The sequence below is a fragment of the Streptomyces sp. NPDC045022 genome (genome assembly GCF_056432605.1).
On record NZ_JBWKIR010000004.1, the window covers coordinates 259,897 to 373,531 of the forward strand.

106 protein-coding genes and 3 tRNA genes (2 of these 109 running past the window's edge) are annotated in these 113,635 nt (G+C 69.8%); 55 read left to right on the forward strand and 54 right to left on the reverse strand.

What is annotated here, in order from left to right; all coding sequences use genetic code 11:
- Positions 1–37 carry the 5' portion of a serine hydrolase domain-containing protein gene (locus AC07C1_RS10040; protein ID WP_478938147.1) on the reverse strand. It extends 1,349 nt beyond the left edge of the window, so the window shows 37 of its 1,386 coding nt (coding positions 1–37); its start codon is at positions 35–37; the stop codon falls past the left edge of the window.
- 106 nt (positions 38–143) lie between these two features.
- The gene (gene dnaB, locus AC07C1_RS10045; RefSeq protein WP_478938149.1) at positions 144–1,622 is read right to left on the reverse strand and encodes a replicative DNA helicase; all 1,479 of its coding nucleotides are present in this window, start codon (positions 1,620–1,622) and stop codon (positions 144–146) included.
- A 481-nt stretch (positions 1,623–2,103) separates the two neighbouring features.
- Here dnaB and AC07C1_RS10050 point away from each other — a divergent pair, with 481 nt between their 5' ends.
- A complete protein-coding gene (locus AC07C1_RS10050) occupies positions 2,104–3,441 on the forward strand; it encodes an MATE family efflux transporter (protein WP_478938150.1) in 1,338 nt (445 codons plus the stop codon).
- Positions 3,442–3,555: 114 nt separating this feature from the next.
- On the opposite strand, the gene rplI is transcribed toward AC07C1_RS10050, so the two are convergent.
- The 4 genes from rplI to rpsF form a co-directional block, all read right to left on the reverse strand.
- Entirely contained in the window at positions 3,556–4,002 is a 447-nt protein-coding gene (rplI, locus tag AC07C1_RS10055) for a 50S ribosomal protein L9 (RefSeq protein ID WP_478938152.1), read from the reverse strand.
- A gap of 17 nt (positions 4,003–4,019) precedes the next feature.
- On the reverse strand, positions 4,020–4,256 hold the full coding sequence (rpsR, locus tag AC07C1_RS10060) for a 30S ribosomal protein S18 (RefSeq protein WP_003949403.1): 237 nt from the start codon (positions 4,254–4,256) through the stop codon (positions 4,020–4,022).
- A 57-nt stretch (positions 4,257–4,313) separates the two neighbouring features.
- Entirely contained in the window at positions 4,314–4,907 is a 594-nt protein-coding gene (locus AC07C1_RS10065) for a single-stranded DNA-binding protein (RefSeq protein WP_478938153.1), read from the reverse strand.
- 76 nt (positions 4,908–4,983) lie between these two features.
- A complete protein-coding gene (gene rpsF / locus AC07C1_RS10070) occupies positions 4,984–5,274 on the reverse strand; it encodes a 30S ribosomal protein S6 (protein ID WP_453309007.1) in 291 nt (96 codons plus the stop codon).
- 282 nt (positions 5,275–5,556) lie between these two features.
- Between rpsF and AC07C1_RS10075 the strand changes: the two genes are divergently transcribed.
- From AC07C1_RS10075 to AC07C1_RS10085, 3 genes are all read left to right on the forward strand, one after another.
- Positions 5,557–5,874, forward strand: a complete 318-nt coding sequence (locus AC07C1_RS10075) for a hypothetical protein (RefSeq protein WP_478938154.1) — start codon at positions 5,557–5,559, stop codon at positions 5,872–5,874.
- Positions 5,875–5,978: 104 nt separating this feature from the next.
- Entirely contained in the window at positions 5,979–7,100 is a 1,122-nt protein-coding gene (femX, locus tag AC07C1_RS10080; RefSeq protein WP_478938155.1) for a peptidoglycan bridge formation glycyltransferase FemX, read from the forward strand.
- 83 nt (positions 7,101–7,183) lie between these two features.
- Positions 7,184–8,215, forward strand: coding sequence for an alanine racemase (locus AC07C1_RS10085; RefSeq protein WP_478938157.1), 1,032 nt, complete (start codon positions 7,184–7,186; stop codon positions 8,213–8,215).
- A gap of 93 nt (positions 8,216–8,308) precedes the next feature.
- Here the strand turns inward: AC07C1_RS10085 and AC07C1_RS10090 are convergent, their stop codons facing one another.
- Both AC07C1_RS10090 and AC07C1_RS10095 read right to left on the reverse strand, forming a co-directional pair.
- A complete protein-coding gene (locus tag AC07C1_RS10090; protein ID WP_478938158.1) occupies positions 8,309–9,862 on the reverse strand; it encodes a glycosyltransferase family 87 protein in 1,554 nt (517 codons plus the stop codon).
- A 129-nt stretch (positions 9,863–9,991) separates the two neighbouring features.
- Positions 9,992–12,676, reverse strand: a complete 2,685-nt coding sequence (locus tag AC07C1_RS10095) for a transglycosylase domain-containing protein (RefSeq protein ID WP_478938159.1) — start codon at positions 12,674–12,676, stop codon at positions 9,992–9,994.
- Between the two features lie 396 nt (positions 12,677–13,072).
- On the opposite strand from AC07C1_RS10095, the gene AC07C1_RS10100 reads away from it, so the two are divergent.
- The 3 genes from AC07C1_RS10100 to AC07C1_RS10110 all read left to right on the forward strand — a co-directional run bounded on the left by AC07C1_RS10100 (position 13,073) and on the right by AC07C1_RS10110 (position 16,248).
- Positions 13,073–13,756 carry a PadR family transcriptional regulator gene (locus tag AC07C1_RS10100; RefSeq protein WP_478938161.1) on the forward strand — a complete coding sequence of 228 codons (684 nt, stop codon included), beginning with the start codon at positions 13,073–13,075 and terminating at the stop codon, positions 13,754–13,756.
- Between the two features lie 43 nt (positions 13,757–13,799).
- Entirely contained in the window at positions 13,800–14,882 is a 1,083-nt protein-coding gene (locus AC07C1_RS10105) for an inositol-3-phosphate synthase (RefSeq protein WP_478938162.1), read from the forward strand.
- 103 nt (positions 14,883–14,985) lie between these two features.
- On the forward strand, positions 14,986–16,248 hold the full coding sequence (locus AC07C1_RS10110; protein ID WP_478938163.1) for an MFS transporter: 1,263 nt from the start codon (positions 14,986–14,988) through the stop codon (positions 16,246–16,248).
- Positions 16,249–16,352: 104 nt separating this feature from the next.
- Here AC07C1_RS10110 and AC07C1_RS10115 read toward each other — a convergent pair whose 3' ends face one another.
- Positions 16,353–17,795: a CCA tRNA nucleotidyltransferase gene (locus tag AC07C1_RS10115; RefSeq protein ID WP_478938165.1), complete on the reverse strand. Its 1,443-nt coding sequence runs from the start codon at positions 17,793–17,795 to the stop codon at positions 16,353–16,355.
- 256 nt (positions 17,796–18,051) lie between these two features.
- Between AC07C1_RS10115 and AC07C1_RS10120 the strand changes: the two genes are divergently transcribed.
- From AC07C1_RS10120 to trxA, 7 genes are all read left to right on the forward strand, one after another.
- Positions 18,052–20,424, forward strand: coding sequence for a DUF6049 family protein (locus tag AC07C1_RS10120; RefSeq protein WP_478938166.1), 2,373 nt, complete (start codon positions 18,052–18,054; stop codon positions 20,422–20,424).
- A 46-nt stretch (positions 20,425–20,470) separates the two neighbouring features.
- Positions 20,471–22,840 (forward strand): murein biosynthesis integral membrane protein MurJ, encoded by a 2,370-nt coding sequence (gene murJ / locus AC07C1_RS10125; RefSeq protein ID WP_478938168.1) that lies wholly within the window; start codon positions 20,471–20,473, stop codon positions 22,838–22,840.
- Positions 22,841–22,958: 118 nt separating this feature from the next.
- Positions 22,959–24,677 carry a protein kinase family protein gene (locus AC07C1_RS10130; protein WP_478938170.1) on the forward strand — a complete coding sequence of 573 codons (1,719 nt, stop codon included), beginning with the start codon at positions 22,959–22,961 and terminating at the stop codon, positions 24,675–24,677.
- Between the two features lie 26 nt (positions 24,678–24,703).
- The gene (gene sigM, locus AC07C1_RS10135; RefSeq protein WP_478938172.1) at positions 24,704–25,429 is read left to right on the forward strand and encodes an RNA polymerase sigma factor SigM; all 726 of its coding nucleotides are present in this window, start codon (positions 24,704–24,706) and stop codon (positions 25,427–25,429) included.
- Positions 25,426–26,343 (forward strand): hypothetical protein, encoded by a 918-nt coding sequence (locus AC07C1_RS10140; RefSeq protein WP_478938174.1) that lies wholly within the window; start codon positions 25,426–25,428, stop codon positions 26,341–26,343. Before sigM ends, AC07C1_RS10140 begins: the two co-directional genes overlap by 4 nt.
- A gap of 152 nt (positions 26,344–26,495) precedes the next feature.
- Positions 26,496–27,467 carry a thioredoxin-disulfide reductase gene (trxB, locus tag AC07C1_RS10145; RefSeq protein ID WP_478938176.1) on the forward strand — a complete coding sequence of 324 codons (972 nt, stop codon included), beginning with the start codon at positions 26,496–26,498 and terminating at the stop codon, positions 27,465–27,467.
- A 46-nt stretch (positions 27,468–27,513) separates the two neighbouring features.
- Positions 27,514–27,846, forward strand: coding sequence for a thioredoxin (gene trxA, locus AC07C1_RS10150; RefSeq protein ID WP_467053305.1), 333 nt, complete (start codon positions 27,514–27,516; stop codon positions 27,844–27,846).
- A gap of 119 nt (positions 27,847–27,965) precedes the next feature.
- On the opposite strand, the gene AC07C1_RS10155 is transcribed toward trxA, so the two are convergent.
- The 9 genes from AC07C1_RS10155 to rpmH all read right to left on the reverse strand — a co-directional run bounded on the left by AC07C1_RS10155 (position 27,966) and on the right by rpmH (position 34,818).
- Complete coding sequence (locus AC07C1_RS10155) at positions 27,966–28,583, reverse strand: N-acetyltransferase family protein (RefSeq protein ID WP_478938177.1); 618 nt, start codon at positions 28,581–28,583, stop codon at positions 27,966–27,968.
- A gap of 185 nt (positions 28,584–28,768) precedes the next feature.
- On the reverse strand, positions 28,769–29,869 hold the full coding sequence (locus tag AC07C1_RS10160; RefSeq protein WP_478938179.1) for a ParB/RepB/Spo0J family partition protein: 1,101 nt from the start codon (positions 29,867–29,869) through the stop codon (positions 28,769–28,771).
- Positions 29,866–30,939 (reverse strand): ParA family protein, encoded by a 1,074-nt coding sequence (locus AC07C1_RS10165; protein WP_478938414.1) that lies wholly within the window; start codon positions 30,937–30,939, stop codon positions 29,866–29,868. The genes AC07C1_RS10160 and AC07C1_RS10165 overlap by 4 nt, the downstream gene beginning before the upstream one ends.
- 346 nt (positions 30,940–31,285) lie before the next feature.
- Positions 31,286–32,002, reverse strand: a complete 717-nt coding sequence (gene rsmG / locus AC07C1_RS10170; protein ID WP_478938180.1) for a 16S rRNA (guanine(527)-N(7))-methyltransferase RsmG — start codon at positions 32,000–32,002, stop codon at positions 31,286–31,288.
- A 118-nt stretch (positions 32,003–32,120) separates the two neighbouring features.
- A complete protein-coding gene (locus AC07C1_RS10175) occupies positions 32,121–32,633 on the reverse strand; it encodes a Jag family protein (RefSeq protein WP_478938181.1) in 513 nt (170 codons plus the stop codon).
- A gap of 15 nt (positions 32,634–32,648) precedes the next feature.
- Positions 32,649–33,923, reverse strand: coding sequence for a membrane protein insertase YidC (gene yidC, locus AC07C1_RS10180; RefSeq protein WP_478938182.1), 1,275 nt, complete (start codon positions 33,921–33,923; stop codon positions 32,649–32,651).
- A 3-nt stretch (positions 33,924–33,926) separates the two neighbouring features.
- Positions 33,927–34,292, reverse strand: a complete 366-nt coding sequence (gene yidD, locus AC07C1_RS10185; RefSeq protein WP_356938340.1) for a membrane protein insertion efficiency factor YidD — start codon at positions 34,290–34,292, stop codon at positions 33,927–33,929.
- Positions 34,289–34,660, reverse strand: a complete 372-nt coding sequence (gene rnpA, locus AC07C1_RS10190) for a ribonuclease P protein component (protein ID WP_478938183.1) — start codon at positions 34,658–34,660, stop codon at positions 34,289–34,291. Before rnpA ends, yidD begins: the two co-directional genes overlap by 4 nt.
- Positions 34,661–34,680: 20 nt before the next feature.
- Positions 34,681–34,818 (reverse strand): 50S ribosomal protein L34, encoded by a 138-nt coding sequence (rpmH, locus tag AC07C1_RS10195; protein ID WP_005482975.1) that lies wholly within the window; start codon positions 34,816–34,818, stop codon positions 34,681–34,683.
- 405 nt (positions 34,819–35,223) lie between these two features.
- On the opposite strand from rpmH, the gene dnaA reads away from it, so the two are divergent.
- The 9 genes from dnaA to AC07C1_RS10240 all read left to right on the forward strand — a co-directional run bounded on the left by dnaA (position 35,224) and on the right by AC07C1_RS10240 (position 48,158).
- Positions 35,224–37,161, forward strand: a complete 1,938-nt coding sequence (gene dnaA / locus AC07C1_RS10200) for a chromosomal replication initiator protein DnaA (RefSeq protein WP_478938184.1) — start codon at positions 35,224–35,226, stop codon at positions 37,159–37,161.
- Positions 37,162–38,193: 1,032 nt separating this feature from the next.
- Positions 38,194–39,324, forward strand: a complete 1,131-nt coding sequence (gene dnaN / locus AC07C1_RS10205) for a DNA polymerase III subunit beta (RefSeq protein WP_478938185.1) — start codon at positions 38,194–38,196, stop codon at positions 39,322–39,324.
- 223 nt (positions 39,325–39,547) lie between these two features.
- The gene (gene gnd / locus AC07C1_RS10210) at positions 39,548–40,423 is read left to right on the forward strand and encodes a phosphogluconate dehydrogenase (NAD(+)-dependent, decarboxylating) (RefSeq protein WP_478938186.1); all 876 of its coding nucleotides are present in this window, start codon (positions 39,548–39,550) and stop codon (positions 40,421–40,423) included.
- Between the two features lie 72 nt (positions 40,424–40,495).
- The gene (gene recF, locus AC07C1_RS10215) at positions 40,496–41,617 is read left to right on the forward strand and encodes a DNA replication/repair protein RecF (protein ID WP_478938187.1); all 1,122 of its coding nucleotides are present in this window, start codon (positions 40,496–40,498) and stop codon (positions 41,615–41,617) included.
- On the forward strand, positions 41,614–42,150 hold the full coding sequence (locus AC07C1_RS10220; protein ID WP_478938188.1) for a DciA family protein: 537 nt from the start codon (positions 41,614–41,616) through the stop codon (positions 42,148–42,150). Before recF ends, AC07C1_RS10220 begins: the two co-directional genes overlap by 4 nt.
- Positions 42,151–42,524: 374 nt before the next feature.
- Entirely contained in the window at positions 42,525–44,588 is a 2,064-nt protein-coding gene (gene gyrB, locus AC07C1_RS10225; protein ID WP_478938190.1) for a DNA topoisomerase (ATP-hydrolyzing) subunit B, read from the forward strand.
- A 42-nt stretch (positions 44,589–44,630) separates the two neighbouring features.
- A complete protein-coding gene (gyrA, locus tag AC07C1_RS10230) occupies positions 44,631–47,225 on the forward strand; it encodes a DNA gyrase subunit A (protein WP_478938191.1) in 2,595 nt (864 codons plus the stop codon).
- A gap of 18 nt (positions 47,226–47,243) precedes the next feature.
- Positions 47,244–47,969 carry a DUF3566 domain-containing protein gene (locus AC07C1_RS10235; protein WP_478938193.1) on the forward strand — a complete coding sequence of 242 codons (726 nt, stop codon included), beginning with the start codon at positions 47,244–47,246 and terminating at the stop codon, positions 47,967–47,969.
- 112 nt (positions 47,970–48,081) lie between these two features.
- A tRNA-Ile gene (locus AC07C1_RS10240) sits at positions 48,082–48,158 on the forward strand.
- Between the two features lie 69 nt (positions 48,159–48,227).
- Here the strand turns inward: AC07C1_RS10240 and AC07C1_RS10245 are convergent.
- The 12 genes from AC07C1_RS10245 to AC07C1_RS10300 form a co-directional block, all read right to left on the reverse strand.
- Positions 48,228–49,385: a tyrosine-type recombinase/integrase gene (locus AC07C1_RS10245; RefSeq protein ID WP_478938194.1), complete on the reverse strand. Its 1,158-nt coding sequence runs from the start codon at positions 49,383–49,385 to the stop codon at positions 48,228–48,230.
- Positions 49,385–49,573 carry a helix-turn-helix domain-containing protein gene (locus AC07C1_RS10250; RefSeq protein WP_478938196.1) on the reverse strand — a complete coding sequence of 63 codons (189 nt, stop codon included), beginning with the start codon at positions 49,571–49,573 and terminating at the stop codon, positions 49,385–49,387. Before AC07C1_RS10250 ends, AC07C1_RS10245 begins: the two co-directional genes overlap by 1 nt.
- The gene (repSA, locus tag AC07C1_RS10255) at positions 49,570–50,961 is read right to left on the reverse strand and encodes a replication initiator protein RepSA (protein WP_478938197.1); all 1,392 of its coding nucleotides are present in this window, start codon (positions 50,959–50,961) and stop codon (positions 49,570–49,572) included. The genes AC07C1_RS10250 and repSA overlap by 4 nt, the downstream gene beginning before the upstream one ends.
- Positions 50,958–51,197 carry a hypothetical protein gene (locus AC07C1_RS10260; RefSeq protein ID WP_478938198.1) on the reverse strand — a complete coding sequence of 80 codons (240 nt, stop codon included), beginning with the start codon at positions 51,195–51,197 and terminating at the stop codon, positions 50,958–50,960. Before AC07C1_RS10260 ends, repSA begins: the two co-directional genes overlap by 4 nt.
- Positions 51,198–51,205: 8 nt before the next feature.
- Positions 51,206–51,385, reverse strand: coding sequence for a hypothetical protein (locus tag AC07C1_RS10265; RefSeq protein WP_478938199.1), 180 nt, complete (start codon positions 51,383–51,385; stop codon positions 51,206–51,208).
- A gap of 91 nt (positions 51,386–51,476) precedes the next feature.
- On the reverse strand, positions 51,477–51,710 hold the full coding sequence (locus tag AC07C1_RS10270; protein WP_466314452.1) for a hypothetical protein: 234 nt from the start codon (positions 51,708–51,710) through the stop codon (positions 51,477–51,479).
- A 19-nt stretch (positions 51,711–51,729) separates the two neighbouring features.
- On the reverse strand, positions 51,730–52,275 hold the full coding sequence (locus AC07C1_RS10275) for a GGDEF domain-containing protein (RefSeq protein ID WP_478938201.1): 546 nt from the start codon (positions 52,273–52,275) through the stop codon (positions 51,730–51,732).
- Between the two features lie 3 nt (positions 52,276–52,278).
- Positions 52,279–52,590: a SpdD protein gene (locus AC07C1_RS10280; protein ID WP_478938202.1), complete on the reverse strand. Its 312-nt coding sequence runs from the start codon at positions 52,588–52,590 to the stop codon at positions 52,279–52,281.
- 15 nt (positions 52,591–52,605) lie between these two features.
- Positions 52,606–52,791 carry a mobile element transfer protein gene (locus AC07C1_RS10285; RefSeq protein ID WP_401386575.1) on the reverse strand — a complete coding sequence of 62 codons (186 nt, stop codon included), beginning with the start codon at positions 52,789–52,791 and terminating at the stop codon, positions 52,606–52,608.
- Between the two features lie 20 nt (positions 52,792–52,811).
- Positions 52,812–53,462: a DUF2637 domain-containing protein gene (locus AC07C1_RS10290; RefSeq protein WP_478938204.1), complete on the reverse strand. Its 651-nt coding sequence runs from the start codon at positions 53,460–53,462 to the stop codon at positions 52,812–52,814.
- 10 nt (positions 53,463–53,472) lie between these two features.
- The gene (locus AC07C1_RS10295) at positions 53,473–54,813 is read right to left on the reverse strand and encodes an FtsK/SpoIIIE domain-containing protein (RefSeq protein WP_478938205.1); all 1,341 of its coding nucleotides are present in this window, start codon (positions 54,811–54,813) and stop codon (positions 53,473–53,475) included.
- 2 nt (positions 54,814–54,815) lie between these two features.
- Positions 54,816–55,145, reverse strand: a complete 330-nt coding sequence (locus tag AC07C1_RS10300) for an SCO3933 family regulatory protein (protein WP_478938207.1) — start codon at positions 55,143–55,145, stop codon at positions 54,816–54,818.
- A gap of 162 nt (positions 55,146–55,307) precedes the next feature.
- On the opposite strand from AC07C1_RS10300, the gene AC07C1_RS10305 reads away from it, so the two are divergent.
- Complete coding sequence (locus tag AC07C1_RS10305) at positions 55,308–56,099, forward strand: GntR family transcriptional regulator (RefSeq protein ID WP_061922288.1); 792 nt, start codon at positions 55,308–55,310, stop codon at positions 56,097–56,099.
- Entirely contained in the window at positions 56,099–56,764 is a 666-nt protein-coding gene (locus AC07C1_RS10310; protein WP_478938209.1) for a YdcF family protein, read from the forward strand. The genes AC07C1_RS10305 and AC07C1_RS10310 overlap by 1 nt, the downstream gene beginning before the upstream one ends.
- Positions 56,765–57,908: 1,144 nt before the next feature.
- Here AC07C1_RS10310 and AC07C1_RS10315 read toward each other — a convergent pair.
- Positions 57,909–58,172: a tyrosine-type recombinase/integrase gene (locus tag AC07C1_RS10315; protein WP_478938210.1), complete on the reverse strand. Its 264-nt coding sequence runs from the start codon at positions 58,170–58,172 to the stop codon at positions 57,909–57,911.
- A 261-nt stretch (positions 58,173–58,433) separates the two neighbouring features.
- Here AC07C1_RS10315 and AC07C1_RS10320 point away from each other — a divergent pair, with 261 nt between their 5' ends.
- A complete protein-coding gene (locus tag AC07C1_RS10320) occupies positions 58,434–59,231 on the forward strand; it encodes a maleylpyruvate isomerase family mycothiol-dependent enzyme (protein ID WP_478938211.1) in 798 nt (265 codons plus the stop codon).
- Between the two features lie 74 nt (positions 59,232–59,305).
- Here the strand turns inward: AC07C1_RS10320 and AC07C1_RS10325 are convergent, their stop codons facing one another.
- The gene (locus tag AC07C1_RS10325) at positions 59,306–60,382 is read right to left on the reverse strand and encodes a hypothetical protein (protein ID WP_478938415.1); all 1,077 of its coding nucleotides are present in this window, start codon (positions 60,380–60,382) and stop codon (positions 59,306–59,308) included.
- Between the two features lie 212 nt (positions 60,383–60,594).
- Positions 60,595–64,905 (reverse strand): nSTAND1 domain-containing NTPase, encoded by a 4,311-nt coding sequence (locus AC07C1_RS10330; RefSeq protein WP_478938212.1) that lies wholly within the window; start codon positions 64,903–64,905, stop codon positions 60,595–60,597.
- Positions 64,906–65,475: 570 nt separating this feature from the next.
- Between AC07C1_RS10330 and AC07C1_RS10335 the strand changes: the two genes are divergently transcribed.
- Together AC07C1_RS10335 and AC07C1_RS10340 are read left to right on the forward strand one after the other, a co-directional pair.
- A complete protein-coding gene (locus tag AC07C1_RS10335; RefSeq protein WP_478938214.1) occupies positions 65,476–65,910 on the forward strand; it encodes a hypothetical protein in 435 nt (144 codons plus the stop codon).
- Positions 65,911–66,040: 130 nt separating this feature from the next.
- On the forward strand, positions 66,041–66,229 hold the full coding sequence (locus AC07C1_RS10340) for a ferredoxin (RefSeq protein ID WP_478938215.1): 189 nt from the start codon (positions 66,041–66,043) through the stop codon (positions 66,227–66,229).
- 84 nt (positions 66,230–66,313) lie between these two features.
- On the opposite strand, the gene AC07C1_RS10345 is transcribed toward AC07C1_RS10340, so the two are convergent.
- Both AC07C1_RS10345 and AC07C1_RS10350 read right to left on the reverse strand, forming a co-directional pair.
- Positions 66,314–67,084: a glycosyltransferase family 2 protein gene (locus AC07C1_RS10345; RefSeq protein WP_478938217.1), complete on the reverse strand. Its 771-nt coding sequence runs from the start codon at positions 67,082–67,084 to the stop codon at positions 66,314–66,316.
- 225 nt (positions 67,085–67,309) lie between these two features.
- Positions 67,310–67,642 carry a DUF6344 domain-containing protein gene (locus AC07C1_RS10350; RefSeq protein WP_478938218.1) on the reverse strand — a complete coding sequence of 111 codons (333 nt, stop codon included), beginning with the start codon at positions 67,640–67,642 and terminating at the stop codon, positions 67,310–67,312.
- Between the two features lie 350 nt (positions 67,643–67,992).
- On the opposite strand from AC07C1_RS10350, the gene AC07C1_RS10355 reads away from it, so the two are divergent.
- On the forward strand, positions 67,993–68,121 hold the full coding sequence (locus tag AC07C1_RS10355) for a DLW-39 family protein (RefSeq protein WP_003999697.1): 129 nt from the start codon (positions 67,993–67,995) through the stop codon (positions 68,119–68,121).
- Between the two features lie 391 nt (positions 68,122–68,512).
- Positions 68,513–69,820, forward strand: coding sequence for a hypothetical protein (locus AC07C1_RS10360; RefSeq protein ID WP_478938219.1), 1,308 nt, complete (start codon positions 68,513–68,515; stop codon positions 69,818–69,820).
- On the opposite strand, the gene AC07C1_RS10365 is transcribed toward AC07C1_RS10360, so the two are convergent.
- A complete protein-coding gene (locus tag AC07C1_RS10365; RefSeq protein WP_478938220.1) occupies positions 69,784–71,283 on the reverse strand; it encodes a protein kinase domain-containing protein in 1,500 nt (499 codons plus the stop codon). The two genes, AC07C1_RS10360 and AC07C1_RS10365, sit on opposite strands and share 37 nt — an antisense overlap.
- 206 nt (positions 71,284–71,489) lie before the next feature.
- Positions 71,490–72,038: a DNA-binding protein gene (locus tag AC07C1_RS10370; RefSeq protein ID WP_478938221.1), complete on the reverse strand. Its 549-nt coding sequence runs from the start codon at positions 72,036–72,038 to the stop codon at positions 71,490–71,492.
- 182 nt (positions 72,039–72,220) lie between these two features.
- Between AC07C1_RS10370 and AC07C1_RS10375 the strand changes: the two genes are divergently transcribed.
- Positions 72,221–72,293 (forward strand) — tRNA-Ala (locus AC07C1_RS10375).
- Between the two features lie 157 nt (positions 72,294–72,450).
- Here AC07C1_RS10375 and AC07C1_RS10380 read toward each other — a convergent pair.
- Positions 72,451–73,152 (reverse strand): DUF5324 family protein, encoded by a 702-nt coding sequence (locus AC07C1_RS10380; protein WP_478938222.1) that lies wholly within the window; start codon positions 73,150–73,152, stop codon positions 72,451–72,453.
- 271 nt (positions 73,153–73,423) lie between these two features.
- Here AC07C1_RS10380 and AC07C1_RS10385 point away from each other — a divergent pair, with 271 nt between their 5' ends.
- Together AC07C1_RS10385 and AC07C1_RS10390 are read left to right on the forward strand one after the other, a co-directional pair.
- The gene (locus AC07C1_RS10385) at positions 73,424–73,954 is read left to right on the forward strand and encodes a peptidylprolyl isomerase (protein WP_478938224.1); all 531 of its coding nucleotides are present in this window, start codon (positions 73,424–73,426) and stop codon (positions 73,952–73,954) included.
- Positions 73,955–74,072: 118 nt separating this feature from the next.
- Complete coding sequence (locus AC07C1_RS10390) at positions 74,073–74,966, forward strand: rhomboid family intramembrane serine protease (RefSeq protein ID WP_478938226.1); 894 nt, start codon at positions 74,073–74,075, stop codon at positions 74,964–74,966.
- A 269-nt stretch (positions 74,967–75,235) separates the two neighbouring features.
- On the opposite strand, the gene crgA is transcribed toward AC07C1_RS10390, so the two are convergent.
- Positions 75,236–75,490, reverse strand: coding sequence for a cell division protein CrgA (gene crgA / locus AC07C1_RS10395; RefSeq protein ID WP_258778161.1), 255 nt, complete (start codon positions 75,488–75,490; stop codon positions 75,236–75,238).
- Positions 75,491–75,643: 153 nt separating this feature from the next.
- On the opposite strand from crgA, the gene AC07C1_RS10400 reads away from it, so the two are divergent.
- Genes AC07C1_RS10400 through AC07C1_RS10425 form a run of 6 tightly spaced genes read left to right on the forward strand, consistent with a single transcriptional unit; the run spans position 75,644 to position 79,935 of the window.
- On the forward strand, positions 75,644–76,432 hold the full coding sequence (locus tag AC07C1_RS10400; RefSeq protein WP_478938228.1) for a DUF881 domain-containing protein: 789 nt from the start codon (positions 75,644–75,646) through the stop codon (positions 76,430–76,432).
- A gap of 24 nt (positions 76,433–76,456) precedes the next feature.
- Complete coding sequence (locus AC07C1_RS10405) at positions 76,457–77,119, forward strand: class E sortase (RefSeq protein ID WP_478938229.1); 663 nt, start codon at positions 76,457–76,459, stop codon at positions 77,117–77,119.
- A gap of 52 nt (positions 77,120–77,171) precedes the next feature.
- Positions 77,172–77,333 carry a hypothetical protein gene (locus AC07C1_RS10410; RefSeq protein WP_478938231.1) on the forward strand — a complete coding sequence of 54 codons (162 nt, stop codon included), beginning with the start codon at positions 77,172–77,174 and terminating at the stop codon, positions 77,331–77,333.
- A complete protein-coding gene (locus tag AC07C1_RS10415; RefSeq protein WP_478938232.1) occupies positions 77,330–77,968 on the forward strand; it encodes an aminodeoxychorismate/anthranilate synthase component II in 639 nt (212 codons plus the stop codon). Before AC07C1_RS10410 ends, AC07C1_RS10415 begins: the two co-directional genes overlap by 4 nt.
- Positions 77,965–79,155, forward strand: coding sequence for a class E sortase (locus tag AC07C1_RS10420; protein WP_478938234.1), 1,191 nt, complete (start codon positions 77,965–77,967; stop codon positions 79,153–79,155). The genes AC07C1_RS10415 and AC07C1_RS10420 overlap by 4 nt, the downstream gene beginning before the upstream one ends.
- Positions 79,156–79,182: 27 nt before the next feature.
- Positions 79,183–79,935 (forward strand): class E sortase, encoded by a 753-nt coding sequence (locus tag AC07C1_RS10425; protein WP_478938235.1) that lies wholly within the window; start codon positions 79,183–79,185, stop codon positions 79,933–79,935.
- A gap of 464 nt (positions 79,936–80,399) precedes the next feature.
- On the opposite strand, the gene pknB is transcribed toward AC07C1_RS10425, so the two are convergent.
- From pknB to AC07C1_RS10455, 6 genes are all read right to left on the reverse strand, one after another.
- On the reverse strand, positions 80,400–82,418 hold the full coding sequence (gene pknB / locus AC07C1_RS10430; protein ID WP_478938237.1) for a Stk1 family PASTA domain-containing Ser/Thr kinase: 2,019 nt from the start codon (positions 82,416–82,418) through the stop codon (positions 80,400–80,402).
- Positions 82,419–82,632: 214 nt separating this feature from the next.
- Complete coding sequence (locus tag AC07C1_RS10435; RefSeq protein ID WP_478938239.1) at positions 82,633–84,108, reverse strand: peptidoglycan D,D-transpeptidase FtsI family protein; 1,476 nt, start codon at positions 84,106–84,108, stop codon at positions 82,633–82,635.
- A 200-nt stretch (positions 84,109–84,308) separates the two neighbouring features.
- Positions 84,309–85,787 carry an FtsW/RodA/SpoVE family cell cycle protein gene (locus AC07C1_RS10440; RefSeq protein WP_478938240.1) on the reverse strand — a complete coding sequence of 493 codons (1,479 nt, stop codon included), beginning with the start codon at positions 85,785–85,787 and terminating at the stop codon, positions 84,309–84,311.
- 27 nt (positions 85,788–85,814) lie between these two features.
- Positions 85,815–87,368, reverse strand: a complete 1,554-nt coding sequence (locus tag AC07C1_RS10445; protein WP_478938416.1) for a Stp1/IreP family PP2C-type Ser/Thr phosphatase — start codon at positions 87,366–87,368, stop codon at positions 85,815–85,817.
- 132 nt (positions 87,369–87,500) lie between these two features.
- The gene (locus AC07C1_RS10450) at positions 87,501–88,031 is read right to left on the reverse strand and encodes an FHA domain-containing protein FhaB/FipA (RefSeq protein ID WP_478938242.1); all 531 of its coding nucleotides are present in this window, start codon (positions 88,029–88,031) and stop codon (positions 87,501–87,503) included.
- A 10-nt stretch (positions 88,032–88,041) separates the two neighbouring features.
- Positions 88,042–88,908 carry an FhaA domain-containing protein gene (locus AC07C1_RS10455; RefSeq protein WP_478938244.1) on the reverse strand — a complete coding sequence of 289 codons (867 nt, stop codon included), beginning with the start codon at positions 88,906–88,908 and terminating at the stop codon, positions 88,042–88,044.
- 470 nt (positions 88,909–89,378) lie between these two features.
- Between AC07C1_RS10455 and AC07C1_RS10460 the strand changes: the two genes are divergently transcribed.
- The 4 genes from AC07C1_RS10460 (at position 89,379) to AC07C1_RS10475 (ending at position 92,570) form a co-directional block, all read left to right on the forward strand.
- Positions 89,379–89,462, forward strand: a tRNA-Leu gene (locus AC07C1_RS10460).
- A gap of 304 nt (positions 89,463–89,766) precedes the next feature.
- Entirely contained in the window at positions 89,767–91,197 is a 1,431-nt protein-coding gene (locus tag AC07C1_RS10465; protein ID WP_478938246.1) for a DUF2252 domain-containing protein, read from the forward strand.
- 181 nt (positions 91,198–91,378) lie between these two features.
- Positions 91,379–92,191, forward strand: coding sequence for a hypothetical protein (locus AC07C1_RS10470; RefSeq protein WP_478938248.1), 813 nt, complete (start codon positions 91,379–91,381; stop codon positions 92,189–92,191).
- Between the two features lie 49 nt (positions 92,192–92,240).
- Complete coding sequence (locus tag AC07C1_RS10475) at positions 92,241–92,570, forward strand: rhodanese-like domain-containing protein (RefSeq protein WP_478938417.1); 330 nt, start codon at positions 92,241–92,243, stop codon at positions 92,568–92,570.
- Positions 92,571–92,605: 35 nt separating this feature from the next.
- Here the strand turns inward: AC07C1_RS10475 and AC07C1_RS10480 are convergent, their stop codons facing one another.
- From AC07C1_RS10480 to paaA, 6 genes are all read right to left on the reverse strand, one after another.
- Entirely contained in the window at positions 92,606–93,748 is a 1,143-nt protein-coding gene (locus AC07C1_RS10480; RefSeq protein ID WP_478938249.1) for an acyl-CoA dehydrogenase family protein, read from the reverse strand.
- A gap of 100 nt (positions 93,749–93,848) precedes the next feature.
- The gene (locus AC07C1_RS10485) at positions 93,849–94,913 is read right to left on the reverse strand and encodes a 2Fe-2S iron-sulfur cluster-binding protein (protein ID WP_478938251.1); all 1,065 of its coding nucleotides are present in this window, start codon (positions 94,911–94,913) and stop codon (positions 93,849–93,851) included.
- A complete protein-coding gene (gene paaD / locus AC07C1_RS10490; protein ID WP_478938253.1) occupies positions 94,913–95,440 on the reverse strand; it encodes a 1,2-phenylacetyl-CoA epoxidase subunit PaaD in 528 nt (175 codons plus the stop codon). The genes AC07C1_RS10485 and paaD overlap by 1 nt, the downstream gene beginning before the upstream one ends.
- The gene (paaC, locus tag AC07C1_RS10495) at positions 95,434–96,153 is read right to left on the reverse strand and encodes a 1,2-phenylacetyl-CoA epoxidase subunit PaaC (RefSeq protein ID WP_478938255.1); all 720 of its coding nucleotides are present in this window, start codon (positions 96,151–96,153) and stop codon (positions 95,434–95,436) included. The genes paaD and paaC overlap by 7 nt, the downstream gene beginning before the upstream one ends.
- Positions 96,150–96,437 carry a 1,2-phenylacetyl-CoA epoxidase subunit PaaB gene (gene paaB, locus AC07C1_RS10500; RefSeq protein ID WP_085565664.1) on the reverse strand — a complete coding sequence of 96 codons (288 nt, stop codon included), beginning with the start codon at positions 96,435–96,437 and terminating at the stop codon, positions 96,150–96,152. Before paaB ends, paaC begins: the two co-directional genes overlap by 4 nt.
- Positions 96,434–97,450 carry a 1,2-phenylacetyl-CoA epoxidase subunit PaaA gene (gene paaA, locus AC07C1_RS10505; protein ID WP_478938257.1) on the reverse strand — a complete coding sequence of 339 codons (1,017 nt, stop codon included), beginning with the start codon at positions 97,448–97,450 and terminating at the stop codon, positions 96,434–96,436. Before paaA ends, paaB begins: the two co-directional genes overlap by 4 nt.
- A 392-nt stretch (positions 97,451–97,842) precedes the next feature.
- Here paaA and AC07C1_RS10510 point away from each other — a divergent pair, with 392 nt between their 5' ends.
- Genes AC07C1_RS10510 through AC07C1_RS10520 form a run of 3 tightly spaced genes read left to right on the forward strand, consistent with a single transcriptional unit; the run spans position 97,843 to position 100,698 of the window.
- Positions 97,843–98,712 carry a DUF5819 family protein gene (locus AC07C1_RS10510; RefSeq protein WP_478938418.1) on the forward strand — a complete coding sequence of 290 codons (870 nt, stop codon included), beginning with the start codon at positions 97,843–97,845 and terminating at the stop codon, positions 98,710–98,712.
- Positions 98,709–99,917, forward strand: coding sequence for an HTTM domain-containing protein (locus tag AC07C1_RS10515; protein ID WP_478938259.1), 1,209 nt, complete (start codon positions 98,709–98,711; stop codon positions 99,915–99,917). Before AC07C1_RS10510 ends, AC07C1_RS10515 begins: the two co-directional genes overlap by 4 nt.
- Before the next feature lie 19 nt (positions 99,918–99,936).
- Positions 99,937–100,698: a TrmH family RNA methyltransferase gene (locus AC07C1_RS10520; protein WP_478938261.1), complete on the forward strand. Its 762-nt coding sequence runs from the start codon at positions 99,937–99,939 to the stop codon at positions 100,696–100,698.
- Here the strand turns inward: AC07C1_RS10520 and paaN are convergent.
- Positions 100,695–102,386, reverse strand: coding sequence for a phenylacetic acid degradation protein PaaN (gene paaN / locus AC07C1_RS10525; RefSeq protein WP_478938263.1), 1,692 nt, complete (start codon positions 102,384–102,386; stop codon positions 100,695–100,697). The two genes, AC07C1_RS10520 and paaN, sit on opposite strands and share 4 nt — an antisense overlap.
- 159 nt (positions 102,387–102,545) lie before the next feature.
- On the opposite strand from paaN, the gene AC07C1_RS10530 reads away from it, so the two are divergent.
- Complete coding sequence (locus AC07C1_RS10530; RefSeq protein ID WP_478938265.1) at positions 102,546–104,060, forward strand: 3-hydroxyacyl-CoA dehydrogenase; 1,515 nt, start codon at positions 102,546–102,548, stop codon at positions 104,058–104,060.
- On the forward strand, positions 104,057–104,644 hold the full coding sequence (locus tag AC07C1_RS10535) for a TetR/AcrR family transcriptional regulator (RefSeq protein WP_478938267.1): 588 nt from the start codon (positions 104,057–104,059) through the stop codon (positions 104,642–104,644). Before AC07C1_RS10530 ends, AC07C1_RS10535 begins: the two co-directional genes overlap by 4 nt.
- Before the next feature lie 2 nt (positions 104,645–104,646).
- On the opposite strand, the gene AC07C1_RS10540 is transcribed toward AC07C1_RS10535, so the two are convergent.
- The gene (locus tag AC07C1_RS10540) at positions 104,647–105,129 is read right to left on the reverse strand and encodes an Lrp/AsnC family transcriptional regulator (RefSeq protein WP_478938269.1); all 483 of its coding nucleotides are present in this window, start codon (positions 105,127–105,129) and stop codon (positions 104,647–104,649) included.
- Positions 105,130–105,319: 190 nt separating this feature from the next.
- On the opposite strand from AC07C1_RS10540, the gene pdhA reads away from it, so the two are divergent.
- The 7 genes from pdhA (at position 105,320) to AC07C1_RS10575 (ending at position 113,287) form a co-directional block, all read left to right on the forward strand.
- Positions 105,320–106,474, forward strand: a complete 1,155-nt coding sequence (gene pdhA / locus AC07C1_RS10545; RefSeq protein WP_478938270.1) for a pyruvate dehydrogenase (acetyl-transferring) E1 component subunit alpha — start codon at positions 105,320–105,322, stop codon at positions 106,472–106,474.
- Positions 106,471–107,475, forward strand: coding sequence for an alpha-ketoacid dehydrogenase subunit beta (locus tag AC07C1_RS10550; RefSeq protein WP_478938272.1), 1,005 nt, complete (start codon positions 106,471–106,473; stop codon positions 107,473–107,475). Before pdhA ends, AC07C1_RS10550 begins: the two co-directional genes overlap by 4 nt.
- Positions 107,475–108,833, forward strand: a complete 1,359-nt coding sequence (locus tag AC07C1_RS10555) for a dihydrolipoamide acetyltransferase family protein (protein ID WP_478938274.1) — start codon at positions 107,475–107,477, stop codon at positions 108,831–108,833. The genes AC07C1_RS10550 and AC07C1_RS10555 overlap by 1 nt, the downstream gene beginning before the upstream one ends.
- 43 nt (positions 108,834–108,876) lie before the next feature.
- The gene (locus AC07C1_RS10560; RefSeq protein ID WP_478938276.1) at positions 108,877–109,785 is read left to right on the forward strand and encodes an NTP transferase domain-containing protein; all 909 of its coding nucleotides are present in this window, start codon (positions 108,877–108,879) and stop codon (positions 109,783–109,785) included.
- The gene (locus AC07C1_RS10565) at positions 109,782–111,143 is read left to right on the forward strand and encodes a molybdopterin molybdotransferase MoeA (protein WP_478938278.1); all 1,362 of its coding nucleotides are present in this window, start codon (positions 109,782–109,784) and stop codon (positions 111,141–111,143) included. The genes AC07C1_RS10560 and AC07C1_RS10565 overlap by 4 nt, the downstream gene beginning before the upstream one ends.
- The gene (locus AC07C1_RS10570) at positions 111,140–112,237 is read left to right on the forward strand and encodes a potassium channel family protein (RefSeq protein WP_478938280.1); all 1,098 of its coding nucleotides are present in this window, start codon (positions 111,140–111,142) and stop codon (positions 112,235–112,237) included. The genes AC07C1_RS10565 and AC07C1_RS10570 overlap by 4 nt, the downstream gene beginning before the upstream one ends.
- Positions 112,238–112,306: 69 nt before the next feature.
- Positions 112,307–113,287, forward strand: coding sequence for an NAD(P)H-quinone oxidoreductase (locus AC07C1_RS10575; RefSeq protein ID WP_478938282.1), 981 nt, complete (start codon positions 112,307–112,309; stop codon positions 113,285–113,287).
- 16 nt (positions 113,288–113,303) lie between these two features.
- Here the strand turns inward: AC07C1_RS10575 and AC07C1_RS10580 are convergent, their stop codons facing one another.
- Positions 113,304–113,635 carry the final stretch of a hypothetical protein gene (locus AC07C1_RS10580; RefSeq protein ID WP_478938284.1) on the reverse strand. The gene runs 385 nt beyond the window's last position, so 332 of the gene's 717 nt are visible here — the last part of the coding sequence; the start codon falls outside the window, past its right edge; the stop codon is at positions 113,304–113,306.

The following is a 113,635-nucleotide window of genomic DNA, read 5'->3' on the forward strand; positions in this document are numbered from 1 at the left end:
GGGTGCTGGGGAGCAGCGCTTCCTGAGATGTCGTCATGAGCCCAGTCCACCGGCCGGTGCCAGTGGACGTCGAATCCATTTCCCGGACACCGCTCCATGAGCCCGGCCGGGTCGGGTTCCTGCGAAGGCCCCGGACAGGGGGATCAGGTCTGGGCCATGTCCACGAAGCGGGAGTAGTGGCCCTGGAACGCGACCGTGATCGTGGCCGTCGGGCCGTTTCGGTGCTTGGCGACGATCAGGTCGGCCTCGCCCGCACGCGGGGACTCCTTCTCATAGGCGTCCTCACGGTGCAGCAGGATGACCATGTCGGCGTCCTGCTCGATGGAGCCGGACTCACGCAGGTCGGAGACCATCGGCTTCTTGTCGGTGCGCTGCTCGGGACCACGGTTGAGCTGGGAAAGCGCGATGACCGGGATCTCCAGCTCCTTCGCGAGCAACTTGAGGTTACGGGACATGTCCGAGACCTCCTGCTGACGGCTCTCCGCGCGCTTGGAGCCGCCGGACTGCATCAGCTGGAGGTAGTCGATGACGACCAGCTTGAGGTCGCTGCGCTGCTTCAGCCGCCGGCACTTGGCGCGGATCTCCATCATCGACAGGTTCGGGGAGTCGTCGATGTAGAGCGGTGCGGCCGAGACGTCCGGCATGCGACGGGCGAGCCGGGTCCAGTCCTCGTCGGTCATCGTGCCGGACCGCATGTGATGCAGGGCGACCCGGGCCTCCGCGGACAGCAGACGCATCGCGATCTCGTTGCGGCCCATTTCGAGCGAGAAGATGACGCTCGGCAGGTTGTGCTTGATCGAGGCGGCCCGCGCGAAGTCCAGGGCGAGGGTCGACTTACCCATGGCGGGTCGGGCCGCGATGACGATCATCTGGCCAGGGTGCAGACCGTTCGTCAGCGAGTCGAAGTCGGTGAAGCCCGTGGGCACGCCCGTCATCTCGCCGCTGCGTGAGCCGATCGCCTCGATCTCGTCGAGGGCGCCTTCCATGATGTCGCCGAGCGGCAGATAGTCCTCGCTGGTGCGCTGCTCGGTGACGGCGTAGATCTCGGCCTGTGCCCGGTTGACGATCTCGTCGACGTCGTCGTCGGCCGCGTATCCCATCTGGGTGATGCGCGTGCCGGCCTCGACCAGGCGGCGTAGTACGGCCCGCTCATGGACGATCTCGGCGTAGTACTCGGCGTTGGCCGCGGTCGGCACCGTCTGGACGAGCGTGTGCAGGTACGAAGCGCCGCCGACCTTGTTGATCTCGCCGCGCTTGGTGAGTTCGGCGGCGATGGTGATGGGGTCGGCCGGCTCGCCCTTCGCGTAGATGTCGAGGATCGCCTGGTAGATCGTCTCGTGCGCGGGCTTGTAGAAGTCGTGGCCCTTGAGGATCTCGACGACGTCGGCGATGGCGTCCTTGGACAGCAGCATGCCGCCCAGTACCGACTGCTCGGCGTCCAGATCCTGCGGCGGCACCCGCTCGAAGGACGACCCGCCACCGTCCCAACCACTGTTCTCCCGGCCCCGGTCGTGTTGTTCGTCACGACCCCGGCCACCGTCACTCCGCCGACGGGAGGCCGGCAGACGATCGCTGGGCCCACTGTCGGCCCACGGATCGTCCAAGGGCTCGGAAATGCTCACCGAGCCACCTCCTCCCGTCCGCACAGCGGACCTCGCCGTGTCCTCTGTTGTACGGCACGACACTGACAAATAAGAGGCCCAACTCCGGTTCTCACGCGTCGGCTTTGTGACGGTTCCAAGGCCGTGGGAAAGGCACTTCCCGGGCCGGGGAAGGGAGTGGGCGCCGGACCACGGTAGGCCCGCCGGCACCGTCAGCCAATCTGGTTATCCACAGGCCCTGTGGACGACCGCCCCGATGCTGTGGAGAACTCGCCGAAACCTGTGCACGACCCGGTGGACAGCCCTGTGAACAAGCCCTCGCTCCCCTGCCACGGAGGTCCCTGACCTGCATCTTTACCGTCCACTGGTTGTGCAGAAGAAAAACTTTCCCAGTCGGACCAAGATCCCTTCGAACGGTGCGCGAAAGGAGATGACCCGAGAGATGAGGTAAGGGTCACAGGGTAGTTGCATCGCTTACCTGTGGACGATTAGATTAGTGCTCATGACACAGGCTCCCGCGATACCGAAGGCCACCCGCCGACGGCACGACCGAGAGATCGTCGCGCTGGCCGTCCCAGCCTTCGGCGCCCTCATCGCCGAGCCTCTCTTCGTCATGGCGGACAGTGCGATCGTCGGCCATCTCGGCACCGCGCAACTCGCCGGCCTCGGCGTCGCCTCGGCCCTCCTCACCACCGCGGTGAGCGTCTTCGTCTTCCTCGCCTACGCCACCACAGCCGCTGTGGCCCGCCGCGTCGGCGCCGGTGATCTCCAGGCGGCCATCCGGCAGGGCATGGACGGCATCTGGCTGGCTCTGCTGCTCGGCATCGCCGTCATCGCCGTCGTCTTTCCACTGGCCCCCGGCATCGTGGACCTCTTCGGCGCCTCCCCCACCGCGGCTCCCTACGCCACGACGTATCTGCGTATCTCCTCGCTGGGTATCCCGGCCATGCTCATCGTCCTCGCCTCGACGGGAGTGCTGCGTGGCCTGCAGAACACCCGCACCCCGCTCTACGTCGCCATCGCCGGTTTCATCGCCAACGGCGCGCTCAACGGAGGACTCGTCTACGGTGCCGGGCTCGGCATCGCCGGTTCGGCATGGGGCACGGTCGTCGCACAGTGCGGCATGGCAGCCGTCTACCTGACCGTAGTCGTACGCGGGGCCCAGCGGCACGGTGCTTCCCTCCGCCCGGACGCCGCCGGCATCCGGGCCTCGGCCCAGGCGGGCGTGCCCCTGCTGGTCCGTACCCTGTCCCTGCGGGCGATCCTGATGATCGCCACGACGGTCGCCGCACATCTCGGTGACGCCGACATCGCCGCCCACCAGATCGTGCTGTCCCTGTGGAGCCTGCTGGCTTTCGCTCTCGACGCGATCGCGATCGCGGGACAGGCGATCATCGGCCGCTACCTCGGCGCGGACGATACCCAGGGCGCACGCGAGGCCTGCCGCCGCATGGTCCAATGGGGCCTCGCGACCGGTGCCGTACTCGGCCTGCTCGTAGTGGCCGCCCGACCGCTTTTCCTGCCGCTGTTCACCAGCGACTCGGTGGTCAAGGACACGGCACTGCCCGCACTGCTGATGGTGGCACTGTCGCAGCCCGTCTGTGGGGTCGTCTTCGTCCTGGACGGCGTTCTGATGGGTGCGGGCGACGGGCCCTACCTGGCCTGGGCGATGGTCTTCACCCTGGCGGTGTTCGCACCGGTGGCTCTGCTCGTCCCCACCTTTGGCGGCGGTCTCACGGCGCTCTGGGCGGCGATGACGCTGATGATGACCATCCGCATGCTGACCCTGTGGCTGCGCACCCGCTCCGGCCGCTGGATCGTGACGGGCGCGACCCGCTGACCGTTTCACGTGAAACATGCCGCGATGCCCGCACCCCACTATGGGAAAAGGGGCCGCACCCTTCGGATGCGGCCCCTTTCACCTGCTCAAGCGAGCGCAGCGATCATGCAGCCATCAGGCCGCGACGACCTCGATGTTGACCTTTGCGGCAACCTCGGGGTGCAGACGCACGGACGTCTCGTGGGCGCCCAGGGTCTTGATCGGGGCGGACAGCTCGATGCGGCGCTTGTCGACCTCGGGGCCACCGGAAGCCTTGATCGCGGAAGCGACGTCGGCCGGGGTGACGGAACCGAAGAGACGGCCGGCGTCGCCGGAGCGGACGGCCAGACGGACCTTCACGCCCTCGAGCTGGGCCTTCACCTGGTTGGCCTGCTCGATGGTCTGGATCTCGTGGATCTTGCGAGCGCGACGGATCTGCTCGACGTCCTTCTCGCCACCCTTGGTCCAGCGGATCGCGAAGTTCCGCGGGATCAGGTAGTTGCGAGCGTAACCGTCCTTGACGTCGACGACGTCGCCCGCGGCACCGAGGCCGGAGACCTCGTGGGTGAGGATGATCTTCATGATTTGGTCACCCTCCCTTAGCGCGCGGTGGACGTGTAGGGCAGCAGCGCCATCTCACGGCTGTTCTTGACGGCCGTGGCGACGTCACGCTGGTGCTGCGTGCAGTTGCCGGTCACGCGGCGGGCACGGATCTTGCCGCGGTCGGAAATGAACTTCCGCAGCATGTTCGTGTCCTTGTAGTCCACGTACGTGACCTTGTCCTTGCAGAAAGCGCAGACCTTCTTCTTAGGCTTGCGCACAGGCGGCTTCGCCATGGTGTTTCTCCTGTGTGATCAAGAAGTTGGGGTACGACCCACCCTCGGCCCGAAGGCCTAGAAGGGAGGCTCGTCCGAGTAGCCGCCACCGCCGCCGGAGCTTCCGCCCCAGCCGCCGCCGCCCTGGTTGCCACCGGCGGCGGGAGCGCCGGTCGCCCACGGGTCGTCGGCCGGAGCGCTGCCGCCCTGCTGGCCGCCACCGGAGCTTCCGCCCCAGCCGCCGCCACCCTGGCCGCCGCCACTCTGGCCGCCGCCGCCGTAACCACCCTGGCCACCGCGAGCGCCACCGGCGGTCTTGGTGACCTTGGCCGTGGCGTTGCGCAGGCTGGGGCCGACTTCCTCGACGTCCAGCTCGTAGACCGTGCGCTTGACGCCCTCACGGTCCTCGTAGGACCGCTGCTTCAGCCGGCCCTGCACGATGACGCGCATGCCTCGCTGAAGCGACTCGGCGACGTTCTCCGCCGCCTGACGCCAGACCGAGCAGGTCAGGAACAGGCTGTCGCCGTCCTTCCACTCGTTCGTCTGGCGGTCGAAGGTGCGGGGAGTGGACGCGACGCGGAACTTCGCGACCGCCGCACCGGACGGGGTGAAGCGCAGCTCGGGGTCGTCGACAAGATTGCCGATGACCGTGATGACGGTCTCGCCTGCCATGGGGAACCTCTCGGCGGGTTTGCTGCTGGCTGCTTGGTGCTGCTACTCGAATCCCGAGATCAGCTGAGCGGAAGGCTCAGTGCATCTCGGGACGGAGGACCTTGGTCCGGAGGACCGACTCGTTCAGGTTCATCTGGCGGTCGAGCTCCTTGACGACCGCAGGCTCGGCCTGCAGGTCGATGACCGAGTAGATGCCCTCGGGCTTCTTCTTGATCTCGTAGGCGAGACGACGACGGCCCCAGGTGTCGACCTTCTCAACCTTGCCGCCGCCGTCACGGACGACAGACAGGAAGTTCTCGATCAGCGGGGAGACAGCACGCTCCTCGAGATCGGGGTCGAGGATGACCATCAGCTCGTAGTGACGCATGTGGAACCCACCTCCTTTGGACTCAGCGGCCACGGTCGTTCCGTGGCAGGAGGGTTGCGATGCGTACGCAACGGTATCTGCCGCCACTGACAATCGGGGTTCCCTCAGGGATCCCGCAGCGAGGCTCCAGTAGGACTGGCAGGCCTGGGCAGACACCGGTGCAGAGGGTACAGACTACCCGCACACCCGCTTCCGGTTGAAATCCGGCCCTGGGGACCGTCAATCTGTACACGTCGGGTGTGTACGGCGCTACGATGCGCCGCCTTCCGCAGGAGGTGCCCTATGGCACAGGCAGTGCAGCGCAATACCGCCGGATCTCTCTTCGCCACGGACGGTAAATCCCATCCGCTCCAGGACGCCCTCGTGGTGGTGACGCTGGTCCTGGGCCTGCTGTCCTTCATCACGTCGTTCTTCCACGGCCTTCATCTGGTGACGTCCTGGGCCGGTCTGGTGGGCATGGTCGTCGGCGCGTACGGGCAGTGGATCTCGGTGACCACGCGGGAGCGCTTCGGCCTGATCCTGGGGCTCGGTGCCGCGGGAGTCGGTTTCCTGCTCGGCATGGCACACGGCGGACTGTTCGGCGGGCTCATCGGCAGCTGAGGCCCGTACGCCCAGTCGGGGCGCTCGTCAGGCGCAGTAGGCTTCGGCGCGAGAGCCGGAGCCCCTGTACCCATGGGGACACACCAGCCCGAGGAGCGCCCCGAATGAGCCTGACCCTGAGGACCATCAGTCGCGAGCAGCATCTGGCCTACATCCAGAGCCTGCCGTCGGCGAGCCACATGCAGGTCCCGGCCTGGGCAGACGTGAAGGCGGAGTGGCGCTCGGAGAATCTCGGCTGGTTCGACGACCGTACCGGCGAGCTGGTCGGCGCGGGCCTGGTCCTCTACCGTCAGCTGCCCAAGATCAAGCGCTACCTCGCCTATCTTCCCGAGGGCCCGGTCATCAACTGGTTCGCGCCGAACCTGGACGACTGGATCCAGCCGATGCTGGCGCATCTGAAGCAGCAGGGCGCCTTCTCCGTGAAGATGGGCCCGCCGGTGATCATCCGGCGCTGGAACGCCGAGACCATCAAGAGGGGCATCCAGGACCCGGACATCAAGCGGCTGCGCGACCTGGAGGCCGACTTCATCGAGCCGCGCGCCTTCGAGGTGGCCGACAAGCTGCGCCGCATGGGCTGGCAGCAGGGCGAGGACGGCGGCGCCGGCTTCGGTGATGTGCAGCCCCGCTATGTCTTCCAGGTGCCACTGGCCAACCGTTCCCTGGAAGAGGTCCACAAGAACTTCAACCAGCTGTGGCGACGCAACATCAAGAAGGCCGAGAAGGCGGGCGTCGAGGTCGTCCAGGGCGGCTACCAGGACCTGCCCGAGTGGCAGCGGCTGTACGAGATCACAGCCGTGCGCGACCACTTCCGGCCCCGCCCGCTGTCGTACTTCCAGCGCATGTGGACAGCCCTCAACACCGAGGACCCCAACCGCATGCGGCTGTACTTCGCCCGCCACAACGGCGTGAACCTGTCCGCCGCGACGATGCTGATCGTCGGCGGGCACGTCTGGTACTCCTACGGCGCCTCCGACAACATCGGCCGTGAGGTCCGGCCCTCGAACGCGATGCAGTGGCGGATGCTGCGCGACGCCTACGCGCTCGGTGGCACCGTCTACGACCTGCGCGGCATCTCCGACTCCCTGGACGAGACGGACCACCTGTTCGGCCTGATCCAGTTCAAGGTCGGCACGGGCGGACAGGCCGCCGAGTACCTCGGCGAGTGGGACTTCCCGCTGAACAAGCTGCTCCATAAGGCGCTCGACATCTACATGTCGCGCCGCTGAGCCGCGAGCGTTTGATTCCATAGCCTTCATAGCTCTCACACCTCTGATTCACCGCAGCCACGAGAAAGGTTCCGGGTCCGGCCATGGCGCTCACGCTTTACGTCGACACCGCGCGCTGGCGGGCGCACCACAAGCACGTGCAGGAGCAGTTCCCGGGTCTCGTCCCGGTCTGCAAGGGCAACGGCTACGGCTTCGGGCACGAACGGCTGGCGGAGGAGGCCACGCGGCTCGGTGCGGACCTGCTCGCCGTCGGCACGACGTACGAGGCCGCGCGCATCAAGGACTTCTTCGGCGGTGACCTGCTGGTGCTGACGCCGTACCGGCGCGGCGAGGAGCCCGTGCCCCTGCCCGACCGGGTCGTCCGCTCGGTGTCGTCGATCGACGGCGTGTACGGCCTCGTCGGCGCCCGTGTCGTCATCGAGGTGATGTCCTCGATGAAGCGGCACGGCATCAGCGAGCAGGACCTGCCGCAGCTGCACCAGGCCATAGAGAACGTCCGCCTGGAGGGTTTCGCCATCCATCTGCCCCTGGACCGCACCGACGGCTCGGACGCCGTCGAGGAGGTCATCGGCTGGATGGACCGGCTGCGCGCGGCCCGGCTGCCGCTGCACACGATGTTCGTCAGCCACCTCAAGGCCGATGAACTGGCCCGGCTCCAGCAGCAGTTCCCGCAGACCCGGTTCCGCGCCCGAATCGGCACGCGGTTGTGGCTGGGGGATCACGAGGCGACCGAGTACCGCGGCGCCGTCCTGGACGTCACGCGGGTGACCAAGGGCGACCGGTTCGGTTACCGCCAGCAGAAGGCGGCCTCGGACGGCTACCTGGTGGTCGTGGCGGGCGGTACATCGCACGGGGTGGGCCTGGAGGCCCCGAAGGCCCTGCACGGCGTCATGCCGCGTGCCAAGGGCGTCGCACGGGCCGGCCTCGCCACGGTCAACCGGAACCTTTCTCCGTTCGTCTGGGGTGGCAAGCAGCGCTGGTTCGCCGAGCCGCCGCACATGCAGGTGTCGATCCTGTTCGTCCCGTCGGACGCCCCGGAGCCAAAGGTCGGTGACGAGCTGGTGGCCCATCTGCGGCACACCACCACGCAGTTCGACCGGATCATGGACCGCTAGGCCGGCACAGAGGACGCGGTACCGGGAACGGGAAGGCCGTACACGTATCGCGCGTGTACGGCCTTGTTCATGGCCAGCCCGGGGGCCGTTCGCTCAGAGCGAACGGTCCTCGTGGGGCGACAGTTCGGGCCTGCCCCAGTCCACCTGAGGCCCGTCGAAGTGGGCGGCATGCCGCGGTGGATGAGCCGCCGCGCCGAGCACGAAGACGTCCTCCGCGCCGTCGAGGACCCCGCCCGAGGGATCGTCGTCGCCCGAGCGGCGCACCACGTCGCGTTCCGGCATGAGGATGTCCCGTACGACGACGGCGCACAGGTACAGCGTGCCCACCAGATGCAGCACGATCGCCCACTGGTAGCCGTGTGTCGGCAGGCCCTTGTGGGCGTCTCCGCTGGTCGTGTAGGCCAGGTACATCCAGATGCCGAGGAAGTACGCCACCTCGCACGCCTGCCAGATCAGGAAGTCCCGCCACTTGGGCCGGGCGAGGACCGCCAGCGGCACCAGCCACAGGACGTACTGCGGGGAGTACACCTTGTTGGTGAGGATGAAGGCCGCCACCACCAGAAAGGCCAGTTGGGCGAAGCGTGGTCGGCGCGGGGCGGTGAACGTCAGCGCGCCCATGCCGAGGAAGCACAGCACCACCAGCACGGAGGCCACGGTGTTCACGAAGTCGGTGGTCAGCGGGTGGCTGGAGTTCTGCGCCCAGATCAGCCAGAAGGAGCCGAAGTCGACGCCACGCTCCTTGCTGAAGGCGTAGAACTTCGCCCAGCCCTCGCGGATGTGGAAGCCCGTCGCATCGTGCGTGAGCATCACCGGCAGGTTCACCACGAGCCAGGCGACCACCGCGCCACCCACGGCCTGGAGGAACTCCCGCCACTTGCCGGCCCGCCAGCACAGCAGGAGCAGCGGGCCGAGCAGGAAAACGGGATAGAGCTTGGCGGCGGTGGCCAGCCCCAGCAGGATGCCGAAGGCGAGCGCCCGGCCCCGCGACCACATCAGCATCGCGGCGGCGGTGAGGGCGACCGCGAAGAGGTCCCAGTTGATGGTGGCGGTCAGCGCGAAGGCGGGCGCGAGGGCGACCAGCAGGCCGTCCCAGGGGCGCCTCCGGTGGGTACGGGCCACGCAGACGGAGATGACGGCCGCGCACACCATCAGCATTCCGGCGTTGACGAACCAGTACCACTGCTCCTGGTGCTGGATGCTGCCGCTGTGCGGGGTCAGCCAGGAGGCCACCTCCATGAACACTCCGGTCAGCACCGGGTACTCGAGGTAGTCCATGTCGCCGGGGAGCTTGTCGAAGTACGGCACGAGATGGTCGGCGAACCCACGCCCCTGGTACAGGTGCGGGATGTCCGAATAGCAGGCGTGTGTGTACTGGCTGCTCGCGCCGAAGAACCAGCCACTGTCGTAGCAGGGCGCCTTCTGGACCAGGCCGAGGGCGAACATGCCGATCGCCACGAGCGCGACGACCCGTACGGGGGTCCACCAGGAGGTCCCGGGCAGGGCACGCCGCCCGAGGGGACCGCCGATCAGTTCACTGCCGGCCGCGGCAACCTCGTCCTCCCTGGTCGGCTGCACCGGTTCTGCCGGGGCGGGCCGCACAGGCTCGGGCTCGTGCACGCTCGCGGGCGTCATCTCTGCACTGGGCATGGGCCACATCCTGCCGTACCTGTCTGGGAATACGCCGAGGGCCGCCGCACCTCGTCGGTGCGGCGGCCCGGGTTTCACGTGAAACACCAGCAGCGGACCCTATGACGGGCAACCGGTCAGAGCCGACGGTTAACCGGTCTGACCTCCGAAGATCCCCCCGTTGCCGTTGCCGTTGCCTCGGGTGTTGCCGGTGCCGGTCGTGTCCGTGACGGTCGGCGTCGGAGTGGTACCTCCGTCGGTGCCGCCCGTATCCGTGCCACCGTTGCCATTGCCGTTGCTGGTGGTGTTGCAGTTGTTGCCCCAGCCGAGCTGGCAGGTCTCGCTCGGCGTCGGGGACGGGGTGGTGGTCGTCACACTGGGCGTCGGGCTCGGCGAGTCGCTGGGTGTCGGGCTCGGCGTGATGGTGACGGACGGTGTCGGCGAGGGGGCGCCCGCCTCGTCCTGGACCTCGCCGATCTCGGTGGCCCTCGGGAAGCCGGGGTCGGACTTCCCCTTGAGCGCGGCCTCCATGTACTCGGTCCACATCAGAGTCGGGATGTCACCACCGTGAATGGAGTCCTTGCCCGCCGTGCCGTTCATCGAGAGCAGCTTGTGGTCCTTGGGATTCTCACGGAACATCGCCACGGACGTCGACAGCTGCTGGGTGTAGCCGACGAACCAGGCCGACTTGTTCTTGTCGGTGGTACCCGTCTTGCCCGCCGCAGTACGGCCGAGGGTCTTGGCGTTGTAACCCGTACCGTTCTGGATGACGTTCTGCAGGACATCCGTCACGTTGTTGGCGATGTTCGGTTCCATCGCCTCCTTGGAGGTGCGCTTGGGCTTGGTGAAGCTGGGCGCGTCACCGCCATTGACCTTGACGGCGGTCACTGAGTACGGCTCCGCCTGCTTGCCGGACGCGGCGAACGTGGCATAGGCGTCCGCCATCCGGATCGCGCTCGGAGTGGACGTACCGATGGCGAAGGACGGGTTGAGGTCCTGCGACATGCTCTGCTGGAGGATGCCGGCTGACCTCGCCACGTCCCGGACGTGCGTCATTCCCACATCGACACCGAGCTGCACGAACGGCGTGTTGATGGACTGCTCCATCGCCTTGCGCAGGGTGATGTAGCCCCAGGGATGCGGACTCTCGTTCATCTGGTAGAAGGGCGAGTTGTCCTTGTTGAGGTAGAACGACCCATCCGGCTTGTAGACCTTGAGGTGGTCGTTGCCGTTGTACTTGCTCAGCGGCGACACGCCCTGGCCGTCCGACTTGTACGTCCCGTACTCCATGGCCGCGGCCAGCACGAACGGCTTCCACGTCGAACCGACGGGGACACCGGAGGTGTCGGCGTTGTTGGTGAAGTGCCCCTTCTCATATCCGTCACCGCCATAGAGGGCGACGATGGCGCCGTCATTGGGCACCACCGAGGCCGCTCCGAACTGGACGTACTTGTCCAGCTCGCGATGAGGGTCGAGGCGTGACTTCTGGACGTTCTTCACGGCCTTGGCCAGAGCGTTGACCTTGTCCTTCTGGAACGTCGTGTAGATCTGGTAGCCGCCCCTGTCGAACTGCGCCTCTGTGATGTCGGAGTGGGCGAGGACGTACTTCTTCGCCGTGTCGGCCAGGTAGCTGATCTGGCCGGTCATGCCCTTGGTCGCCTTGCGCCCGTCGGGCGTCGGGTATTTCGCGATGGCTTCCTGGTACTCCGCGTCGGTGAGGTGCTTGTCCTTGTGCATCTCACCGAGGATCCAGGACCAGCGGTCCTGGGACCGCTTGGTGTTGGCCTCCGGGGTCGCCGACTTGTCGAGGTCCGTGTTGCCGGCGGGGTCGTAGTACGTCGGTCCCTTGAGCAGCGCCGCGAGGACGGCGCACTCGCTCGGCTTGAGGTCGACCGCGTTCTTGCCGTAGTACGTCTGGGCCGCCGCCTGGATGCCGTACGCGCCCCGGCCGAAGTACGAGGTGTTCAGGTAGCCCCGCAGGATGGTGTTCTTGTCGAGCTTGGTGCCCACCTTGATGGAGATGAACATCTCCTTGAACTTGCGGGTGAGGGTCTGGTCCTGGCTCAGGTACGTGTTCTTCACGTACTGCTGGGTGATCGTCGAGCCACCCTGCGTCTGGCCGCCTCGCGCCATGTTGACCACCGCACGCGCGATACCCATCGGGTCGACACCGGAGTCCTGGTAGAACGACTTGTTCTCGGCAGAGATCACCGCGAAGCGCATCGCCTCGGGAATCTGGTCGATGTTGACGTTCTGCCGGTTGACGCCCGTGCCCGTGGCCACCATCTGTGTGTGGTCGGCCCAGTAGTAGACGTTGTTCTGGGACTTGGCCGCGTCGTTCTCGTTCGGGATGCCGACCATCGCGTAGCCGATACCGACCATCGCCACCAGGCTGCCGAGGAAGCCCACGCACAGACCGGAGACGAGCTTCCAGGAGGGCACCCAACGCCGCCAGCCGTACTTGCCGGCCCGCGGGTAGTCGATGAACCGCTTCTTGCCGGGTGCTGCCGCCGCGCGGTCCCGGCCGCGCCCTGGACCGGTCGGACCGGTCGGGCCACCCCGGCGTCCGCCCGAGCCGGCGTTCTCGGCCCCTTTGCGTCGGCTGCCTCTCTGCGCCGCCCGGCGGGCGTCGGCGCGGCGACTGTAGGGGCGCTCTTCATCTCCCGAGCCGTAGGAGTCCGACCCATAGGAACTGGACCCATAGGAGTCGGCAGGAGACCCGGTGGCGCCCCGCGGTGCCGCACGGCGGCCGGAGGACGAGCCGGACTGGCCGCGTCGGGCCGCGGCACGTCCGCCTCCCTGCGGCTGCGGCGGTTTGCGACGGTGCTCGCTCATCGAACGATTTACTCCTCGGGCAGGCGCACCCGTGCGCGCCTGGAACGGCGGCTGGTTTCCGGTCCCCCCGAAGTACGGATGTGGTCGGTTCTGCATTCACCCGTACTGCACCGGGAACGGTGACGCTCCCCAGGCGCCACTTGGTTCCCGGTGGTGTGCATGCCGCACAGACTACGCACCACCAAAACGCACCGATCCTCGAAGTTCACCCCAAAACAGGCAAGTTGCCCCCTACGAATCGGTGATGTGATCCCGTTCACCGCTTTCCCTCTTGTCGCTTACGGAAGGTCGTTCTATCGTCGTGATGTATCGAGTCGATACATCAGCGCGAGATAAAGTCGCTGACAGGCACTGCGAGACCTGCGGGAGGGACCTGCGGGACGAGGGGAGGCGACGATGAGCCGGCGCTCCGGCATCCTCGAGTTCGCCGTGCTCGGCCTGCTCCGCGAGTCCCCGATGCACGGCTACGAGCTGCGCAAACGACTCAACACGTCCCTGGGTGTGTTCCGTGCGTTCAGTTACGGGACCCTGTATCCCTGCCTCAAGACACTGCTCGCCAACGGCTGGTTGATCGAGGAGCCGGGCAGCACCCATGAGGACGCCCTCGCCGCTCCCCTCGCCGGGCGCCGCGCCAAGATCGTCTATCGGTTGACGGCGGAAGGTAAGGAGCACTTCGAGGAGCTGCTCTCGCAGGCCGGCCCCGACGCGTACGAGGACGAGCACTTCGCCGCACGCTTCGCCTTCTTCGGGCAGACGTCGCGCGATGTGCGCATGCGCGTCCTGGAGGGCCGGCGCAGCCGCCTGGAGGAGCGCCTGGAGAAGATGCGCGCCTCCCTGGCGCGCACCCGGGAGCGCCTCGACGACTACACACTTGAGCTCCAGCGCCACGGGATGGAATCCGTGGAGCGCGAAGTGCGCTGGCTGAACGAGCTCATCGAGAGCGAGCGGGCCGGGCGGGACCTGAGAGGTTCCGTGTCCGGGGGGTCCGCTCAGCAGGACACCACATCTGGATCGACGGGCGGCCTGCCCCGTACCGGAGAGACCTCCGGTACGGATACGCCCGACGACACCGCCACGTGAGTCCCACTCAGGGCCTCACTCGTACACACAGGGAGCAACCGGAATGGGTTCGGTTCGCGTAGCCATCGTCGGCGTGGGCAACTGCGCGGCGTCGCTGGTGCAGGGAGTCGAGTACTACAAGGACGCCGACCCGGCGTCGAAGGTCCCCGGCCTGATGCACGTGCAGTTCGGTGACTACCACGTGCGTGATGTCGAGTTCGTCGCCGCCTTCGACGTGGACGCCAAGAAGGTCGGCCTCGACCTCGCGGACGCCATCGGCGCCTCCGAGAACAACACCATCAAGATCTGCGACGTGCCCTCCACCGGTGTCACCGTCCAGCGCGGCCACACCCTCGACGGCCTCGGCAAGTACTACCGCGAGACCATCGAGGAGTCCGACGCCGAGCCGGTCGACGTCGTCCAGATCCTGAAGGACAAGCAGGTCGACGTCCTGGTCTGCTACCTCCCCGTGGGCTCCGAGAACGCCGCGAAGTTCTACGCGCAGGCCGCCATCGACGCCAAGGTCGCCTTCGTCAACGCCCTCCCGGTCTTCATCGCCGGCACCAAGGAGTGGGCCGACAAGTTCACCGAGGCCGGTGTGCCGATCGTCGGTGACGACATCAAGTCCCAGGTCGGCGCCACCATCACGCACCGCGTGATGGCGAAGCTGTTCGAGGACCGCGGTGTCATCCTGGACCGCACGATGCAGCTGAACGTCGGCGGCAACATGGACTTCAAGAACATGCTCGAGCGCGAGCGCCTGGAGTCCAAGAAGATCTCCAAGACGCAGGCCGTCACCTCCCAGATCCCCGACCGGGACCTTGGCGAGAAGAACGTCCACATCGGCCCGTCCGACTACGTGGCCTGGCTGGACGACCGCAAGTGGGCCTACGTCCGCCTCGAGGGCCGCGCCTTCGGTGACGTCCCGCTGAACCTGGAGTACAAGCTCGAGGTCTGGGACTCCCCGAACTCCGCGGGTGTCATCATCGACGCGCTGCGCGCCGCGAAGATCGCCAAGGACCGCGGTATCGGCGGCCCGATCCTGTCGGCGTCCTCCTACTTCATGAAGTCCCCGCCGGTCCAGTACTTCGACGACCAGGCCCGCGACAACGTCGAGAAGTTCATCCGCGGCGACGTCGAGCGCTAAGCCGCGCAGAGCCGTCGCTCGCACGAGAACGCTCCTGCCAGGGCTGTGAAGGTCCCCGGGTTTCCTGACCCGGGGACCTTTCGCATGTGTGAGGGTGTGATCCATGCCCGTCGCCCGTGACCTGCGCGTCCTGCTGGGCCTGCGGAACTTCCGGCGCCTGCTGTACGTCCGCCTCCTGTCCCAGGGCGCCGACGGCGTCTACCAGGTCGCGCTCGCCGCGTACGTCGTCTTCTCCCCGGAGAAGCAGACTTCGGCCACCGCGATCGCCTCGGCAATGGCGATCCTGCTGCTCCCCTACTCACTGGTCGGCCCGTTCGCGGGCGTCCTGCTGGACCGCTGGCGTCGTCGGCAGGTCTTCGTGTACGGCAATCTGCTGCGCGCCCTGCTGGCCGCGGCAACCGCCGTACTGATGATCAGCAACGTCGCGGACTGGCTCTTCTACGTCTCCGCGCTGTGCGTCACGGCCGTCAACCGTTTCGTCCTCGCCGGTCTGTCCGCCGCCCTGCCCCATGTGACCGACACCGAACGCCTGGTCCTGGCCAACTCCCTGTGCCCGACGGCCGGAACTCTCGCCGCGACCGCCGGCGGTGGTCTCGCCTTCGTCGTACGGCTCATGGCATCTGGCTCCGACGTCGCGGTGGTGTCGCTGGGCGCGTTCCTGTATCTGTGTGCGGGCCTGGCAGCTCTGAGCATGGCCCCCGCGCTCCTCGGACCCGACCGGCAGCCGACATCCGCACACCTGAGTGCCGCGCTCGCCGACACCGCACGCGATCTGGTCGCGGCCGCCCGCCACCTGGCCGCGCCGCGCCGCAGGGAAGCGGCCTGGGCACTGGCCGCGATGACGGTGATGCGCTTCTGCTACGGCGCGCTCCTCGTCCTGCTGCTCATGCTGTGCCGTTACGCCCTCTCCAGCAGCGCAGAGGAAGGACTCCGGCTGCTGGGGCCGGCCCTGGCGCTGTCCGGTGCCGGATTCTTCGCAGCGGCCGTGGTGACCCCGTGGGCCGCGGGCCGTCTGGGGCCCGGCCGCTGGATCCTGGTGTGCGCCGGCGCGGCCGCGGTGCTGGAACCCGCCTTGGGTCTCCCGTTCGCCACCGGGCCACTCCTCGTCGCAGCCTTCCTTCTGGGCCTGATCACCCAGGGCGCCAAGATCGCCACGGACACGCTCGTACAGGCCGCTGTGGATGACGGCTTCCGCGGCCGGATCTTCTCCATGTACGACGTCTTGTTCAACATGGCATTCGTCGGCGCGGCAGGAGTGGCCGCGCTGATGCTTCCACCGGACGGCCGCTCGGCCGCACTGGTGGTGCTGGTCGCCCTCATCTATGCCGGAGTCGCCACGACCCTGGCGCGACTCGGGCGCCAGTGAGGAAGCAAGAAACGAGGGGCGATGTTTCACGTGAAACATCGCCCCTCGGTGCTGCCGGGGCGGCCAGGTGTTTCACGTGAAACATCACCCGCACCCGGCTCAGCTCAGTTCTGCCCGGCCCACCATTCCTTGAGAGCCGCGACAGCGGCATCGTTCTCCATAGGGCCGTACTCCAGACGCAGCTCGAGCATGTGCTTGTACGCCTTGCCGATGACCGGGCCCGGGCCGACGCCCAGGATCTCCATGATCTGGTTGCCGTCGAGGTCCGGGCGGATCGAGTCCAGCTCCTCCTGCTCCTGAAGCTGGGCGATGCGCTCCTCCAAGCCGTCGTACGCCCGGGACAGTGCGGCCGCCTTCCGCTTGTTGCGCGTGGTGCAGTCGGAGCGGGTCAGCTTGTGCAGGCGGTCCAGCAGCGGGCCGGCGTCACGGACGTAGCGCCGGACCGCCGAGTCCGTCCACTCCCCGGTGCCGTAGCCGTGGAAGCGCAGGTGAAGTTCGACGAGCTGTGCCACGTCCTTCACCAGCTCGTTGGAGTACTTCAAAGCGGTCATGCGCTTCTTGGTCATCTTGGCGCCGACCACCTCGTGGTGGTGGAACGAGACCCGGCCGTCCTTCTCGAAGCGGCGCGTGCGCGGTTTGCCGATGTCGTGCAGCAGGGCGGCCAGCCGAAGCGTGAGATCCGGCCCATTCTCCTCCAGCGCGATGGCCTGCTCCAGGACGATCAGCGTGTGCTCGTAGACATCCTTGTGCCGGTGGTGCTCATCACTCTCCAGACGCAGCGCCGGCAGCTCGGGCAGCACGTGATCGGCGAGCCCGGTTCCGACGAGCAAGGTCAGCCCCTTGCGCGGGTACGCGGAGACGATCAGCTTGTTCAGCTCGTCCCGGACCCGCTCAGCAGAGACGATCTCGATGCGCCCGGCCATCTCCGTCATGGCGGTGACGACCTCGGGCGCGACCTCGAAGTCCAACTGAGCGGCGAACCGGGCGGCCCGCATCATCCGCAGGGGGTCGTCCGAGAACGACTCCTCGGGAGTGCCCGGCGTGCGCAGCACACGCGCCGCGAGATCCTCCAGGCCACCGTGGGGGTCGATGAACTCCTTCTCCGGCAGCGCCACGGCCATCGCGTTGACCGTGAAGTCGCGCCGGACCAGGTCCTCCTCGATGGTGTCGCCGTACGACACCTCGGGCTTGCGGGAGGTGCGGTCGTAGGCCTCCGACCGGTAGGTGGTGATCTCGATCTGGTAGCCCCCCTGGTGCGCGCCGACGGTGCCGAAGGCGATCCCCACCTCCCAGACGGCGTCCGCCCATGGTCGGACGATTTTCAGTACGTCCTCGGGACGGGCGTCGGTGGTGAAGTCCAGGTCGTTGCCGAGCCGGCCGAGCAGCGCGTCGCGGACCGATCCGCCGACCAGGGCGAGGGAGAACCCGGCCTGCTTGAATCGGCGGGCGAGATCGTCGGCGACCGGGGCCACCCGCAGCAGCTCGGCGACCGCGCGCTGCTGCGCCTGGCTCAGGGCAGAGGGAGTGTCTTCGTTGGGGTTCGGCACAACAGAAAAGGGTACGTGCCCCGCGCGGCCGCAGGCGCCCGCATTAAGGGCCGCGGACAGCTCCCGGCATACCCGCGCAAGCACTGCTCTTGCGGCGTACAGCCGCTCTCCCCTCGATACTGGATATAGAGGACGGGTCACCGTTGTCTCTCGATCTTGTGGAGGAGACCGCGGCACTTCCCCTCAGCGCGCATCGTTACCATGCGTGGACGCACATTCCGACGACCACTGACGACGACGAGGGACGGGCGAGCGCGTGGCCGAGGCGGCTGACTTCCAGGGGACCAGTGCCTCACCTGCCCGCCGGTGGCTGCGGCGCACCGGCGCGCTGCTCGCCGGTATTCCCCTGCTGGCCGGTCTGCTCCAGCTGCCCGCCGCGGGCCCTGCTCAGGCCGTCGACTCGGACACGGTGTCCGTCTCCCTGGACTCGCTCAGCCCGAACGCGCCCAGCGATGGGGACACGCTGACCGTCTCCGGCACGGTGACCAACAACGGCAAGCAGACCGTCACCGGCGCCCACGTGGGCCTTCGGGTGGGCCCGCTGCTGAACACCCGCTCGGCCATCGACGCCGTTGCCAGGCACTCCGACGATCTGCATGGCGGAATCGGCTCCGAGCTCGGCGGCAAGTACGTGGAGGAGTTCGCCAAACTGCCCTCGGGCGTCGCCGAGCACTTCAGCATCTCGGTCCCCGTGGACAAGCTCGGCCTCGGTGACGACGGCGTCTACGAGTTCGGTGTCTCCTTGTCCGGCCAGACCTCCACCCAGGCCTGGGACCAGGTGCTCGGCATCCAGCGGACGTTCCTTCCGTGGCAGCCCTCCGAGGCCGACACCAAGACCAGGACGACATTCCTGTGGCCGCTCCTGTCCACGGTCCACATGACGGCCAGGACGGGTGCCGGCGAGCTGCAGACACCGGTGTTCCTCAACGACGACCTGGCCAAGGAGCTGGCGCCGGGTGGCCGGCTGGCGCAGATGGTGGACCTGGGCAAGGACCTCGACATCACCTGGGTGATCGATCCCGATCTGCTGGCCTCGGTGGACGCGATGGCAGCGGGCAACTACCGGCTCCAGAGTGACGGAGACACCAGCACGCCCGGCTCGCGGGAACATCAGGCGATCGCCAACCAGTGGCTGGCGAAGCTGCAGAAGGCTGTGACGGGCAAGGAGGTCGTCGCGCTGCCCTTCGCCGACCCGGACCTGGCCTCCCTCGCGCACAACGGCACCAGTGTCACCGGCTCGCTCAGCCACCTCAAGGACGCCACCGACGTCGCCGCCACCACCGTCAAGACCGTGCTCCACGTCACACCGAGCACCGACTTCGCCTGGCCCGTGGACGGAGCGGTGGACCCGTCGATCATGAAGGTCGCGACCTCCGCCGGAGCCGACCGGGTGATCGCCCGCAGCGACAGCCTGCAGGAGACCGCCGGGTTGTCGTACACACCCTCCGCCGCGCGCCCGGTGGGCGGAGGCACCACCGCGGTGGTTTCCGACGCCCGGCTGTCCACCGCCTTCGAGGGCGATCTGACGAAGGCGGGCTCGTCGACGCTCGCCGTGCAGCAGTTCCTGGCCCAGAGCCTCGAGGTGAACGCTCAGACCGACCAGCAGCGCAGCATCGTCGTCGCCCCCCAGCGCACGCCCTCGGCGAGCCAGGCGCAGGCGATGGCGGCGGCCCTGAAGGTGCTCCAGACCGGCACCTGGACCCAGTCCCAGGACCTCACCGCGACGGCCAAGGCCAAGCCCGATGCCAACGCCACCACGCGTGTCCCGTCGACGTCCGCCTACCCCTCCTCACTGCGCCGGCAGGAGCTGCCGAGGTCGGCCTTCGAGCAGATCGCGCGGACCCAGGACAAGCTCGACAACTTCCAGGTGATCCTCTCCGACCAGTCCCGCGTGGTCACTCCGTTCGGACGGGCCATAAACCGTGAGATGTCCACGTCGTGGCGCGGCCGCAGCGGGGAGGCGGACAGCTACCGGGGCGGCGTGGAGGCCTGGCTCGACGACCTGGCCGACCAGGTGAAGCTGATCGACAAGTCGGAGACCAAGCTCTCCGGCCGCAGCGCAACCATCCCGGTGACCGTCCAGAACAACCTGGTCCAGCCCGTCGGCCATCTGGTCCTGCGCCTCACCTCGACCATGCCGACCCGTCTGAAGATCGGCGGCAAGGAATACGCCGAGCAGCGCGTGGAGGTATCCGGCGGGCACAGCCAGTCCGTGAAATTCGCCACCTCGGCCAACGCCAACGGCCGGGTCACGGTCCTCGCCCAGCTGTACACCGAGGACGGCCAGGAGTACGGCTCACCCGTCAGCTTCGACGTGAAGGTCACCGAGGTCACGCCTACCGTGATGCTGGTCATCGGTGGCGGTGTACTCCTCCTCGTACTCGCCGGTTTCCGCATGTACACCCAGCGCAAGCGCGCGGCCGCCCGCCGGGCCGAGGAGGACGGCCCCGGCACGCAGGGAGAGGGCACCGACGAGCCCGGGAACCCCGGGGCGCCCGGGGACCGTCTCCCGGAGGAGTCCGACTCCGTCTCCGGGGCAGGTGACCCGGAGCAGCCGAGTGACCCTGCGCCGGACACCGCACCGGAAAGCGCCGACCCGTCCGGGACGGGTGAGAGAGTGGACCGTTGAGCGATGTCGTGGCCGGTGTGGCCCGGGACGATGAGGTGGGGTAAGCATGAACGCGCCGTACGACGGTGAACGCGGCCAGGGCGCGGCCGGCTCGGGCTACCCCGAGACGCCGCCCGAGCCCGGCCAGGTGCCGCCGCAGAACGCGGCGGACATGTATCTCCAGGACGCCTACGAGCAGGATCCCTACCGGGCGCATGACCTGACCGCCCAGGATCCGGTCGCCGAGGCGCTCTACGACCGCGCCGCGCACCCGCCCCCACCCCCGGGCACCTATGGCCAGCAGCAGCCGCTGTACGCCCCGCCCGCCCAGTCGCCCTATGCCCCGGACCCACAGGTGTGGGCACAGACCCCGGCGCCGGAGCCGGAGGTCACGACCCAGTACCTGCCCTACGGCGACGACCCGCGCACGACCCAGTTCGTGGGCGTCGACGACCTGGTGTCGCACTCCGGCGAGGAGTACCACGAGCCCGACGCCTTCGCGCACCTCTTCAGGGACCAGCAGCAGAGCGGCGGGCACGCGCCCATGGATCCCCCGGGCGTCCCGGGACCGGCCGCCGCGCCGGGTTACGGGCAGGCAGGCGAGGGGCAGTACCCGCCGTCGTACGGCCAGGGCGCGCAGCAAGGGCACCCGTACGCCGAGGCCTCGTACCCGGCTGCCCCCCAGGCTGGCGTCAACCCGATGCAGTCCTCGGTGCCCGCCCCGGCCGCCGCACCGGATCCGGCCGGTCCGCCCGCCTCCGCCACACCCGCCGCACCCGCGGCACCTGTGGCTCCGGCGAAGAGAGGCGGCAAGGCTGCCGGGCTGCTCAAGTCCAGTGCCGTCATGGCGGCAGGCACGATGGTCTCCCGCCTCACCGGTTTCATCCGCTCCGCGCTGATCGCCGCGGCGCTGGGCCTCGGCTTCCTCGCCGACTCCTTCCAGGTGGCCTACCAGCTGCCGACGATGATCTACATCCTGACCGTCGGCGGCGGCCTGAACTCTGTCTTCGTGCCGCAGCTGGTGCGGTCCATGAAGGAGGACGAGGACGGCGGCGAGGCGTTCGCCAACCGTCTGCTGACCCTGGTCATGGTGGCGCTGGCCGCGCTCACCGGGCTTGCGATGTTCGCCGCGCCCCTGCTGGTGCGGATGCTGTCTCCCACCATTGCCGGCACCCCGGCGGCCAACGACGTCGCAGTCACCTTCACCCGTTACTTCCTGCCCTCGATCTTCTTCATGGGCATTCATGTGGTGATGGGTCAGATCCTCAACGCGCGCGGGAAGTTCGGCGCGATGATGTGGACTCCGGTCCTGAACAACATCGTCATCATCATCTCGCTCGGCATGTTCATCTGGGTCTACGGCACCGCCGGCAATTCCCACATGGGCGTCACCACCATCCCGCCGGAGGGCCAGCGGCTGCTCGGCGTCGGAGTGCTGCTCGGCCTGGTCGTCCAGGCACTGGCGATGATCCCCTACCTGCGCGAGACCGGCTTCCGGATCCGGTTGCGGTTCGACTGGAAGGGCCACGGCCTGGGCAAGGCGGCGATGCTCGCCAAGTGGACGGTCCTGTTCGTCCTCGCCAACCAGGCGGGCGCCATGGTCGTGACCCAGCTGTCCACCGCCGCCGGAAACGACTCCGGCGTCAAGGGCACAGGCTTCGCGGCCTACGCGAACGCCCAGCTGATCTGGGGCCTTCCGCAGGCCATCATCACCGTGTCCCTCATGGCCGCCCTGCTGCCGCGCATCTCGCGCTCGGCCGCCGAGGACGACGCCGGTGCCATCCGCGACGACATCTCCCAGGGCCTGCGCACCACCGCGGTCGCCATCGTGCCCATCGCCTTCGGCTTCCTGTCCCTCGGCATCCCGATGTGCACGCTGATCTTCGGCTCCGCGGGCACCGGCGCGGCGACCAACATGGGCTTCATGCTGATGGCCTTCGCCCTCGGCCTGATCCCGTACTCGGTGCAGTACGTCGTCCTGCGCGCTTTCTACGCCTACGAGGACACCCGCACCCCCTTCTACAACACCGTCATCGTGGCCGCGGTCAATGCGGCCGCCTCCGCGCTCTGCTACTTCCTGCTCCCGCCCCGCTGGGCGGTCGCCGGTATGGCCGCCGGGTACGGCCTCGCCTACGCCATCGGTGTCGGTGTCGCCTGGCGACGGCTGCGCAAGCGACTCGGCGGCGACCTGGACGGGACGCGGGTGCTGCGCACCTATGCGCGGCTGGGCATCGCCTCGGTGCCGGCGGCCCTGCTCAGCGGCGCGGCCTGCTACGGCATCGGGCACACCCTCGGCCAGGGCATCGTCGGCTCCTTCGCCGCGCTGATCGCTGGTGGTGCCGTCCTCGTCGGCGTCTTCTTCGTCGCCGCCCGCCGTATGCGGATCGACGAACTCAACTCGCTCGTGGGAATGGTCCGCGGGCGTCTGGGGCGCTGAGGCGGGGGTAGGCGCACAACCATCGTCCGCTGCCGTGTGTCGTGCATAGCGGCGGACTGTGGGCACAATTGGTTTCGGCGTCGGACAGCGTGCAACGGATGGGGAGGCAGGGACGACGGTGGCGGAACGGAGCACGGCTGCCGTCGACGTGGCAGACAACAGCGGTGAACAACCGCTGACCGCCAAGGCGGACCAGTCCACGGCCGACGGGGTGGCCAAGAACCCGGAGCGGGACACGGACAGCGAAGAGGCGCAGGGGAGCGGCGGAATCGAAGGTCCCGGGCAGAAGGCCGCCCCGCCCGAGCTGCACAGCGGTCACAAGCTCGCCAGACGCTACCGGCTGGAGGAGTGCGTCACCCGTCTGGACGGATTCAGCAGTTGGCGTGCGGTCGACGAGAAACTCCGTCGTGCCGTCGGCGTCCACATCCTGCCCGCGGGCCACGCGCGGGCCCGTTCCGTCCTGGCTGCAGCCCGTTCCTCCGCGCTGCTCGGCGATCCCCGCTTCGTCCAGGTCCTCGACGCCGTCGAGGAGAACGACCTCGTCTATGTCGTGCACGAATGGCTGCCCGACGCCACCGAGCTGACCGCGCTCCTCGCGGCCGGCCCGCTGGAGCCGCACGACGCCTACCAGATGGTCACCCAGATCGCCTCCGCCATGGCCGCCGCGCATCGGGAAGGCCTCGCCCATCTGCGGTTGAACCCGAACGCAGTCCTGCGCACGTCCACGGGCCAGTGGCGCATCCGCGGCCTCGCCGTGAACGCCGCGCTCCGTGGCGTCAACTCCGAGACCCCCCAGCGCACCGACACCGAGGCGATCGGCGCCTTGCTGTACGCGACGCTGACCCAGCGCTGGCCGTACGAGAACGACGCGTACGGCCTGTCCGGGCTGCCCAAGGACATCGGGCTCATCGCACCGGACCAGGTACGGGCGGGCGTCCACCGCGGCCTGTCCGAACTGGCCATGCGTGCACTGGTCAACGACGGCGCCACCGCGTCGCGTCACGAAGCTGCGTGCACCACGCCGGAAGAGCTGGTGAAGGCGATCGGCGAGATGCCGCGCATCCGCCCCCCGGAGCCGGTGTTCACGGCTCCGCCCGAGTACCAGCGCACGACCTACCAGCAGGCCACGTACGGCCGTCCGGCGCCGCACCCCGGCGCCACCCAGCCGATCACGCCTCCGCCGCCTCCGCTCCAGAGCCGCACCGGCAAGGCCCTGAAGTGGGGGGTGTCGGCACTCCTCATCGCCGCTCTCGGCCTAGGGAGCTGGCAGTTGGCGGACGCGTTGATGGATCGGAGCACGTCCGACGACACCAACAACAGCCAGCCGACGGACGACGGCGACAAGAACACGGCGAAGCCGAAGACGACGCAGATAAAGATCCAGGACAGCAGGGAGTTCGTCGCTGAGGGAGACGCCCAGCACCCCAACGACGTGACCAATACGTACGACGGGAACACGTCCACGTACTGGCGGACGAAGAGCTTCAGAGAAGGTCCGTCGATCGCGCCTCTCAAGCCGGGTGTCGGCATCGTCTACGACCTGGGCTCGGCGAAGCAGATCAGTACGGCCACCATCGGACTGCGCTATCCCGGCGACCACACGACGGTCGAGCTGTACGCGGCCGACTCGCTGACGCCGGCGTCGCTGGACTCGATGAATCGGATCGGCAGCGTCACAACGACGGGGACCACCGCTACCGTGAAGCCCACCAAGTCGGTCAAGACGCAGTACGTCCTTGTCTGGCTGACTGCCGTACCGACGTCGGGGTACGACTCCACCCTGTACGCCGGCGCCGGCTACAAGCAGGCCATCAGCGAAGTGAAGTTCGCGGGCTGACGTCTCACCCGGACCGGAGGGGGCAGATGGCGGAGGGCGCCGGATACGACGGAGTGAGCGACCGGGATCTGCTCGTCCGCCATGTGGAAGGCGACCCCGATGCCTTCGGTGAGATCGTGCGGCGGCATCGGGATCGGCTCTGGGCGGTCGCGCTGCGGACGCTGGGGGACCGAGAGGAGGCCGCTGACGCGGTTCAGGACGCCCTGGTGTCGGCCTATCGGGCTGCGCATACCTTCCGGGGTCAGTCCGCTGTCACGACATGGCTGCACCGGATCACCGTGAACGCCTGCCTGGACCGGGCTCGGAAGGCGGCTTCGCGGAAAACCGCGCCGGTCGACGACACCGAGCGGCTGGAACAACTGCTGGAGCCACACGAGTCGGCCTCGGCACCGGCCGAGCGGAACGACGTCCACCGCCAGCTTCTCGAAGCGCTCGGCACCCTCCCGCACGATCAGCGGGCCGCTCTGGTGCTCGTGGACATGCAGGGCTACCCCGTGGCAGAGGCCGCTCGAATCCTCGATGTGCCGACGGGGACGGTGAAGAGCCGCTGCGCCCGGGGCAGAGCCAGATTGCTGCCCCTGCTCACCCATCTGCGACCCGAGGGTGCCGGACGCCGAAAAGAATCCGGCCCGGGACGGAACCGGGCGACGGGGACATCCGTCCCACCGGCAACGGGGTCCCCGAGCGAAGGTCGCGAGGACGCGGGACCGAGTGATTCAGCCGTAGTGAAGGGCGGAGGTGGGAGAGCGTGACATCCACGACAGACACGGCCGGGCACCCGGACGTCGCGGAGATCTCCGACCTCACCGAAGGCCTCCTTCCTCCCGACCGCGGCACACGCATACGGCACCACTTGGACACGTGCGAGTTGTGCGCGGACGTGCATGCCTCGCTGGAAGAGATCCGGGGGTTGCTGGGATCCGTGCCGCAGGCGGAGCGCATGCCGGCCGACGTGGCCGGACGTATCGATGCCGCCCTCGCTGCCGAGGCACTGTTCAGCACCTCCGCGTCGGACATGGTGGATGCGCCCATCTCCGGCTCGGTCGAGCCGGCCCACGAGAACGACGAGAGTCATGTTTCACGTGAAACATCGGCCCCGTCCGATCGGCCGACCGGACATCCGCAAGCAACGACCGGTCCAGGGCGTAAGGGCCGCGCGCGTGGTCGGCGCCGCAGGCAGGTGGTCCTGGGTGCCGTGCTCACTGCGGCCGTCCTGGGGGCCGGGTCCCTGTTCCTGCAGTCGTATGGTGACCACTCCGCCGACACCACGGCTCACGGCCAGCAGACCTCTTCCGTCGGGGCCTTCTCCGGCGGAAGCGTCAAGAGCCAGGTGAAGGATCTCCTCGCCGCCAAGGAGGCCACTCGGCGGCCCCGAGGAGGCGTCGGGGCCGAGCACAACACGCCGGGCTCGACCGAGAGCGCGAACACCCTGATCCAGACCGATACCGCGGTGCCCGACTGCGTCCGGGAGGCGCTCCGTCGGAGCGACGCCGTACTGGGTGCCAAGACGGGCACGTATGACGGGAAGGCCGCCTATCTGGTGGTGGTGCCGGACGCCGAGGACAGCACGCGTGTCACGGCGTATGTCATCGACGCGGCCTGTGCCCGGCAGCAGCCCGTCTCCGCCGGCAAGGTTCTCCTGAAGCAGTCCTTCGCCCGGTCCTGAGTCTGCTGAAGCGTTCCGGCCGTCGGATCGGAGCATGCGTGTGCCCGGACACTTCGGGAATGCAGGCCCCGTAGGATCCGTTGGGTGGGTGAGAGCCCCGAAAGGTGCTCCCACCGGTCGACTGACACAGACCAGAGACGAGGAATCAAGCCGTGAGCGACGTCCGTAACGTGATCATCATCGGCTCCGGGCCCGCCGGCTACACGGCGGCGCTGTACACCGCGCGCGCGTCGTTGAAGCCCCTGGTGTTCGAGGGCGCCGTCACCGCTGGTGGCGCGCTGATGAACACCACCGAGGTGGAGAACTTCCCGGGCTTCCGCGACGGCATCATGGGTCCTGAGCTCATGGACAACATGCGCGCCCAGGCCGAGCGGTTCGGCGCAGAGCTGATTCCGGACGACATCGTCTCCGTCGACCTGACCGGTGAGATCAAGACCGTCACCGACACCGCGGGCACGGTCCACCAGGCGAAGGCCGTCATCGTCACCACCGGCTCCCAGCACCGCAAGCTGGGCCTGCCGAACGAGGACGCGCTCTCCGGCCGCGGTGTCTCCTGGTGTGCCACCTGCGACGGCTTCTTCTTCAAGGACCAGGACATCGCCGTGATCGGCGGTGGTGACACCGCGATGGAGGAGGCCACCTTCCTCTCGCGGTTCGCCAAGTCCGTGACGATCGTCCATCGCCGGGACACGCTGCGGGCCTCCAAGGCGATGCAGGAGCGCGCCTTCGGTGACCCGAAGATCAAGTTCGTATGGGACAGCGAGATCGCCGAGGTCCAGGGCGAGCAGAAGCTCTCCGGTCTGAAGCTGCGCAACGTCAAGACCGGCGAGCTGTCCGACCTGCCCGTGACCGGCCTGTTCATCGCGATCGGCCATGACCCGCGCACCGAGCTGTTCAAGGGTCAGCTGGACCTCGACGAGGAGGGCTACCTGAAGGTCGACTCTCCGTCCACTCGCACCAACCTGACCGGTGTCTTCGCCGCCGGTGACGTGGTCGACCACACCTACCGCCAGGCGATCACCGCGGCCGGCACCGGCTGCTCCGCGGCCCTGGACGCCGAGCGCTTCCTCGCCGCCCTCGCGGACGAGGACAAGGCGGAGCCCGAGAAGACCGCCGCCGTCTGACCTTCCCTTCCCCGCCCCACCGCACGATCAAGTTAAGGAGCCCGCCGTGGCCGGCACCCTGAAGAATGTGACCGACGATTCCTTCGAGCAGGACGTCCTCAAGAGCGACAAGCCCGTCCTGGTGGACTTCTGGGCCGCCTGGTGCGGTCCGTGCCGCCAGATCGCCCCGTCCCTGGAGGCGATCGCCGCCGAGCACGGTGACAAGATCGAGATCGTCAAGCTCAACATCGACGAGAACCCGGGTACGGCCGCCAAGTACGGCGTCATGTCCATCCCGACCCTGAACGTCTACCAGGGCGGCGAGGTCGCCAAGACCATCGTCGGCGCCAAGCCCAAGGCCGCGATCGTCCGCGACCTGGAAGAGTTCATCGCCGAGTAAGGCGGAGAACCAAGCGGTACCGCCGCCAGTCGGCGGCGCATGTTTCACGTGAAACACGAATGGGCCGACCCTCTGGGGTTGGCCCATTCGGCTTTGTGGCTCCCGGCTGTCGCCGACCGCTACAGCGGTCTCAGCGCCGGCTCCTTATGAACTGCTCCCAGGAGCCGGTCGAGTGCCATCTCCACGTCTTCCTTCCAGGAGAGTGTCGACCGCAGTTCCAACCGCAGCCGAGGATGCGTCGGGTGCTGCCGGACCGTTTTGAAGCCCACGGCCAGAAGATGGTCGGCGGGCAGCAGGCAGGCGGGTTCCTTCCAGCGAGAGTCTCCGAAGGCCTCGATGGCCTTGAAGCCCCGGCGCAGCAGATCCTTGGCGACCGTCTGCACGAGCACCCGGCCCAGTCCCTGCCCCTGATAGCCGGGCATGATGAACGCCGTCATCAGCTGTACGGCGTCCGGTGAGACCGGGCTCGTGGGAAAGGCTGTCGAGCGCGGTACATAGGCCGGCGGAGCGTAGAGCACGAAACCCACCGGCACATCATCGACATACGCCACGCGGCCGCACGACCCCCAGTCCAGCAGAACGGCGGAGATCCAGGCTTCCTTCTCCAGCGCGGATGTGCCGGCCTTCACCGCCGCTTCGCCGCTGACGGGGTCCAGCTCCCAGAAGACACACGAGCGACAGCGGTTGGGAAGATCCTGCAGGTTGTCCAGTGTGAGCGGCACGAGCCGACGCCCCATGAAGGCTGTTCCTCGCTTCCTTCTACTCAGAGATGCAGATGCTCTCCGCTGGATGCGCCATAGCTGTTCGCATCGTATCCACGATGCGATTCACTCGATACCGCCGCAAAGCAAAGAGCGGGCCCTATCCGGTACACACCGGACACGGCCCGCTCCTCTGCCCAACTCGGCGATACGACTGAGGATCAGTCGTCCGTCTCCTCGGTCTCGTCCTCCCGCATGGTCTTCTGGAGGGCCAGCCTCTCGCCGGGAGCGAGTGTGCTGAGGATCCGCTCAAGGTCGTCCGGGGAGGCAAACTCGACGGTGATCTTGCCCTTCTTCTGACCCAGCTCGACCTTCACCCGCGTCTCGAAGCGGTCCGAGAGCCGAGTGGCCAGCTCGCTCAGCGCCGGTGAGGGCACGGAACCGGCACGCGGGCCCTTGGAGCGCGAGGACCTCTGAGGCCGCGACCCCATCAGCGTCACGATCTCTTCCACGGACCGCACCGACAGCCCCTCGGCCACGATGCGGTGCGCCAGCCGGTCCTGCTCCTCCGAGTCCTCGACGGACAGCAGCGCCCGGGCATGGCCGGCCGAAAGCACTCCGGCTGCCACTCGCTTCTGTACGGTCGGCGAGAGCTTCAGCAGGCGCAGGGTGTTGGAGACCTGGGGGCGGGAGCGCCCGATCCGGTCGGCCAACTGATCATGCGTGCAGTTGAAGTCCTTCAGCAGCTGATCGTAGGCGGCGGCCTCTTCGATCGGGTTCAGCTGCGCGCGGTGCAGGTTCTCCAGCAGCGCGTCCAGGAGGAGCTTCTCGTCCTCCGTGGCCCGGACGATGGCCGGGATGGCCTCCAGGCCGGCCTCGCGGCAGGCCCTCCAACGGCGCTCGCCCATGATCAGCTCATAGCGGGCGGACCCCAGCTGCCGCACGACGACGGGCTGCAGGAGGCCGACCTCCTTGATGGAGGTCACCAACTCCTGAAGCGCGTCCTCGTCGAAGACCTCACGCGGCTGACGGGGGTTGGGCGTGATGGCGTCGAGGGGGATCTCGGCGAAGTGGGCAGCCATCGGAGACGCGGGCGTCTCCACGAACGGGCTCGCCGGACGCTCCTCGGTTTCCTGTGAAACAGGCGGCAGGGTGGCCACCTTTGCCGCGGCCACACCACGGTCGGTCGTCAGCACCGGCACGGCCGCGGGGGAGGTGGACGCTCCGCCACCCATCGCTGCCGGGGCCGGCGTCTTCTCGGTCGGGGCAGGGGGGATCAGTGCGCCGAGTCCACGGCCCAGCCCCCTCCGTCGGTCGCTCACTGCATCCCCTCCACCATGCTCGGGTCGTTCTGGGCGCCGACATGGGCCTGGCTCGCGTCATAGCTGATGCCAACGCCCTTCAGCGCGATTTCTCGGGCGGCCTCAAGGTAGGAGAGGGCACCGCTCGATCCAGGATCGTAAGTCAGCACCGTCTGCCCGTAGCTCGGCGCCTCGGAGATACGGACCGAGCGGGGGATGCTTGTCCTCAGCACCTCGTCACCGAAATGGGTGCGCACCTCGTCAGCGACCTGCGAAGCGAGACGCGTCCGGCCGTCGTACATCGTGAGCAGGATCGTCGACACATGGAGCGTGGGGTTGAGATGCCCCCGCACCAGGTCCACGTTCCGCAGCAGCTGTCCCAGGCCCTCGAGTGCGTAGTACTCGCACTGGATCGGGATGAGGACCTCCTGGCCCGCGACCAACGCGTTGACCGTCAGCAGGCCGAGTGAGGGCGGACAGTCGATGAGGATGTAGTCCAACGGCTGCTCGTACGCCTGGATCGCGCGCTGCAGCCGGCTTTCCCGGGCCACGAGAGACACCAGCTCGATCTCCGCACCGGCGAGATCGATGGTGGCGGGGGCACAGAAGAGACCCTCGACATCAGGGACCGGCTGGACGACCTCGGCCAGAGGCTTGCTCTCGACCAACACGTCGTAAATGGAAGGAACGTCGGCGTGATGGTCAATCCCAAGGGCCGTGGATGCGTTGCCCTGCGGGTCGAGGTCGATCACCAGGACGCGGCCCCCGTGCAGAGCCAGCGAAGCGGCAAGGTTGACGGTCGTCGTCGTCTTGCCCACGCCGCCCTTCTGGTTGGCGACCACGATGAATCGGGTCTGCTCGGGTCGCGGCAGGCCTTCGCCGGCGCGGCCGAGAGCCTCCACCGCCAGTTGGGCAGCACGACCGATGGGAGTGTCGTCCATCGGGGGCGGTGTTTCACGTGAAACATCCGCTCCCATCGACTCGGTACGGGGACCGGGGACCGGATCGGTCATCGGTCCCGCAATGTTGGCGTCGGACCGCAAGGATTCACTCTCCTCGACTTCAGGCTCGCAATGAACAGAGCCTCCCATGTCTTCGGGGTCGTGAACCAGTGAGGCCTGGTCTTCTGTGGAGAAATGCACCTCTGTGGACATCTCCGTACCCCTGGAGGGGGCAGAAGCTCCCTCCGAAGAGGTACCCCCTCCGAGTGATCCAAGAGGCTTCCGGTCCCGAGGTTCGGCCGCAGCGCGGCCGCGACTGATGATCCCATGCAGCAGTGAGCGACGTTTCACGTGAAACACGATGCACAGCGCCCGTGACCGAACCCCTGCGACACTCCGTCCTGCGTAGGTTGGGCAGCTTGTGTGGAGTACGTCTCGTCGTCAGGACGGATCAGTACGGATGATTAGTACGTCCGGCCCGTCTCACCGGGCGCACTCAACGGCGCCTGCGTACCCGGCCCGTCCGGGCCGCCTTCGCCCGCTTCGCCGCGAAGCGCACACCACCCGGGCTTTCCCCGACCTCGACCCGGACGACGGTGGACAGCGGGTCCACCACACCTTCACCCACATGCAGGATGGAAGTCGACACTGCACCGAGCTTGCTGAGCGCGGTGGCCGCGGCCTTCAGCTCCTCCTCGGCGGTGTCGCCCTTGAGCGCGAGCATCTCTCCGTACGGGCGCAGCAGCGGGATGCCCCACGCGGCCAGGCGGTCCAGTGGGGCCACGGCGCGGGCGGTCACCACATGCACGGGCGGCAGCTTGCCCAGGACCTCCTCGGCGCGGCCGCGCACGACGGTGACATGGTCCAGGCCCAACAGCTCCACGACCTCGGTGAGGAAGTTGGTGCGTCGCAGCAGTGGCTCGAGCAGAGTGATGTTCAGGTCCTCCCGGACCAGGGCCAGCGGAATGCCCGGAAGTCCGGCCCCAGAACCCACGTCGCAGACCGTCACTCCCTCGGGGACCGCCTCCGAGAGTACCGCGCAGTTGAGCAGGTGCCGCTCCCACAGGCGGGGCACCTCCCGCGGGCCGATCAGGCCACGCTGCACGCCCGCCTCGGCGAGCAGCTCCGCGTAGCGGACCGCATCGGCGAAGCGCTCACCAAACACTTCCCGCGCCTGTTCGGGCGCGGGGGGAAGCTCCGCTGCCTCCGTCACGGGGACCGTCCTTCCGTACAGCGCCGGTGCTTCACGCACCGGCCACCAGAACTATCAGGCTGACAAAGTTCGGCCCCGTCTGCTCAACAGACGGGGCCGGTGGAACGCGAGATGCCGATCAGGCGGGAAGCACGACGACGAAGCGCTGCGGCTCCTCGCCCTCGGACTCGCTGCGCAGCCCCGCGGCCTTGACCGCGTCGTGCACGACCTTGCGCTCGAACGGGGTCATCGGCTGGAGCTTCACCGGCTCGCCGGTGCTCTTCACCTCGGCGGCGGCCTTGTCGCCCAGCTCGGACAGCTCGGCCCGCTTCTTGGCCCGGTAACCCGCGACGTCCAGCATGAGCCGGCTGCGATCGCCGGTCTCCCGATGCACGGCCAGGCGCGTCAGCTCCTGCAGCGCCTCCAGCACCTCGCCGTCTCGGCCGACAAGCTTCTGCAGGTCACGGCTGCCGGTGTCGCTGATGATCGACACGGAGGCGCGATCGGCCTCGACGTCCATGTCGATGTCGCCGTCGAGGTCGGCGATGTCCAGCAGACCCTCCAGGTAGTCCGCCGCGATCTCACCCTCCTGCTCCAGGCGGGTGAGGGTGTCTGCACCCTCGGCAGCGGCGGAGGTGGTGCCTTCCGTCACGGGATGGGCTCCTTCTTACTTCTTGGACGGGGACTTGGGCCGCTGCGGGCCACCCTTGCGCTGGCCGGACTGGGCCTTGCTGCGGGTGCCGGACCTGGGCTTCTGGGGCTGTTCGGCAGCGGCGGGCTTGGCGTCCTCCGGCTCGTCGGACTTCTCCAGCGAAGGAGAGTCGCCCGCCTGCTTCGGCCCACCGGACTGGCGCTGGGACTTGGACTGACGCTTGGGCTGCTGGCGCCGGGCGGCGGCTGCGGTGACGGTCGTGGTGTCCGTGCCGTCCTCGGTCTGTGCCACGGCCTGGGCCGTGCTCTTCACCACGGTGCCGTCGGTCTGGGCGGCGAGGCCGGCCTTGTTCAGGGCGTTGATGAACTTGCGCTCGAACTCGTTACGGTCGCGGCCCTTGGTGACGATCGCCTTGACGATGATCTTCTCGCTCCGGCGACGGACCTTTCCGTGGTGCGTGACGTGCTTGGTCAGACGCTCCAGGTAGGCGGCCTGGGCCTTGGAACCCGGGGTCGGGTTGTTGTGGATGACGTACATCTGCTGACCCATGGTCCACACGTTGGTGGTCAGCCAGTAGACGAGGACACCGACCGGGAAGTTGATGCCGAAGAAGGCGAACATCACCGGGAAGACGTACATCAGCATCTTCTGCTGCTGCATGAACGGCGTCTTCACCGTCGTGTCGACGTTCTTCGTCATCAGCTGGCGCTGCGTGTAGAACTGCGACGCCGACATCATGACGATCATGATCACGGTCACGACGCGCACGTCGGTGACCGAGGCGCCCAGAGCGTGGATCGTGTCGGCGCTGTCCCGGAACTTCGCGGCGAGCGGGGCCCCGAAGATGTGCGCCTGACGGGCGCTCTCCAGCAGCTGGTCGTTGATGACGCCGATCTTCTTGCCCGACGCGATGCCGTTGAGCACGTGGTACAGGGCGAAGAAGAACGGGGACTGCGCCAGGATGGGAAGGCACGAGGAGAGCGGGTTGGTACCCGACTCCTTGTACAGCTTCATCATCTCTTCGGACTGGCGCTGCTTGTCGTTCTTGTAGCGCTCCTGGATCTTCTTCATCTCGGGCTGGAGCGTCTGCATGGCCCGGGTCGCCTTGATCTGCTTCACGAAGAGCGGGATCAGGCAGATGCGGATCAGGATCACCAGGGACACGATGGCCAGGCCCCAGGCCCACCCGGTGTCAGGGCCGAAGATGGCGCCGTAGACCGCGTGGAACTGGACGATGACCCATGAAACGGGTGTCGTGATGAAGCTGAAAAGGCTGGCAATCGTGTCCACTAATCATGCTCCTTGGGCATGGGACGAAGTCTCTGCGGCCGGGCTCGGAGGAAGCTCGGAAGAGAGCTTCTCTTCGGTGGCCGGGTCGGCGGCGGAGGGACCGCCCCTGCGTGCACGCCAAGCGTTGCGCAGCATTTCGTGCCACCGCGGGCGCTTGCGCGGCGGAACATGGTCCACACCGCCGAGCGACCACGGATTGCACCGGAGGATGCGCCAGGCGGTGAGTGCCGTTCCCTTGATCGCACCGTGCCGGTCGATGGCCGTGTAGCCGTAGTGGGAGCACGACGGGTAGTACTTGCACACCGGCCCGAGCAGTGGACTGATCGTCCACTGGTACAGCTTGATCAGAGCCAGTAGTGGGTACTTCATCGCGCGCCCCCTCCCAGCAGCCGCTGAAGGGCGGCATCCAGGTCTCGGGCCAGCTGTGCGTGGTCTACGTCGCCCGCTCCGGGCAGCGCTCGTACGACTACCAGGCTACCGGGGGGAAACAGGGCGACTCGGTCACGCATCAGATGGCGCAGTCTGCGCTTCACTTTGTTGCGCACGACCGCACCACCCACGGCCTTGCTCACGACGAAACCCGCACGCGTCGGGGGAGCGCTCTCCCCAGGCGCGTGCGGGTTCGTGGCACCGCTACGAAGGTGGACGACGAGGGTCGGACGGCCTGCCCGACGACCCCGTCGTACCGCGGTCGCGAAGTCTTCGCGCCGCCTCAGCCGATGCTCGGTAGGCAGCACGACGTCATGACCTGATCAGATCAGGCGGACAGGCTGGCGCGACCCTTGCTGCGGCGGTTCGCCAGAATCGCGCGGCCGGCACGGGTACGCATCCGCAGGCGGAAGCCGTGGGTCTTCGCGCGGCGACGGTTGTTCGGCTGGAAGGTGCGCTTGCTCACTCGGGGGCTCCAGAAAATCGGTAGTGGCGGGGTGCCGTCCTGGCTGTCACCGTGCGCCCACGAGTAGCTCGCGTCACGCCCGAGTGCACCGCTTCCCGATCACCTGAAGTGACCTGTGCCCATCGGAGGCAGGCGGCAGCAGCCATCGACAACTCGACCTGGTTACGGTACGCGGGACTGCGCCATTCGGTCAAACCGGGGGTCACTGAGGGACACTGAGGGACACTGTCCACAGGCTGGGGACAACAACTTGAACCGTAGCGGCCGCGCTGACTACCGTGGCTGAACTCCGATTCGTTTCCCTTGTCCCCGGCCGAGCGGGATCGCCCCCGCCGCCCCACCCGGATTCCATCCCGACCCGTCCCGCAACCACACGTTCGTGGGACCTGCGAGAGAGCGTGCCCTGTGGCTGACGTACCTGCCGATCTTGCCGCAGTGTGGCCACGAGTACTCGAGCAGCTCCTCGGTGAGGGCCGCGGGCAGGGTGTCGAGGTGAAGGACGAGCACTGGATCCGCCGGTGCCAGCCGCTGGCACTGGTGGCGGACACCGCGCTGCTCGCCGTACCGAACGAGTTTGCGAAAAACGTGCTCGAGGGCCGGCTCGCTCCGATCGTCAGCGAGACCCTGAGCCGCGAGTGCGGTCGCCCCATCCGCATCGCGATCACCGTGGACGACTCCGCGGGCGAACCGCCGGCTCCGGCGGCGCCCCCTGCGCAGCAGGCCCCCAAGCCGCGCTACGAGGAGCCGGAGCTGCCTTCCGCGCCGTACGAGGGCTATGGCCGTCACCGCGCCGCAGACCAACTGCCGGGCACCGAGCCCCAGCCGCGCAACGACCAGCTCCCCACCGCCCGTCCCGCGTACCCCTCCGAGTACCAGCGCCCCGAGCCCGGTGCCTGGCCGCGCCCCGCGCACGACGAGTACGGCTGGCAGCAGCCGCGGCTCGGCTTCCCGGAGCGCGACCCGTACACGTCGCCGTCGTCCCAGGACCCCTACGGCTCCGGGCGGGACAACTACGGCTCCTCGTCCCAGGACTACCGTCCGCAGGGCAGGGACCGCGCGCCGTACGAGCAGCAGCGCGGCGAGTACGACAATCCGCGCGCGGATTACGAGCCCTCCCGCCCGGACTACGACTCGGGGCGCTCGAAGTACGAGCCGGCTCGGGCCGAGTACGACCAGCGCGACCCCGTCCGCCGTGAGCGGCCCGAGCAGCCGGCGCACCGCGGCGGCCCCGGCCGCCCGGAGGTGCCCGCGACCGGCGCCCCCGGCCCGCCGACCGCGCAGTCCGCTCCGGCGAGCGGCCCCGGTGAGCCGACGGCCCGCCTGAATCCGAAGTACCTCTTCGACACGTTCGTCATCGGCGCCTCCAACCGGTTCGCGCACGCGGCCGCGGTGGCCGTAGCCGAGGCGCCCGCGAAGGCGTACAACCCCCTCTTCATCTACGGGGAGTCGGGCCTCGGTAAGACGCACCTGCTGCACGCCATCGGGCACTACGCGCGCAGCCTCTACCCCGGCACGCGCGTGCGGTACGTCAGCTCGGAGGAGTTCACCAACGAGTTCATCAACTCCATCCGCGACGGCAAGGGCGACAGCTTCCGCAAGCGCTACCGCGAGATGGACATCCTGCTGGTCGACGACATCCAGTTCCTCGCGGACAAGGAGTCGACGCAGGAGGAGTTCTTCCACACGTTCAACACCCTCCACAACGCCAACAAGCAGATCGTGCTCTCCTCCGACCGGCCGCCCAAGCAGCTGGTCACGCTGGAGGACCGGTTGCGGAACCGTTTCGAGTGGGGTCTGATCACCGACGTCCAGCCGCCCGAGCTGGAGACGCGCATCGCGATCCTGCGGAAGAAGGCGGTGCAGGAGCAGCTCAACGCCCCGCCGGAGGTACTGGAGTTCATCGCCTCCCGGATCTCGCGGAACATCCGTGAGCTGGAGGGCGCGCTGATCCGGGTGACGGCGTTCGCCTCGCTCAACCGGCAGCCCGTCGACCTCGGCCTGACCGAGATCGTCCTGAAGGACCTGATCCCCGGCGGTGAGGACAGTGCCCCCGAGATCACCGCGCCGGCGATCATGGCGGCTACCGCCGACTACTTCGGGCTCACGGTGGAGGACCTGTGCGGCACCTCGCGCGGGCGCGCGCTGGTCACCGCTCGGCAGATCGCCATGTACCTGTGCCGCGAGCTGACCGATCTGTCCCTGCCGAAGATCGGCGCACAGTTCGGCGGCCGGGACCACACGACGGTCATGCACGCCGACCGTAAGATCCGCGCGCTGATGGCCGAGCGACGCTCGATCTACAACCAGGTGACCGAGCTGACGAACCGCATCAAGAACGGCTGACGCCGACCGTACGACAGCGCTGAGGGCGCCCCCGGGATCGGAACCCGGGGGCGCCTTTCGGCGTCCGGGACTGCTTCCGGCGTCCCGGAGGCCTCCTCCGGCCTCCCACGGGCTCTTCCGGCGTTCCAGCGGCGTCCCGACGGCCTCGGCGATGCCGCCCGGACGCTCTCAGCGGTGCCGTCCGGCTCACGGCAGGAAGCCGCGGGACGGCGCCCACAGCTCTGTGGAAGGGATCGCGCGGGCTGTGGAGTGTTCCCCGTTCGCCACCGAGTGTTCGATTACGTGCCTGGTTACGGCCACTCTCCACAGATTCGGTGACTTTCTGCCGTCCACATCCTGGGGACTGTGGAGTTGTCCCGAACTGCGTCCACAGGGAGTCTGTCCCTAGGGCGTCCCCCCAGCTCAGCTGCCTGTGGAATCGTGGACGAACGATCTCCACAGACTGTGGACAAAGCGGGGATCCACAGGCTGTGTACAGAGTTGTCCACCGGCGGCCCACAGGTTGAGGTCGGTTGTCCCCAGCGATCTCCGGCTTCTCCACATGGCTGTCCACTGTTCGGCAACCCGGATCGCCCGCTCACCGCCGCGAGTGAAAGGCGTCACATGAAGGTGCCGGCTTGGGGTGTGGGAAACGTGGGTAAACCTGGGGACACAGCTGGGGAGAACTGCCCTCGGGCTGTGGGCGGTGTGTGCAGAACTTTCTGTTCTCCACAGATACCCCTGGTTGTCCACCGCCTCCGCCCACAGGGCCAGTGGACAAAATTCCGGCTCTGAGCTGGGAAAACGAGGTTATCCACGGTATCCACAGGCCCTACTACTACTCCCAACTAGAGAGAGCTGGGAAACCGTTTCGAAGCGGGGCCTGTGCACAACTCGCGCTCTCGAGCCCGGCTGCCCCTCGGTGCGACTTGACCCCGACAGGCACCTACTGTCAGTGCGGTGCGTCAGACTGGTCCCCGGTGTCCTTCCCGTCGCAGTGGGCGGTGACACCGAGTCGGAGGACTCAGTAGCAACAGCAGGAGGCGGCTTACGGTGAAGATCCGGGTGGAACGCGACGTACTCGCGGAGGCAGTGGCCTGGGCGGCACGCAGCCTCCCGGCCCGTCCGCCGGCGCCTGTCCTCGCCGGCCTGCTGCTGAAGGCCGAGGACGGCCAGCTGAGCCTGTCGAGCTTCGACTACGAGGTCTCCGCGCGGGTGAGCGTCGAGGCGGAGGTCGAGGAGGACGGCACCGTCCTCGTCTCCGGCCGCCTGCTCGCCGACATCTCCCGCGCCCTCCCCAACCGGCCGGTGGAGATTTCCACAGACGGTGTACGGGCGACCGTGGTCTGCGGCTCCTCGCGCTTCACCCTCCACACCCTGCCCGTGGAGGAGTACCCGGCGCTGCCGCAGATGCCGAACGCGACCGGCACCGTTCCCGGCGAGGTCTTCGCAGCCGCTGTCTCCCAGGTGGCCATCGCCGCCGGCCGGGACGACACGCTGCCCGTCCTCACCGGTGTGCGCATCGAGATCGAGGGCGACACGGTCACCCTGGCCTCCACGGACCGCTACCGCTTCGCGGTCCGCGAGTTCCTGTGGAAGCCGGAGAACCCGGACGCCTCCGCGGTCGCCCTGGTCCCGGCGAAGACGCTCCTGGACACCGCCAAGGCGCTGGGTGCCGGTGACAGCGTCACGCTGGCGCTGTCCGGCTCGGGCGCGGGCGAGGGCCTGATCGGCTTCGAGGGCGCGGGGCGTCGTACGACCACGCGGTTGCTCGAGGGTGACCTGCCGAAGTACCGCACGCTGTTCCCGACCGAGTTCAACTCCGTCGCCGTGATCGAGACCGCGCCCTTCGTGGAAGCCGTCAAGCGCGTGGCCCTGGTGGCCGAGCGGAACACTCCGGTGCGGCTGAGCTTCGAGCAGGGCGTGCTGATCCTGGAGGCCGGCTCCAGCGACGACGCACAGGCTGTGGAAAGGGTCGACGCCCAGCTGGAGGGCGACGACATCTCGATCGCCTTCAACCCGACGTTCCTGCTGGACGGCCTGAGCGCGATCGACTCCCCGGTGGCGCAGCTGTCGTTCACGACGTCCACCAAGCCCGCGCTGCTCAGCGGGAAGCCGGCGCTGGACGCCGAGGCGGACGACGCCTACAAGTACCTGATCATGCCGGTGCGGCTGAGCGGCTGACGTCGTCCACAGCTGTGCACAGTTCCGGGCGCGTGCTGTGGGTGCCCGGAACTGGGGTCGGCCCGCAGCCGGGAAACTCCCCGGCTGCCCATGGGAAAGCCGCAGGTCCGCAGGGGTACGCATGAGCGCGTATGCCCACAGCTGTGCATGAGCGTCCGGGTTTAGGCTCGGCTCGGCACCAAGGTGCCTCTCACGCCACACAGCGACCTAAGGAACACAACTGATGGAGCTCGGTCTCGTCGGCCTCGGCAAGATGGGCGGCAACATGCGCGAGCGGATCCGCCGCGCGGGCCACACCGTCATCGGATACGACCGCAACGCGGACCTCGCGGATGTCCACAGCCTGGAAGAGCTTGTGGGCAAGCTCAGCGGTCCGCGCGTGGTCTGGGTGATGGTCCCGGCCGGTGCGCCCACCCAGTCGACCATCGACCAGCTCGCCGAGCTGCTGGAGCCCGGCGACGTGGTCGTGGACGGCGGCAACTCCCGCTGGACGGACGACGAGAAGCACGCCGAGGAGCTGGCCGCCAAGGGCATAGGCTTCGTCGACTGCGGTGTCTCCGGCGGCGTCTGGGGCCTGGAGAACGGGTACGCGCTGATGTACGGCGGCGACGCCGACAACGTCGCCAAGGTGCAGCCGGTCTTCGACGCGCTCAAGCCGGAGGGCGACTTCGGCTCGGTGCACGCCGGCAAGGTCGGTGCGGGCCACTTCGCGAAGATGGTCCACAACGGCATCGAGTACGCGATGATGCAGGCCTACGCCGAGGGCTGGGAGCTGCTGGAGAAGGTCGACTCCGTGGAGAACGTCCGCGAGGTCTTCCGCTCCTGGCAGGAGGGCACCGTCATCCGCTCCTGGCTGCTCGACCTCGCGGTCAACGCCCTCGAGGAGGACGAGCACCTCGACGGCCTGCGCGGTTACGCACAGGACTCCGGTGAGGGACGCTGGACTGTGGAAGCCGCCATCGACAACGCGGTGCCGCTGCCGGCGATCACCGCGTCGCTGTTCGCGCGGTTCGCCTCCCGCCAGGAGGACTCGCCGCAGATGAAGATGATCGCCGCGCTGCGCAACCAGTTCGGCGGCCACGCCGTAGAGAAGAAGTAATCCACGGATCCGCCGGGTCGCCCCCGCGATCCACAAGCCATCACCACTCTGGGGGAGGTCGGCGAAACGACCATGCACGTCACGCATCTTTCGCTGGCCGACTTCCGCTCGTACGCCCGGGCCGAGGTCCCGCTCGACCCGGGCGTCACCGCCTTCGTCGGCCCCAACGGCCAGGGCAAGACCAATCTGGTCGAGGCCGTCGGCTACCTGGCGACCCTGGGCAGCCACCGCGTCGCCTCCGACGCCCCGCTGGTCCGCATGGGCGCCGAGCGTGCGGTCATCCGGGCGCAGGTCCGGCAGGGCGAGCGGCAGCAGCTGGTCGAGCTGGAGCTGAACCCGGGCCGGGCCAACCGCGCCCGCGTCAACCGGTCCTCGCAGGTCAGGCCGAGGGACGTGCTGGGCATCGTCCGGACCGTGCTGTTCGCGCCCGAGGACCTCGCGCTGGTCAAGGGCGACCCCGGTGAGCGGCGGCGGTTCCTGGACGAGCTGATCACCGCGCGCTCTCCGCGCATGGCGGGCGTGCGCTCCGACTACGAGCGGGTGCTCAAGCAGCGCAACACGCTTCTGAAGTCGGCGGCGCTCGCGCGCCGGCACGGCGGCCGGTCCATGGACCTGTCCACCCTCGACGTGTGGGACCAGCACCTCGCGCGCGCGGGTGCCGAGCTGCTCGCGCAGCGCCTCGATCTGATCGCCGCGCTGCAGCCGCTCGCCGACAAGGCGTACGAGCAGCTGGCCCCCGGCGGCGGACCCGTCGCCCTGGAGTACAAGCCGTCCGCGCCCGGCGAGGCCCACACGCGTGAGGACCTCTACGTCCAGCTGACGGCGGCGCTGGCGGAGGCGCGCAAGCAGGAGATCGAGCGGGGCGTCACCCTCGTAGGGCCTCATCGGGACGATCTCCTGCTCAAGCTCGGGCAGTTGCCCACGAAGGGTTACGCCTCGCACGGCGAGTCCTGGTCCTACGCCCTGGCGTTGCGCCTGGCCTCGTACGACCTGCTGCGCGCCGAGGGCAACGAGCCGGTGCTGATCCTGGACGACGTCTTCGCCGAGCTGGACGCCCGCCGTCGTGAGCGGCTGGCCGAACTGGTCGCACCCGGCGAGCAGGTGCTGGTCACCGCCGCCGTGGACGACGACGTACCGCATGTGCTGGCGGGCGCCCGGTACGCGGTGGCCGACGGGACGGTGGAGCGCGTATGAGCACCGAAGAACCCACCCCGGACAAACGGACCGAGCCCTCCGGCGTCGACCTCGCGCGCGTGGCGTTGCGCGCCGCGAAGGAACAGGCACGCGCGCGGGGGGACGCGGTGCGGCAGAAGAAGCAGGCGCGGCGCGGCGGCGGCCTGCGCTCCGGCGCCCGTGCCGACGGCCGCGACCCGATGGCGCTGGGGGCCGCGATCAACCGGCTGATCAACGAACGCGGCTGGGAGACCCCGGCGGCGGTGGGCGGGGTGATGGGCCGCTGGCCGCAGATCGTCGGCGAGGACCTGGCCAAGCACTGTGTGCCGCAGCGGTACGACGAGGACGAGCGCGTGCTGACCGTGCAGTGCGACTCGACGGCCTGGGCGACCCAGCTGCGGGTGCTCGCCCCCACGCTGGTGGCCCGGCTCAACGAGGACCTCGGGCACGGCACCGTACGGATGATCAAGGTGCTCAATCCCGGTGGCCCGGCCCGCCGCTACGGCCCCCTGCGGGCCCCGGGGAGCACGGGACCCGGCGATACGTACGGGTGACGTACCTCACGTCCCCTGGGTCGCTCCGGCGTGCGGTCGCTGCTCGGTGCACAGGTGTGGATCACTGCCGGACGGCCGCCGGATCGCCATCTGACCCCCCAGTAGCCAAGGGTTGACGGCTCAAAGCGCTGAGTGCCGCTGTGAGCCCCTTGGAGCCCCCATCCGTATATCGGGACCCGGCGGAGACCGGTTGAGGGCGGCACATGGGGACTCAGGTACCGGCAAACCCCCATCGATGTCAGCGCTACCGGTAGACTGGAAGACAATCCCGCCCCAACGTGGGGACCGCCCGGGAAAAGCTGAGCAACGCTGATCAAGGCTTACCAACGCAACATGCCGCAGCCGCTCCGGCAACCTGCCGACGAGCCCGGCTCGTGCTGTGCCAGAAAGGGCGCTTCGTGGCCGATTCCGGCAACCCCAACGAGAACATCCCGTCCACCGACGCCGGCGTGAACGGCGAGGTCACCGCCTCCTACGACGCCAGCGCCATCACCGTGCTCGAAGGGCTGGACGCGGTCCGCAAGCGGCCCGGCATGTACATCGGCTCCACCGGCGAGCGCGGTCTGCACCACCTGGTGTACGAGGTCGTCGACAACTCGGTCGACGAGGCGCTGGCCGGTCACGCGGACACCATCGACGTGACGATCCTCGCCGACGGCGGTGTGCGCGTCGTCGACAACGGCCGCGGCATCCCGGTGGGCATCGTGCCCTCCGAGGGCAAGCCGGCCCTCGAGGTCGTGCTGACCGTGCTGCACGCGGGCGGCAAGTTCGGCGGCGGCGGGTACGCCGTCTCCGGCGGTCTGCACGGTGTCGGCGTCTCCGTCGTGAACGCCCTGTCGTCCAAGGTCTCCGTCGAGGTCAGGACCGAAGGCCACCGCTGGACGCAGGACTACAAGATGGGCGTCCCGACGGCCCCGCTGGCCAAGCACGAGGCGATCGAGGAGACCGGTACCTCGGTCACCTTCTGGGCCGACGCGGAGATCTTCGAGACCACCGAGTACTCCTTCGAGACGCTGTCGCGGCGCTTCCAGGAGATGGCGTTCCTCAACAAGGGTTTGACGATCAAACTCACTGACGAGCGCGAGTCGGCGAAGGCCACGGCCGGGGCGGACGAGGCGGGTGCGGACGAGAAGGACGAGGTCAAGACCGTCACGTACCACTACGAGGGCGGCATCGTCGACTTCGTGAAGTACCTCAACTCCCGCAAGGGAGACGCGGTGCACCCCACCGTCATCGACCTGGAGGCGGAGGACAAGGACAAGAGCCTGTCCCTCGAGGTCGCGATGCAGTGGAACAGCGGCTACAGCGAGGGCGTGTACTCCTTCGCGAACATCATCCACACCCACGAGGGCGGTACCCACGAAGAGGGTTTCCGTGCCGCGCTGACCTCGCTGATCAACAAGTACGCGCGCGACAAGAAGCTGCTGCGCGAGAAGGACGACAACCTCACCGGTGACGACATCCGTGAGGGTCTGACCGCGATCATCTCGGTGAAGCTGAGCGAGCCGCAGTTCGAGGGCCAGACGAAGACCAAGCTGGGCAACACGGAGGCCAAGACCTTCGTGCAGAAGGCGGTCTACGAGCACCTGAACGACTGGCTGGACCGCAACCCGGTCGAGGCGGCGGACATCATCCGCAAGGGCATCCAGGCGGCCACCGCGCGCGTGGCGGCCCGCAAGGCCCGTGACCTGACCCGCCGCAAGGGGCTGCTGGAGTCGGCGTCCCTGCCGGGCAAGCTGTCCGACTGCCAGTCGAACGACCCCACCAAGTGCGAGATCTTCATCGTCGAGGGTGACTCCGCCGGCGGCTCGGCCAAGTCCGGCCGCAACCCGCAGTACCAGGCGATCCTCCCGATCCGCGGCAAGATCCTCAACGTCGAGAAGGCCAGGATCGACAAGATCCTGCAGAACCAGGAGATCCAGGCGCTGATCTCCGCGTTCGGCACCGGCGTGCACGAGGACTTCGGCATCGAGAAGCTCCGCTACCACAAGATCATCCTGATGGCGGACGCCGACGTCGACGGCCAGCACATCAGCACCCTGCTGCTCACCTTCCTGTTCCGCTTCATGCGGCCGCTGGTCGAGGCCGGGCACGTGTACCTCTCCCGCCCCCCGCTGTACAAGATCAAGTGGGGCCGGGACGACATCGAGTACGCCTACTCGGACCGCGAGCGCGACGCGCTCATCGAGATGGGCCGGCAGCGCGGCAAGCGCATCCGCGAGGACTCGATCCAGCGCTTCAAGGGTCTCGGCGAGATGAACGCCGAGGAGCTGCGCGTGACCACCATGGACCAGGAGCACCGGGTCCTCGGCCAGGTCACCCTCGACGACGCCGCCCAGGCCGACGACCTGTTCTCGGTCCTGATGGGAGAGGACGTCGAGGCCCGCCGCGCGTTCATCCAGCGCAACGCCAAGGACGTCCGCTTCCTCGACATCTGAGTCGGTCTCAGCTGACCGCATCAGGAAGGATCTTCACCAGCAATGGCCGACGAGAACACCCCCGTCACCCCCGAAGAGGGCGGCGAAGTCGCGATGCGTGTCGAGCCCGTCGGGCTCGAGACGGAGATGCAGCGCTCGTACCTGGACTACGCGATGTCCGTCATCGTGTCCCGTGCGCTGCCCGACGTCCGCGACGGTCTCAAGCCCGTCCACCGCCGCGTCCTGTACGCCATGTACGACGGCGGCTACCGCCCCGAGCGCGGCTTCTACAAGTGCGCCCGCGTCGTCGGCGACGTCATGGGCAACTACCACCCCCACGGCGACTCCTCGATCTACGACGCCCTGGTGCGCCTCGCCCAGTCGTGGTCGATGCGCATGCCGCTGGTGGACTCCAACGGCAACTTCGGCTCCCCGGGCAACGACCCGGCGGCGGCGATGCGCTACACCGAGTGCAAGCTGGCGCCGCTGTCGATGGAGATGGTCCGTGACATCGACGAGGAGACCGTCGACTTCACGGACAACTACGACGGCCGCTCCCAGGAGCCGACCGTCCTGCCGGCCCGCTTCCCCAACCTGCTGATCAACGGCTCGGCCGGCATCGCGGTCGGCATGGCGACCAACATCCCGCCGCACAACCTGCGCGAGGTCGCGGCCGGCGCCCAGTGGTACCTGGAGAACCCCGAGGCCTCGCACGAGGAGTTGCTGGACGCGCTCCTGGAGCGCATCAAGGGCCCGGACTTCCCGACCGGCGCCCTGGTGGTGGGCCGCAAGGGCATCGAGGAGGCGTACCGCACCGGCCGCGGCTCCATCACGATGCGCGCGGTGGTCGAGGTCGAGGAGATCCAGGGCCGCCAGTGCCTGGTGGTCACCGAGCTGCCGTACCAGGTGAACCCCGACAACCTGGCGCAGAAGATCGCCGACCTGGTCAAGGACGGCAAGATCGGCGGCATCGCGGACGTCCGCGACGAGACGTCGTCCCGTACGGGCCAGCGCCTGGTGATCGTCCTCAAGCGGGACGCGGTCGCCAAGGTCGTCCTGAACAACCTGTACAAGCACACCGACCTGCAGACGAACTTCGGCGCCAACATGCTGGCGCTGGTCGACGGGGTGCCGCGCACGCTGTCGCTGGACGCGTTCATCCGGCACTGGGTGACGCACCAGATCGAGGTCATCGTCCGCCGGACGAAGTTCCGTCTGCGCAAGGCCGAGGAGCGCGCGCACATCCTGCGCGGCCTGCTGAAGGCCCTGGACGCCATCGACGAGGTCATCGCGCTGATCCGGCGCAGCGACACCGTGGAGATCGCGCGCGGGGGCCTGATGGGCCTCCTGGAGATCGACGAGATCCAGGCCAACGCGATCCTCGAGATGCAGCTGCGGCGCCTGGCCGCCCTGGAGCGGCAGAAGATCGTCCAGGAGCACGACGAACTCCAGGCGAAGATCAACGAGTACAACAAGATCCTCGCCTCCCCGGTCCGTCAGCGCGGGATCGTCAGCGAGGAGCTGGCCGCGATCGTCGAGAAGTACGGCGACGACCGCAAGACGAAGCTGATCCCGTACGAGGGCGACATGTCCATCGAGGACCTGATCGCCGAGGAGGACATCGTCGTCACCGTCTCGCGCGGCGGTTACGTCAAGCGGACGAAGACGGACGACTACCGGGCGCAGAAGCGCGGCGGCAAGGGCGTGCGCGGCACGAAGCTGAAGGAAGACGACATCGTCGACCACTTCTTCGTCTCGACCACGCACCACTGGCTGCTGTTCTTCACCAACAAGGGCCGGGTCTACCGGGCGAAGGCGTACGAGCTGCCGGAGGCGGGCCGGGAGGCGCGCGGCCAGCACGTGGCGAACCTGCTCGCCTTCCAGCCGGACGAGGCGATCGCCGAGATCCTCGCGATCCGTGACTACGAGGCGGCACCGTACCTGGTCCTGGCGACCAAGTCCGGTCTGGTCAAGAAAACGCCTCTGAAGGATTACGATTCGCCCCGCTCCGGCGGTGTCATCGCCATCAACCTGCGCGAGCGGGAGGACGGTTCGGACGACGAGCTGATCGGCGCCGAACTCGTCTCGGCCGACGACGACCTCCTCCTGGTCAGCAGGAAGGCGCAGTCGATCAGGTTCACCGCCTCGGACGACACCCTGCGCCCCATGGGCCGCGCCACCTCCGGCGTCAAGGGGATGAGTTTCCGCGAGAGCGACGAGCTTCTCTCGATGAATGTTGTTCGACCCGGTACGTTCGTGTTCACTGCGACGGACGGTGGGTACGCGAAGCGGACCGCCGTCGACGAGTACCGCGTCCAGGGTCGTGGCGGCCTCGGCATCAAGGCCGCCAAGATCGTGGAGGACCGCGGCTCGCTCGTCGGCGCGCTGATTGTCGAGGAGAACGACGAGATCCTCGCCATCACTCTGTCCGGCGGTGTGATTCGTACGCGAGTCAACGAGGTCAGGGAGACGGGCCGTGACACCATGGGCGTCCAGCTGATCAACCTGGGCAAGCGCGATGCCGTGGTCGGTATCGCACGTAACGCCGAGGCGGGACGCGAGGCGGAGGAAGTCGACGGCGACGTGGCCGTGGACGAGACCGCCGAGGGTGCCGCGAACATCGGCACGGACGAGGGTGAGGCGCCCTCGGCCGAGTAGCACGAGGAGTGAGTCATCGTGAGCGGAGCCACGGGCGCCGGATCGGCCGGTACCTCCAGGGGTACGGAAACGGACGGCGGCGGCCGTGGCTCCGCCGCGCGTGCGGGGACCGCGAACGACCCGCACACGACCAATCTGAAGCCGGTGAAGGCTTCCGTGACGGACTCTGCCGGCACGCAGAAATCCCAGGGGGGAACTGTGACGGACACCCGAGGCCCGGCCGCGGCCGGCGAAGCGCAGTCGGCGTCCCCGCTTCCCGGAGAGCGGCGCCCGGAGCCGCCTGCCGGGCCGTACCACCCGCCGCAGGCCTACCCGGCGCACGCCCCCGACGGTGCTGTACGGCGGCCGCGCACCGGAGCGCGCACCACGCCCCGCACCCGCAAGGCCCGGCTGCGGGTGGCCAAGGCGGACCCGTGGTCGGTGATGAAGGTCAGCTTCCTGCTCTCCATCGCGCTCGGCATCTGCACGATCGTCGCCTCGGCGGTGCTGTGGATGGTCATGGACGCGATGGGGGTCTTCTCCTCGGTCGGCGGCACGATCTCCGAGGCGACCGGCTCCAACGAGGCGAACGGCTTCGACCTCCAGGCCTTCCTGTCGCTCCCCCACGTCCTGATGTTCACGACGATCATCGCGGTCATCGACGTGGTCCTGGCCACGGCACTGGCGACCCTCGGCGCGTTCATCTACAACCTCTCCGCGGGCTTCGTGGGCGGCATCGAGCTGACCCTGGCGGAGGACGAGTGACCACCCGCGGCACCCCGGCCTGACGGCCGCCCGACAACCGATTTTGGGACTGCCGTGGTCGTGCGCTAATCTTCAGGAGTCAGCGCGCGGGACACATACCGCAAAGCGCGGCGGGGCTATAGCTCAGTTGGTTAGAGCGCATCCCTGATAAGGATGAGGCCACAGGTTCAAATCCTGTTAGCCCCACCAGCGAAAAGACCCCCGGACCACTCGGTCCGGGGGTCTTTTGACACCCACGATTGACACCAACGGCTGCGATCAGCCGATGAGCGGATCTTCCAGCAGCTCGGCGAGCATCGCGACGGCTTCCCGCTCACTGTCGCCGACCACGTGCGTGTAGACGTCCATGGTCATGCTGATCTGGCTGTGCCGGAGGATCGCCTGGGCCACCTTGGGATGGACCTTCAGGAAGGCGAGCAGGGTGCCGCAAGTGTGCCGGGCGAGCCGGACGGTGATACGGCGGACGCCGGCGCGCTTGACGAGCCGATCGAAGGTCCGGGAGAAGCCCACCGGGTCGATCATGCCGCCGTGCTCGGAGGAGAAGATCAGGTCATGGTCCGCCGCCTGCGACCAGTGCTCACCGGCGATCTTCCGCTCCAGCTCTTGCAGCTCCCGCCGCTCCTCCAGGGCGCGAGCGCAGAACTCCGGCAGGGGGAGCACTGCCTGTGAGGACTCGGTCTTGAGGTCTTTGAGGACCAGGCCGACGCCCTTGACCCGCTGCACCTGCTTGACCGGCGTGAACTGGCGCCCCTCGAAGTCGATGTCCTGCCAGCGCAGCCCCAGGACCTCACTGCGACGGAGGCCGAGCACGAGGACCAGGACGCAGGCCGCGTAGAGGCGGTGAGCACGGGTCGTCCGAAGGAACGTGATCGCTTCCCGAGCGCTCCACGCCTTGCCCTTGTCCTTGGCAACCTTGGGCATGTCGACCAGCAGCGCGACGTTGCGCGTCAGCAGCTCCTCGCGCATGGCCCGGTTGAGCGCGTTCCGGAGCACGCGGAGCACCTCGAAGCGGGTGGCCGCGCCGACCTTTTCACGTCTCAGCGTGGCCATGAACGTGCGGAGCTGGGCAGGCGTGAGCTTCACCAAGGGCTTCTTGCCGAGATGCGGCAGCAGATAGAGTCGGATCTTGGACTCGTACTTGACGTAGGTGTTGTGCTCCCGCTCCGGCTCCACGATGCGCTCCAGCCAGTAGGTCAGCCACTCCCCGACTGACCAGGTACGGGAAGGCACCGGGACGCCGTTGCGCTCCTGGTCCTGAAGCTTGCCGAGCTTCTCATTGGCTTCATCCCAGGTCGCGCCATAGACGGTCTTGCGGACCCGGTTGCCGTCCGTATCGGTCACGTACGCGCGTCCCATGTAGCGGCCGTCCGCCCGCTTCGAGATGGTGCCGCCGCCATTGGGGCGCCTCTTGGCCATCAGGCACCCCTCTCGATCTGCCGTCGGATGAAGTCCCCGACTGAATCCGCAGGGATACGGCGGCAGCCGTCGACCTTGATCGAGGTCAGGCGGTGCGTGCGGATCAGGTCGTAGACCTTGGTCCGGCCGACCTTGAGCCGCGTCATGACCTCCGGCACGGTCAGGAGTTCGGCGGGGGCGGTGGTCATGCGGCGGCTCCTTCCAGGGCAAGTTGCGCGGGCAGTTCTTCGCGGGCGATCTCGCGGTTGAGTCGGATGTCCCGACGGATGTTGGCGGCGAGCCAGGATTCACCGGGGGTGTGGCCGTGGCCGGCATAGGTCCAGTGGGCGAGGGTGAGCGTGGTCGCCTCCGGGGCGTCGAGGTCAGGCAGGCCGAGGGCTTGTCGTTGCTGGGCAGCGCGGTAGTCGGCGCGGACCTGGCGGAGGGCGCCGAGGGTGGTGGAGTAGCGGCGTGATTTGGTGGAGAAGTGGCCGCGGAAGCCGAGCATGTGGGCCCAGTCGCGAAGCTTGCGGTCCGGGTAGAACGGGTGCAGGTCGAGGCAGGCCTCGATGAGCCGCCGCGGATGGTCGGGCACGTCGAGCAGGACCAGGGCCTCTTTGTTGCCGATCCGGCGGTCCACCGTGCCGGTGGTCTCGGCGGCCTTGGTGGCGTACTTGGCCACGTAGGAGGCGACACCCTGTTCGGTGATCTCCTCGCCGTGCCCGAAGGCGCCGATGGGCTGGACGTCGAGCTGGGTGCCCCAGCGCAGCGTGCGGGCAGGCTGGTCCCCTGCGGGCGGGACGTCGACCGCGACGCGGGCGGCGGCGGCATGGATGGCGTCGGTGAGCAGATCGAGGGTGGCCCAGGCCGGGGGTGGGCTGTCGGGCCCGTCCGGTCCGTCGAAGCGGATCACGGCATGGAAGTGCACAGCCCCGCGCTTCTGGTACTCGGCGACCTTGCCGAAGGAGACCCGTGACTGTTCGTGGGCGGCTTTCTGGGTCAGTCCGGCCCGGCGGGCGATCTCACGGCGCAGGTAGATCGTGAGGTAGCGCCACAGGTCGGAGGCGTGGTTGTTCCACAGCACGGCCCCCGCGTAGTCGTAGGTGTCCGGGTCGAGCGGGGTGCCGAGTTCGGGCGCGTCCTCCTGGTGGTGGGTGCCGCAGCGGCAGGGCCGGTTGCCGGGCCGGTTGTGGACCGGGCCGAACGAGGGCGCGGTGAGGGTGGCGAAGACCCGCGGGTGGTCGCGGATGGTTTCGGGGGTGCCCTTGGCGGGGTCACCGACGAGGCCGGCGCGGATGAGGTGGTAGGTGTCGCCCGCGTAGGTCCAGGCGCAGGCCGGGCAGCGGGAGGCCCGCCGGTTGCCGCAGGCCACACGGAGGACGCCGCCGGGCTCGGTGTCGGTCGAGTAGGAGTGCAGGACATGCCCGGTGGCCGCGTCGCGGGTGACGGTGGTGCCCGTCAGGCGGATGGGGTCGGTGCAGCCGCCGGTACGGCGGATCTGGTCTTGGATGCGGTCGAAGCCGGTGGACCCGGCCAGCCTCAGCACGTCGGCGAGGGTGGCCGGGTCCAGGCCCGCCATGGTGGCGGCATCGGTCACGCGGCACCGTCCGCGGTTTCGGCGAACCGGTCGAGGACGGAGGCGGCTTCCTCGGCGACGCGAGCCAGGGCGCGCAGGGCGTCGGCAGTGCCCGGACGGGCGATCAGCGCAATGTCGACGAACTCGCCACCGACACGCAGGCTGACGAAGCCTTCGTCCTCGGGCGTGGACGCGAACACGCTCAGGCGGGCAGTGGTGTCCGGCTCCAGGTGGGCGGAGGTGGTGATCGTCCTCATGGCGGCGGTCACTTCCCGACGCGGATGAGGCGGGCGGCAGGCGCGGTGCCCGAACCCTTGCAGACCGGGCAGGTCACGCGGAGGGTGACGCGGGTGCCGTCGCGGTGCCGGGCACCGGTGGTGATGTGGGCAGAGGCGTGGCCGTCGCAGTCGCGGCAGACCCGCGTGTTCGGGGCGTGCTGGGGCATGATGAGGCTTCCCTTTCGGGTCCGTTGGATCTGGAAGTGGGTGCAGGCGCCGGGGCGGCGGTCTTTGGCGAGAGGGCCGCCCCGGGGCCGTTCAGCGGCGGCGGTTGCGTCCGCGCGGGATGGGCGGGATGGAGTCGTAGGACTCCTGGCCGGCGCGGAAGTCGCTGAGGTCGGTGACGTCCTTGTCGTTGCCGACCTGGCGCATGATCCGGTTCATGGCCTTGGTGTCGCGGTGGCGGCGGGCGATGGCGTACTCGCGGCCGAGTTCGACCATCTCGTCGTTGCGCGCGGGCTCCGGGTCGTTCTTGCGGCTGAAGATGCCCATGGTGGGGTTCCTTTCGTGATTAGTGGTGGGTGTTGCGCCTGCCGTGGCCTTTGACCGCGTACATCGCCGCGTCGGCGGCGGCCAGGGCGTCGGTGAGGGTCCGCACGGGCAGGTGGGAGCAGTAGCAGCGGCCGACCGATGCCGAGACGGGCAGGGGATGGCCGTCGTAGTCGAGCGGCCCGTTCAGGGCGAGTTGCAGGGCGTGGATGCTGGGGGTGCGGCCGGGGTCGGTGATGATCGCGGCGGACTCGTCTCCGCCGAGGCGGGCGGCGATGCCGTAGCGGCCACACCAGGTGTTCAGTCGGCGGGCGGTGGCGGTGAGGACTGCGTCTCCTGCGGCGTGGCCGTGGGTGTCGTTGGTGGCCTTGAAGTCGTCCAGGTCGATCAGCAGCACCAGGGCTGTGGGGTGCTTGGCGAGCAGGTGTTCGGCGCGGGTGGTCCATCCGGCGCGGGTGTGCAGGCCGGTCAGCGGATCCCGGCGGGCGGTGGCCAGGCGGCGGACGAGAAGGCCGCCGTGGACGGCCCAGCCCAGCGTGGGTAACGCGGCTGCGATCAGGGTGTCCATCGTTCAGCGCCCCTTCCGCAGGTCGGTGATGAGGAAGCGGAGCACGACGGCGGTCACGGCGACCGACACGGCGGTGATGGCGACCGCCAGGAGCATCGAGACGAGGACGGCGCCGACGACCAGGACCACGGCGGTGCCGGCGCCGACGAGGGCGAGCGCGGTGCCGGGGGTGAGCTGGATGGCCGGCCGCTGGGAGACCGGTGCGGAGACGACCGGGGCCGGGGCCTGAGCCGCGGGGACCTCAGCGGTGTTCGGTGCCGGGGTGAGGGTGGGCGCCGGGGCGGTGTCCGGGGGCGGGTATTTCGGTGTGAACACGGGATCTTCCTCCTGTCAGGCGTTGCAGCGGTGGGTGCGGGCGGCGAGTTCGGCGGCGGAGCGGTCGCGGTGTTCGGTGGAGAAGCCGCAGCCGGGGGCGGTGCAGGCGGCGGTGTGCTTGGTCTGGCCCCGGCCGTTGTTGTAGGTGCCGACCTCGACCGGGCCGACGCGGATCACGTTGTAGAAGCGGTTCGGGCGCACGGGCTGACCTCCTTCCGGTGTCAGGTGAGTTGGAGTTGGGCGGCGATGGCTTGGCAGGTCGGGGCGGGCAGACCGAGCCGGGCGGTGAGCGCGTCGGCGGTGATCTGCTCGCCCGTGCTGTTGCGGTGTGCGTCGGCGATCGAGCGGGCGTGGTTGAGCAGTGCCGGCGGAACGGCCGGAGCGGCCGGAGGCGCCGGGGCCAGTTCCGGAGCCGGGACCGGGGCCGGGGGCACCGGTTCGGGGGTGTCGACGCTGTGCACCTCGACTTCCGGGGCGGACGGTTCTTCGTCCGGCTCCGGCTCCACGGCGGCCGGGGCGGGGGCGTGGACGAGGAGGGTGCCGCCGAGGAAGGCGAGGGCGGGCCATCCGGCGACGAGGATGCGCAGCCAGGCGGGCACCTGGTGCAGGTCGAGCAGTCCGGCGGTGGCGACGTTGGCGCCGAGCGAGGCCGCCAAGGCGATGGCGAACCAGGTCCACGAGGACCGGTCCCGACCGGCGCGCAGCCGACGCCAGGCGGCGACCAGCAACAGGTCGACCGAGACCGGATAGGCCCACGCCTTCCAGCCGGACTGCCCGGCCGCCGAAGCAAGGTCGTGCAGGTGCGCGAAGGACAGGGCACCGGCGATCACGGCTTGGATGAGGACGGCATCAGGGCGCAGCGAACGGTTCACGGCGACCCCCTTACTCCGTGACCGGCCGCGGCTTGACCAGCGACGGACCCGTCTTCGGGGCCTCGGCGGGCACGTGCGGGCGGAACCGGTCCAGGGCGGGAAGATCCGGCACCAGGTGGGCGAAGTCCCGGCACGCCGCCTTCGCCTCATCCCGGGAGGTGTGGGGGGTGCGGATCTTTGCCCAGCCGCCGGAGGAGTCGGCCGCCACAGCGGTGCCGGGGCGTTCCGCGGGGATCAGGGAGGCGGCCGCGACGGCATCCGGGGCGACGTCGGCGAGGCCCATTTCGGCGGTCTGCTTGTCGTTGACCCGGTGCACCACGCGGCCGGTGAGCTGAGCGCGGAGCATGGTGGCGCCCTTGCCCAGTTCGGAGCCGAAGCGCTGCCCGCACACCTCCAGGTAGATCCCGACCGCGCGGGCCATCTGCGCCAGCCGGATCAACGCGGTCACGATCCGCTCCCGCCGCTCCTCATCCTTCTTCGAGGAGATCAGGAACAGCTCGGCCACCTCGTCGACCAGGACGACGACGGGCACCGGCCGTAAGCGCTCAGGCAGGTCCCACATGTCCGAGACGCCGTGCGCGCTCAGCAGGTCGAAGCGGGACTCCATCTCTCCCACCAGCACATCCAGCAGCGAGGCCGAGTCGTCCGGGGTGGTGACCAGGGCCGACAGCCGGGGCGCGTAGGCGGAGTGTTCGACACCGCGCTTGCAGTCGATCCCGACCAGCGCCACCGGCAGCCGCGCCAAGCCCTTGATCAGGTTCCGCTGATAGACGGACTTGCCCGAGCTGTTAGCGCCGAGCGTCAGCGCCATGGGCACCTGGCGATAGTCCCGGACGAACGCGGTGCCGTCCTCCCGCAGCGCCACCGGCACCGCCAGACCCTCAGGGCGAGCCCCGCGCGGCAGGCGGACCTGACGCAGCACGTCATAGCCGGTCATCCGCAGCTCGACGTACCCCGGCTTGGTCTCGGCGATCGTCACCGAGTGCACGCCCCAGGCATGCCGCAGCCGCTCCGAGGCGGCCATCAGGTCGGCAGGCTCCAGGCCGGCGGGAAGCCGCAGCGTCACCCGCAGTCCGGTCGACGTGCCCCGGACGCGGCGCACCTTCGGCGGAACCGGCAGCACCTCACGCCGGGCTACGTTCCGGGCGATGAAGGCCCGCATCCGCGACGGTTGCACCGTCAGCCCGCACACGTCCATCGTGGAGCGGTAGGTGAAGGTGAAGCGGCCCCAGGTGACCGGCAGTCCGACCAGCGACCAGTACACGCGCGGCGCGCGGACCTTCGCGTAGCCGAGACCGCCGGCACCCGCGAGGACTCCGGTGGTCTCCAGGACCATGGACAGGTCGGTCATGGTCAGGCCACCGGGGTGATCGCGACCGCGCGGAACGAGATGCCGTGGCGCTTCTGGCCGTTGAACTCGTTCTCCCAGTCCCGGGCCTTGAGGCCGACGACCTTCACCGGCATGCCCGGTGCCAGGCCCTCCGGGTAGCCGGTCTCGGGGACGGTGACCTGGTAGAGGTTCCCCTCCCCCTCGTCCGAGACCAGCAGGCCCACCGTTGACAGGGCGGCGCCGGTCTCCCGGTCCATCGCCCGCTCACCCGTCTTGGCGTTGGCCAGCTTCGGCGTTGGCGCGGTCGCCACGAACACCACAGCGTTCGACGTGTCGATCTTGAAAGACGGCATGAAGCACTCCCTTGAGTCGAGGTCTGAGGGCAGCACGAAAAGCCCCCCAGTCGCCGCTGTCCTAGGACTGCGAGCGACCTGAAGAGACTTTGGCACGCAGTCCTGGGACTGTCAACAGTCCTGGGACTGTGCTTGACTTGGTGTGTCGAGAGGAGTCGGACGATGACGCCCAAGTGGCGCGAGCTGGCGGACAAGCTGGCTGAGCAGATCAAGCGGGGTGACTACGCGCCGGGCCAGCAGCTTCCGCAGATCAGGGAGCTAGTTGCAGAGGGCGAGGGCTCAAAGTCCACCGTTCACCAGGCCTACAAGGCTCTTGAGGCCGAGGGCCTGGTGACGTCCTCTCGCGGACACGGCACCGTCGTACGCGAGCGGGTCCCGCTCAAGCGACTCGGTATTGCCAGGTATGACAAGGCCAAGTGGCGTGACGGCGACGAGGTGGCGTTCATCGCTGACCGTGTGGCCTCTGGACGTAGCTACCGCCGGAACGAGCAGACGCAGACGGTCAGCCTGGTGGAGGCTCCACCAGCGGTAGCAGCTGCGCACGGCCTGCCCGAAGGCGCCGAGGTATACGCGCGAGCGAGGCTGGTGAAGGAAGGCGACCAGCCGACCCACACCCTGACCAGCTACTACCGGCCTGAGCACGTCGAAGGCACACGGCTGGTGGACCCGACCCCGGGACCAGCCGGCCGAGGTGGTGGGTTCCGGGTGCTGTATGACGCAGGCTACGAGATCGACCACATGAAGGAAGAGCTGTTCGCCAGAGCTCCCACGCCCGATGAGGTGAAGCTTCTGCAGCTCCCGCCGGGCGAACCTGTCGTTGAGTTGCATCGGACGACGTACACGGCCTCTGGCACAGTGGTCGAGTTCGCAATCGGTGTGCATGCAGCTTCGCGCTTCGCCTGGGAGTACGACTTCAAGGTCCCCGACTCGGCGAAGGACAAGAAGGGCCAGTGATGATCTCTGCACAGGCATGGGCCGACACTCGACGCCTGTGGGACTACCACCAGATGGGCCACACCCTGCGGCCCTGCTCAGTTGCCATCGGCCTGGGCAGTCATGACCTGGGTGTGGCCGAGACGGCGGTAGACCTGTACAAGCGCGGCATGGCTCCACTGCTTGTGTTCACGGGAGCCACCAGCCCCACGACGCGGGACCGCATGCCCCGAGGCGAAGCCGTGCACTACCGAGAGCGCGCGCTTGAGCTTGGCGTCCCCGACTCGGTCATCCTTGTGGAGCCACGTGCTCGGAACACGGGGGAGAACATCCGATTCTCCCGAGAGTTGTTGGAAGAGGCCGGCGTCGATGTGTCCTCCGTCCTGCTGATCAGCAAGCCGTACGAGGAGAGGCGGGCCTACGCCACCGCACGCAAGCTGTGGCCCGCAGTCGAGATCGTCAGCGCCTCCAGCCCGATGACGCTGGACGAGTACGTCGACTCCATCGGGGACCCCCGGCTCGTCATCGACATGCTTGTAGGAGCGCTACAGCGACTGCTCATCTACCCGGCGCAGGGCTTCATGATCAGCCAGCCCGTACCGGACGACGTACTTGAGGCCTACGACCGGCTGTGCCACGCGGGCTTCACCAGCCGACTCCTGGTTACCGACCAGCCCTCTGCCTAAGCCGCACTGGTTCCCGACCTATCAGCCCCTGTGCTGTTACAGATTTCTCTACCTCATCAAGGCACCCGGCTGCGCTCCGCTCCGCCGGGCGCGCTTCCCGGCTCTGGCTGCGCCCGCGCTCCTGCCTCCGGCCCGCTCGGCGCTGCCGCCGCCGACGCGCGCCCGCATGTGGATAGGGCCGAAGGGCCATGAGTCGAGCACCGACCTAAGCGGCCCCGGTCAAGACGATGCCTCCGGCGGGGGATCGGCCGGCACCGGGATGGAGGGGGCGCCGTTCCCGACTGCGGGCCCGTAGTGGTGTGCGCGGGGAGCTCCCATCCCGTCCACCATCGACCCAGGCAGAGCCGAGCAGACGCGGCCCATGGCGTCCAGGTCGTTCGTACAGTGGCGCGCTCCACCTGGACGCCATGGACCACGCCCGCTCCACGGTGTGTGGGTCGACGGCGGACGGGATGGGAGCTGGGGGTGGACGGTGGGTCGAGGAGGGAAGCGGGTGCGGCTTGGCACGCCCTGTACTGGTGTTTTACCGCACGGCAAGGCTGCAGGGCCTGCCCGTGCAATAGCCTTCCCGCGGAGGGGTGCCATGTCTGCATGGATCATGTTGGGGGCCGGCTGCTTTGTCGTAGTCCTGGGTGTGTTGACCTTGACCGGCAGCCGGGGAATCGCAGAGTATGCGCGGTCGCCTAGGGCTGGTTGGGGTCGGATAGCGATGGGTGGCGGCTTCGTCCTGGACGGCGGAGCTAGACTTCTCGACTTCTCTTCCGGAGCGGGGATGGTTGTTTCCACCATTGCCCTGGGGATCATCGTGCTCGGTGCTGTGCTTCAACTCGCTGGAGTGTTCGCCAAGGCTCGTCATGCTGGCGACGCCAATTGAGCGGCGCCTGTACTCCCCGGCCAGGACAACCGTCAAGTGGGCCACCGATGTCTGACACCAGCGGCTGACACCAACAGCCGCGAACACGGCCGGATTCCGACGCACTTCAGCGGCCAGCGTCGAGTCCCTCTATCGGCGAAACGCAGGCTTCGGAAGGCACTGTGATCGACCTGATAAGGATGAGGCCACAGGTTCAAATCCTGTTAGCCCCACCAGCGAAAAGAACCCCCAGTCTCAACGGCTGGGGGTTCTTGACATCTACGGCTGACATCAGCCGATGAGTGGGTCTTCCAGCAGCTCCGCGAGCATCGCGACGGCTTCCCGCTCACTGTCGCCGACCACGTGCGTATAGACGTCCATGGTCATGCTGGTCTGGCTGTGCCGGAGGATCGCCTGAGCGACCTTGGGGTGCACCTTCAGGAAGGCGAGCAGGGTGCCGCAGGTCTGCCGGGCGAGTCGGACCGTGATGCGACGGACGCCGGCACGCTTCACGAGCCGATCGAAGGACCGGGAGAACCCTGTCGGGTCGATCATGCCACCGTGCTCGGAAGAGAAGAATCGGTCTTGAGGTCCTTGAGGACCAGGCCGACACCCTTCTCCCGCTGCACCTGCTTGACCGGGGTGAACTGGCCCGCCTCGAAGTCGATGTCCCGCCAGCGCAGACCGAGGACTTCACTCCGCCGGAGGCCGAGCGCGAGTGCGTCATCTGGGGGCGCCCGGCCCGTGCCGCGCGCTCGCCGCCTCGGCTGTGAAAATCACTGTCCGCTTGTCGGAACACGGTGATAGGGAGTCCATGTGACAACGACACTTACGTTCCCCGTTCTGTTGCGACTGATCGACGAACGGTCGACTGCCTTCCGCGCCGCGGTCGCCTCCGCGCCCAGCCTCGACGTACAGGTGCCGACCTGCCCCGAGTGGACGCTGTTCGATCTGGCGCAGCACATCGGCGAGGGGCGCCGCGCCTGGGCCGCCACCGTCGCCGCAGGGCCTGCTCCGGCCAAGTCCGCAGCGGAGGGCGCCCCGGCTGCGCCTCGGGAGCGCGAGGCCCTGCTGGCCTGGTTGGCGGAGTCCACGGAGCAACTGCTGGACGCATTGCGGAAGGCCGGCCCGGATCGCGGTTGCTGGACGTGGTGGGGTGCGTCCCAGTCGCCGCAGACCTGTGGCGCCGTCGCCCGGCACCAGCTCCAGCAGATCGCGGTGCACACCTACGACGCCCAGGTCACTGTGGGTGCCCCGGAGCCGCTGCCGGATGAGGTGGCACTCGACGGTGTCGAGGAGTTTCTGTCCACCTGCGTCGCAACGACGAGTGCCTGGCCGCACAAGCCCACTGCCTTCGACTTCCACGCCACCGAGGGCCACTCCTGGTGCCTCACGGTCGACGGCGACGGCGCACGCTCCACCCGTATCTCCGCGCCCGGCACGACGCCTGTCGCCGCTGCCGACGAGGGCCCGAACGCGGCTGGCGTCTCCGTTCGCGGCACGGCCAGTGAGCTGGTTCTCTTCGTGTACGACCGTATCCCGGCGGACTCCCTGCAGATCGAGGGAGACGCAGGTTTGTTCGACCTGCTCCGCGCGTGGGACCCGGAGGAGTAGGACGGGTGCTGTAGGACTGCTTCCCGCTCAGGGGTGTACCTGGTTGGCACCAGCGAGGTGACAGGCCCGACAGTTCACTGGATCAGGTCGGTGTGTGGATGTTCGGGGAAGGTCGGGCAGACGTAGATCTGCATGTTGTCCGTGCTGCCTACTTCTACCCTCGTCGGCTGCGAGGGAGCCTGGCCCGCGTAGTAGGAGCCGGTGAGGGCGGCGGCCTGGTCTTCCTGCGGCGCCCAGCTGTGACCTTCACCGCCGTCCCACTCCCAGGAAGCGATCGTCAGTAGCGGGACCATCTGCACCTCGCACACAGCGCAGTACCGGGGGTTCGGGTCGGTGCGGCCCCAAGGGGGCCAGCCGCCGACCTTCCAGCCGGGTGCGTTGCCCAGATGAAGGGAATAGAAGTCGCACGGATACTCCGCGTAGGAGCTGTCCACGCCGGCGCCGGCTGCCTGCCACCTGTTCCAGTCCTCCAGCATCCGCTGCAGCTCCGGGCTCAGATCCAGGCTGTTGGGGTACTCGGTGATCGCTTCGGGCGCCAGCACGCACGGCTCTGGCACGTAACCCGGATAGTCCGCCTCGTACGGTTCCGGTGGTGTGGCGAGGATGTCGCCGACCTCCGCGGCCGACCGCCAGAACAGTGCGGTCGCCGGCTTGTAATCCGGTTCGTGCTCGTACGGGCACCAGAGAATCTGCAGCAGATCGGCCTGCCCGGGCGGCCGCAACAGGGGTATGTCACGCAGGAACAGCTGAGCCACGGGCAACATCGGGACCGGGCATTCGGCGGGCAATGGAGGGCCGGCGGCGAGCCGTTCAGCGAGCCACGCGGCATTGCGCTCCTTGAGCGCTTCCTCCTCGGGCGTGAACGCGGGAGGTCGGTCATCAGGACGCCACCGGGACTGCAAGCGTCTCTGGAGCCGCACTTCGGTCGGTGACTGGCGGAATCCAGTGTCCACGTGCAGGTGCGCGTCTTCGCACTGCGGCCACGGCTCCCCTGCCGGCCACAGCAACGGCCCGCCGACCGAGCTGTCCCTGATCGAAGGCGACCCCGGACGCGGATGCAGCCGGATGGCAGGTCGCGCCAACGGAGCCAGCTCGGGAAAGACCGCGGTCACCTCGACAGGCCGCGCCGGAGTAGTGCGTACGAAACCCATGCCGGTGATCCTGTCACCAGCCACCGACACTCCCTTGCCGCCTCAACGGGCCCCGGTGAGCGTCTCCGGGCTCGGAGAGGGTTCCTCAGGGCATGAGAAAAGACCCGACCGCTGGCGACGGGGGATGCACCAGCGATCGGGCCATGGCCAAGGGTAACAAGGTTGGACGGGCCGTGGGGCCAAGTCCCCCGGGAATCAGTCAGGTTGGCCGATCATCGGCCACACGGGGGGTCGTAGGAGAGACGTGGCAGGTACTCGTGCCACTTCTGCGGGGTCAGTACGCCCCGGGTGACCGAGCAGATGTGCCGGATCGCCGCGTCGGCGTCCAGCCGCCACAGGCGGACCGTGTCGGCGCCGCTGGAGACGCCGAGGACATGGCTGTTGGGGCTGAACGTCAGGAAGTTGCCCGTCTTGGCGTTGGGACTCATCGACTGGCCGATCGGGGTCGCCCCGGCGGGGTCGGCGACGTTCCAGAGGCGGACCGTGTTGTCGTTGCCACCGCTGGCCAGGAGGTGGCCGCCCGCGCCGAACGTCAGTGACGTCACCGCCTCGGTGTGACCGGTGAGCGGTTCGCCCAGCGCGCCGGCCGTGGTGGGGTCGGTGACGTTCCAGAGGCGGACCGTGTCGTCGTCGCTGCCGCTGGCCAGGGTGTGCCCGTCCGGCCCGTAGGCGAGCGCGTTGACGGGACCGGAGTGATCGTCGAGCGGCGGGCCGAGCGCGGCCGGGCGGCCGGGACCGGTCACGTTCCACAGCCGGATCGTGCTGTCCGCGCTGCCGCTGGCCAGGGTGCGGCCGTCCGGGCTGAAGACGAGGGCGTTGATGTAGCCCCGGTGGCCGGTGAGCGGCTTGCCGAGCGGGGCGGGGTGCGCGGGGGCGGAGACGTCCCAGAGCTGGATGGTGCGGTCGTCGTAGGCCGTGGCCAGGGTGCGTCCGTCCGGGCTGTAGGCCAGCGCGCGGGGGCCCATGAAGCGGGTCCGCAGGGTGAGGGGAGGCCCGGCGGAGACCGGGTGGGCGGGATCGGAGACGTTCCACAGGTACACGGCCTTGGTACCCGTGAGCACGGCGAGGGTGCGGCCGTCGGGGGCGAACACCAGCGCACGCTGGTCGCCGTCCGCGCGCATGAACGGTTTCCCCAGCGGCACGGGCCGGTCGGGACGCCTCACGTTCCACAGCCGCAGCCTGCCGTCCCGCGCGGCCGTGGCCAGCACCCGCCCGTCCGGCCGGAACGCTCCGCTCCGGCCGATCATGTCCGAGGTCGGTATCGACCACAGGCGCACCTTGCTGTCCCCGCTGCCGGTGGCGAGGGTCCGCCCGTCGGGGCTGAACCCCAGGGCGTACATCTCCCCGCTGCTGCCCGCGAGCGGCTCCCCGACCTGCGACGGGGAGGCCGGATCGCTCACGTTCCACAGGCTGGCCGTGCTGTCCGCGCTCGCGGCGGCCAGCCTGCCGCCGTCGGGGCTGAACGCCACGGACCAGACGGGGCCGGTGTGGCCGGTCAGCGGCGAGCCGAGCGCGGCCGGGCGGCCGGGGTCGGTCAGGTCCCACAGCCGGATGGTGTCGTCCGCGCTGCCGCTGGCCAGGGTCCTGCCGTCGGGGCTGAACGCCACCGAGTGCACGATGTCCGTGTGGCCCTTGAGCGCGGTGTGGATCGGCTCAGGCCGGTGCGGGTCGGCCGTGCGCCACAGCAGGACGGTGGCGTCGTCGCCGCCCGCCGCGAGCGTCCGCCCGTCCGGGCTGAACGCCACGGAACGCACCGCGGCGGTGTGGCCGCGCAGCGCGCCCAGTGCCTTCGGCCGGTGCGGGTCGGCCACGTCCCACAGGCGCACGGTGTGGTCCTCGCCGGCCGAGGCCAGGGTGCGGCCGTCGGGACTGAAGGCGACCAGGTAGATCGTGCCCGTGTGGCCGGTCAGGGGCCGGCCGAGCAGGGACGGGTGGGCGGGGTCGGTCACGTCCCACAGGCGGACCGTGCCGTCGTCGCCCGCGCTGGCCAGGGTGTGCCCGTCCGGGCTGAAGACCGCGCTGCTCACCCAGCTGGTGTGGCCGGTGAGGGGCTCGCCGAGCGGTTTCGGGCGGCTCGGGTCGGCCACGTTCCACAGCCTGACCGTGCGGTCGTAGCTGGCCGTGGCCAGGATCTTGCCGTCAGGGCTGAAGGAGGTGAGGTACACGGCTCCGGTGTGGCCGGACAGGGGGGTGGCCAGCGGCGCGTTCACGACCGACATCAGACGGCTGTAGGTGCCCTCGTCGTCCGGGCGCAGATCATGGGCGACCAGGTCGAGCTGCGCGGCCAGGGACGGATCCGTGCGCTGGACCCGGTCGGCCTCGGCGAGGACCTGCGCGAACACGGCGTCGTCCCGCTGCTGCCAGGCCATCAACGCCGTACCGCCGGCGAGCAGGGCCAGGACGACCAGCGCCGTCACCGCGGCCCGGCTGACCCACACCGAGCGCTTGCGCAGCCGGACGGAGGCGGCCAGGAACTCCACCGCGCTCCGGGTGAGGTAGGTGTCGCCCGCGGACCTCGCCCAGCCGCGGGCCTGCTCCAGCCGGGAGCCGCGGTACAGCAACGAGTTGTCCCGGCCGGAGTCCTCCCAGGCCCGGCCGTCCTCCTCCAGCCGCTGCCGCAGCAGGTGGTCGTTGCGGTTGTCGTCGATCCAGTGGCGCAGCCGGGGCCAGGCGTGCAGCAGCGCCTCATGGGTGATCTCCACGGTGTCCGCGTCCAGCGTCACCAGCCGGGCCCGCACCAGCGCCTCGAGGGACTCCTCGGTCTTGCCGGGGTCCGACGACTCGTCCGCCAGCTGCCGGCGGGTGCCCCGCCGCCGCGTGGCCTGGGTGTCCTCGCCCAGCCGGACCAGCCGCAGCAGGAGCAGCCGGGCGGCCGTACGGGCCGCGGGGTCGAGGCCGGACCAGGCACGCTCGGCGGTCGCCGCCACGGCCCCCTGGATGCCGCCCGCCGCACGGTAGCCGGCCAGCGTCAGCCGCCCGGCCTTACGGCGCTGCCAGGTGGCCAGCAGGGCGTGGGACAGCAGCGGCAGCACGCCCGCGTCGTGCGCCCCGCGCGGGCCGTCGGCGCTCACCTCGCGCACGATCAGCTCGGCGAGCCCCGGTTCCAGCTCGAGGCCCACCGCCTTGGCCGGACCGGTCACGGCGTCGCGCAGCTCGCCGCTGGTCAGCGGGCCGAGCACCATGTGCCGGTGCTGCAGCGCGTCGGCCAGTTCGCGGTAGCCGAGGCACTGCTCGTAGAAGTCGGCGCGGATGCCGAGGACGACCAGCGCGGGGGCGGTCGCGCCCGAGCGGGCGGGCGGGGTGCAGGCGGCGGCCAGGAGCTGGATGAAGGTACGCCGGTCCGCCTCGTCGGTGCAGAGGGTGAACGCCTCCTCGAACTGGTCCACGATGACGACCGGCCGGGCATCCGGGGGTGTCTTCCGGCGCGCCCAGGCCGAGACGGCCTCGCGCACCGCCCGGGCGAGCCGCGGGGCGTCGGAGCCGGGCGCCGCCGGGTTCTCCGTCGCCTCCTGTTCGGCCTTCCGCGCGTCGGCGGCGACGGGGGCGAGATCCGGGATACGGCGGACCAGCTCTCCCAGGGGGTCGGGGCCGGGGACGAGCTGCAGTACGGGGCCGGAGGGCGCGGTGCCGTTGTCGGAGCCGTCGGCCTCGGGGGAGACGCCGGTGACGTTTCCCGCGGGGAGGCCGGCTGATGTACGGGTCCCTTCGGACGGGGTACGCGCCGAGGGGGCGGAGGGGGTACCTGTCGCGGGGGTGGCCGCCGAGGTGGCACCTGCCGTGGCAGTCCACGGGGAGGTCCCGGGGGCGGCCGTCCCCGCGGAGGCGTTCCCCGCAGCCGCGGTACTCGGGGACGCGGTACCCGCCGATGCGGTACCCGCGGGGGACGCTGCCCCGTCGGCCGCCGCGGCGTCGAGGGCGCCGTCGCGGAGCGCGGGGACCAGGCCGGCGTTCAGCAGGGACGACTTCCCCGCACCCGAGGCGCCCACCAGCATCACCAGGCCGCCCGTCCGCTCCGCGGCACGCAGCTGGGCCACGAGGGCGTTCGTGCTCCGCTTCCGGCCGAAGAACCAGCGCGCGTCCTCCTGCCGGTACGGGGCCAGCCCGCGGTACGGGCACACACCACCGGCGACGGGCGGGGCCTGGGCGGCAGGCCGCCGGTTCTCCTGCGCGGGCGGCGTGGCCCGGTCGCCCACCGGGTCGGCCAGCGCGCGCTCCCACAGGCGCTGCCAGTGGGCCAGGTCGTACAGGCCGGTGGAGACCGGCGCGGGCCGCAGGCGGCGCGCCTCCGGGATCAGGATGTGCAGGACCGCCGCGAGGGCGGTGAACTGCGCCGGCACGTTCCGGGCCCGGCGCCAGTCGCTGATCCGCTGGGCGGACACCCGTACGGGCCGGCCGCGCTCGTCGACCCGCTGCAGCCGTACGACCGACTCGGCGACGCTCTTGAGGGGAGGGTTTCCGGCTTCCTTGTACAGCAGCGCGAGGCGCTCGGCGAAAGCTGTACGTGCCCCTGAGTCGGAACTCAAGGTCCCACCCCTTACTTCCCCCCGCGCCAGGACGTCCGGACCGGAAAACTCACCTTATACGGCTGACCTGGGAGTAAGACCTGGACCGGAGAGGTGAACCTCCTTTGCGGAGGCGGCAGATGGCAGGATCCGGACCGGGTAGCGGACTGATCACGCACCGTCTGGACAGGCCACCGGCTCAGTGCTGGGAGAGACAGCGCATGGCAGCGAACGTTCTCGGTCAACTTCCGCCGCGAGCACGCGAGCGGATTCCGCCAGAGGCAGGGAGCAGCGACCACACCCACGGCTGAACCCGTGACGCCTGCGGGAACAGTCCCCTTCTTCGGCCCGCGCCGATGCGCCGACATGGCGCGGGTCGACACCCCTGCACCGTTCGGTACCGGTCCCCACGAGGGGAGGGACCGGTGCCGAACGGGCAGGGGCTCTGCGTCGGGTGCGTGCCGTCTACCCACCTGGATATCTGACGGATCGTCAGTTATGGTCGCCCCGACGGCTGTTCCCGAAGGGGTGAGTGCCATGGAGAAGCGTTCCCGCTGCCCGCGACCGCCCGGTGCTCCACGGTGGGTCGCGATGTTCCGTCAGCCCTCCCGGAGTTCCTGGGCCGTGGCCGCCGAGTCCCCGCACCGAGCTCCCGTGCTGTACGCCGTCGGAGACATGACCCGGACCGTGCGGGCGCGTGGAGACGAGGTGACGGTCGCACTGTGGGGCCCGAAGGACGGCGCCTGGCACCGTTACGACGCCCCGGCCGTCGAGACACCCGCACCCGTACCGGCACTCGCCGCCTCGACCGGGCGGTCGGCGGACGGTCCCGGCGAACCGGCCGGGCTCACCGAACGTCTGTCGGACCGGCGGCACCAGGTGCTGATGGCCGGCCTGAGCAAGGCGGGCCTGTACGACCTGAGTCCCGAGGACGGCGAGGCGGTCCGGACGCTGGCCGACCGGCTCGACGAGCCCACGGTCCGGCGGGTGGCCCACTGGCTGTCGGCCGCGGGCGGCGAACGGTAGCGCCGCGGACCCGGCGCCGCGGACCCGGCCGGGTTCAGCGGCCGCATCGCCGGGCAGTGACGTCCTGGAAGTCACCGAGTCGACCCCGGCCGGACGTCGTCGGCAGGGGTCGCTGACGGCTGGAGGACGCATGAAGGTCTCCGTCGACCGCCGCCTGTGCTACGGCTCCGCCGAGTGTGCGCACCGGGCGCCGGCCGTGTTCGTGTTCGAGGACGGCTACGGCGTCGTACGGCCCGGTCGCGAGGAGTCCGCCGGCGACCCGCAGGTCGAGGAAGCGGCCGAGAAGTGCCCCTCGCAGGCGATCAGGCTCACGGCATGACGCAATGACGCAATGACGCGATGACGCGATGACGGCAAGGGCAGGCGGGTTCTCTCGAGCGCCGGGGCCGGCCGTACGGGCTGCTCAGCGGTCGGCCGGGTACGTCCACCCGAACTCCGCCAGCGCGCGGGCCCTGGCCTCCGCGACCGCCATGCGTGCCTCACGTTCGGCTGGGTCCACATGGGACGCCTGGCCCGTGACCTGACCCTCCCACTTGCGGTACAGCAGGCCGACCTCGGCCGAGAACCAGCCGCGGCTCACCGCGTTCAGCGCCAGCAGCAGGCCGGTGTCCTCGGAGGCCGGCAGGGCCATCCAGCCGCCCAGTGCGGTCAGCAGGTCCCGTCGGACGCACAGGGTCGCCGGGTGGACCGGGGCGCGGAAGCCGTTCCGCCTCCAGTGGTCGAGCACGGCACCGCGTCGGACCGGGCCGGCGTCCGGATCGCCGGGGAACCCGGCCGTGGAGCCGTCGGGGAGCAGGTCGAGCACCCGGGATGTCGTCCACCCCAGGGTGTGGTCCGCCTCCAGCACGGCCAGGTCGCGGGCCAGCACGCCCGGGGTGAGCTGGTCGTCGGCGTCGAGGACCTTGACGTACGCGCCCTCCGCGCGCGCCAGCGCGATCGTCCGGGCGACACCAGGACCGCCCGGCCGGCCCTGGCGGAAGCTCACCCGCTCGTCGTCCGGGACGTAGGCACGGACCTCGTCCGTCCCGCCGTCCTCCTGGATCAGCCACTGCCAGTCCCAGCCGTCGGGAAGCCGCTGTGCGCACAGGGACGTGTAGGCGTCCGGCAGGAACCGGGCGGACGGGCCGTGGACAGCGGTGACTACGGTGACGCGCCGGCTCACGGCAGCACTCACCACCTTTTCGTCTTCCGTCGGGCGTGGGTCGTCGTCGTCGGCGAGGACCGCGGGGTGTCGTACGAGGATGACGCATGCGGAAAAGCGCGAGACCCCCGGCCGAGCCCGGCCGGGGGTCTTTCCGTGTCGACTGATGCGTACGCAAGTCGCCTGGTGTCGAGACGTCTGCGGTGCTGCGCGCCGTTCCTGCCGCGGGTGGCCGGCGGAGCGGCGGATCGAGCGGGATCAGCAGTCGAGCGCTGCCGGATCCTGGTCGGGGCCCGCGCTCTCCGCTTGCGTTTCGGTGAGGGGCCGGTGCCGGCAGCTCGGGGCCTTTCCGTGGGCCTCGGCCCGGATGCGCTGCTTCATCGTGGGGGGCAGGGCCGTGGCATGGGACCAGACCCAGCGGTGTGCCGCCGGGATCGTCGGTGCCGAGCGGTGCGTGGCGTCGGTGCGGGGGCTCTCGGTCTGGGCAACGGCCGTCGCGGTGGCCGCGGTGACGAGTCCGAGCGCCGTGCACAGCGCGAGGAAGGCGGTGACGATGGCGGTCCACAGCTTCATGACCTTGTTCTGGGCCATGGCCCCTCACTTTCGGGTTGGGCGATTTGCGTACTTTCCTCATGATGTGTATGGGGAGCGCGAAGTGGTGGACCGACGCCCGTGGCGCGTTGATGTTCTGATGAACACCACCCGGATGGGCGCAAGAGGGCTGGAACGCTCGTAAATCACGACGGGAGGGGAGGAAGGGGGAGCAAAGTAACGGTACGTGCGGGTGTGATCACCCTCCGATCGGAACGGCTCCGGGTCCGGCTATCGCGCTGCCGGAGACGGGAGTTGGGCGCCGACGCAGGTCACCGATCGATATCGGCCGGTGTGTATAGTCGGGCGCCAGAGAGGTCCCCTACGTCAAGGAAAGACGAGGTCGCGCGGTGAAGAAGCTGCTCCTGGTCGCACTGGCCGCCATCGGCGGGCTCCTCGTGTACCGCCAGATCCAGGCGGATCGCGCCGAGCAGGATCTGTGGACGGAGGCGACTGACTCCGTGCCCACGGGTTCGTGAGTCCCGACACCCCAATCTGAACAGACCCCGGCCGCCTCGCGGTCGGGGTTTTGCGTTGCCCGTGTTGCGGGGCCCGGGCGGGTGAGGTACGCGTTCCGGGGCGCCGTAGGGGCATCCGCCGAGCGCGGCCGGGCGTTGCCGGGCGTTTCGGACGGCCGTACGCGTTGCCCGGATGGCGCAGGGACGCTCGGGGCAGGATGGGCCACGATCCGGTCCGGTCCGCTCCGGTGCGTTGCGGCGGTTGCGGTGCGGTTGCGGGGAGTGGTCGAGGGCGCGGTTGCGGAGCGACAGGGGGTGGCACGTGCGGCGGCGGCGAAAGCGTACGGCGTGGTGGCGGGGCGGCTGGTCGGTGCGGCCGCGCGCGGTGGTCATGCGACCGGTGCTGCCGGCGATGGCCGTGCGACCGGTGCTGCGTGCCGTCGCCGTCCTGCTGGGACTGTGTGCCCTGGCCGCCGGGCTCGGCGGACCGGCGGTCGCGGCCGACGCGGGGCCCGAACAGTACGGCTTCGCGCCCGACGCGCGTACGGTCGCGGGCGCGGCGGGCACCGGGGAGGCCGAACGGCTGGATCCCGGCCGCACCTACCGAAGCTCCCTGCCGAAGAACGGCAGGCTCTACTACCGCCTCCACCTCACCGCCGCGGACACGGCGTACGTCCCCGTCACCGCCGTACCGCCCGCCAACGCCACCGTCTCCGCCACCGACGGCATCCGCGTGTCCGTCCGGGACGCCGACGGCACGCCCTGCTCCTACTCCGCCGCCCGCTTCGGCGCCGGGCTCAGCCCGCGCCCGGTCACGGCCCTGGGGCAGCGCGAGACCGGCAGGGCACTGTGCCAGGGCGCGGGGACGTACTACCTGCTCGTCGAACGCCTCGACGCCGAGGGCTCCGGCGCGGCCGCCTCGGCACAGCGCTGGGACCTGGAGATCGCGCCCGCCACGGAACCGGGCCCGGCCCAGGCCGCTCCCACCACCGCGCCGCAGACCTGGGACTCCGCCACGCCCGAGCCGCTCACCGGCGAGCCCCACGACCGGTCCGGCGGCGCCGGCTTCGCCTCGGCCGAGCCGGTGGGCCAGGGAGTCTGGCGGACCGCCCTCGTGCCCGGTGAGACCCGGTTCTACAAGGTGCCGCTGAACTGGGGCCGCCAACTGCACGCCGCTGCCGAACTGGGCCCGTCTCCCGGCCACGGCTATGTCGGCGGGGCCCTGCACCTCTCCCTCCACAACCCGGTCCGGGGGCCCGTCGACGACGCGTCCCTCGGCTACACCGGCACCCGGAAATCCGTCGCTCTCGACCCGGTCCCGCCGGTCGAGTACGCCAACCGCCACGCCGTGCCCGCCGGTGTCACCTCCGTCCGCTTCGCCGGCGAGTACTACCTGGTCCTGCACCTCAGCGAGCAGATGGCCGGCGCCTTCGGACGCGGGCCGTTCGGCGTGACGCTGCGGATCCGGGTGGACGGGCGGGCGCACGCCGGGCCGGGCTACGCCGGAAGGCCCGAGCCGGCGGACGTGTTCACCGTCACGGAACAGGACCGGGAGCCGGCGCCGACCGGGGGCACCGAAGGCGCGGACCGCACGGTGATGAAGCTGGTCGCGGCCGGCGGTATCGGTTTGGGCAGCGCGCTGCTGCTGGTGCTCGGCGGATGGACGGTGGCGGCCCGGCGGGCTCAGACGCGGGTCAGCGCCCAGAAGCCCACCGCGTAGCAGGCCAGCGCCAGCAGCAGGACCGGGACCGCGACCTTGGCCGGAGGCCCGGGACGGCGGCGGTGCGCGCGGCGCGCCCGACGGCCCTGCCCGGGGGGCCCCGCCGAAATCGGCCGGGCGTGAGGCGGAACCTGCGGGTCCTGAGCGGTGTACGAAGCGGTAGCGGCATCACCGCGATGCCCTGGCACCGCGCTCGGGAGCGGGACGGCGCTCCATGGTGCGTGCGGCGGGGAGGAGGGGGAGGGGGCGTGCGTCGGGTCGTGGGCGGGCCGCTCCGGGACCTGGGGTGTGTACGGCGAGCGGTACTCGCTCTGCTCCTCGGCATGTCGGGGTGCCGGCCGGGGATATGGGCCGGGGTCGAAAAGCCCCTGGGGCGGCGGGAGTCGGAAGCTTCCGGTGTCCGACAGGGAACCGGTGTCCACGTGGGCCCGGGCGTCCGGATGGGCGGGGGCGGGCGGGTCCGCCAAGGAGGGCGTGTCCGTGCGGGGGGTGGTGTGCGGGGCGGAGGGGAGGTGGGGGGTGCCGGAGGGGGGCGTCACCGCGTCCGAGGCCTTCGTCGCCTCCTTGGCCTTCGTCGCCTTCCTGAGGGGTCCCTCGGGGCTGAATCCTGGTGGCAGCGGGCCGATTTGGTCGAAGACCTCGATCAGCTCGTCGTCGGGTCCCGGCTCCGGCAGGAGTTCCGCGGCGGCGGCGAGCGCCTTGCGCGCACCCGTGGCGGTGCGGAAACGGGCCGCCGGGTCGGGTTGGAGCAACGTGGCGACGACCTGCCACAGCGGCTCGGGGATGCCCTTGGGCGCACTCGGGGTGCCGTGCTCCAGGAAGTACTGCACAAGCCCCTTCGCGTCGGGCTTCGCGCCTTCCAGGAGATACAGGGCGACCAGGCCGGCGGCGAACAGGTCGGCCGGGAAGTCGGGTTCGGCGCCGAGTATCTGCTCGGGGGCTAGGTAACCGGGCGTACCGACGACGAGGTTGGTCTCGGTCAGTCGTGGTTCGCCGAGTCGCATGGCGATGCCGAAGTCGGACAGCCGCAGCCGGGGCCGGCCCGTACCGGTCGCTTCGAGGAGCACGTTGGCGGGCTTGACGTCCCGGTGGACGACGCCTTCAGCGTGGACGGCGGCGAGTCCGGACAGGAGCTGGTCGAGGAGCGTGCACACGAAGGCCGGAGGGAGGGGGCCGTAGTCGCCGACGAGGTGGACCAGGGAGCCGCCGGCGACCAGATCCATGGTGAACAGGACCTTGTCGTCGTCGGCGGCCCAGCTGGCCGGAGCGAGGACGTGCGGGTGGTCGATCCGCAGTGCCTGCTCCCTTACGAAGCGCAGCAGGGAGTGGGCGTCCCGCTGCTGGAGCACCTTGGCGGCCACGTAGCGTCGTCGGCGGTGGTCCCAGGCACGCCATACGGCGCCCACGCCACCGCGTCCGATCGGGTCGGCCAGCTCGTACCGGCCGGCGAAGACCTCACCCATGACAGTCGCCGCTCCTCCCCCTAGGGCCTGTCTTCCGGATCTTGCCGGGGCCGCATCGTGCTCCGTCCCCGCTTTGTCCGCGCCGCTTCCCCGCGGCTTCCCCGCGGCTTCCCTGTGGCCGACAGCTCGCCCGGCAGCGCGGCCGGCCCCCTCGAACCTTGCCCTTGACCCGCCCCGGACCCCCTCCGGGGAACCGGGCCCCGGGGTCAGTTCTGGTGGGACTGGTAGTGCGCGACCGCGTCCGCGGTACGGCCGGCGCCGTAGACCCGGAGGAACTCGGCCAGCTCGGGGTGGGTCGGGGCGAGGCTGTCCGCGGCGTCGATGATGTCGCCCGCGGCGGCCACCGAGCGCAGCAGCGACTGGATCTCGCGGACCACCCGCTTGACCGTGGGCGCCCCGGAACCGCTCGTGGTGTGAGTGGTGTTGTTGAGCATGGAGCCCCCCTGCGACTTCTTGATCTCGTCCATGCGCGCGGTCGCCTCGGCGGCGCTGACGCTGCCGTCCGCCACCTGGGCCGCCAGCTCCTGAAGCAACTGCACCCGCTGGACCACCGCGGGATTGCCGATCTTCGCGCGCTGGCCGCTCATCAGCTGCGAGAGCATCGGAGCGGACAGGCCCAGGGCCCCCGCGAGTCGGGCCTGGTTGAGCCCGAGATCGTCGATGAGCTTACGGAAGAGCGCCCCCAGTGGCTCCCCGTACCAGTTCCGCTGCAGCTCCCGCGCTCTCGCGGTGGCTTCCTGCTGTGCGGCGTCCATTGCGTCTCCCCATCGCTTCCCCTGAAAACCGCGGTTCGCTGTAGCGAACCACGTCGAGCATCTTACGGAGAGTGGTCATCCACGGGGACCCCCAATCTTTTTGCGGGATACGGGGGGTGACCCGGTACTCTGGTCTGCGGCGCCCGCCGGAACGCGATTCCTCCGGTCGGTCGCTCCTTCCCGGGGCCTTAGCTCAGTTGGTAGAGCGCCGTCTTTGCATGGCGGATGTCAGGGGTTCGACTCCCCTAGGCTCCACCCCGGAAATGCCCTCTGACCTGCGCAAAGCAGGGTAGAGGGCATTTTTTCGTCCGGCGTCGCAGGTCCGGTTTCACGTGAAACGGGCCGTGGGACCGGCGAGTTGTGCTCACCGGTCCCACGGCCCGTTTTCGACGTCAGCGCGAACCCGACCGTCTCATCCCTGGTCGTCGCCGTCCGCGGATTCGTCCTCCGCCTGCTTCGCCTGCACCTCGGGGTCCAGGACCGAGGTGCCGCTGCCGTCCACGGTGCTGAGCCGGCCCGTCTCGGGCACCTCCGTCGCCGCGGGCGGCTCGACCAGCCAGTCCGGGTTGGCCTGCTTGTCCCACCACTTCCAGGCGGCGAAGGCACCACCGGCCAGGACGGTCAGCAGCGCCAGGCCCTTCACGGTCCGGCCGGCCCGGGACCGCCGCTGGTTTCTGCGGGCCAGCTTCTGGATCTGCTGCGCCGAGACCTGACCGCGCAGTGCGACCAGGGCGGCGGCGCCCCGTGCGGCGGCCTCGTCGCGGACCGGAGCGGCCGCGGCCACGGCGTGCTCGATCTTCGGACGCGAGTACTCGGCGGCCTGCCGGGCGGCCTTGCGGGTACGAAGGGCGGCTTCCTGTGCGGCCAGGTCCATCTTCGGCGGCACATGCGCACGGGCCTGTTCCAGACGCGGGGCGAGCCGGGCGTCGTACTGCTCGCGGGCCTGTTCGGCGGCCTGCGACACCACGGGCGCCAGCCGTACGCGTGCCTCCTGCGCGTAATGCGAGGCACGCTCCTTGGCCGTGTCGGCGTAGGGCGCCACCACTTCCGCGGCGTGCAGCACGCTGTCCTTCGCCGAGCCGGTCGCGGCACGCACGCTGTCGATGCGGGTCACGGGTTCCTCCTCCTCGGTGGCGTACGGTAATTCGACTTTCCACCCTTTTACGGATCATGCCTGTCAACGGTCCGTGCGGCATGCGAGGGCGGGCATATGGGTGCCGATCGCTCTCTTCGGCTCGATTGCGGGCAACAGGAGCTCAGTGTCGACCCTGCCACGAATCGCCGTCGGGCGCTGGTTTCCCGGCACAACTCGTGGCCGCCGGACGACGTACCGGCCCGGCCGTGCGAGGATCGTGGAGTCACAGGAAGACAACGGAAGGCAGATCGTGGCTGAGCAGCTTTACGCCACCCTGAAGACCAACCACGGCGACATCGAGGTCCGGCTGTTCCCGAACCACGCGCCCAACACGGTCAAGAACTTTGTCGAGCTGGCCCAGGGCGAGCGCGAGTGGACGCACCCGGGCACGGGTGAGAAGAGCACGAACCGGCTCTACGACGGCACGATCTTCCACCGTGTCATCAGCGGCTTCATGATCCAGGGCGGCGACCCGCTGGGCAGCGGCATCGGCGGCCCGGGCTACAAGTTCGAGGACGAGTTCCACCCGGACCTGTCCTTCAACAAGCCGTACCTCCTGGCCATGGCCAACGCCGGCCCCGGCACCAACGGCTCGCAGTTCTTCATCACGGTCTCCCCGACCACGTGGCTGAACCGCAAGCACACCATCTTCGGTGAGATCACCGACCCGGCCAGCCAGAAGGTCGTCGACGCCATCGCCGCCGTGCCCACCGGCCGCAACGACCGTCCGGCCGAGGACGTCGTCATCGAGTCGGTCGTCATCGAGAAGCGTGAGGGCTGAGCCCACCGCTTCCCGGGACCTCCCGCAGGGAACCAAACGCCCCGCTCGTCCGTAAGGATGAGCGGGGCGGGGTATTTGCCGGGTAGCCGGTCAGTGCCACGACGAGCAAGGGGATCCGATGGACCAGGCCGCAGACAGCGGCAACGCGCAGGACGCCCGGAGCGTGCCCGTGTGCTACCGGCACCCGGACCGCGAGACCGGCGTGCGCTGCACCCGCTGTGAACGCCCCATCTGCCCCGAGTGCATGGTCAGCGCCTCGGTCGGCTTCCAGTGCCCCGACTGCGTCCGCGGCGGCTCCGGCACGGGGCACGCTCCGGCCGCCTCCCGTCCGCGCACGGTCGCCGGCGGCGCGGTGGCGGCCGATCCGCGGTTGCTCACCAAGATCCTCATCGGGATCAACATCGCGGTGTTCATCGCCGTCCAGGCAGACAGTTCCCTGCTGGAGCACCTGGTCCTGTACGGCGCCTGGCCGCTGAAGCCGTTCGCGCCCACCTCGGGTGTCGCCGGGGGTGAGTGGTACCGCTTCGTGACGTCGATGTTCACGCACCAGGAGTACTGGCACATCGGCTTCAACATGCTCAGCCTGTGGTGGATCGGCGGTCCGCTCGAGGCGGCCCTCGGCCGGGCCCGCTACCTGGCGGTCTACTTCGTCTCCGGGCTGGCCGGCGGTGTCCTGACCTATCTGCTCGTCTCCCCGGCGGACGGCTCGCTCGGCGCGTCCGGGGCGATCTTCGGCCTCTTCGGCGCCACCGCGGTGCTGATGCGCCGCCTGAACTACGACATGCGGCCGGTCATCGCGCTGCTGGTGATCAACCTCATCATCACCTTCAGCCCCGGCATGAACATCTCCTGGCAGGCCCACATCGGCGGCCTCGTCGCCGGTGTCGTCACCGGGTACGCGATGGTCCACGCCCCGCGCCGGAACCGGGCGTTGATCCAGTACGGCACCTGTGCGCTGGTCCTGCTCGTCACGGTGGTGCTCGCGCTCGTCAGGACCGCTCAGCTCACCTGATACCGAACCGTTGTCCACAGTCTGTGGCGGATCTTGTGCATACGGTGGAGGAACAGCTGTACGCCTGTCCGCTCGAATGAGTTTCCGCAGCTCAGGCGGGGAGCGAAAGCGTGTACGAAGTCCGGAGCGCAGTCACACCGGCGTCAACCCCCGATGAGTTATCCACAGATCGTAGTCTTTTCCCCAGGGGGATGTGGATACGTCTGTGGACCTGTGGATAACTCAGTGGATAGCCCTGGGCAGAGCTGGCCCGTACGTGCTGGTGAGGGCTACTTCCACTGGGTGGAGACACCGAAGCCGGCGGCGATGAAGCCGAAGCCGACCACGATGTTCCAGTTGTCCAGCGCGTCGATGGGCAGCGAGCCGTCCGTCACGTAGAAGACGACGATCCAGGCCAGTCCGATGAGGAACATGGCCAGCATGACGGGAGCGACCCACGCGCGGCTGTTCAGCTTGATCGCCTGCGCCTGCTTCGCCGGCGGCGGCGTGAAATCTGCCTTCTTGCGGATACGTGACTTCGGCACGAGGGTCTCTCCTGTCGATGCGCTGCGTGGCCGCGCAGGTAACTGGGGTCGGGCTCGGGGCAGCGTACAAGGCGTCAGCATCACGACTCTGTGTGCTCCCCCGGGCGTCCGTTAGCGTAGTGCTTCCGTGGCGCCGAAGGAGATAAGGGTACGTTGAGCAATTCTGCCGACTCCCCCGGGACGGGATCAACGGGTCCCGGCCCCGGCCGCAGGCTGCGCGTCCGGCCGGTACGGATGCTCACGGCAGCCGTCTTCGCCCTGGCCGGGCTCATCTTCTTCACCAGCTTCGACACGGCCAAGGGCACCGATATCCGGCAGGACGCCTCACTGCTCAAGCTGTCGGACCTGATCCAGGAGCGCAGCCGCAAGAACAAGGAGCTGGACGAGTCCAACGCCACCTTGCGCGACAACGTGGAGTCGCTCGCCGAGAGCGACGACGGCAGCACCAAGGCCCAGGACGAGAAGCTCAGCGGACTGGAGAAGAACGCGGGCACCGAGAAACTGACCGGCGAGGCGCTCACGGTCACCCTGAACGACGCCCCGCCCAACGCCACCGCCAAGCTCCCCGGCTATCCCGAGCCGCAGCCCGATTACCTGGTCATCCACCAGCAGGACCTGCAGGCCGTGGTGAACGCCCTGTGGCAGGGCGGCGCCAAGGGCATCAAGGTCATGGACCAGCGGCTGATCTCCACGAGTGCGGTGCGCTGCGTCGGCAACACGCTGATCCTCCAGGGCCGCGTCTACTCGCCGCCGTACAAGATCACCGCGGTCGGAGACCCCGGCAGGCTGCAGCAGGCGCTCGCGGCCAGCAAGGCGATCCAGACCTACATGGTGTACGTCAACGTCTACGGTCTCGGCTGGAAAGTGACCGAGGACGGGACGGTGACTCTGCCCGGCTACTCGGGCACAGTGGATCTGCACTACGCGAAGCCAGTGGAGTAGGCAGGTCCTCCGTAGGAGCCGCCGGTGCGCGTGATCGTCAGGACCGTCAGCGAACTGTGCATCACCGTCGGCACCCTGATCGTGCTCTTCGTTGCCTATGTCCTGTTCTGGACTGGTGTACGGGCCGACAGTGCCATGAGTGACCAGATCGAGAGCCTGCACCGGCAGTGGTCGACCGGGACCACACGGCCGACGCCCGGGCCGCCGGAGCCGTACCACCACGGAAAAGCCTTCGCGATCATGTACATCCCGCGGCTCGGTTCCACGTGGAACAAGCCGGTGCTGGAGGGAACCGGCCGGGATGTGCTGGCGAAGGGCCTCGCCCACTACGCGGGAACCGCCCGGCTCGGCCAGGAGGGCAATTTCGCGGTGGCCGGGCACCGGCGCACCTATGGCGACCCGTTCAAGGACTTCCCGCGGCTGCGGCCGGGCGACGCGGTGCTGCTCACGGACGGCACGACCTGGTTCACGTATCGGATCGACAAAGGGCCCTACAAAACCGTTCCCGCGGACGTTGAGGTGATCGATCCTGTGCCACGTAAGTCGGGGTACACGCGTCCGGGCCGGTATCTGACGCTGACCACGTGCGATCCGGAATGGGGGCACAGTCACCGGCTGATCGTCTGGGCGCACCTGGATTCCGTACAGCCTGTGGCGGCAGGCGAACCGAAGGCGCTGCGCCGTTAGTCTGGTGACGTACGGCGTGAGTCTGGTGCCGTGGGGATAAGAAAGGGACGGCATGTACGGCTGGATCTGGCGGCATCTGCCGGGGAACGCGTGGGTGAAGGCGCTCGTCTCACTCGTACTGGCCCTGGCCGTGGTCTACGTCCTCTTCCAGTACGTCTTCCCGTGGGCCGAACCGCTGCTGCCCTTCAACGATGTGACGGTGGACAACCAGTGAGTGCGCGGATTCTCGTCGTCGACAACTACGACAGCTTCGTCTTCAACCTCGTCCAGTACCTGTACCAGCTGGGCGCCGAGTGCGAGGTGCTGCGCAACGACGAGGTGTCGACGGCGCACGCCCAGGACGGCTTCGACGGAGTCCTGCTCTCGCCCGGGCCCGGGACGCCGGAGGAGGCGGGCGTGTGCGTGGACATGGTCCGCCACTGCGCCTCGACCGGGGTACCGGTCTTCGGCGTGTGCCTCGGCATGCAGTCGATGCAGGTGGCGTACGGCGGCGTGGTCGACCGCGCGCCGGAGCTGCTGCACGGCAAGACCTCGCCGGTCGAGCACGGGGGCAAGGGCGTCTTCGCGGGCCTGCCCTCCCCCTTCACGGCGACCCGCTACCACTCCCTGGCCGCCGAGCCGGCCACGGTCCCGGCCGAGCTGGAAGTGACCGCCCGCACGCACGACGGCATCGTCATGGGCCTGCGCCACCGTGAACTCCCGGTCGAGGGCGTGCAGTTCCACCCCGAGTCGGTGCTGACCGAGCACGGTCACCGGATGCTGGCCAACTGGCTGGCGGAGTGCGGTGACCAGGGCGCCGTGGCGAGGTCGGCGGGGCTCGCCCCGGTGGTGGGCAGGGCCACGGCGTGACCGCGCTGCGCCCCGAGCGTGAGGACTTGTACGGCGAGAGCCCGTACGAGTCCCACGGCGGTGCGCCGAACGCCGGTCGCGGAGCGGGCCGCCATGCCGGGCGCCATGCCGGCCGCCGGGACGATCCGCCGACGGCCCGGATGCCGGCGGTCACCGAGACGCCGGGAGCCCCGACGCCTCGCACCGCCTCGGCGCCGGGTTCCCGCGCGGAGGAACTGACGGCGCCGATGCCCGCCGTCCCACCCGTGCCCGCCGCCGACGACGAGACGATGGCGCTGCGGATCCCCGGTCCGCTGCCTTCCGGCCCGGAGAGCGAGCCCCTGCGCGCCTCTGCGGCCCCTTCGGCCGCTCCTGCCGGTGGAATCACACCGGGTGGCCGAGCGGCGCGCAGGAGGGCCGCCAAGCGGCGCGGTGGGCGCCATGGCGGCCACCGGGAGGCGGCGCCCCCGTCGAACCGGTCCTCCGGCCGGCCGCTGTCCCGGGTGGAGGCCCGGCGGCAGGCGCGGCTGCGCAGGCCGGGCCCGGCCGTCATCGCGAGCCGGGTGATCGGCGAGGCGTTCATCACCACCGGCGTGCTGATGCTGCTGTTCGTCACCTACCAGCTGTGGTGGACCAACGTCCGCGCGCACGCGCAGGCGGGCAGCGAGACGCACCAGCTCCAGGACGACTGGGCCAGCGGCAAGCGCAACCCGGGCGTCTTCGCGCCGGGGCAGGGCTTCGCCATCCTGCACATCCCCAAGCTGGACGTGGTCGCGCCGATCGCGGAGGGCGTCAGCAACAAGAGGGTGCTCGACAAGGGCATGGTCGGGCACTACGGCGAGGGCGCCCTCAAGACCGCGATGCCCGACGCCAAGACGGGCAACTTCGGTCTCGCGGCGCACCGCAACACGCACGGTGAGCCGTTCCGGTACATCAACAGGCTCACGCGCGGCGACGCGGTCGTGGTCGAGACGCAGGACAAATACTTCGTCTACAAGGTGACCTCGTCGCTCCCGGTGACGCCGCCGTCCAACACGAGCGTGCTGGGCCCCGTCCCCCCGGGCTCGGGTTTCACCGAGCCGGGCCGGTACATCACACTCACCACCTGTACGCCGGAGTTCACCAGCAAGTACCGGCTGATCGTCTGGGGCAAGATGGTCGAGGAACGCCCGCGCGGCAAGGGAAAGCCGGACGTGCTCATCGACTAGGGCTCATCGAGTAAGGGCAGAGGAACTGTGGCAGCGACCGCCGACGAGACCGAAGAACACACGGATGCGTCCGCCCCGGAGTCCGGCCCGCGCCGGCGTCCCGGCCGGATCGCCCTGGCGGTCAGCGTCTTCGGCGAACTCCTCATCACCGTGGGCGTGTTGCTCGCCCTGTTCGTCGTCTACTCCCTGTGGTGGACGAACGTCATAGCGGACCGCAAGGCCGACCGGCAGGCCGACAAGGTCCGCGACCACTGGGCCCGCGCCACGGACTCCGGTCCCGGCGCGCTGGACACCAAGGACGGCATCGGTTTCCTGCATGTGCCGGCGATGAAGAACGGCGAGGTCCTGGTCGAGAAGGGCACGGACGAGGACGTCCTGAACAACGGCGTGGCCGGCTACTACACGGACCCGATCAAGGCCACGCTCCCCACCACCGGCAAGGACGGCAACTTCACCCTCGCCGCGCACCGCGACGGCCACGGCGCGAAGTTCCACAACATCGACAAGCTGAAGCAGGGCGACCCGATCGTCTTCGAGACGAAGGACGACTGGTACGTCTACAAGGTCTACTCGATCCTGCCCGAGACCTCGAAGTACGACGTCAAGGTCCTGTCGTCGGTCCCCAGGCAGTCCGGCAAGAAGCGGGCCGGCCACTACATCACGCTGACGACGTGCACGCCGGTCTATACGAGCCGCTACCGGTACGTGGTGTGGGGCGAGCTGGTCCGGGTGGAGAAGGTGAACGGCAAACGGACGCCGCCCAAGGAACTGAACGGCTGATTGAATTCCGGCAATTCCCTGCGCCTGAACCCCTCTTTCGAATCCATGTTCTGTACATGATCTTGGTGATAGCCTTGCGGCGGCTCATTTCATCACGAATGGGCTATTCATAACAGAAAAGGATCCGATGGTGCGTAACAAGCGCATAGTCTCCGTTCTTTCCGTCCTGTCTCCCTGCTCGGATTCGCGCTGATCACCGCGCCTTCCGCGAGTGCGGCGGGCTACGGGTGCAGCGGTTCTCTGATCGACAACCACCCGATCAGAACCACTCAGAACGTGGTGTACGGAAACCTGTACCTGTGTGCACGACGGACGCCAGAGACGACGACAGCGGCAACTACCTGCTGGGCGATGACGCCGAGCGCTGCGGAGCGATGAAAAGGCGGTGCGGTCGGGCAACATCCGTTGCCTGACCGCACCGCTCGCGTTTCCGCGACGCTCACCGCACCGGGCGGGGCTCCCGGCTAGTTGGTGCCGCCGAAGATCCCGCCGTTACCGTTTCCGTTTCCGTTGCCGCCGTTTCCGTTGCCGAAGCCCACGGTCGTCAGGGTGATCGTGGTGCTGCCGGGGTCGTCGACCGGCTGGTTCTGCTGCGGGTCCTGGGAGGCGACGAGCGCGGTGTCGCTGCTGTCGCTGCCGTCGGCGAACTGGATGTTGGTGAAGCCCGCGGCCGTCAGCATCTGCTTGGCCACGGCGACCGTCCGGCCGCGGACGTCCGGAACCGGTGTCTTCTGCTGGTTCTGCACCTTGCCGACGTTGACCGCGATCGGCGTGTTCTTGGAGACCTGCTGGCCCGGCGCCGGGTTGGTCGAGAGGACCTTGCCGTTGTCGTCGGGGTTGGCGGTGGGGGTGTCGTTGCAGGTGGGGGCCAGGCCCAGCCCCTGCAGTTCGGCCTTCGCCTCCTCACAGGACTTGCCGACGAGATCGTTGGGCACGGTGACCTTCTGCTCGGCCTTGGCGACGGTGAGGGTGATCGTGGAGCCCTTCTCGACCTCCGCGCCGAGCCTCGGGTTCTGCTTCAGGACGGTGCCGGCCTGTTCCGTGGTCGAGATCTCGTCCTTGCGCACGACCCTGAACTGGTAGTCGTCGCCCTCCAGCGTCGCCTTGGCGTCGTCGAAGGTCTGGCCGAGGACGCTGGGCACCGCGACCTTCGGCGCGCCGGTCGACACCACCAGGGTGATCGTGTCGCCCTTGTTCACCTCCGTGCCCGCCGTGGGGTCCTGGGAGCAGACGGAGCCCCTCGGCTGGTTCTCGCACGTCTTGCGCGTGGGCGGGGCCAGCTTCAGGTCGGAGTTCACCGCCATCTTCTGGGCTTCGGCATAGGTGTGATCGACGAAGTTCGGCGCCTTGAAGGACTGGTCCGCGTTGCCGCCGCTGAAGGCCCACTTGCCGATCAGGATCGCGCCGATCAGGACCAGCACACCCGCGACCACCAACAGGACCGTGGAGGTGCTGGACTTCTTCTTCTGCTGGCGGCGGCGGTCGCCGCGGTCGTCGTAGCCGTAGCCGCCGCCGTCCGGGTTCATCGGCGGGAGCATGGTGGTCGCTCCCCCGCCGGCGTCCGAGCGCAGGGCCGTGGTCGGCTGGTCGTCGGGGTAGCCGCCGTAACCCACCGCGCCCAGCGCGGCCGTGGCCGCGACCGGCTGGCCGTCGAGGCAGGCCTCGATGTCGGCGCGCATCTCGTCGGCCGACTGGTAGCGGTAGTCCGGGTCCTTGACCAGCGCCTTCAGGACGATGGCGTCCATCTCGGGCGTGATCTCGGGGTCGAAGACCGAAGGGGCCTGCGGTTCCTCGCGGACGTGCTGGTACGCCACGGCCACCGGGGAGTCGCCCACGAAGGGCGGCCGGACCGTCAACAGCTCGTACAGGAGGCAGCCGGTCGAGTACAGGTCCGAGCGGGCGTCGACCTGCTCGCCCTTCGCCTGCTCCGGGGACAGATACTGCGCGGTGCCGATGACCGCAGCCGTCTGCGTCATCGTCATGCCGGAGTCGCCCATCGCGCGGGCGATGCCGAAGTCCATGACCTTGACCTGGCCGTTGCGGGTCAGCATGACGTTGGCCGGCTTGATGTCGCGGTGGACGATGCCGGCCCGGTGCGAGTACTCCAGGGCCTGGAGGATGCCGATGGTCATCTCCAGCGTCCGCTCCGGCAGCAGCTTGCGGCCGCTGTGGAGGAGTTCGCGGAGCGTGGAGCCGTCGACGTACTCCATGACGATGTACGGGATGGAGACCCCGTCGATGTAGTCCTCGCCCGTGTCGTAGACCGCGACGATCGCGGGATGGTTGAGCGAGGCGGCCGACTGGGCCTCCCGGCGGAACCGGGCCTGGAAGGACGGATCGCGCGCGAGGTCCGCGCGCAGCGTCTTCACCGCCACGGTGCGGCCGAGGCGGGTGTCATGCGCGAGGTAGACCTCCGCCATGCCACCACGGCCGAGCACCTGGCCCAGCTCGTACCGGCCGCCGAGGCGACGCGGCTCTTCCATAGCTACCTACCAGCCCTCTCCGTCGGTCTCGGCCGGCACGTCCGTGTGCGTCCGAGGCTGCCGTCCGGGCCTACGGTACCCGGCTCGCTTTGTATGACCTGGCCAAGCCCGGAACCCGATACAGGACCGGTATCGCAACGTGCATCGATGTGAAGGGGATGTGAGCGGGTTCACTGCGGTGAGCCGGTTGTCTCACGTCCAGGAGCCGGCGGGATCACTTCTTGGCGTTGATGACCGCCTCCATCACCTTCTTCGCGATCGGCGCGGCCAGGCCGCCGCCGGTGATGTCGTCACGGTTGGCGTTCTCGTCCTCGACCACCACGGCCACGGCGACCGGCGAGCTGCCGTCGCCGACCTTGGCGTAGGAGAGGAACCACGCGTACGGGTTCGCGCTGTTCGCGACGCCGTGCTGGGCGGTACCGGTCTTGCCGCCGACGGTGGCGCCGCTGATGCGCGCGTTCTGACCGGTGCCCTTCTCGACCACCGTCTCCATCATCGACTGCAGGATCTGCGCGTTCTCCGGCGACAGCGGCCGGCTCAGCTCCTCCGGCTCGGTCTTGGCGACCGGGTCCACGTTGGAGGACTGCAGCTCGTCGACCATGTACGGCTTCATCAGCTTGCCGTCGTTGGCGACCGCGGAGGCGACCATGGCCATCTGCAGCGGGGTGGCCGCGGTGTTGAACTGGCCGATGGAGGACAGCGCGGTCTGTGACGGGTTCATGTCGTCGGAGAACACCGAGGCGTTCGAGCGGACCGGGGTGAACTGCTCGGAGTCGAAGCCGAACTTCTTGGCCTCGGCCAGCATCTTGTCGTTGCCGAGGTCGGCGCCGATCTTGCCGAAGACGGTGTTGCAGGAGTACTGCAGCGCGACCCGCATGGTCGCGTTCTCGCAGGGGATGTTGCCCTCGTTCTTCAGCTGCGTCGTGGTGCCCGGCATGGTCCACGGCAGCGGCGACTTCGTCTTGGCGTCGGCCGACGTGTACAGCCCGTTCTCCAGCGCGGCCGCCGCCGTGACCACCTTGAACGTGGAGCCCGGCGGGTAGGTCTCGCGCAGCGCCCGGTTGAGCATCGGGTCGGCCGGGTTGTTCTTCTTCTGCAGCTTGTTCCAGGCCTTGCCGTCCGCGTCGGTGTTCCCCGCGAAGGACGAGGGGTCGTAGGACGGGTACGAGGCCAGCGCCAGGATCTTTCCGGTGGACGGCTCCAGGGCGACGACGGCGCCCTTGCCGCCCCGCTGCTTCAGACCGTCGTACGCCGCCTTCTGCGCGGCGGCGCTGAGGGTCGTGACGACGTTGCCGCCCTGCTGCTCCTTGCCGGTGATCATGTCCAGGGTCTTGCGGAAGAACAGCCGGTCGTCGTTGCCGGTGAGGATGCCGTCCTCCACCTTCTCGAGGAAGCTGCCGTCGAAGGCCTGGGAGGAGTAACCGGTGACCGGTGCCCACATGGGACCGTTCTTGTAGGCGCGCTTGTACTTGAAGTCGCCGTGCTTGGCCTTCGTCGAGTCGGTTATGGGGTCGCCGTCGACGATGATGTCGCCCCGCGGGTTCTCGTACCGCTCGATGGTCACGCGACGGTTGTCCGGGTCGGTGCGCAGTTCGTCGGCCTTGAGGTACTGAAGCCAGTTGTCACGGATCAACAGCGCCAGGACGAGGAGTCCGCAGAAGATCGCGATGCGGCGCAGTGGCTTGTTCACGTCCGGCCTTTCCACAAGCTAACAGGTGCGCCTGTCGCTTCAGTCTCTCGGTGCCGATGGTGCTGGCGCTCATCCTTGGCCGCCCACAGTCTAGAGGCAGCGGTTCGGGGTCCAGTTGCCCCCGTACAACCCGGCGCCGAGGACGGCGGCCGCCCCACGGGCGGCGCGCCGGGAAACGATCTCGGCGGGGATGAGCAGGATCACGGGGTGACGGGACCGGCGCCGCCGGGGCGGACCACCTGGGTCATCTCGGCGTCGGGGTTGCCGGCGGGAGTGGGCGCCGGCCGGCGGGCGGTGTCACTGATGCGGATGAGGATGCCGATCAGCGCCCAGTTGGCCAGCACGGAGGAACCGCCGTACGCGAGGAACGGCATCGTCATGCCGGTCAGCGGGATGAGGCCCATCACACCGCCGGCCACGACGAAGACCTGCAGCGCGAAGGCGCCGGACAGGCCGATGGCGAGCAGCTTGCCGAACGGGTCGCGGGCGGCGAGGGCGGTGCGCACGCCGCGCTCCACGATCAGGCCGTAGATCAGCAGCATCGCCATGATGCCCGCCAGGCCCAGTTCCTCGCCGAAGGTGGCGAAGACGAAGTCGGAGTTGGCGGCGAACTTGATCAGGTCCGAGTGGCCCTGGCCCCAGCCGGTGCCGAGGGTGCCGCCGGAGCCGAAAGCCCACAGGGACTGCTGCAGCTGGTCGGAGTGGGGGAAGCCGTCGTGTGTCACGATGCGGCTGAGCTTGTACTCCCGCATCGGGTCGAGCCAGGCCTGCACACGCGTCTTGATGTGGGGTTCGAAGCTCGCCACGCCGACGGCACCGACCGCGGACATCAGCAGACCGAAGACGATCCAGCTGGTCCGCTCGGTGGCGACGTACAGCATGATGACGAACATTCCGAAGAACAGCAGCGAGGTGCCGAGGTCGGTCTCGAAGACCAGGATGAGGATCGAGATCGCCCAGACGACCAGAATGGGCCCGAGGTCGCGCCCACGCGGCAGGTACAGGCCCATGAAGCGGCGGCTGGCGAGGGCCAGGGCGTCGCGCTTGACCATCAGGTAGCCGGCGAAGAAGACCGCGAGGACGATCTTCGCGAACTCGCCGGGCTGGAGGGAGCCCAAGCCGGGGACCTTGATCCAGATCTTGGCGCCGTAGATGTCGGCTCCGAGGCCGGGCACCAGCGGCAGGATGAGCAGGACCAGGGCGCTGAACATGGAGATGTAGGTGTAGCGCTGCAGGACCCGGTGGTCCTTCAGGAAGAACAGCACGACGGCGAACATGGCTATGCCGAGCGCGGTGTACAGCAGCTGGCGAGGCGCGGCCGGGGCGAAGTGGGGCAGCGACTGGAGCAGCTTCGACTGGTCCAGCCGCCAGATGACGACGAGCCCGAGCCCGTTGAGCAGGGTGGCCAGTGGCAGCAGCAGCGGATCGGCGTACGGCGCGAACTTACGTACGACGAGATGGGCGACGCCGGCCAGCAGACCGAGACCGAGGCCGTAGGACAGCAGCCCGGCGGGGACCTGGTTGCTGATCGCCAGGCCCACGTTGGCGTAGGCGAACACCGGGATGACCACGGCGAAGACCAGCAGGGCCAGCTCGGTGTTACGGCGGCTCGGCGCGCCGATCGCGCCGATCGTGGAAGTGTGGTGCGTCGCTGAGTGCGCGCTGTTCGTACTGCTCATCGTGTGACGGGGCCTCTCACGGCTTGCCTACTGCTTGCCGCACTGATCGACGACCTTCAGCTCATCCTCGGAGAGGCTCGGGCCGGGATTGGGAGTGGCGGTCGCGGACGGTTTCGGAGACTTCGAGGGCGAGGTCGGGGACGTCGCCGACGACGACGGCTTCGACGGGTTGGGCGTCGGTGATGCCTTGGACGTGAAGGAGGTACGGGTGGTTCCCGTGGTGCCTCCGGCCTCGCCCTGGCCCGTCCTGGCGTTCTTCTCGCTCTCGGCCGCCGCGCGTTCCGCCTGCTTCCTGCACGCGGAGGCCTGCGTGGTCAGTGCGTCGATCTTCGTCTGGGCCTGCTGCAGACCGCCCGCCGCGATCGTGCCCTTGACCTGCTTCTGCTGGTAGGGCGGCAGGTACTTGAGTTCGATCTCGGGGTGGTCCTTCTCCACCTTCGACAGCGAGACCCACGCCAGGTCCTGGCTGATCCCGCGGTACAGCGCGACGTGCTCGCCCTTCGCGCCGACGTAGTACTGCGTCTGCGTCCAGCGGTAGCCGCCGTACAGGCCGCCGCCGATGACGGCGAGGGCGAGACCGCCGTAAAGGGATCTCTTCAGCCACTTGTGCTGTTTGCGCGGCTTGGTGAAGTCGCCGTCGGCGTAGTCGTCGAAGTTCCCGGCCGGGACGTAACCGGCGGTGTCGCCGGAACCGGGCGGCCCGAACTCGCCGCCCCCGTGGCCCTGGCGGCCCAGGTGGGAGGCGCGGCCGGCCGGGGTCTGCATGATGCCGTTGTCGTGCAGGTGGTGCTGGTTCTCGGCGACGGCGCCGACCACGACCGGCTGGTCGGACAGCTGCCCGGCGAGGGTGTCCCCGGTGTCCAGGTCGAGGACGTCGGCGACGATGACGGTGATGTTGTCGGGGCCGCCGCCGCGCAGCGCGAGCTGGATCAGCTCCTGCACGGTCTCCTGCGGGCCCTGGTAGCTGGCGAGCGTCTCCTCCATCGTCTGGTGGGAGACGACACCGGAGAGGCCGTCGGAGCAGATCAGATAGCGGTCGCCGGCCCGGACCTCGCGGATGGACAGGTCGGGCTCGACGTGCTCGCTGCTGCCGAGGGCGCGCATCAGCAGGGAGCGCTGCGGGTGGGTGGTGGCCTCTTCCTCGGTGATCCGGCCCTCGTCCACCAGCCGCTGCACCCAGGTGTGGTCCTGGGTGATCTGGGTCAGCACGCCGTCCCGCAGCAGATACGCGCGCGAGTCGCCGACGTGCACGAGGCCGAGCCGCTGCCCGGTCCACAGCAGGGCGGTGAGGGTCGTCCCCATGCCCTCCAGCTGGGCGTCCTCCTCGACCAGGGCGCGCAGCTGGTCGTTGGCGCGCTGCACGGCCGTGCCGAGCGAGGTGAGGATGTCGGAGCCGGGTACGTCGTCGTCGAGCGTGACCAGGGTGGAGATGACCTCGGAGGAGGCGACCTCGCCGGCCGCCTGGCCGCCCATGCCGTCCGCGATCGCGAGCAGGCGGGGACCGGCGTAACCGGAGTCCTCGTTGCCCTCCCGGATCATCCCTTTGTGCGATCCGGCGGCAAAGCGCAGTGACAGACTCATGCGCACCTCGCCCGTCGGCTCCGGGTACAGCCGGTCGTGTCGAGCCACACTGCCCACCCTCCGGTCGGGAGCGCGCCGGAGACCGGGTGGCGGCCTGCCGCTGCGTGCTCGCTCCGCTCGCTCATTGTCGTACTACTTCCGCAGCTCGAGGACGGTCTTGCCGATGCGGATCGGCGCGCCCAGCGGGATCGGCGTGGGGGTCGTCAGCCGGGACCGGTCCAGGTAGGTGCCGTTGGTGGAGCCGAGATCCTCGACGATCCACTGGCCGTCGCGGTCCGGGTAGATCCTGGCATGGCGGCTGGAGGCGTAGTCGTCGTCCAGCACGATCGTGGAGTCGTGCGCCCGGCCCAGCGTGACCGTCTGGCCCTGCAGCGCGACCGTGGTGCCGGTCAGGGTGCCCTCGGTCACGACCAGCTTGGTGGGGGCGTTGCGGCCACGCCGGCCGCCGCCGCCCTGCTGGGCACGTTGCTGCGGGGGCGCCGGCTGCTGCCGGGGCGCCTGTTGCCTGGCCTGCTGCTGGCGCCCGGCCTCCCTACGAGATCCGCGCTGGGTGACGCGCGTTCCGAACAGGTCGCTCCGGATGACCTGCACGGCCACGATCACGAACAGCCACAGTACGGCCAGGAAACCCAGCCGCATGACCGTGAGGGTCAGCTCTGACATTGCCCCCGCTTCACCCTTCGGCTTGCCTATAGATAACGGTGGTACTGCCCACGACGATCCGCGAGCCGTCGCGGAGCGTAGCGCGGGTGGTGTGCTGCCCGTCCACCACGATGCCGTTGGTGGAGCCGAGATCCTGGATCGTCGAGGGCGTTCCGGTCCGGATCTCGCAGTGCCGACGGGAGACGCCGGGGTCGTCGATCCGCACGTCGGCTTCGGTGCTGCGGCCCAGCACCAGCGTCGGGCGGGAGATCTGATGGCGGGTGCCGTTGATCTCGATCCAGTAGCGGGTGCGCCCGCCGCTCATCGGGGCGGCCGCGGGCCGCTGGGTGGCGGGCTGCGGGTAGCCGTAGCCGCCGGGCCGGGCGCCGGGCGGCGGGGCGGACGGCATCGGGGGCGCGCCCGCGGGGGCGGCCGGCGGGTAGCCGTAGCCACCGGGGGCGCTCGGTCCGGGGCGGCCGGCCGCCGGTCCGGCGGGGGCCTGCGGTGCCGCCTGCTGGCTGCTGGAGGAGGCGAGGGTGCGCGAGCGCACCCGGTACAGGCCGGTGTCGAGGTCGTCGGCCTTCTCCAGGTTGACCTTGATCGGGCCCATGAAGGTGTAGCGCTGCTGCTTCGCGTAGTCGCGCACCATCGCGGCCAGCTCGTCGCCGAGCTGCCCGGAGTAGGGGCTGAGGCGCTCGTGGTCCGGCGCGCTCAGCTCCACGATGAAGTCGTTGGGTACGACGGTGCGGTCACGGTTCCAGATGGTGGCGTTGTTGTCGCACTCCCGCTGGAGCGCGCCGGCGATCTCCACGGGCTGGACCTCGGACTTGAAGACCTTGGCGAAGGTGCCGTTCACCAGACCTTCGAGACGCTGCTCGAACTTCTTCAGGACTCCCATGGGGCACCTCCTCCGTCGTTGCCGTTGCCTTGCCCTGCTGTGTGCCGCTGCTGTGCCGGGTACTGCTGGTACTGCTCACTGATCGTATCTACGCGCCCGGCAATCAGCCGGTTCCCCCAGCGGCTCCCCTTCGAACTCCTCCCCGGAACTCGTTCCGGGACTCCTCCGGGGACCCGTCCAGGGTCCACCTCCCGGCATGGATCGTAGAGGCGGGCGCAGTCCAGTGTCCCGCACCCGGCTGTGCGCCCGGTCCGCCTCCTGGGGAGATGGCCGGGACCGGTACGAGGTTGATACGTGAACAGGCACTCCTCGATACGTGATCCGGCACGCCCTGGGATGTGCGCGGGCGGCGGCGGGCGGGCGAGCCGGGCGGCGGGAAGGGATGTGAATCCACCCCGTACGACGTGCTAATGTTCTGCGTGTCGGAAGGGGCCAGCCCGAAAGGGACGGGACCGGAAGACACACCCAATGCGCGGGTGGCGGAATAGGCAGACGCGCTGGATTCAGGTTCCAGTGCCCGAAAGGGCGTGGGGGTTCAACTCCCCCCTCGCGCACAGAGAAACCGACGAAACGGGTCTCTGCCGGTGACGGAAGTCACGGCGGGGGCCCGTTTCTCGTTGTGCATGCGGTTGTGAGGCAATGCACAGCTCGGAGAAGAACGGCGCTGCCCTACTCCGTGAAATAGCTCACCGGCGGGGCCGGCTGTCGGGGGCGGGGCGGGGCGGGGTTTTTCCACAGGTGGGGAGTTGTCCACAGGGTCTGACGCGCTTCGGTCACCGGCTGTACGGTCTCCACGAGTTGTCGGTGGTCCGGGCGCCTGTTCGGGGGCGTGCGGGTAGTTCGGGGGAGGCGGTCGCGGTGACCGGAACCGGTGTGGGCGTGGTGGACGTGGCGGGCCAGGGGGAGGGGCGGCTGCCCCGGGTGCGCGGGTTCGCCCGGTGGCCGGCGCAGGGTTCCCCCAAGGAGGAGGGCAAGGCGCTCCGCGCGAACGTGCCGCGCAGCGCGCACCGCACCCTCGAGCTGGACGCCGCCCGTCCCGACGCGGTGAGCGCGGTCGAGGAGTCCAACGCCGGCCGCATCCCCGAGCTGACACCGATCAGGGTGGGCCGGATGGCGGCGACCCCCTTCGCCTTCCTGCGCGGTTCCGCCGGGCTGATGGCGTACGACCTCGCCCGTACCCCCATGACGGGGGTCGGCGCCCAGATATGCGGTGACGCGCATGCGGCCAACTTCGGCCTGTACGGCGACGCCCGCGGTGACCTGGTCATCGACCTCAACGACTTCGACGAGACCGTGCACGGCCCCTGGGAGTGGGACCTCAAGCGGCTCGCCACCTCGCTCGTGCTCGCCGGGCGAGAGGCCGGCGCCGACGAGGACACCTGCCGCACGGCGGCCCAGGACGCGGTCGGCGCCTACCGGCGCACCATGCGGCTGCTGGCCAAGCTGCCCGTGCTGGACGCCTGGAACGCCATCGCCGACGAGGAACTGGTCTCCCACACCGACGCCCACGACCTGCTCGGCACGCTGCAGCGGGTCTCGGAGAAGGCGCGGGCCAACACCAGCGGCCGGTTCGCGGCGAAGTCGACCGAGGCGGTGGAGGACGGCGGACGCCGGTTCGTGGACGCCCCGCCGGTGCTCCGCCGGATCCCGGACGCCGAGGCCGCCGCCGTCGCCGCGTCCCTGGAGGCGTATGTGCACAGCCTCAGCGAGGACCGGCACCCCCTCCTCGCCCGCCACGCGGTACATGACGTGGCCTTCCGGGTGGTCGGCACCGGCAGCGTCGGTACCCGCTCCTACGTCGTGCTGCTCCTCGACCACCGCGAGCAGCCGCTGGTGCTCCAGGTGAAGGAGGCCCGCCCCTCGGCGCTGGTCCCGCACCTGGGCAGGGCCGGTTTCGAGGCGCCGGCCGGGGAGCACGAGGGCCGCCGGGTGGTCCTCGGGCAGAAGCGGATGCAGGTGGTCAGCGACATCCTGCTGGGCTGGACCACGGTCGACGGCCGGCCCTTCCAGGTGCGGCAGTTCCGCAACCGCAAGGGCAGCGTCGACCCGGCCGCCCTCGCCGCCGACCAGGTCGACGACTACGGCCGCATGACCGGTGCCCTGCTGGCCCGCGCCCACTCGCACAGCGCCGACCCGCGGCTGATCGCCGGCTACTGCGGCAAGAACGAGGAACTGGACGAGGCGATAGCCGGCTTCGCCGTCGCCTACGCCGACCGCACCGAGGCGGACCACGCGGAGCTGGTCGCGGGTGTACGGGCGGGGCGGACAGCGGCCGAGCTGGGGGTTTGAGCGGGAGGCGGCGCGCGCGGGGACCGGCGGGCTTGCGTTCTCGGCGGGGGTCGGCAGGGGTGTCCTCGCAGCGCGGTGGTTCCCGGGCGACTGCCCGGGCGACCGCCCGGGGGTGCCCGGTCCGGCCGGTGAATCCGGCCACCGCGGGTGGTGGGTCCCGGCGGTGGCCTACGCTGGTCGGGTGACGACCCCGGAAGCCGATCAGACCCAGGCGCCGCGGCCCGAGGAGCGGCTCGAACGGGCCGTCCGGGCCGCCGAGCAGGCGTTGATCGAGTACGAGATCGCGGTGGAGACCTTCCGCGTCGAAGTCGAGAACTTCTCGCGGCTGCACGAGCAGCGACTCGGCCCGCTCTACGTCCGCATCGAGGAACTGGACGCCGAGATCGCCGAGGCGAAGGCCGCCCGCACCGGTGACCCGGAGGACGTCCGGCGCGCCGAGGAGGCCCGCGCCCGGGTGCTGCCGATGCCCGGTGTCGAGGAACTGCTGCACGGCTGGATGGACGGCGACGGACTCTTTCCGGAGGCCGCCGCCATGCTCACCGACCAGGCCGTACGGCCCCCGCAGCGGGTGCGGCCCAGCGAGGAGGCCCGCAAGCTCTACCGCGATCTCGCCCGCAAGGCCCACCCCGACCTGGCCCAGGAGGAAGAGGAGCGGGAGCGGCGCGAGGAGTTCATCACCCGCGTCAACGCCGCCTACGCTCGCGGCGACGCGACGCTGCTCCGGGAGCTGGCCGAGGAGTGGGCGGCCGGGCCGGTGCCGCCCGAGCGCCGCCCGAGCCCGGCCGAGGAACTGTACGCCCGCCTCGAATGGCTCTCCCAGCGCAAGGAGATGCTCACCCTCGTCGCCCGCGAACTGGAGGAGAGCGCCATCGCCGGCATGCTCCGCCTCGCCCCCGACGACCCCGACGGGCTGCTCGACGAGATCGCCGGCCGGCTGCGCGGCGACATCGCCCAGCGCGAGGCCGAGCTGGCGGACCAGCTGGGACAGGGCTGAGCCACACCCTGCTTCGGGTAGCGTCGGAGACATGAATTTCGGAGCTGGTGTGCCCACGGTCGAGGTCACGGATCTCAAGGACGGCGACTTCCTGCTGGACGTCCGCGAGGACGACGAGTGGCAGGCGGGCCACGCCGAAGGGGCGCTGCACATTCCCATCAGCGAGTTCGTGAGCCGCTATGGCGAGCTGACCGAGGCCGCCCCGCAGGACGGCCGTGTCCACGTCATCTGCCGCTCGGGCGGCCGCTCGGCCCAGGTCACCATGTACCTGGCTCAGCAGGGCATCGACGCGGTGAACGTCGACGGCGGCATGCAGGTGTGGCAGGCCGCAGGCCGCCCGGTGATCACGGACGACGGCAAGCCGGGCTTCGTCCTGTAGACCGCTGACAGCGGTTACGGCGTGGCTGCGGAAGGTCAGCCGAGCGGGTGTGCCGCCAGCAGGTCCCCGAGCCGCTCCTCGTACGCCGCCGCCGGGCCGAGCGCCAGCTCCAAGTGCTTGGCCCAGGCGTGATACCGGTGCAGCGAGTAGTCGGTGTCGGCACCGAACCCGCCGTGCAGATGCTGCGCCGTCTGCACCACCCGGCGTACGCCCTCCGCCGCCCAGATCTTCGCCACCGCGACGTCACCGGCGGCGGGCAGCGCTCCCGGTGCCCCCGAGGCGATCCGCCACGCGGCCTGCCACAGGGTGGCCTCCATGGCGCGCAGGTCGATGTACCGGTCCGCCGTCTGCACGGCCACCGCCTGGAAGGTCGCGATCGGATAGCCGAACTGCTCTCGCCTGCCGGTGTACTCACTGGTCATCCGCAGCACCCGCTCGCCCAGCCCGAGCGCCAGCGCACAGGTGCCGGTCGCGAGCAGCGCGTGCAGCCACTCCCACGCACCGTCGGCCTCGATGACATCCGCCGCGTCGATCCGCGCGGACGCCAGGCGCAGCTCGGCCAGCCGCTCCCCGCTGGTGGACACCTGCCCGGCCAGGACCACCCCGTCCCCCTCCCGCGGCACCAGCGCGAGCACCGTCCGGTCCGCGCCGGTGCCCTGGACGTGTGCCGGTACGACGACGAGGTCCGCGTCGTACGCCCACGGAACCGCCGTCTGTACCCCGTCCAGCACCCACGCCGGGCCCTCCCGCCGTGCGATGACGGCCAGTTCGGCCGGGTCGTGGCCGGTACGTCCGTTCGCCGCGACGGTCAGCGCCAGCTCCCCGCGGCCGGCCCGTCCCAGCAACCGCTCCGCCGTCTCCGCCCGGCCGTAGGCCTGTACGGCCGCCGCGGCGGCGCTGTGTTCCAGCAGTGGCACCCGCGCGAGCACCCGGGCGGACTCGCGGAGCACCAGGCACAGCGCGATCGCGTCGAGGCCCGCCCCGCCGTGCGCCTCGTCCAGGAGCAGACTCAGCAGGTCCGCGTCGGCGAGCCGGGCCCACAGCTTCCGGTCGAAGCCCTCGGCCACGGCACCGGTGGTGAGCGCCGGGCTGGGCACCGCGTCCGGCACGACACCGGCGAACACCCCCCGCGCCGCCTCGGCCGCCGCCAGCTGCTCCTCGGTGAAGGTGAAGTCCACGGCCTGTCCTCCCGGCGGATCCGGTCATTGACGGTTCGCCCGCCAGTTCACCTGACGGGCCGTCAAGATAGAACAGGTTCTAGGAGAAGGGAACGGTGCGTCAGCGGTCGAAGTCCAGCTCCACCTTCTCCGTCACCGGATGCGACTGGCAGGCCAGCACATACCCGGCCGCCGTCTCCTCCGACTCCAGCGCGAAATTGCGGTCCATGCGCACCTCGCCCGAGATCAGGAAAGCCCGGCAGGTCCCGCAGACTCCGCCCTTGCAGGCGTAGGGCGCGTCGGGGCGGTTGCGCAGGACGGTCTCCAGCAGCGACTCCCCCTCGCGCACCGGCCAGGTGCCGCCGCGTCCGTCGAGCCGGGCGGTGACGGTGCTGTGCGCAGGCGCCGGGACGACGGCTGCCGGAGACGACCCCGCGTCCACATGGAAGATCTCCTGGTGGATCCGGGCCCGGTCGACGGCCAGCTCGCGCAGCGCCTTCTCCGCGCCCTGCACCAGCCCGTACGGCCCGCACAGGAACCACCCCGCCACCCGCTCCACCGGCAGCAGCGCGGGCAGCAGCGCCGCGAGCCGCTCCCGGTCGAGCCGGCCGGAGGGCAGGCCCGCCTGCTGCTCCTCCCGGGAGAGCACGGTCACCAGCTGAAGCCGCTCCGGGTAGCGGTCCTTCAGGTCGGCGACCTCCTCGAGGAACATCGTGGAGGCAGCCGTACGGTCGCTGCGTATCAGGCAGAACCGGGCCACGGGTTCGCGTGCCAGCAGGGTCGACATGATCGACAGCACCGGGGTGATGCCGCTGCCGCCGACGACCGCCGCGTACAGGCCCGGCGCCGGCTGGAGGGTGAAGCGACCGGCCGGGGTCATGACCTCCAGCTCGTCGCCGATGTTGATCTCCTTCAGCGCGTAGGCGGAGAAGGCCCCGCCCTCGACCAGCCGCACACCCACCCGCAGGGTGCTCGGTCCCTCGCCGGCCGGGTCGGGCGCGGGGGAGCAGATCGAGTACGTGCGCCGGATCTCCGTGCCGTCGACCCGGCGGCGCAGCGCGAGGTGCTGGCCGGGTGCGTGCCGGTACTCCTCGCGCAGTTCGGGTGGGACGCTGAGGGTGAGGGCGACGGAGTCGTCGGTGAGCCGGTCGACCGCGGCCACCGGGAGCGGGTGGAAGCGCGCCATCACAACTCCTTGAAGTGGTCGAACGGTTCACGGCAGGCCAGGCAGCGGCGCAGCGCCTTGCACGCGGTGGAGGAGAACCGGCTCAGCAGCTCGGTGTCGTCGGAGCCGCAGTGCGGGCAGCGGACGGGCTCGGTCTCCGTGTCCTGCGTCCGGGTCGGGCCGAGGGCCAGCGGGACCGGGCCCGCGGCGTGGCCCACGCGCGGGGGAGCGATGCCGAACTCCTGGAGTTTCCGGCGCCCCTCGGGCGTGATGTCGTCGGTCGACCAGGCGGGCGTGAGCACCGTGCGAACGGTGACCTCGCGCATCCCGTGGGCGCGCAGTACCTGTTCGATGTCGAGGCTCATCACCTCGATCGCCGGGCAGCCGGTGTAGGTGGGCGTCAGCTCGACCTCGACCGCGTCCGGGCCGTCCACGCGCACCGCGCGCACCACGCCCAACTCCTGGAGGGTGAGCACGGGCAGTTCGGGGTCGGGCACCGAGCCGGCCAGCTCCAGCAGCTCCGCCTCCAGGGCGGTGGCCGTCACCATGACGCCCCCGGGTGGCTGCGGTGCAGGTGCTGCATCTCGGCGAGCATCCGCCCGAACGGCTCGGTGTGCAGGCCCTGCCGGCCGGCGCCCGCGGACCAGGCCCCGGTGCGCGGTCCCTCGGGGACGGTGAGGGTGGCACGGCCGAGGACGTCCCGGACGGACTCCAGCCAACGCTCCGCGATGAGCGCCCAGTCGGCGTCCAGACCCTCCACCGGCTGGAACATCTCCCCGGTGAACCGCCACAGCGCGTCGCAGGCGCGCTGCATCCGCTCGTGACTGGTGTCGGTGCCGTCGCCGAGCCGCAGTGTCCACTGGTCGGCGTGGTCGCGGTGGTAGGCGACCTCCTTGACCGCCTTGGCGGCGAGCGGTGTGAACGGTCCCTCCGCTGCCGCCAGGTCGGTGTAGAGGAGCTGCTGGTAGGTGGAGAAGTAGAGCTGGCGGACGATCGTGTGGGCGAAGTCGCCGTTCGGCTGCTCGACCAGCTGGAGGTTGCGGAAGGCGCGCTCCTCGCGCAGGTAGGCCAGTTCGTCCTCGTCACCGGCCATGGACAGCAGCACGCGGGCCTGGCCGAGCAGATCGAGGGCGATGTTGGCGAGAGCGACCTCTTCCTCCAGGACGGGGGCGTGTCCGGCCCACTCCCCGAGGCGGTGGGAGAGCACCAGGGCGTCGTCGCCGAGGGCGAGCGCGGCGGTCGCGGGGACGGTGGCGGTCACAGGTGCTTCACCCCTTCCGGGATCTCGTAGAAGGTCGGATGCCGGTAGGGCTTGTCGGCGGCCGGTTCGAAGAACGGGTCCTTCTCGTCCGGTGAGGAGGCGGTGATCGAGGCGGCCGGGACGACCCAGATCGAGACGCCCTCGCCGCGCCGGGTGTAGAGGTCGCGGGCGTTGCGCAGGGCCAGCTCCGCGTCGGGCGCGTGCAGGCTGCCGGCATGGGTGTGGGAGAGGCCCCGCCGGGAGCGTACGAAGACCTCCCACAGGGGCCAGTCGGTGGTGCTCATGCTCGCTCCGCTCCCGTCTCACCGGTGCCACCGGTGTGCTTGGCCGCGTAGGCCGTTGCCGCTTCCCGTACCCACGCGCCCTCGTCGTGGGCGCGCCTGCGCTGGGTGATGCGCTGTTCGTTGCACGGGCCGTTGCCCTTGAGGACGTCCCAGAACTCGGTCCAGTCGATCGGGCCGAAGTCGTAGTGCCCCCGCTCCTCGTTCCACCGCAGCTCCGGGTCGGGCAGGGTGAGGCCCAGGGACTCGGCCTGGGGGACGCAGATGTCGACGAAGCGCTCGCGCAGCTCGTCGTTGGAGTGGCGCTTGATCTTCCACTCCATGGACTGCGCCGAGTGCTGGGACTCGTCGTCGGGCGGCCCGAACATCATCAGCGAGGGCCACCACCAGCGGTTCACGGCGTCCTGGGCCATCGCGTGCTGTTCCGGGGCGCCCTTGCTGAGGGCCAGCAGCAGCTCGTAGCCCTGGCGCTGGTGGAAGGACTCCTCCTTGCAGACCCGCACCATGGCGCGCGCGTACGGGCCGTAGGAGCAGCGGCACAGCGGGACCTGGTTGGTGATCGCGGCGCCGTCCACCAGCCAGCCGATCGCGCCGACGTCGGCCCAGGTCAGCGTCGGGTAGTTGAAGATCGAGGAGTACTTCTGGCGGCCGCTGTGCAGCTTGTCCAGCAACTCGTCGCGGCTGGTGCCGAGGGTCTCGGCGGCGCTGTACAGGTACAGGCCGTGGCCGGCCTCGTCCTGGACCTTGGCCATCAGGATGGCCTTGCGGCGCAAGGAGGGCGCGCGGGTGATCCAGTTGGCCTCCGGCTGCATGCCGATGATCTCGGAGTGCGCGTGCTGGGCGATCTGCCGGACCAGGGTCGCGCGGTAGGCGTCGGGCATCCAGTCGCGCGGTTCGATGCGTTCGTCGGCGGCCACGGCCGCGTCGAAGGCGCGCTGGTAGGCCGTCGTGTCGACGGTGTCCGGCGCGCCGTCCGGCTGTGAACGGGTCGTGCGCTGCGCGGCTGCTGTGGCCATGCGGTCCCCCTGACCTCGGGCTCTGCGGTGAACACTGTCCCGACCGATCGTTCGGTCCGTGCGATATCAATGGTGTGCCGGGCCGCAGGGGGTGTCAACCACTGTGGAAAACTCCGCGGGGCTCCTGTGGACAACGTGCCGGAAGCACCGGCCCGGGATGGGTCAAGGGGCGGATGAGGCCGGGGCCGGGGTGTCTCGCGTGGCGAGGAGCACGGTCATCGGTTCGCACCCGGGGCTGCGCCCGGTGGCCCCGGCTGAGTACCGTTCCGTGCGAGTGCCGCTGTGGCGCTCGTGGATCGTGCGGCGCCGGTGGCAGGGGCCGCCCACGGAGCTGAACCACTCAGCCGAAGTGATCAGCTGAACGAATGAGCCGAAACGGGGGGCGGGGCGCAATGGACGCGTACGACAAGGACTCGGGGGCCCGGCAGGGCCCCGGTGCCTTGGAGCCCTTGGAGCCGCCCAGGCCGCCCAAGCCGCGCAGGCCGGCCGACCCGGCTCAGTCGCGGGAGTCCGGTCGGCCGGGTGTAACCCGCGAGTCGGATGTGCCTAGCGAGTCGGATGTGTCCGGCGAGTTGGATGTGTCCGGCGAGTCGAGCCGGGCCTCGGCTCCCCCTCGTACGGGTGTCGCCGCCCTCTCCTTCCGCTACCAGGTCGGCGCCGCGCTGGCCCTCGCGGTCGTGGCCGTCGCCGCCTGCGTGCATCTGGCCATGGTCTTCCTCAGCCTCGCACCCGCGAACACGGTGACGAAGCAGCACGGCAAGGCGATAGAGGAGTGGATCTACCCGGAGTTCGAACAGAACTGGAAGCTGTTCGCCCCGAACCCGCTGCAGCAGAACATCGCCGTCCAGGTGCGCGCCGAGGTGCGGATGAAGGACGGCGGACTGCGCACCACGGGCTGGACCGACCTCTCCGCCCAGGACGGCGCCGCGATCGAGGGCAATCTCGCGCCCAGCCACAGCCAGCAGAACGAGCTGCGCCGGGCCTGGGACTTCTTCGTCGCCACACACAGCGCCGACAACCGTCCCGTGGCCCTGCGCGGCGCACTCTCCGAGCAGTATCTGCGCCGGATCGTCGTGATGCGGTTGTACCGGGACGATCCGACCAGCAAGGAGGGTGTCATCCAGCGCGTGCAGGTCCGCTCCAGCACCACCAATGTGCAGCCGCCGAAGTGGAGCCGTGAGCGGGTGTCCGACAAACCCGTCTACCGCCTGCTGCCCTGGTGGTCCGTGACGGCCGACGAGGCCGCGGGAGGCGTGCGGTGAACCGTCTCTCGCTGACCCTCTCGCGCGCCATCGCCCGCGTCACCGAGGCCGCCCTCGGCCCCTACCAGAGCGCCGTGATCCGGATCGGGTTCGCCGCGACCTGGCTGCTGTTCCTGCTGCGCGAGATACCGCACCGCGAGGAGCTGTACGGTCCCTCCGGCCCCTGGGGCTGGCAGCTCGCCAAGGACCTGACCGCCGACAACCACGCCTTCAGCGCGCTGCTGTGGTCGGACGGGCGGGCCTGGTTCGAGTGCTTCTACCTGCTGGCGATCCTGGCCGGCGCGGCGCTGCTGCTCGGCTGGCGCACCCGGACCGCGTCGGTGCTGTTCATGGTGGGTGTGCTGTCGCTGCAGAACCGCAGCGTCTTCATGGGCGACGGCGGCGACAACGTCCTGCACCTGATGTCCTTCTATCTGCTGTTCACACGCTGTGGCCGGGTGTGGTCCCTGGACGCGCGGCGGGCGGCGCGCAACGAGGCGGCACGCGCGCGTGGCGAGCGGGTTCCCACCGACCGGGTGGGGCCGGCGCTGTGGGCGGTGCTCGGCCTGGCGCTCGTCACCGTGACGCTGACCGGCCGGTTCGACAACGGCTGGCTGATCCCCGCACTGCTGTGGACGGTATGGGCGGTGCTCGGCGGGTGGGGGCTCGTCGAGCGCCGGGCGAAGTCGGCCGAGCCGCGGGTCCTGCTGGACGTGATCGCCAACGTCCTGCACAACGGCGCCCTGTTCGTGATCATGGCGGAGGCGTGCCTGATCTACGCCACGGCGGGCTGGTACAAGATCCAGGGCTCGCGCTGGCAGGACGGCACGGCCGTCTACTACCCGCTCCACCTGCACTACTTCTCGCCCTGGCCCGGACTCGCCGACCTGATGTCCACCAGCGGCACGATCATGATGCTCGCGGCCTACGGAACGGTCATGGTGCAGGTCGCCTTCCCGTTCACCCTGTTCAACCGGCGGGTCAAGAACGTCCTGCTGGTGCTGATGATGACCGAGCACGCGGTGATCGCGGTCGTTCTCGGCCTGCCGTTCTTCTCGCTGGCGATGATCGCCACGGATGCCGTGTTCCTGCCGACGTCGTTCCTGCGGCGGCTGGGCGATCTGGCGGCACGCGCCCTGGGGCGGATCGTCCGGCGCGGCGACCGTGTCGTGCCCCCGCCGCGCTCCCCGGAGGAGAGCACTCCGGGCCGCGTGGAGGCCGCGTAGGGGCCGTAGGGTTCACCGCATGACCGATCCGCTGACCCGTTGGCGCGAGCACGCCGAGGCGGCCGTGTTGCTCGACGGCTTCCACGCCCTCAAGCACGCGCTGCGTTTCGGCGCGGAGGTGCCGGTGGCGGTCACCACCGACCGGCGGACCGCGCTCGCCCTCGCCGAGGAGCTGGCCGGGGACGTACGGAACGCGCTGGACGCGCTGCTGACGGAGGTGGCCGAGGAGACGTACGCCGCCCTCGTCCCGCGGCCTCATCCGACGGGGGTGGCCGCGCTCGCCGTGCGGCCGTCCCGTGAGGTGAACCTGCGGACGCTGGCCCGCACACCCCGCACCGCCCCCGTCGTCGTGCTGGACAACCCGCGCAACCTCGGAAACGCCGGGGCCGTGATCCGGCTGGCCGCCGGCTTCGGAGCGACGGGGGTGGTGACCACGGGGACGCTCGACCCCTGGCATCCCACGGTGGTGCGCGGCGGTGCGGGCCTGCACTTCGCGACCGCCGTGGAGCGGCTCGGCGTCGACGAGCTGCCCCCCGGGCCGCTGTTCGCCCTCGATCCGGAGGGCGCGGACATCCGGGGAACCAAGCTGCCCGACGACGCCGTGCTGGCGTTCGGCTCGGAACGCAGCGGACTGTCGGCGGAACTCCGCGCGCGTGCCGACCATTTGCTGCGGCTGCCGATGCGCCCCCAGGTCTCCAGCTACAACCTCGCCACGAGTGTCGCGATGACGCTGTACCACTGGAGTGCCACCGGAGGCGCGCCCTCGGCGTCCTGGGGCTAGGCCTCCCGGCGGACCTCGATCACCCGGAAGCGGTTCGCCACGAACGCTCCGTCGGTGAGGGCCGCGTTCGCCGCCGGGTTGCCGCCCGAGCCGTGGAAGTCGGAGAAGGCGGCGGTCTGGTTCACGTACACCCCGCCGGTCAGGTTGAGCGACAGCTGGGCGGCCTCCTCCAGGCACACCTCCGCGACGGCCTGCTCGACCTCGGTGTCGGTGGTGTAGGCGCCGACCGTCATCGCACCCTTCTCGCGGACCGTGCGGCGCAGCAGCTCCAGAGCGTCGGCCACCGAGTCGACGGCGACGGTGAAGGAGACGGGGCCGAAGCACTCGCTCATGTAGGCGGCCTCGTCGTCCGGCTTGGCACCGTCGAGCTTGACGATGACGGGGGTGCGGACGACCGCGCCGGGGAAATCGGGGTTGCTGATCTCGCGGGAGGCGAGGGCGACTTCGCCGAGTCCGGCCGCGGCCTCGAGGCGGGCCTTGACGTCCGGGTTGACGATCGCGCCGAGCAGGGCGTTCGCGCGTGCGTCGTCACCGAGGAGGCCGTCGACCGCGCGAGCGAGGTCGGCGGTGACCTCGTCGAAGGTCTTGGGGCCCTCGTCGGTGCGGATGCCGTCCCGGGGGATCAGCAGGTTCTGCGGGGTGGTGCACATCTGGCCGCTGTACAGGGACAGCGAGAACGCCAGGTTGGACAGCATGCCCTTGTAGTCGTCCGTGGAGTGCACGACCACCGTGTTGACGCCGGCCTTCTCCGTGTAGACCTGCGCCTGGCGGGCGTTGGCCTCCAGCCAGTCACCGAAGGACGTCGACCCGGTGTAGTCGATGATTCTGATCTCGGGACGGGTGGCGAGGGACTTGGCGATGCCCTCGCCGGGGCGCTCGGCGGCCAGCGCCACCAGGTTCGGGTCGAAGCCCGCTCCGGTGAGTACGTCCCGGGCGACCCGCACGGTCAGCGCGAGCGGCAGCACCGCGCGGGGGTGCGGCTTGACCAGCACCGCGTTGCCGGTGGCCAGGGAGGCGAACAGGCCGGGGTAGCCGTTCCACGTCGGGAAGGTGTTGCAGCCGATGACCAGGCCGATGCCGCGCCCGACCGGCGTGAACCGCTTGGTGAGGGCCAGCGGGTCACGCTTGCCCTGGGGCTTGGTCCACTCCGCCGTGTCGGGGGTGCGGATCTGCTCCACGTACGCGTACGCCACCGCCTCCAGGCCGCGGTCCTGGGCGTGCGGGCCGCCCGCCTGGAACGCCATCATGAAGGCCTGGCCGCTGGTGTGCATGACCGCGTGCGCGAACTCGTGGGTGCGGTCGCTGATCCGCTTCAGGATCTCCAGGCAGACCACAGCACGGGTCTCGGCGCCCGCGTCGCGCCAGGCGCGCCGGCCGGCCTGCATCGCGGGCAGCAGTACGTCGATGTCCGCGTGCGGGTAGCTCACGCCCAGCTCGACGCCGTACGGCGAGACCTCGCCGCCCACCCAGTCGTCCGTGCCGGGCTGGCCGAGGTCGAGACGGGTACCCAGCAGGGCGTCGAAGGCGGCCTTGCCCGCCGCCGCGTCGAGGCTGCCGTTCTCGCCGTACGCCTTCGGGTGCTCGGGGTGCGGCGACCAGTACGCGCGTGTCCGGATCGCCTCCAGAGCCTGGTCGAGAGTGGGCCGGTGCTTCGCGATCAGCTCGTGCGCGGTCAGTTCGGCGGCCATGCGGGACCAACTCCTCGTCTGGAGAACTCTTCGTCGAGTTCACGACCTGGCAGAAAGAGCAGCGGGATGGGGCAGTCAGAGCTAGAGTAACCGAACGATCGGTCGGGACAAGGGGGACCGCCGCATCTGTGGAAAACCCCGTGCGGGAGGATCGCGCACATGACAGCACTCGACCTCAGCAGCCCCGTGGCCGTCGTCGGCACCGGCACCATGGGACAGGGCATCGCCCAGGTCGCGCTGGTCGCCGGCCACCCCGTGCGGCTCTACGACGCCGCCGGCGGGCGCGCCCGTGACGCGGCCGAAGCGATCGGCGCCCGCCTGGACCGGCTGGTGGAGAAGGGCCGGCTCAGCGGCACCGACCGGGACGCGGCCCGTGCCCGTCTGAAGCCCGTGGACGCCCTCGCGGAGCTGGCCGGCTGCGCGCTGGTCGTGGAGGCCGTCCTGGAGCGGCTGGACGTCAAACAGCAGCTCTTCGGCGAGCTGGAGGAGATCGTCGCCGAGGACTGCCTGCTCGCCACCAACACCTCCTCGCTGTCGGTGACGGCCGTCGCCGGTCCCCTGCGCCACCCCGGCCGCTTCGTGGGCCTGCACTTCTTCAATCCGGCCCCGCTGCTGCCGCTGGTCGAGGTCGTCTCCGGGTTCGCCACCGACGTCACGTCGGCCACGCGCGCGTACGAGACCGCCCGCGCCTGGGGCAAGACCCCGGTGGCCTGCGCGGACACCCCCGGCTTCATCGTCAACCGCATCGCGCGGCCCTTCTACGCCGAGGCGTTCGCGGTCTTCGAGGCGCAGGCCGCCGACCCCGCGACCATCGACGCGGTCCTGCGCGAGTGCGGCGGGTTCCGGATGGGCGCGTTCGAGCTGACCGACCTCATCGGCCAGGACGTCAACGAGTCCGTCACGCACTCGGTGTGGCAGTCGTTCTTCCACGATGTGCGCTTCACCCCCTCCCTGGCCCAGCGCCGGCTGGTGGAGTCCGGCCGGCTCGGCCGCAAGAGCGGGCACGGCTGGTACGACCACACCGAGGGTGCCGAGCGGCCCCGGCCGCACACCGCCGACAGGGAGCAGCCGCCCGCCCACGTCGTCGTCCAAGGGGGCCTGGGCCCGGCGGCCGGGCTGATCCCGCTGATCCGCGAGGCGGGCATCGAGCTCCGCGCGGAGGACGCGTACGACGGCACCCGCCTGGTGCTCCCCGGCGGCGGCCGGCTGGTCCTCGCCGACGGCCAGACCTCCGTGGAGTCCCGGGACGTCGTCCACTTCGATCTCGCCCTGGACTACCGCACGGCCACCCGCATCTCACTCTCCGCCTCCCAGGAAACCTCGCCGCAGGCCCTCGCCGAGGCCACCGGCCTGTTCCAGGCACTCGGCAAGGAGGTCAGCGTCATCGGCGACGTACCCGGCATGATCGTCGCCCGCACGGTCGCCCGGATCATCGACCTCGCCCACGAGGCCGTCGCCAAGGGCGTGGCCACCGAGGAGGACATCGACACCGCGATGCGCCTGGGCGTCAACTACCCGCTCGGCCCCTTCGAGTGGGACCGCAGGCTCGGCTCCGACTTCGCCTTCGACGTCCTGTACGAGATGCACGACCGCGATCCGTCCGGACGTTATGCGCCCTCCCTCGCGCTGTACCGCCACGCGTATGCCACCGACAAGCGGGAGGGCACCTCATGACCACGGCCCGGCGCGACACGTACACCCCCGAGACGCTGCTCGCCGTCGCCGTCCGCGTCTTCAACGAGCGTGGCTACGACGGCACCTCCATGGAGCACCTCTCCAAGGCGGCCGGAATCTCCAAGTCGTCGATCTACCACCACGTCAGCGGCAAGGAGGAACTGCTGCGCCGCGCCGTCAGCCGTGCCCTGGACGGCCTGTTCGCCATCCTGGACGAGGAGCACGCGCGCGTGGGGCGCCCCGCCGACCGGCTGGAACACGTCGTGCGCCGCATGGTCGAGGTGCTCATAGCCGAGCTGCCCTATGTGACGCTGCTGCTGCGCGTGCGCGGTAACACCGCCACCGAGCGGTGGGCGCTGGATCGCCGCCGCGACTTCGACCACCGGGTCGCCGAACTGCTCAAGGCGGCCACCGCCGAGGGGGACGTGGGCGGCGATGTGGAGGTCCGCCTGGCCACCCGGCTGGTCTTCGGGATGATCAACTCGATCGTGGAGTGGTACCGGCCGGATCCGCGGGGCGCGAGCGCCCGCGACGTGTCCGACGCCGTCGTCCGGCTGGTGTTCTCGGGACTGCGCCGGAGCTGACCTCAGCCGTCCGGCTCCAGGTCCTCCTCCTCGAACACCAGCAGCGTGCGGGTGCTGAGCACCTCGGGGATCGCCTGGAGCCGGGTGAGCACCAGCTCGCGCAGCGCCCGGTTGTCGGGCGTGTGCACCAGCAGCAGCACGTCGTAGTCGCCGCCCACGAGGGCGATGTGGGAGGCGCCGGGCAGCTGTCTGAGCTGTTCGCGAACCGTGCGCCAGGTGTTCTGGACGATCTTCAGCGTGATGTACGCCGACGTGCTGTGACCTGCGCGCTCGTGGTCCACGCGCGCGCTGAATCCCCGGATCACGCCGTCCTCGACGAGACGGTTGATGCGCGCGTAGGCGTTGGCGCGTGAGACATGGACGCGTTCGGCGACGGAGCGTATCGAGGCGCGGCCGTCCGCCTGGAGGATCTTCAGGATGTCCTGATCGATGGCGTCCAGCGGGCGCGGCTGCACAGCGGTGCCGTCCTGCGGCCTGTCGGCCATTTGTTCAGGTCCCATGTCCCCCCGCTCTGCCGCCGTGGACGTCCTGCGTTCATTCCAGGCTGTGGAGAACCGTTTGTCCACAGCCTGGAGGGGCCTGTAGCCAAAATGTGCCGGCGACCGAACAATCGGTAGGTGAGGCGGGTCACAGCCGACACGCCTCCCGTAGCCGCTCCCACGAGGAGGTGCCGTCATGACGGTTCTGGAGCAGCGGGGCGCGTACCGGCCATCGCCGCCGCCCGCCTGGCAGCCCCGTATGGACCCCGCGCCGCTGCTGCCCGACGCCGAGCCGTACCGCGTCCTCGGCACGGAGGCGGCCGCCAAGGCCGACCCGGACCTGCTGCGCCGGCTGTACACCCAGCTGGTGCGCGGGCGCCGTTACAACACGCAGGCCACCGCGCTGACCAAGCAGGGCCGCCTCGCCGTGTACCCCTCCAGCACCGGCCAGGAGGCCTGCGAGGTCGCCGCCGCCCTGGCCCTCGAAGAGCGCGACTGGCTCTTCCCCAGTTACCGCGACACCCTGGCGGTCGTCGCCCGGGGCGTCGACCCGGTCGAGGCACTCACCCTGCTGCGCGGTGACTGGCACAGCGGCTACGACCCCTACGCCCATCGCGTGGCCCCCCTCAGCACCCCACTGGCCACGCAGCTTCCGCACGCCGTCGGCCTCGCGCACGCCGCCCGCCTCAAGGGTGACGACGTGGTGGCGCTCGCCATGGTCGGCGACGGCGGCACCAGCGAGGGCGACTTCCACGAGGCCCTGAACTTCGCCGCCGTCTGGCAGGCACCGGTCGTCTTCCTGGTGCAGAACAACGGCTTCGCCATCTCCGTCCCGCTCGCCAAGCAGACCGCCGCGCCCTCCCTGGCCCACAAGGCCGTCGGATACGGCATGCCGGGCCGGCTGGTCGACGGCAACGACGCGGCGGCCGTGCACGAGGTCCTCAGCGATGCCGTACGGCACGCGCGTGCGGGCGGTGGCCCCACCCTGGTGGAGGCGGTGACGTACCGCATCGAGGCCCACACCAACGCCGACGACGCCACCCGCTACCGCGGCGACACCGAGGTCGAGGCCTGGCGTGCCCACGATCCGATCCAGCTGCTGGAACAGGAGCTGACCGCCCGCGGACTGCTCGACGACGCCGGTGCCGAGGCCGCCCGGCAGGACGCCGAGACGATGGCCGCCGACTTGCGTGAGCGTATGAACAGGGACCCCGAACTCGACCCCATGGACCTCTTCGACCACGTCTACGCCGAGACCACCGCCCAACTGCGGGATCAGCGCGCCCTGTTGCGGGCCGAGCTGGATGCCGAGCAGGAGCAGCACGGCGAGCAGGAAGGCGGCGCCCGATGACCACCGTGGCCGTCAAGCCCGCCACCATGGCTCAGGCCCTCACGCGCGCGATGCGTGACGCGATGGCCGCCGACCCCTCCGTGCATGTCATGGGCGAGGACGTCGGCACCCTCGGCGGTGTCTTCCGGGTCACCGACGGGCTCGCCAAGGAGTTCGGCGAGGACCGCTGCACCGACACCCCGCTCGCCGAGGCAGGCATCCTCGGCGCCGCCGTCGGCATGGCCATGTACGGCCTGCGCCCGGTGGTGGAGATGCAGTTCGACGCCTTCGCCTACCCGGCGTTCGAGCAGCTGATCAGCCATGTCTCCCGGATGCGCAACCGCACGCGCGGCAGGATGCCGCTGCCGATCACCGTCCGCGTCCCCTACGGCGGCGGCATCGGCGGCGTCGAGCACCACAGCGACTCCTCCGAGGCCTACTACATGGCCACTCCGGGCCTGCACGTCGTCACACCGGCGACGGTCGCCGATGCCTACGGGCTGCTGCGCCAGGCCATCGCCTCCGACGACCCGGTCGTCTTCCTGGAGCCCAAGCGGCTGTACTGGTCCAAGGACTCCTGGAACCCCGAGCATCCGACGGACGTCGAGCCGATCGGCCGGGCGGTCGTCCGGCGCCCCGGCCGTGGCGCCACGCTCATCACCTACGGTCCGTCCGTGCCGGTCTGCCTGGAGGCCGCCGAGGCCGCACAGGCGGAGGGCTGGGACCTGGAGGTCGTCGACCTGCGTTCCCTGGTGCCGTTCGACGACGAGACGGTCTGCGCGGCCGTGCGGCGCACCGGACGTGCGGTCGTCGTCCACGAGTCCACCGGGTTCGGCGGGCCGGGCGGCGAGATCGCGGCCCGCATCACCGAGCGCTGCTTCCACCATCTGGAGGCGCCGGTGCTGCGCGTGGCCGGTTTGGACATCCCCTACCCGCCGCCCATGCTGGAGCGGCACCACCTGCCCGGCGTCGACCGCATCCTGGACGCCGTGGCCCGGCTGCAGTGGGAGGCGGAGGGCTGATGGCACAGGTGCTGGAGTTCAAGCTCCCCGACCTCGGCGAAGGACTCACCGAGGCCGAGATCGTCCGCTGGCTGGTGCAGGTCGGTGACGTCGTCGCCATCGACCAGCCGGTCGTCGAGGTCGAGACGGCCAAGGCGATGGTCGAGGTTCCCTGCCCCTACGGCGGTGTGGTCACCGCCCGCTTCGGCGAGGAGGGCACGGAACTTCCCGTCGGGGCACCCCTGTTGACGGTGGCCGTGGGCGAACCCGCGGCCGAGCCGGAGGGCTCCGGCAACGTCCTGGTCGGCTACGGCACGCAGGCCCCGGCGGCACGGCGGCGCCGGGTGCGGGCTACGACGGCGGGCACCGCAGCCCACAACGGGCAGGGCAGGCGACCCGAACCCGCTCCCACGCCTCACGCTCGCGTGACGGCCCCAGCCCCGGCGCCCACCCTCGCCGACGGTCCGGTCGCGGTGATCTCCCCGCTGGTGCGCAGGCTCGCCCGCGACAACGGCGTGGACCTGCGGCAACTGGCCGGCTCGGGACCCGACGGGCTGATCCTGCGGGCCGACGTCGAGGACGTACTGCGGGCCAAGGCCGCGCCGGCCCGCGCGGTCGGAGAACCGGCCGCACCGATCACCACGGTCGAGGAACCCCTCGTACGGACTCCCGCGGCGTCTTCTTCCCGAGACGGCGTCCGTATCCCCCTCAAGGGCGTTCGCGGTGCCGTCGCCGACAAACTCTCCCGCAGCCGCCGGGAGATCCCGGACGCGACCTGCTGGGTCGACGCCGACGCCAGCGAACTCATGCGCGCGCGGGCCGCGATGAACGCCGCCGGAGGACCCAGGATCTCCCTCCTCGCGCTGCTCGCCCGCATCTGCACCGCCGCCCTCGCCCGGTTCCCCGAGCTGAACTCCTACGTCGACATCGAGGCACGCGAGGTCGTCCGACTGGAGCACGTACACCTCGGATTCGCCGCGCAGACCGAGCGCGGGCTGGTCGTGCCGGTCGTCCGGGACGCCCACGCGCGCGACGCCGAGGCGCTGAGCGCCGAGTTCGCCCGGCTCACCGAGGCGGCCCGTACCGGGACGCTCACACCCGGGGATCTCACCGGCGGCACCTTCACGTTGAACAACTACGGCGTCTTCGGGGTCGACGGCTCCACGCCGATCATCAACCACCCCGAAGCGGCCATGCTCGGTGTCGGCCGCATCGTCCCCAAGCCCTGGGTGCACGACGGCGAGCTGGCCGTGCGCCAGGTCGTGCAGCTCTCGCTCACCTTCGACCACCGGGTCTGCGACGGCGGTACAGCCGGCGGTTTCCTCAGGTACGTGGCGGACTGCGTGGAACAGCCGGCGGTGCTCCTGCGCACACTGTGACGCACACGTCCGCGAGGAGAGGCCGGCAGGACATACTCGGAGGGTGACCGATACCGCCCCCGCCGCAACCGGGCCCGCCGTGCCGTACGACGCCGTCGTGCTGGCCGGTGGTGCCGCCCGGCGGCTCGGCGGCGCCGACAAGCCCGGCGTGCGGGTGGGAGGCCGCGCCCTGCTCGACCGGGTGCTCACGGCCTGCGCGGGTGCCCGTACGACCGTCGTCGTCGCCGCCCGGCGGCCCACCGTGCGGCCGGTGCGCTGGGCGTGCGAGGAGCCGCCCGGCGCCGGCCCGGTGGCCGCGCTGGAGGCAGGGCTGCGGCTCACCACGGCCGAACACGCCGTCGTCCTCTCCGCCGACCTGCCCTTCCTCGGACAGGGCACCGTCGAGCGCCTGCTGGGCGCCCTGCTGGACTCCGGAGCCGACGGCGCGCTGCTCACCGACGCACAGGGCCGCGACCAGCCGCTGGTGGCCGCCTACCGTGCCCCCGCGCTGCGCGCCGAGCTGACCGCCCTCGCCGCGCACGACGGCCTCACCGGACTACCCCTGCGCCGGCTGACCGGCGCCCTCCGCCTCACCCGCGTCCCGGACCCGCTCGCGTCCTTCGACTGCGACACCTGGGACGACATCGCCGACGCCAGGGCACGCATCAGGGAGCATGAGCACGTGCTGGATGAATGGATCACCGCAGTCAAGGATGAACTGGGCATCGACCTGGACGTCGACACCGGCGTCCTGCTCGACCTGGCCCGGGACGCCGCGCACGGCGTTGCCCGGCCCGCCGCCCCGCTGACCACCTTCCTCGTCGGCTACGCCGCGGCCCAGGGCAAGGGAGGTACCGAGGCCGTCGCCGAGGCCGCCCGCAAGGCCGCGGCACTGGCCCTGCGGTGGGAAGAGGAGAACAACGGGGGCACGCAGGACAGAAGCGGGGGCCCGAGCGCCCCGGACGCCGGATGACCGCCCCCGGAACCAAGGCCGGGGCGCCCGCCGCGGACAGCGACGACCTCGACGTCGAGGAGGCCCTGGCCCTGGTGAGGGAGCCCAAGGACGACAGCACCGCCCCCGCCCCCCGGCGCCGGCCACCGGCCGACGGAACCGGCGGGCAGGAGCGGCACCAGGCCACCCCGTGGCCGCAGGCCCGCGAGCTCGCCGCCCGCGCCGCGCGCTCCGGCGCCCGCCGCGCCCCCGTCTCCATGCCGCTGGGTGACGCCCTCGGGCTCGTCCTGGCCGCGCCCCTCGACGCGCTCACCGACCTGCCTTCCTTCGACACCTCCGCGATGGACGGCTGGGCGGTCGCCGGACCCGGCCCTTGGGAAGTGCGCGACGAGGGCGTACTCGCCGGGCACGCCCAGCCCGAGCCGCTCACCGACGGCGAAGCGGTCCGCATCGCGACCGGCGCTCGCATCCCCGTCGACACCACCGCCGTGCTGCGCACCGAGCACGGCCGTACGGACACCCAGGGCCGACTGCACGCTACACGCGACATCGTGCACGGCCAGGACATCCGGCCGCGCGGCCAGGAGTGCCGCAGCGGCGACCAGTTGTCGCCCGCCGGCACCCTGGTCACCCCCGCCGTGCTGGGCCTCGCCGCGGCGGCCGGATACGACACCGTCACCGCCGTACTCCGGCCTCGTGTCGACGTCCTCGTCCTCGGCGACGAGTTGCTGACCGAGGGTCTTCCGCACGACGGGCTGATCCGGGACGCGCTGGGACCCATGCTGCCGCCCTGGCTGCGCGCGCTCGGCGCCGAGGTCGTCGCGGTGCGCCGGATCGGCGACGACGCCCGCGCCCTGCGCAAGGCGGTCACCGGTTCCGGCGCCGACCTGATCGTCACCACGGGCGGCACCGCCGCCGGACCCGTCGACCACGTCCACCCCGTCCTGGAACGCATCGGCGCCGAACTCCTCGTCGACGGCGTCAAGGTGCGCCCCGGCCACCCCATGCTGCTCGCCCGCACCAAGGACGACCAGCACCTCGTCGGCCTGCCCGGAAACCCCCTCGCGGCCGTCTCCGGCCTGCTCACGCTCGCCGAGCCGCTACTGGGGACCCTCGCCGCCCGGCCCGCTCCGGAGCCGTACACGTTGCCGCTCAGGGACGCGGTGCAGGGGCATCCGTACGACACCCGGCTCATCCCCGTGGTGTTGCGCGGCGACCGTGCCGTACCGCTGCATTACAACGGCCCGGCCATGCTGCGTGGCATCGCCGCCGCCGACGCGCTGGCCGTCGTACCGCCGGGCGGGGCCCGGCAGGGCGAGGAGACGGAACTGCTGGACCTGCCGTGGGCGGCCGCCGGGATCGGGGTGTGTTTCACGTGAAACTGCCGGGTCATGACGCCATCGCCCGCCAGGCGGGCGAGCACCTGGTGACCCATCGGGTGAAACTCCCGAGGAAAGTGGTGGAGCGTCCGGTCCGCCAGGTCGTCAAACGGCTGGTCATGGCCCTGGCGGTGCTGGTCGCCACCGCGTTGATCGTCTACGCCGACCGCGAGGGCTACAACGACAACTCCGACGGCTCGGTCGACTTCCTCGACGCGTTCTACTACGCGACCGTCACCCTCTCCACCACCGGATACGGCGACATCACCCCGGTCAGTGACGGTGCCCGGCTGATCAACATCTTCGTCATCACGCCTCTGCGCGTGCTGTTCCTGATCATTCTGATCGGCACCACGCTGGAGGTGCTCACGGAACGCACCCGGGAGGAATGGCGCCTGAACCGCTGGAGGTCCACCTTGCGTGACCACACCGTCGTCGTCGGCTTCGGTACCAAGGGGCGGTCCGCCATCGAGACCGTCTGCGCGACCGGTCTGAAGAAGGAGCAGGTGGTCGTCGTCGACCCCAGCTCCAAGGTGATAGAAGCGGCGGCCGCGGACGGCTACGCCGGGGTCATAGGGGACGCCACTCGCAGTGACGTGCTCAAGCGTGCCGAGGTGCACAAGGCGCGGCAGATCATCGTCGCCCCGCAGCGCGATGACACCTCCGTCCTCGTCACCCTGACCGCCCGCCAGCTCAACCGCGGCGCGAAGATCGTGGCCGCCGTCCGCGAGGAGGAGAACGCCCCGCTGCTCAAGCAGTCCGGCGCGGACGCAGTGATCACCAGCTCCGGCGCGGCCGGCCGGCTGCTCGGCCTCTCGGTGCTCAGCCCCGCGGCCGGAATGGTCATGGAGGACCTGATCCAGCAGGGCAGCGGCCTGGACATCGTCGAACGCCCGGTCGTCCGCGGCGAGGTGGGCAGGAAACCGCGCGAGACGGACGACCTCGTCGTGAGCATCGTCCGTGGACACCGGGTGCTCGGCTACGACGACCCGTCGATCGGCACCCTCCAGCTGACGGACCGTCTGATCACCATCGTGCGCGCCTCCCCCAGCGCCCAGGTCACCCCGCACATCCGGCCGCTGCCCCACGACTGACCGGGCGCCGAAATCCCGGGGGGCGGGGCTGCCCCGGAGCCGGCACCCGCGGGGAGTAGCGTCGCGTGCATGCATGCGATCACGATTCCCGAACCTGGTGGTCCCGAGGCGCTGGTGTGGGCGGAGGTCCCCGATCCGGTGCCCAGCGAAGGCGAGGTGCTGGTCGAGGTGGTGGCCAGCGCCGTCAACCGTGCCGACGTCCTGCAGCGTCAGGGCTTCTACAACCCGCCGCCCGGCGCCTCTGCCTACCCCGGCCTGGAGTGCTCCGGCAGGATCGCCGAGATCGGCCCCGGAGTGTCCGGATGGTCCGTCGGTGACGAGGTGTGCGCGCTGCTGTCGGGCGGCGGCTACGCCGAGAAGGTCGCCGTACCGGCCGGACAGCTGCTGCCCGTGCCCGAGGGCGTCGACCTCGAGCAGGCGGCCGCGCTGCCCGAGGTGGTCTGCACCGTGTGGTCCAACGTGTTCATGGTGGCGCACCTGCGTCCCGGCGAGACACTGCTGGTACACGGCGGCTCCAGCGGCATCGGCACGATGGCGATCCAGCTGGCCAAGGCCTTCGGCGCCAAGGTCGCGGTGACCGCGGGCACCAAGGAGAAGCTGGACTACTGCGCCGAGCTGGGCGCGGACATCATGATCAACTATCGCGAGCAGGACTTCGTCACCGAGATCCAGCAGGCCACCGACGGTGCGGGCGCCGATGTCATCCTCGACAACATGGGCGCCAAGTACCTGGACCGCAACGTGCAGGCGCTCGCCGTCAACGGACGCCTCGCGATCATCGGCATGCAGGGGGGTGTGAAGGCCGAGCTGAACATCGGCACGCTGCTGAACAAGCGGGCCGCCATCAGCGCGACCTCGCTGCGCGCCCGTCCGCTCGACGAGAAGGCGGCCATCGTGGCGGCCGTACGCGAGCATGTGTGGCCGCTGCTCACCACCGGGCAGGTCCGCCCGGTCGTGGACCGCGAGCTGCCGATGCCGGAGGCGGCCGAGGCACACCGGGTGCTGGAGGCGAGCGGTCACATCGGCAAGGTGCTGCTGGTCGCGCCGTAGCGGGGCGCGGGGCGGGTCAGCTCCTGCGGAGCCTGAGTCCCAGGAGCGCCAGACCCAGGCCCAGGCCGATGAGCACCAGCCCGCTGCCCAGCGGAAGAATCCGCAGGACCGGCTCGGTGGCGGCTTCGCCCTGCTGGACGGGGTGCTGGGCGGCGGGCGAGCGGGTGGGCTGGAGACCGGCCTCCTCGGGCGGCGGGGAGGCACCCGGCGTCCCGCCGGGGACGTCCGCGGTCTCCGGTTCCTCCGGCTGGAGGGCGTCGGCGTCGGGAGCCCGGGTGGGCCCGGTGTCGTCGTCACCTTCCACCTCGGCCGCGGGGCCGTCCGGCCGTCCCGGCCGCATCCTCCCCT

Bases quoted from the DNA above. Each gene is read 5' to 3' on its own strand.
- AC07C1_RS10510 (WP_478938418.1), top strand. From the start codon at position 97,843: ATGGACGCGTACGACAAGGACTCGGGGGCCCGGCAGGGCCCCGGTGCC.
- AC07C1_RS10550 (WP_478938272.1), top strand. From the start codon at position 106,471: ATGACCACCGTGGCCGTCAAGCCCGCCACCATGGCTCAGGCCCTCACG.
- AC07C1_RS10540 (WP_478938269.1), bottom strand. From the start codon at position 105,129: ATGGCCGACAGGCCGCAGGACGGCACCGCTGTGCAGCCGCGCCCGCTG.
- pknB (WP_478938237.1), bottom strand. From the start codon at position 82,418: ATGGAAGAGCCGCGTCGCCTCGGCGGCCGGTACGAGCTGGGCCAGGTG.
- AC07C1_RS10370 (WP_478938221.1), bottom strand. From the start codon at position 72,038: ATGGACGCCGCACAGCAGGAAGCCACCGCGAGAGCGCGGGAGCTGCAG.
- rplI (WP_478938152.1), bottom strand. From the start codon at position 4,002: ATGAAGATCATCCTCACCCACGAGGTCTCCGGCCTCGGTGCCGCGGGC.
- AC07C1_RS10085 (WP_478938157.1), top strand. From the start codon at position 7,184: ATGGCGCTCACGCTTTACGTCGACACCGCGCGCTGGCGGGCGCACCAC.
- AC07C1_RS10555 (WP_478938274.1), top strand. From the start codon at position 107,475: ATGGCACAGGTGCTGGAGTTCAAGCTCCCCGACCTCGGCGAAGGACTC.
- AC07C1_RS10305 (WP_061922288.1), top strand. From the start codon at position 55,308: ATGACGCCCAAGTGGCGCGAGCTGGCGGACAAGCTGGCTGAGCAGATC.
- AC07C1_RS10260 (WP_478938198.1), bottom strand. From the start codon at position 51,197: ATGAGGACGATCACCACCTCCGCCCACCTGGAGCCGGACACCACTGCC.
- AC07C1_RS10455 (WP_478938244.1), bottom strand. From the start codon at position 88,908: ATGGGAGTCCTGAAGAAGTTCGAGCAGCGTCTCGAAGGTCTGGTGAAC.
- AC07C1_RS10105 (WP_478938162.1), top strand. From the start codon at position 13,800: ATGGGTTCGGTTCGCGTAGCCATCGTCGGCGTGGGCAACTGCGCGGCG.
- AC07C1_RS10100 (WP_478938161.1), top strand. From the start codon at position 13,073: ATGAGCCGGCGCTCCGGCATCCTCGAGTTCGCCGTGCTCGGCCTGCTC.
- AC07C1_RS10325 (WP_478938415.1), bottom strand. From the start codon at position 60,382: ATGGGTTTCGTACGCACTACTCCGGCGCGGCCTGTCGAGGTGACCGCG.
- AC07C1_RS10340 (WP_478938215.1), top strand. From the start codon at position 66,041: ATGAAGGTCTCCGTCGACCGCCGCCTGTGCTACGGCTCCGCCGAGTGT.
- AC07C1_RS10360 (WP_478938219.1), top strand. From the start codon at position 68,513: ATGGCCGTGCGACCGGTGCTGCGTGCCGTCGCCGTCCTGCTGGGACTG.
- AC07C1_RS10410 (WP_478938231.1), top strand. From the start codon at position 77,172: ATGTACGGCTGGATCTGGCGGCATCTGCCGGGGAACGCGTGGGTGAAG.
- recF (WP_478938187.1), top strand. From the start codon at position 40,496: ATGCACGTCACGCATCTTTCGCTGGCCGACTTCCGCTCGTACGCCCGG.
- AC07C1_RS10110 (WP_478938163.1), top strand. From the start codon at position 14,986: ATGCCCGTCGCCCGTGACCTGCGCGTCCTGCTGGGCCTGCGGAACTTC.
- AC07C1_RS10350 (WP_478938218.1), bottom strand. From the start codon at position 67,642: ATGGCCCAGAACAAGGTCATGAAGCTGTGGACCGCCATCGTCACCGCC.
- AC07C1_RS10295 (WP_478938205.1), bottom strand. From the start codon at position 54,813: ATGACCGACCTGTCCATGGTCCTGGAGACCACCGGAGTCCTCGCGGGT.
- AC07C1_RS10075 (WP_478938154.1), top strand. From the start codon at position 5,557: ATGGCACAGGCAGTGCAGCGCAATACCGCCGGATCTCTCTTCGCCACG.
- gnd (WP_478938186.1), top strand. From the start codon at position 39,548: ATGGAGCTCGGTCTCGTCGGCCTCGGCAAGATGGGCGGCAACATGCGC.
- AC07C1_RS10245 (WP_478938194.1), bottom strand. From the start codon at position 49,385: ATGGCCAAGAGGCGCCCCAATGGCGGCGGCACCATCTCGAAGCGGGCG.
- paaN (WP_478938263.1), bottom strand. From the start codon at position 102,386: ATGGCCGCCGAACTGACCGCGCACGAGCTGATCGCGAAGCACCGGCCC.
- AC07C1_RS10270 (WP_466314452.1), bottom strand. From the start codon at position 51,710: ATGGGCATCTTCAGCCGCAAGAACGACCCGGAGCCCGCGCGCAACGAC.
- paaA (WP_478938257.1), bottom strand. From the start codon at position 97,450: ATGGCCACAGCAGCCGCGCAGCGCACGACCCGTTCACAGCCGGACGGC.
- AC07C1_RS10065 (WP_478938153.1), bottom strand. From the start codon at position 4,907: ATGGCAGGCGAGACCGTCATCACGGTCATCGGCAATCTTGTCGACGAC.
- femX (WP_478938155.1), top strand. From the start codon at position 5,979: ATGAGCCTGACCCTGAGGACCATCAGTCGCGAGCAGCATCTGGCCTAC.
- AC07C1_RS10275 (WP_478938201.1), bottom strand. From the start codon at position 52,275: ATGGACACCCTGATCGCAGCCGCGTTACCCACGCTGGGCTGGGCCGTC.
- AC07C1_RS10390 (WP_478938226.1), top strand. From the start codon at position 74,073: ATGGACCAGGCCGCAGACAGCGGCAACGCGCAGGACGCCCGGAGCGTG.
- murJ (WP_478938168.1), top strand. From the start codon at position 20,471: ATGAACGCGCCGTACGACGGTGAACGCGGCCAGGGCGCGGCCGGCTCG.
- rpsR (WP_003949403.1), bottom strand. From the start codon at position 4,256: ATGGCGAAGCCGCCTGTGCGCAAGCCTAAGAAGAAGGTCTGCGCTTTC.
- sigM (WP_478938172.1), top strand. From the start codon at position 24,704: ATGGCGGAGGGCGCCGGATACGACGGAGTGAGCGACCGGGATCTGCTC.
- AC07C1_RS10575 (WP_478938282.1), top strand. From the start codon at position 112,307: ATGCATGCGATCACGATTCCCGAACCTGGTGGTCCCGAGGCGCTGGTG.
- AC07C1_RS10440 (WP_478938240.1), bottom strand. From the start codon at position 85,787: ATGAGCAGTACGAACAGCGCGCACTCAGCGACGCACCACACTTCCACG.
- AC07C1_RS10250 (WP_478938196.1), bottom strand. From the start codon at position 49,573: ATGACCACCGCCCCCGCCGAACTCCTGACCGTGCCGGAGGTCATGACG.
- AC07C1_RS10485 (WP_478938251.1), bottom strand. From the start codon at position 94,913: ATGGCGCGCTTCCACCCGCTCCCGGTGGCCGCGGTCGACCGGCTCACC.
- AC07C1_RS10155 (WP_478938177.1), bottom strand. From the start codon at position 28,583: ATGGGGCGTCGGCTCGTGCCGCTCACACTGGACAACCTGCAGGATCTT.
- AC07C1_RS10520 (WP_478938261.1), top strand. From the start codon at position 99,937: ATGACCGATCCGCTGACCCGTTGGCGCGAGCACGCCGAGGCGGCCGTG.
- AC07C1_RS10090 (WP_478938158.1), bottom strand. From the start codon at position 9,862: ATGCCCAGTGCAGAGATGACGCCCGCGAGCGTGCACGAGCCCGAGCCT.
- paaD (WP_478938253.1), bottom strand. From the start codon at position 95,440: ATGGTGACGGCCACCGCCCTGGAGGCGGAGCTGCTGGAGCTGGCCGGC.
- rpsF (WP_453309007.1), bottom strand. From the start codon at position 5,274: ATGCGTCACTACGAGCTGATGGTCATCCTCGACCCCGATCTCGAGGAG.
- AC07C1_RS10300 (WP_478938207.1), bottom strand. From the start codon at position 55,145: ATGCCGTCTTTCAAGATCGACACGTCGAACGCTGTGGTGTTCGTGGCG.
- AC07C1_RS10220 (WP_478938188.1), top strand. From the start codon at position 41,614: ATGAGCACCGAAGAACCCACCCCGGACAAACGGACCGAGCCCTCCGGC.
- AC07C1_RS10445 (WP_478938416.1), bottom strand. From the start codon at position 87,368: ATGAGTCTGTCACTGCGCTTTGCCGCCGGATCGCACAAAGGGATGATC.
- AC07C1_RS10165 (WP_478938414.1), bottom strand. From the start codon at position 30,939: ATGGGAGGCTCTGTTCATTGCGAGCCTGAAGTCGAGGAGAGTGAATCC.
- AC07C1_RS10530 (WP_478938265.1), top strand. From the start codon at position 102,546: ATGACAGCACTCGACCTCAGCAGCCCCGTGGCCGTCGTCGGCACCGGC.
- gyrA (WP_478938191.1), top strand. From the start codon at position 44,631: ATGGCCGACGAGAACACCCCCGTCACCCCCGAAGAGGGCGGCGAAGTC.
- AC07C1_RS10365 (WP_478938220.1), bottom strand. From the start codon at position 71,283: ATGGGTGAGGTCTTCGCCGGCCGGTACGAGCTGGCCGACCCGATCGGA.
- AC07C1_RS10050 (WP_478938150.1), top strand. From the start codon at position 2,104: ATGACACAGGCTCCCGCGATACCGAAGGCCACCCGCCGACGGCACGAC.
- AC07C1_RS10310 (WP_478938209.1), top strand. From the start codon at position 56,099: ATGATCTCTGCACAGGCATGGGCCGACACTCGACGCCTGTGGGACTAC.
- AC07C1_RS10265 (WP_478938199.1), bottom strand. From the start codon at position 51,385: ATGCCCCAGCACGCCCCGAACACGCGGGTCTGCCGCGACTGCGACGGC.
- yidD (WP_356938340.1), bottom strand. From the start codon at position 34,292: ATGAAGTACCCACTACTGGCTCTGATCAAGCTGTACCAGTGGACGATC.
- AC07C1_RS10335 (WP_478938214.1), top strand. From the start codon at position 65,476: ATGTTCCGTCAGCCCTCCCGGAGTTCCTGGGCCGTGGCCGCCGAGTCC.
- AC07C1_RS10535 (WP_478938267.1), top strand. From the start codon at position 104,057: ATGACCACGGCCCGGCGCGACACGTACACCCCCGAGACGCTGCTCGCC.
- paaB (WP_085565664.1), bottom strand. From the start codon at position 96,437: ATGAGCACCACCGACTGGCCCCTGTGGGAGGTCTTCGTACGCTCCCGG.
- AC07C1_RS10565 (WP_478938278.1), top strand. From the start codon at position 109,782: ATGACCGCCCCCGGAACCAAGGCCGGGGCGCCCGCCGCGGACAGCGAC.
- AC07C1_RS10450 (WP_478938242.1), bottom strand. From the start codon at position 88,031: ATGTCAGAGCTGACCCTCACGGTCATGCGGCTGGGTTTCCTGGCCGTA.
- pdhA (WP_478938270.1), top strand. From the start codon at position 105,320: ATGACGGTTCTGGAGCAGCGGGGCGCGTACCGGCCATCGCCGCCGCCC.
- AC07C1_RS10315 (WP_478938210.1), bottom strand. From the start codon at position 58,172: ATGATCGACCCGACAGGGTTCTCCCGGTCCTTCGATCGGCTCGTGAAG.
- AC07C1_RS10095 (WP_478938159.1), bottom strand. From the start codon at position 12,676: ATGAGCGAGCACCGTCGCAAACCGCCGCAGCCGCAGGGAGGCGGACGT.